The organism is Pseudomonas sp. LB3P58 (assembly GCF_054897895.1).
Window position 1 is genome coordinate 397,604 of record NZ_JBUBVE010000001.1, and the last position, 113,275, is coordinate 510,878.

Consider the following 113,275-nt stretch of genomic DNA (forward strand, 5'->3'; position numbering starts at 1 on the left):
GTTGGCCGCCACATGAGCGTGGAAGTCGTCATAGAGGTTGGCGTGGATACTCGAAGGCTTCACTTCACCCAGGTGTTCCGGGTACAGGCGAGTCTTGGCCGGCACGATTGCCATGACCAGTTTCACGCCTTTGGCTTTCAGTTCCTGGCGCACGCCTTCAACCAGCGCGTAGTTGCCTTGCAGGTTCAGCTCTTCGTTGACGATCGGGTTGAATTCCTCATCGCTGTACAACCACTGATCGCGGCCGAGCACGACGCCCGGACGACCTTCGTTGAACAGTTTGAAATCCAGCGCAGCCCAAAGGTTGGTGCCCAGGCGCTTGATCGGAAACTCGTCGTCGTAATGCGTTTCCACGGCTTTGGTCCAGCGACCGTTGAGCACCGTCGTTTCGGCAGAGGTACTGAAGCCGAGGAAGCTGCGCGTGGACCACACGCCAAGGACCAACAGCGTCACCATGAACAGGGCGATGTAGAGGATGCGTAATGAGCGGGTCATAGTCAGATCCCTCAGAACTGGAAGTAAAGGAACGGCGAGAAGCTTTGCGCCGAGAGTTTGAAAATCGAGGCGATGAACAGCACCAGTACCAGCGTGCGCATCACGTAACGAGACCAGTCCGCAGTCCAGTAGGCCGGTTGCACAGTCGCTTCAACGCCGACGGTGTAGCCAGGCTGGTGGATGCTGCCCGGGTTGTCGCCCGGTACGGCTTTGATCATTCCAGGGGTCGCGGCAGCCGGGCCATCGGCCTCGACGTTCACAACAGGCTTGGTCTTCTCAGGCGGCAGGTTGCTGTAGAAGTCACGAATGCCGAAGAACGCCAGGGTCATGTAAGCCACCACCAGGGTCGCCACTTGCAGGCCGGTGAGGCTGGCCGCGTTGAGTTCCGACAATGACCATTCGCCGAAGCTGAACATCGCGCCGTACATACGACCGGCGACGTGCAGGTTTTCCGAGCGGAAGATCACCCAGCCCATGACGACGAGCAGGAAGGTCAGCGCCCAGCGGATCGGGTTGATGCTGCGCGGCGAGGTATTCAGGCCGAGGGCTTTTTCGATCGCCAGCCACATGCCGTGCCAGGCGCCCCAGACGATGTACGTGATGTTCGCGCCGTGCCACAGACCACCGAGCAGCATGGTCAGGAACAGGTTGCGATAGGTCATCAGCGTACCTTTACGGTTACCGCCCAGCGTGATGTACAGGTAGTCACGCAACCAGGTGGACAGGCTGATGTGCCAGCGACGCCAGAACTCGGTGATCGACTGGCTGATGTACGGCTGTTTGAAGTTTTCCATGAAGCGGAAACCCATCATCAAGCCCAGACCGATCGCCATGTCGCTGTAACCGGAGAAGTCGAAATACAGCTGCGCGGTGTAGGCCAGCGCGCCGAGCCAGGCATCGCCCGTGGTCGGGTTCTGCAAGGCGAAGCAATGGTCGGCCACGACCGCCAGGGTGTCGGCGATGAAGACCTTCTTGATGAAGCCCTGCATGAATCGCGTCGCACCTTCGGAGAACTTGTCGAGGGTGTGGGTGCGGTTGTTGAACTGGTCGGCGAGATCGCGGAAACGCAACACCGGACCGGCGATCAGGTGCGGGAAGATCGCCACGAACGCGGCAAAGTCGATCAGGTTGCGGGTCGCCGGGGTATCACCACGGTAGACGTCAATGATGTAGCTGATGGACTCGAAGATGTAGAACGAGATCCCGATCGGCAACAGCACGTGGGTCAGGATGAACGGCGACAGACCGACGGAGGTCATCATCGCGTTGATGCTGTCGACGCCGAAGTTGGCGTACTTGAAGTAGCCGAGAATGCACAGGTCGACGGCCACGCCCAGGAGCAACCAGCGTTGTGCCGGTTTGGTCCGAACGCCTGCGGCACCGACTTTGAGGCCGATCCAGTAGTTCCACAGGGTGACGGCTGCGAACAGCGCAAGGAAGTCCACACGCCACCAGGCATAGAACACGTAGCTGGCGATCAGCAGCAGCAGGTTGCGATAGCGTATTCCGCTTAAGTAGTACATGCCGAGAAAGATCGGCAGGAACAAAAACAGGAACACGTTGGATGAAAATACCATCCCGGTCTCTCCATGTTTAACCAACAGTCAAGGGCCGCAGCCCCCCCAAACCCCCCCACCGAAATCGAGGGGTAAAACGGTGTTTCCTTGAGGGGTGTGGCTGGCCTTTAGACCAACCCCTCACCCCCCGCCCTCTCCCCGGAGGGGAGAGGGAGCCTGATCTCGATGGCTTTCAAAAATTGAGATCGGCTCGATATCGCATGTCGCCGAAACTTAACCAGACGCCTCGGTCAGTCCCCTCGCCCCTCCGGGGAGAGGGTTAGGGTGAGAGGTGGTTTTCAGCCACCCCGCAAAACTCAACTACCTTTTTTGCCCTTCTCATTCGCCGGGTCGTAGACCTTGGTCAGGTCACCCCCGAGGCGGAAGGTCTTGAACGGCTGCATCTCGTGCTTTTTCTCAAGCACATCCGGCGAGCAGGTGTAGAGCGAGCAGAACGGTTCGAGCCAGGCGAATTTCGAATCGACTTTCAGGTCGGTCATGTCCTGTTCCTTACCGTTCTTGTTCTCGAATTCTTCCGGGTCTTTGACACCCGCGAGCACTCGATCACCCAGGCGTTTCAATGCGCCGTTGTTTTCCTGACGCAAGTCCACACCGTTGACCTGAGCGAAACTGGCGATCATCGCGAGCGGCGGCAGGGCGTAGTTGTGGTAGGCGAGGGCGCGTTGCTGGCGCTTGAGTTCGTTGGGCAGGAAACCCTGCGCGTCGATTTGATTGGCGCCGACCTTGAACTCTTTCACCGACCAATCGAACAGGTCGCGGCGGTTGGTGGCGATGGACGTTGCCATCACCGACCAGGCGGCCCAGTACGAATGGTTGTTGGTTTGTTCCAGCGGCAAGTTGTCCCAGTCGCTGACTACCTGATCGGCCATTTTGTTGAACCAGGCTTCAATCAACTGCGATTCTTGCGGATGATTCGCCAATGGATGGGAGTCGGAAAACTTCAGGCGAATGTACGAAGAAGCCATGCTGCCCAAGGCCCATTTGCGCATCGACTTGCCGGTGTGGTTGAAGTCCTTGGACATTAACGCATCGGCCTTGGCCCAGGCGGTCAACCAGTTCAGCGTGCACTCGAGTTGTTCCGGACGACCGTCACGCATGAACTGCATCACGCGCTTGCTGGTGCCGCGTTCCAGTTTGGTGATGTCGGCGGTGCTGTCGCGAAAGGCTTTTTCCGATACCTCGTTCAGGGTCGAACGGGCCTTGTCGGAACCTTCGTATTTGCTGCGAAATTGCAGCGAGCCGGTGTATGGCGTCGGCATCGCATCACAACCTTCGCTCTTGTCGCCGGTTTTGACTTTTTCAATCGGCGCGAAGTACCCCTGTGGCGGGCGCAGTGGCGCGGCGGCCTGAGTCGCACCGGCAAACATGGCCAGGCTCAACAGGGACGGTGCGATCAATCTTTTCAAAGTTCGGGTTTGCATAGTTGCCTCATTGCCCGGTCTGAGCGGTACGCTGCCCAGCGCCAGGGAATACGTTGCGTTTGCAGATTTTCGCTTCGACTTTCTGTCCCGCGGCCCCTGCTTCAGGGCCCTGGATTTCGACGGCCAGCAGATTCTGCGAGGCCCAGTCTTCGTCCGTGCGCAACTCAAAGGCGAAACGCCCGTCAGTGTCGGAGGTTTCCGGCTTTTCGATCTTGATGTCCTCGTGGCGACCGTTCATGTACCAGAGGGTGGCTTGCAGAGTTTTCACCGACGGATCGGCGAAGCGGATATCAACCTGGTGACTGCTGTTTTGCAGGTTCAGGTTCTTGCTGTTGACCATCAATTCGTTCTTGCCCGGTTTCAACGTGGTGCTGCCGGTCATCTGTGCATCCTTTCCTTCGCAACCGTTGTCCAGCAGCGCCATCATCTGGCGGTAGATGGTTTCCTGGTCGAGGCGATAGAGCGGCGAGAATTCCCAGATCAGAATCTTCGGCGGCTTGGTCTGGAACTCTTCGCTGCCCAGGTACTGAAGCATCGAACCTTCCAGGCCACCGCCGGGGAACGCCACGTTGAGGATGTCGGCGCCGATGGCCTCTTCGAGGAAACCGGCGAAGTTGTAGTTCTTGCCACTGTGGCTGGTGCCGACCAGGGTGATCTCCGGATTGCCGGAATCACTGAACAGATCGCCATCAGCTGCTTCGCCTTTCGGCTCGGTGGTGAACTGATCCATGTACTGGATCGCGTAGCTGGTGCCACAGAGTTGACCAGCCATGTTGTGTAACGTTCCAGTCTTGCCCATGCGACCCGACTTATGGCTCTCGAATTCGCGCTTCGGTACGTCGGCAAAGGCCGGCATTTTCTTGATTTGCTCACCGACGATTTTCGCCGTACGCTGGGCGCCATACGGCGTCCAGTGTTGGTCGCCCTGGAAGTAGAAATCGTGGGCCGGCAGGGTGTCAGGCAGCGACTCGTTGGTCAGCGGCGACAGGTCCGGCACGGTGTAGCCCATGGCGGCGAAACGCCCGAGCATGGTCTTGTAGTTCCTCAAGGCCTTGTCGAAATCGTACTTGGCCTTGTCTTCCGGGTTGAGCTTGTTGCGGTTCACCAGACCACGGGTCGGCTGGTAAACGATGACCAGTTCAATGCCTTTGCTCTTGAACGCATCGTGCAGTTCTTTCATGCGTTTGTAGCCGGCGGGTGTGGTGTCGAACTCGGTGCGCAAGTCTTCTTGCGTACGGAACAGCCAATCGCCCTGAGCCTGCACCAGCGTGGTGAAGTTCTGCTGATAACGCGTGGTGTAGTTCTTCGCGTCGTGGGCTTCCGGACACAGGCTGCAGCACGGTTCGGCGCTGAAGGCAGGTGCTTTGGCTTCATCGGCACGAGCGCCGGCACTGGCCGCGAAAATGCCGACAGTCAGGGCCGACAGGCTGAGTAATTTGATCAAGTGTGAGTGCATAAAATTATCCTCAGTCCCGTACTTTGGTCTGGCGTTCGACAGGGTCGATCAACACGGCTTTCTGCTGGCGTACCAGCAGGTCGAGAATTTCGTCCTGGCGCTCGCCGAGAATCCCCGAGAAGCTGATGCCGCTGGATTTGGTCGGCGCGAGCATCGACACGCGATACAACTCGACGCTCAACGGCGAGTCGATGGACAGCGGGCCGCTGCCGTTGCCGGCCAGTTCGCCGCCGACCACGATCAGGGATACCTCGGCATCGAACGGGTCGAGCTTGATGTCCCGGTCGGTGTCGCTCAGGTCCTTGATGTGCCCGTAGACACCGGTCAGACCGTTGGCCATGGACAGGTTTTCGTAGAGGCGGATGTTCACGCTGTTACGAATCCGGATGCCGTGGCGTCGGTTGCTGATCACCTTGTTGCCGTAGATCAGGTTGTCGGCACTCTCGTAGAGGGTGATGCCGTCGGTGTGGTTCTTGTAGATCTCGTTGTAGGCGATCAGGTTGTTGACGCTGTTACGGTCGATCACCAGGCCCGACAACTTGTTGTCGTAGCTGCGGTTGTTGAAGATGAAGCTGTCGTTCACTTCACGGGAAATAATGATCCCGTGCTTCTTCTTGGTACCAAACACTGTGTTGTCGGCAATGATCAGACCGTGGGAACGGTCATGCGGGTCAATGCCGTAGACGATGTTGTCTTTGTAGGTGTTGCCCTTGACCACGAAGTCGCGGGTTTCGTAGCAGTAGAAGCCGTACCACATGTCCGAGAACTCGGAGCCGACGATCCAGCCGCTTGGTTCAGGGCGCTTGAGCACCTTGGCCATGTTCGGCGTGTATTGGGAAATACTCACGCCGTAGGACTTACTGTTGGCGTAGCCGAAACTGGCGATCTTGCTGTTGGCGATGTAGGTCTGGGTGCCGCCCCAGGACAGCAGGAACGGACGGAATTCCTTCGGCGACTTGAAGGCCGCCGGGCCGTTTGCCTTCTCGCTCCAGCCAGTGATTTTGGTATCGCGCACGAATAGCTGACCGTCGTTGACCAGGAACGAACCGCCCTCTTGGGACAGGCGCAGTTCCTGGGTCTGCTTGTCGATTTCCAGGATGCCTTTCTCACCCACCACGATCGGCAACTTCGCCAGGAACACACCTGGCGAGGTTTCGCTGAAGTACTGCTTAGGTACTTTATTGGCCAGATCCTTGAGGTTCATGTAGCCGTCGTCGATGAAAATCGCCTGCGGGATACCGTGCTGACGCACGACCCATTCGGCCATCTTGTTATCGCCGCCGATGAAGTCCTTCAGGGCGTTTTCCTGCATCATCCGGCGCACGCTGATTTTGCCGGGCTTGGTGCGCACGACTTTCGCGGCGATGGCTTCGGCGGTATAGCCGGAGGTGTCCGGCAGTTTCGGCTTGGCCAGCTCCAGCGGCGCGGTCGGTGCGCTGCTGACGGTGTAGGTCTTGGCTTGTTGCAATCCCTTGGCAATGGTCGCCGGCTGGCCTTTTTGAACGGGCGAGGCCGGCTCCACAGTGGCGAAGACTGCCGTGCTGGCCAGCAACATCGCGCCGGCCAGCAAGGTTATCGAGCCTCTCTTCGGACTGTTCATGTCAGGAACTCCCTTAGCGGTTCGCATCAGAAGCGCCAGATCACGTCGATAAACGCGCGGTGCATGTACGAGTCGACGCCTTTGCCATACGCATCGCCGGGCTTGAACACACCGCCACGCAACCGCACCAGGGCCGAAGGCTCATCGATCGATTGGCTCAAGGAGGCGGGCAGCAGGCCTTGCTTGAAGTACTTGGTGACGACCACGTCCATTTCCTGGCCGAGGTCTTTGCTGCCATCTTCCAGCGGCAGGGACGTGCTGGAAAGAATTGCGCCGGTCGCGTCGTCGGTGTTGTTCTCGACGGCGTTGATGCCGTTGCTGCCGACAGGCTTGTTGCCGTCTACGCGCCAGAATTTATGGTAAATCACACTGGCGTCGTATTCGTCGTTGAGCATCCACGAACCGAACAGAGTGGCGGACTGCATGTTTTGCATTTCGCCACGGAAGGCTTCGCCGAAACGGTGAACCCGCGAGCGAGTACCGGTGTAGTTCGAGCGGTTGCTTTCCAGGCCGTTCTGTTCGTAATCGGCACTGGCACGGGCATAGGCTGCACCGACTTGCCATTGCGGATCGAGGCGCAGACGCACGCCCAGGTCAGTGGCCCAGCCGTCTACATTGCCACTGGTTTTGGCTTGTGCTGGAACGGTGCCATCGGCGTTGAGCGGGTTGACCTTGTCGCGGTCGCCGCTCATACCGGTCACGCTTCCCCAGTAGTTGACGGTGTTGGTGTTGCGCCAGTTGTAGGCATCGCTGTCGGCGGTAAGGCCTATCCAGCTGATGTCGCCATTCTGTTTCTTGTCCAGGGAATCGGCGGGAACACCCGGCTGCGCGTAGTCGAGCTTGCCGTCATCGTGGGTGTGATGACCGCGAATGCCGACCCAGTTGCCCGGGGTCCACTGGTACGCCGCATCGGCGAAAGCGTGCAGGCGATCCTTGTCCTTGGGCGCGAGTTCTGTGAGGTCGGTGCGGTATTCGCTGAAGCGTTCGGCGACACCGGCGTTGGCGCGCAACAGGGTGGTGTCGAAGGTCCAGTTCAGGGCTTCGATGTTGGTGTCGCGCCATTGACCGTCGTCGTTGTGCAGGCGCTGGCGACCGAGCTTGAGCATCTCGCCGGGGTACGGCGTCAGGCCGCTGTAACCGACCCAGAACTCACGCATCGCCAGGTAGTTTTTCTTGCTCTTGCGACCACCGCTGTCGGTGGACTGGGTGCCGTCGCTGTCGGACTGTTGCAGGGTGTCCGTCTCGATGATGTCGGTGGACGTCACGGCCTGACCCATGGCGTAGCCGCTCCACGCGCCGCTCTCGCCGTAGATCCATGGACGCAGGTCGAGGCCGACGCCATTGACGTCGCCGCCGCTCGCCGTACCGAGGTCAGTGTCGTCTTCGGACTGGGCGGTGACTTTCACGTCAAGGCCGTAGTTCTTGCTTTCAGTCAGGGCCGCCAGGGTCGGGCACGACCACAGCAGGGCGAATGACAGGCCAATACCGGCCTTAACGAATGGATTCAACTTCATAGGGATTCCTCGCCGTCTTCTTCTTCCAGGGCATGCAGTTCCAGCGTGTTCTGACTCAAGGCACCACGAACGGCCTGTTCTTGTTTCAACAGGCGTTGGGCCTCGGCGAGCTGGGCAGGCGGCAGTTGGGCTTCGAGTGTTTGCGCAAGCTCGGTGGCTTGCGGGGTGTTCTGGGCCTTGGCCAATTGGCTGAAGACATAAGCGTTAAGCGGGTCGGGCCGGGTGCCCTTGCCTTGGGAGAACAGTTGGGCAATGGCGAAGTCGGCGCTGTTCTGGCCGTTACGCGCAGCCTTGAGCAGGTGGTCCAGCGCTTTTTGCGAATAGACCTTGCCCAGGTAACCGCGACGGTAGATCTGGCCGAGGTAGTAATCGGCGGCCACTTCTCTGTCGACGGCTTTCTTGAAGTGTTCTTCGGCGACCTTCGCGTCGGCCGGGACCATTTTGCCTTCGTAGTAGAGCTTGCCCAGCAACAGTTCGGCGCGCGGCTGGTCGGCAGCGCGGCCGTTGTCCAGGTACTTCATCATCGTGTCGACGTCACCCAGTTCCGGGAAGTCGTAGAGCAGTTGTGCCAGGCTGACCCAGGAAGCGGGGTAACCGGGTGCGATGCCTTCGAGCAGTGACTGCGCAGTTTTCTCGTCGGTCGTGCCCAGGGATGCATCGCCCAGTACGCGAGCCACGCTGTCCACCCGCTGGGCGGAAACCGCGCCGCGAGCCTGAGCGGCTTGCATTTGCTTGATCAGCTCGGCCTGTTTCTCTGGCTGGGCTTTTTTCTGATAGACCGTGGCCAGTTCGACGTAGCAGATGTCGGTGGTGTTCAACGCGGCTTTGCAGATCGTTTCCACTTCGTCCAGGTGCTGGTCGTAAGTGCCCTGGGTGCGATAGAGCAGCACTTGGGCCAGGCCCGCTTCCGGCTTGCCTTCGGCGCGCCATTGGCTGATCTGCTGTTGCGCGTTGACGTTCGGGAAACTGTGCGGGTATTGCAGGTACAGCATCGCCAGCGGGATCAGGGTGTTGCCTTCACCATTGGCCGAGGCTTTTTTCAACAGACCTTCGGCTTCGTGCTGTTCGGCTTCGGTGGAGCCGGGTTTGGCCACCAACAGACGACCCAGGCGAGCCTGAGCCCGCGGCGAAACGCTGGCCGCGGCGCGATAAGTCGCCTCGGCTTTCTTGATCTGCGCCGGGTCACGGCTGTCGACCTGGATATCGGCGAGGCCAACCTGTGCTTCGCTGTAGCCCAGGTCTGCCAGTTGCTGGTAATTCTGCGCCGCCAGCGTGGTATCACCGCGCTTGAGGGCTTCGTTGGCCAGACGCTGGTCGGGCAGGCCGGCGCATCCGGCCAGGGCGATTGCCATGGCCAGAGTCAGCGGGACTGGCAGGATTCTGAGTGGGCTAGTCACGGGCATGTCCTCTTGTTTTTAACGACCGGCGGCCATGGCTTTGTCGATCAGCCAGTTCAGGTTCGGACCACGGGTGGCGTTGACTTCAACCGGGCGACCGGCGAATTTGCTGTCCAGCGGCTCGTCAGGCTTGATCAGCACGCGGATGTCGGACGACAGGTCGGCGCTTTTCAGGCTGGTGCTGCTGATGATCGTGCCGGAGCGGGTTTTGTCTTCGCCGGCGATCTGGAAGCTGACCGAGCTGCCTGGCAGCACGTCGCCGAACTGGCGATAGGAGAAGCGCGCTTCAACGTTGGCTTCGCTGTTACGCGGCACCAGTTGGAAGATCACGTCACCCTTGCTGGCGTACTGACCGTTGGCGACCATTTGCTGCGCTACGGTGCAATCGCACGGCGACGTCAGGGTGCCGGTCATTTGCTTGCCGAACAGTTCTTCAACCTTGGCCGGTTGTAATTGATTGTCGTCAAGATGGCCCTTGAGCACATCGAGCATGCTGGTGCTGAAGGTCGCGAGCGGGGCGCCTTTGGCCGCAACGCCGTCGGGCTTGATCAAGCTCTGCACGGTGCCATCGCGCGGCATGGTGATGTTCATGCCCGCCACGCTGACCAGACCGGCCTGGGCGTGGCTGACGAAGTACATGCTGTACACCGACTTGAAGATGAAGCCGAATGCCGTCAGGCCGACGAGGAAAATCGCGAAGCTGAAGGTCACTGCACGCAGGCGACCGAACGGGGTCATGCCGTGGCCGCCATCCTTGTTCTTGCGCGCCTTGGTGAAGTTGTCGCGTTGCAGGGTGGCCAGCACTTCACCCATGGTGACGATGTCGCCGGCCAGGTGAGAAGTGATCAGGTGGCGCAGGGTGGAAATGTCCTGAGATTCGAGGTTCTGGAACTGGCAACCGGTACGACCGGTTTCGCGGTCGTGGGAGCGCACCAGTAACTCGACGTCCATGGCCAGGCCGAGGTTATCGATGACGAACTGCAGGCGAGCCTTGTACACGTCGCCGATCTTCAGTGGCAGCTGACCGGCGTTGAAAGCCAGGCCGCCAGCGGAGAGGTCGATGACCCGAGCTTCTACCGGGGTCCGGTCAGGACCGTAGAAGCGCAGCTTGGCCGGGATTTTTACCCGGGCGTGCTGGCGCTGGGCTTCTGATTCATGCACTACGTTGGCGTTGACGGCGGTATTCATATGGACGATTTCCTAGTTAATTCAGGCGAGTTCGGTCAGACCATCATCAGCAGCACAGCAACAAAAATGCTGCCGGCGGAGAAGGTCATGGTCCGAGACGACCAAGTGTTGAACCAACCTTGAAAGCTGGCGAGATCACGGGTCAGGGAGGTGGGCTGGCGAGTCCAGGACTGTCTGTCGAGGCGGAAGAACACGTAGATCTTCACCAGCGCGCCGACGATCTGGTTGTAATAGAGAATCGCCGGGTAGGCCGGGCCGATCGTGTGACCGGACAAAGACAGCAGCACGGTCAGGATCAGGCGGGTAATGCCGATCCACAGCAGGTAAACCAGGATGAACGCGATGCCGTACTTGAAGCTGGCGATGAGCGCGACGGTCAGGCCCAGCAGCGACGTCCACATCGACACACGCTGGTCGAACAGCACCACCGAAGTGAACAGGCCGAGACGTTTCATCCCCAGGCCCAAGGCGCGGGAGTTCTGCCGCAGGTTGTTGCCGTACCAGCGGAACATCAGTTTGCGACTGGCCTTGATGAAGCTTTTTTCCGGCGGGTGTTCCACGGTGTGAATGGCGGCGTCCGGCACATAAAACGTGTCATAGCCCAGGCGCATCAAGCTGAACCAGCTCGACTTGTCATCACCGGTAAGGAACTTGAAGCGACCCAGGCGCCAGTGTTGCAGCGAGTCGCTTTCCACGTCGGCGATGAAGTCCGGGTTGGTCACCACAGTGGCGCGGAATACCGACATCCGCCCGGTCATGGTCAGCACGCGCTTGGACAGGGCCATCGAGCACATGTTGATGTGGCGCTGGGCGAAGCGCAGTTTGTGCCACTCGCTCATGATGTAGCCGCCGCGCACTTCGCAGAACTCGTTGGTGGTCAGGCCGCCGACATTGCCGAACATCTGGAACCACGGCACGGTCTTGAGCACGACGCCTTCAGCGAGCACGGTGTCGCCATCGATCACTGCAACCACTGCGCGGTCGTCCGGCAGGTGGCGGGAGATGGCGCGGAAACCATAGGCCAGGCCGTCGCGCTTGCCGGTGCCGGGAATGCGCACGAAGTCGAGCTTGACGCGAGCCGGTGGATTCATTTTGGCCCAAAGGCTTTTCACCAGCTTCTCATCGGACATTTCCACGATGGAGCAGACCATGGTGGTCGGCAGTCCGCAGTCGATCGCTTCGCGAATCACCGAGGCGTAGACCTGGGCGGTGGTCAGCGCGTCGATACGAAAACTGGTGACCATCAGAAACACATGGGACGGGTCTGCTGCTTTACCCAGCTTGCGCACTTTGCGCCGCAGGTGCGGGTAGACCACGTACAGAAACAGCATGCCGCGCAAAAAGTGCGTGGCACCCATCGAGTAGCGCCAGATACCGACGATACCGATCAGGAAGATGAAGTCCTTCGACTCGGAGTCGAACGTGGACGCAGGCAACGCCATGGCGATGCCCATCAAAATACTTAAGTAAAACAGCCAACCGGCGGCCTGAAGTAGGCCGTGCTTTAGCCTGTGCATAATCTGCATCCGTCTCTATCTCGGGCGAGCCTGTGGGGTGGCCCGATGGGGTTAAGGCAGGCGAAAAAGCCGGGAGGGTTGCGGGCTTTGTGAGCCCTGCAAACCCTCCCGATGCCGCTTGTTACCAGCAGATGCCTTCAGTCCGGCCACTTACGCTAGTGGCTTGGGACATGAAACCGACCAGGTCGATCACTTGCTTGCCGTGTGGAGCGTTCTGCGCCAGGGCGCGGAATTTCTCGTCACGGTTGCCGAGGATGATCACGTCGGAGTTGTTGATCACGTCGTCGAAATCGGCGTTGAGCAAGGACGAGACGTGAGGGATCTTCGACTCGATGTAATCCTTGTTCGCACCGTGGACACGGGCGTATTCGACGTTGGTGTCGTAGATGCTCAGGTCGTAGCCCTTGCCGATCAGCATTTCTGCCAGATCCACCAGCGGGCTTTCGCGCAGGTCGTCAGTGCCGGCCTTGAAGCTCAGACCCAGCAGGGCGACTTTGCGTTTGCCGTGGCTGGAAACGATGTCGAAGGCGTTCTGCACCTGGGACTCGTTACTGCGCATCAGCGAGTTGAGCAGCGGTGCTTCCACGTCCAGGGAACCGGCGCGGTAGGTCAGGGCGCGAACGTCCTTCGGCAGGCAGGAACCGCCGAACGCGAAACCAGGGCGCATGTAGTACTGGGACAGGTTCAGCGTCTTGTCCTGGCAGACCACTTCCATCACTTCGCGACCATCGACGCCGACGGCCTTGGCGATGTTGCCGATCTCGTTGGCGAACGTCACCTTGGTGGCGTGCCACACGTTGCAGGTGTACTTGATCATCTCGGCCACTGCGATGTCCTTGCGGATGATCGGAGCGTCGAGTTCTTCGTACAGCGATTGCAGAACGTCGCCCGAGGCCTTGTCGAACTCGCCGATAACAGTCATCGGCGGCAGGTCGTAGTCGGCGATCGCGGTGCTTTCACGCAGGAACTCAGGGTTCACCGCAACACCGAAGTCGACACCGGCTTTCTTGCCGGAGCAGTCTTCGAGGATCGGGATCACTACGTTTGCCACAGTGCCTGGCAGTACGGTGCTGCGAACCACGATGGTGTGACGGGTGGTCTTGTCACGCAGGACAAAACCGATCTCGCGGCACACGGCTTCGATGTAGTTCAGTTCCAGGTCGCCGTTCTTCTTGCTCGGCGTGCCGACGCAGATCATCGACAGGTCGGTGTCGCGAATCGCCTCGGCGAAGTTGGTCGTGCCGCGCAATTTGCCCGTCTCGATACCCTTCTGCAGAAGCTCGCCCAGACCCGGTTCAACGATCGGCGATTTACCGGCGTTGATCATATCGATTTTGTCTTTGGCAACATCGACGCCAACGACGTCATGGCCCCGTGCAGACAGGCAACCGGCACATACTGCGCCGACGTAACCCAAACCAAATATGCTGATGCGCATCGCAATTACCTCTGTGTTTATCAAGCCATTACATGGCCGGAGTTAATGGTGTTCAGCGGTCGTAGTGCACTCGGAAGTGCGCCTTAAAGGCGTCACAATGCCGCGTGCAGGCATATAAGTTCCGAGTGTCTAAATAAGTGCACTCAAGATGTGCGCAACTAGGCTTTTATTGTTATGGCGTGCCCTGTTATGCAGCAGGCCTTCTAATCAGAAGACATTCATGCAAAGGTCTTGCGCGCTCAATGCCAGGCCAGAAGCCCGTAAATCAAGCGGTTGGGTGCTCAGGTGAGCACGTTTATAGGGGCGCTGCCTTGGCCTTGTAGGGGATATTTATGATGCTTATCTCCTGTCCTTCATGTGTTGCCCAAATCAGGGATCAGTCTGCAGAAGTTAATGTGACAACTTCGCTACGTGAATCTCTTCTCTGCGTAAGTTATCTCGTACAAGCTCAGAGAGAATGGTTACCGGTGGTATGAGCGACGCATCTGGACATAGTTCCAGTCCGCCCATCGCGATTTCTGAAATTTCTTGAAATATTGAAAAAGATGGCACTGCTTTCATATTGATAGCAACACCTGTTTCGCCCTTGATACATAGGGTTATTGTCGGATTAGATAGTTATGTGCCACTACCGATAAAAAAATTCAGTGCCACTACTGAAAAAAATCAGCAAAGTCGAGTGAAACTAAAGTTAGAAATTCGAGTGATTGATTTTTGACGTCAGTAAAGTGACGAATGGAGCGGGGAATTGTTGAACGATTGGACGTGGCGCACGACCCGTTAATGAGGCGTGCGCCAACCGGGTGTTTACTCGGGTGCGTGATCGCGCAGGAACACCAGATTGTCCGGTTTAGACTGCTCGGCGCTGTAGCGATAACCTTGTACGTCGAACTGTTTGAGGGCTTGCGGGTCGTTGATGCGCTCTTCAATGACGAAGCGACTCATCATGCCGCGGGCCTTTTTCGCGTAGAAGCTGATGATTTTGTACTGGCCATTCTTCAGATCCTTGAAGTCGGTATTGATGATGCGCGCGTTCAGGGCGTTGCGTTTGACCGCCGAGAAGTACTCGTTGGAGGCCAGGTTCAGCAGCAGATCATCGCCTTGATCGGCCAGGGCTTCGTTCAACCATTCGCTGATCCGTGTGCCCCAGAAGGCATACAAGTCCTTGCCACGGGCATTCGCCAGTTTGGTGCCCATCTCCAGTCGATACGGCTGCATCAGGTCCAGTGGGCGCAGCAGGCCGTACAGGCCGGACAACATGCGCAAGTGCTGCTGGGCGTAATCGAAATCGGCCTCGCTGAAAGTTTGAGCATTCAACCCGGTGTAGACGTCACCCTTGAAGGCGAGCAGTGCCTGTTTGGCGTTTTCCGGAGTGAACGCAGGGGTCCAGCTGCCGAAACGCGCGGCGTTGAGCCCGCCGATCTTGTCGGAGACGTGCATCAGCTCGCTGATCTGCGCAGGGGCCAGCTCGCGCAATTGCAGGATCAGCTCCTGGGAATGGTCGAGGTATTGTGGCTGGGTGAAGCGCTGGGTCGCCGGCGGTGTTTCGTAATCGAGGGTCTTGGCGGGGGAAATCACCATCAGCATGAAGTCGTCTCCTTTAATCGTGGGGGCGATTCTAGGGGGTTGTCCTTGTTGACTCCAGCTATGAGCGTCATAGGTGATCGGTGGTGTCATGGAACAAGATCGCAGCCTCGCTTCGCTCGACAGCTCCTACAGTGCGCGTACATCTGTAGGAGCTGTCGAGCGAAGCGAGGCTGCGATCTTTTGATCTTCCCGCGATATAGTGCCGCGCGGGTTTTGTTATGGAGACATCCCATTGCGTATCGTTTTTCTATTCTCGGCCTGGCTGTTGAGCTTCGGTGCCATGGCGGCGTCGGGCGATGTGGCGACGCTTGATCGCAGCACCTGGCCTGAACAGCTCAACAGCCCGACCCTGTTTGATGTGGCATCACGGGCCGAGATCCTCATGTTTTCTCGCGTCCTGTTGGCCAGCGAATCCCTGGATGAAGTGAGCCTGGCCCAGCGCCTGGGGTTGCGCACGGTCAATCTGGAATCGATCAACAACCTGCGCCAGCGCATGTGGCAGCGACTGCTGACCAACTACAACTACGCCCAGCAGAGCTGCGATCAGGATGCCTCCTTCTGTTTCCTGGTCGAGGACATGGACACCCTGCGCCAGCAAGCCGCCAAGTTTCAGGTCAGCGATGAGAGCTACTACATAAAGTGGGCCGAACCGAGCCGACTGTTCCACGCCCAGTACCTGGACGAGCAATTACGCAAGGCAGCGCTGTTTCCGCAAACCAGCAGCGAAGTCGATCGTTTTGGCGACTATGAGCGCAACGGTGATCAGATGCATGACCGGCTGTTTTTGCTGACCTTCGACAGTGCCGCCAATGCCGCGCCGGATAACACCGCCTGGGCCACGGAATACTTGCGCAAGTCGAACATGACCGGCACGTTCTTCGTTCTGGGCAAGGACATCCAGGCCCGTCTGGCCGATCGTTCGGTAGCCAGCCTGCAAGCGACGTACTCGAAGCAGTGCATTGGCGCGCAAGGCTGGGAATTTCGCTCCCACAGCCACTGGCAGGACTGGCAGGATTCGGTACGACGCAGCGCCGAACTGGTCAAAAGCAAACTGCCCGAGAACTACGTGCCATTGTTTCGGCCGCCCGATGGTCAGCGTCGGTCTGACGCTGAAGGATTTTTCAGATCCCAGGGCTTGCTGGTGGCGCTGTGGGATATCGATGCCCAGGACGGTGCGGGCAAGCTAAAAGCCAATCAGAGCGCGCAACGGGTGTTGAGCCTGATGTTGTTGTGGCGCCACGGGGTGATCAACTTCAACGTGAAGCAGGATGCGCTGAAAACGGCGATGCCTTGGCTCATCACGCAAACGGCGCAAAGCGGAATCGGCTGGGAAGACTGTCAGGACGCGTTTCGCTGAAAACGGCGAAAGGCCGTAAACATTGGGGGATGGGTGGTTTTGGGCGAGAATTCGGTGCAGGCGGACTTCCGACTTTAACGGGGTGATGGCAATCCGCCTAGTGCTATTGGTCACTCTGAAAAATAAACTTCAAAAAAACGTCAAAGTACTTTTTTCTGTCACAGGTTTTAGAGTATTACGAAGACAGACCGCCGAAACCTGCAACACAGGTGGCGTCTTCCAAGACCCAGCTATGGATGCAGTTCACTTGAGTCCCCGCAGGTGAATTCGGTGGCCACTTCGAGGCGCAGCACTGTCACGGTATTGCGTCGACTGGCTCCCACAAAGGTGACCGAGTATGGATGATCACGGACGTAGTTCTTCCTCCAACCAGCCAATCCTTTATGTACTCGATACCAACGTATTGATTCACGATCCAAACGCCCTGCTTAACTTCGAAGAACACCACGTCGCCATCCCGATGACCGTGCTTGAGGAGCTCGACAAGCTCAAGAGCGGGCATCACAGCGTGGCTGCGGAATGCCGTCAGGCGATTCGCCTGATCGACAAGACTCTGGGCGATGCCAGTCCTGAAGACGTCGAGCTCGGCGTACCGATCCAGCGTGGCAAGAGTGGTCCCAAGGGTTTGCTGTCAATTCTGATGAGCAAACGTGCCGAACCGAACATCATTCTGCCCGAGCACCTGAACGACAACATCATCATCAACCAGTTGATCGACCTGCACGCGCGAGAACCAAAGCTGCCCGTGGTGCTGGTCACCAAAGACATCAACATGCGCCTCAAGGCCCGGGCTTGCGGGATTGCGGCCGAGGACTACAGCACCGACCAACTGGTTGACGACGTGTCGCTGCTGCCCAACGGTTATCACAACATGACCGGCTCCTTCTGGGACCGAGTGAGGAATGTCGACACCCGTCAGGATCATGGCCGCACCTGGCACCAGGTACAGCTGATCGACAACCTGCCGGCGGTACACGTCAACGAGTTCATCATCGATGAACAGGGCTTTGTCGGCTGGATCAAGGAGATCGAGGAAGACAAGCTACTGATTCTCGACCTGCATCAGGAACCCCTGTTGCACCAGGAAGCCTGGGGCCTGAAACCGCGTGACATCTATCAAAGCCTGGCGCTGTACGCCTTGCTCGATCCGGATATCCACCTGGTCAACCTGACCGGGGCAGCAGGTTCCGGTAAAACCATCCTCGCACTGGCGGCGGCGATCGAGCAGACCATGGTCAGCAAACGCTATCGCCGGATCATCGCGACCCGTAGCGTGCAGGGCCTGGACCAGGAGATCGGTTTCCTGCCCGGCACCGAAGCGGAAAAAATGGAGCCTTGGCTGGGCGCGATCACCGACAACCTCGAAGCCTTGCACATGGATGACGAAAACACCCATGGCAGCGTCGATTACATCCTCAGCAAAGTGCCGTTGCAGTTCAAGTCCCTCAACTACATTCGAGGCCGCAGCTTCCAGCAGAGTCTGATCCTGATCGATGAATGCCAGAACCTCACGCCGCACCAGATGAAAACCATCATCACCCGTGCCGGCGCCGGTTCCAAAGTGGTGTGCCTGGGCAACCTGGCGCAGATCGACACCCCTTACCTGTCCGCGACCAGTTCCGGGCTGACGTACCTGACAGAACGCTTCAAGGATTTCCCCAACGGTGTGCACATCACCCTGCAAGGGGTGCCACGTTCGATTCTGGCCGAATACGCCGAATCGCATTTGTAACCTTCACCAAAGCCGGGCGGCCTCACAGGCCGCCCGGTTTTTTATGCCCAACACAAATCCCCTGTGGGAGCGGGCTTGTGGTGATCCGATAATCAAACGTGCGGAATTTTGACCCACAGGTTTACAATCGGGGCTCCTGATCAGGAGTATCCCTGTGCTGACTCATCTCGATTCCCAAGGTCGCGCCAATATGGTCGACGTCACTGAAAAAGCCGTGACGTTCCGTGAAGCAACGGCCCAAGCGCTGGTGCGCATGCTGCCCGAAACCCTGCAGATGATCGTCAGCGGCGGTCACCCCAAGGGTGATGTGTTCGCCGTGGCGCGTATCGCCGGCATTCAGGCCGCGAAGAAAACCAGCGATCTGATCCCTCTGTGCCATCCGCTGCTGCTCACCGGCGTCAAGGTCGAGCTCAGTGCCGAAGGTGACGACACCGTGCGCATCGTCGCGCGCTGCAAGTTGTCTGGACAAACCGGCGTGGAGATGGAAGCCCTGACCGCCGCCAGCGTCGCCGCGCTGACTATCTACGACATGTGCAAAGCCGTGGATCGCGGCATGACTATCGAAAGCGTGCGCCTGCTGGAGAAACTCGGCGGCAAGAGCGGCCATTTCCAGGCGGATCAACCATGAACGTCACCGTGAAGTTTTTTGCCCGTTACCGTGAAGCGCTCGGTGTGGACTCAGTGAAGGTTGAAGGTGATTTCGCCTCGGTCGACGATGTGCGAGCGCTGCTGGCCCAGCGTGACGGTGCCGAAGTGTTGAGCGAGCAAAACCTGATGTGCGCTCGCAACGAAGATCTGTGTCAGCTCGATGAGCCGGTGAGCGATGGCGATGAAGTGGCCTTTTTCCCGACCGTGACCGGAGGCTGAGCCATGGCGATTCGCGTGCAATCCACGGCGTTCGATCCGGGTGCTGAAGTCAACGCCATGCATGCCGCCAATGTGGGCGTCGGTGCTGTGGTGAGTTTTGTCGGCTATGTTCGCGACTTCAATGACGGACTCGACGTCGCCGGGATGTTCCTTGAACACTACCCGGGCATGACCGAAAAAGCCCTCGCCAAGATCGCCGCAGAGGCCGAGCAGCGCTGGCCGCTGCTCAAACTTGAAGTGCTGCATCGCATCGGCGCCCTGGAGCCGGGGGAGCCGATCGTCTTCGTCGGCGCCGCCAGCGCCCACCGCCAGGCCGCGTTCGATGCCTGCGCCTTTGTCATGGACTACCTGAAAACCCGCGCACCGTTCTGGAAGAAAGAAAACACCCCTGACGGGGCGCGTTGGGTCGAAGGGCGCGACAGCGATCATGCGGCGGCGGATCGCTGGAAGCAGTAAGCAACCAATTAGTTCTTCGTTGACTGTCAGTCCGCCTTCGCGAGCAAGCCCGCTCCCACATTTAATCTCCATGCAACGCAGATCTAATGTGGGAGCGGGCTTGCTCGCGAAGAGGCCATCTGCATCACCCCATTTCCCACTGATTGACCTCCCGACCATCGGCGGCCACATCTTCAAGAGCCCCGATTGACGGTCTATACATAAAAGTCCAGTATGGAATTATAAGTACAAAAAAGGCCTTGCCCGTTTCTGCTCTTTCTTCTGTCTTGCCAAACCAACAACAACCCGCGAGAGAACGAACATGAAGAAATTCCCCCTCATCACCGGTCTGGCCCTGAGCCTGTTGGCGTGCAGCAGCCTGTTCGCCGCCGATAAAACCCTGCGCATCGGCATCGAAGCGGCTTATCCACCGTTCGCGTCCAAAACCGATAAAGGTGAGATTGTCGGGTTCGACTACGACATCGGCAATGCCCTGTGCGCGCAGATGAAGGTCAAGTGCGTCTGGGTCGAAGGTGAGTTCGACGGTCTGATTCCTTCACTTAAAGTGAAGAAAATCGACATGGCGCTGTCGTCCATGACCATCAACGAAGACCGCAAGAAGTCGGTGGATTTCACCCACAAGTACTACTTCACCTCATCGCGTCTGGTGATGAAGGACGGCGCGGTCGTGGATGACCAGTACGCCAGTCTCAAGGGCAAGACGGTTGGCGTGCAGCGCGCAACCACCACTGACCGTTACGCCACTGAGGTTTTCGAGCCGAAGGGTATCAACGTCAAGCGTTACGGCAACAACGAAGAGATCTACATGGATCTGGCTGCCGGTCGCCTCGATGCCATTTTTGCCGACACCATCCCGCTGAATGACTTCCTGACGATGCCGCGTGGCAAGGGTTATGCCTTTGTCGGGCCGGAGCTCAAGGATCCGAAATACGTGGGCGAGGGCGCCGGGATTGCGGTGCGCAAGGGCAACACTGAGTTGGTCTCCGAGCTGAACACGGCCATCGACGGCATTCGCACCAGTGGCGAATACCAGAAGATTTCAGAGAAGTACTTCAAGTCTGATATCTACGGCGACTGATCAAACGCATCGCCAGCAGGCTGGTTCCCACTTTGGAATGCATTCAACTGTGGGAGCCAGCCTGCTGGCGATGCGGTCGTGGGATCATGCAAATCTCTGGAAATAGCCCGAATTTAATCCCTTCTTAACCGGCTCGTCGTCTATTCCCCGATACCCAACTGTGCGCGCCGGACTCTCAAAGGTCAGGGTCAGCGTGTAGACTTCTGGGCAATCGATATTTAGAAGGGAAACGCAATGAGCGAGGAAACGATGCGGTTGGGCCGTGAACGGCGCTATCTGGTGTTGCTGGGCATCATCTGCCTGGCGCTGATCGGTGGCGCGCTGTACATGCAAATTGTTCTGGGCGAGGCGCCATGCCCGCTGTGCATCCTGCAGCGTTATGCGTTGCTGCTGATTGCGCTTTTCGCGTTCATCGGCGCGGCCATGCGCACCCGCCGCAGCATCACAGTATTTGAAACCCTGGTGGTGATCTGCGCCCTGGCAGGCGTCGGAGTAGCCGGGCATCACGTCTATACCCAGTTCTATCCGGCGGTCAGCTGCGGCATCGATGTACTGCAACCGATAGTCGACGGTTTGCCACTGGCGAAGATCTTCCCGCTGGGCTTCCAGGTCGACGGCTTCTGCTCCACGCCGTACCCGCCGATCCTCGGTTTGTCGCTTGCACAATGGGCGCTGCTAGCTTTTGTGCTGATCGTGGTGCTGGTGCCGCTGCTCACTTCGCGTAACCGCAAAGCCCTGCGCTGAAGTCATCCGCCGCATCGCTGCACAAAAAAAAACGCCCGGGCCCTCGTTGATGGGGCCGGGGCGTTTTGCATTTCAGGGCACAGGTTAAATGACCTTGATGCGCGACAAGTATGGGTGTGGCACGTGTGCGACATGTTGTCACAGCGGGAGTGTCGCAAGGCATTTCAGGGCGCCGAATTGGTACATGACTACGCAACAAAATTGGCCTGTTTTAGCGTCTGGCAACTTCAACCCAAAAAATCCGGAACAGGCAGTTTTAACAGGCCTTGGCGAATTGCCGAAGCCCTTGTCACATGGGGGCTTTGGCAGGGTCGAAGGAGGGAGCAGAGGCTTCGATACTGTCTGAACTGCCTGAGGTAGACCTACAATTTTTGGTGTTTTTGTTGAGAATTAATTTCGATACCATGGCGCACTTTTGCAAATACCGTGAATGATTGTTGCTGGAATGGATAAAAATTATTTCGGGATGAGACATGGTTTATAAAACGTTACATATCTACAATCGCCCGCACTGAATTCCCGGCACTGCTCATCCCTGAGCAGGAATAGGGCGTCGAGAGGCCGGTTGGCTTCATGCGACTCCCAGGTGTCGGTGCCTTCCAACTATCCGCACCAAATGGAATTGGTCTGTAACAAGGCCTTTGACCACGAATTCGAATAAGAACTCAACGCTGGCCCAGGATTTGTCGAACAGCGTCTGACGCGCGACGGGCAGCCACTTATTCAATCCAAGAAAAATGCCAACCCTTGGCAGGGTGAAGTGTTGGCGATCAAAACCCAACTGCATTGCGCAAGCTGCTTTAGAGGTCGTGAGATGAGTAAAAACAGGTACCCCAGACTACTAGGCTTATTGCCGCTGATCGGCACGTTGTTGCTGTCAGGCTGCAACATGACCTTGCTCGATCCCAAGGGCCAGGTTGGCCTGGACGAGCGAAACCTGATCATCACCGCAACGCTGCTGATGCTGTTGGTCGTGGTTCCGGTCATCATCATGACCTTCCTGTTCGCTTGGAAATACCGCGCGTCAAACACCGACGCCGTCTACACGCCGAAATGGTCGCACTCCACCAAGATCGAAATCGCGGTGTGGGCTGTTCCAGTGCTGATCATCATTGCCCTGGGTTATGTCACCTACAAGTCGACCCACGCGCTGGATCCTTACAAGCCGCTGGAGTCCGACGTCAAGCCGATCACCATTGAAGTGGTCGCGCTGGACTGGAAGTGGATGTTCATCTATCCAGAGCAAGGCATCGCCACCGTCAACAAGATCGTGTTCCCGGCGCACACGCCGATCAACTTCAAGATCACTTCCGACTCCGTGATGAACTCGTTCTTCATCCCGGCCCTGGGCGGCCAGATCTACGCGATGGCCGGCATGCAGACCAAACTGCACCTGATCGCCAACCAGAACGCTGAAATGGACGGTATCTCCGCCAACTACAGCGGCGCTGGTTTCACCGGCATGAAATTCAAAGCTATCGCCACCTCTCAGGAAGATTTCGACGCCTGGGTCAGCGAAGTCAAAAAGGCACCTAAACAGCTTGAAAAAGCTGAATACGAAGCCCTTTCCAAGCCAAGCCAGAACAACCCAGTCGAGCTCTACTCCTCGGTCACGCCGAACCTGTTCCAGACCATCGTCGACAAGTACGAAGGCATGAATCCGGGCAAGCCGATGCACCACGAGAAGAAAGAGCACGAAATGGCCGCCATGGAAGGGATGGACATGAGTTCGCATTCAGCTGCCGGGGCAGAGGAGTAAACGATGTTTGGTAAATTAAGTTGGGAAGCGGTCCCGTTCCACGAACCGATCGTGATGATAACCATCGCCATGATCGCGCTCGGTGGTCTGGCGCTGTTCGCTGCAATCACCTATTTCAAGAAGTGGACCTACTTGTGGTCCGAGTGGCTGACTTCGGTCGACCACAAGAAAATCGGCGTGATGTACATCGTCGTTGCCATGGTCATGCTGCTGCGCGGTTTTGCCGACGCCATCATGATGCGTACCCAGTTGGCCATGGCCACCGAGGGTTCGCCTGGCTACCTGCCGCCTGAACACTATGACCAGATCTTCACCGCTCACGGTGTGATCATGATCATCTTCATGGCGATGCCATTCTTCACCGGCCTGATGAACCTTGCAGTGCCGCTGCAGATCGGCGCGCGTGACGTTGCCTTCCCGTTCCTGAACTCCTTGAGCTTCTGGCTGCTGGTTTCCGGCGTGGTGCTGATCAACCTGTCCCTGGGCGTCGGCGAATTCGCCAAGACCGGTTGGGTTGCCTATCCGCCGCTGTCGGGCCTGCAATACAGCCCGGGCGTGGGGATGGATTACTACATCTGGGCGCTACAGCTATCCGGGTTGGGTACGACGCTGACGGGGGTCAACTTCCTGGCCACCGTGCTGAAAATGCGTACCCCGGGCATGAAGCTGATGGACATGCCGATCTTCACCTGGACCTGCACCTGGGCCAACGTCCTGATCGTGGCCTCGTTCCCGATCCTGACCGCTACCCTGGCACTGCTGACGCTTGACCGTTACATGGATTTCCACATTTTCACCAATGAACTTGGTGGCAATCCGATGATGTACGTCAACCTGTTCTGGGCCTGGGGTCACCCCGAGGTTTACATCCTGATTCTGCCGGCGTTCGGGATCTTCTCCGAAGTCATCTCGACCTTCACCGGCAAGCGTCTGTTCGGCCACCACTCGATGGTCTACGCATCGGGCGCGATCTCGATCCTGGGCTTCATGGTCTGGCTGCACCACTTCTTCACCATGGGTTCGGGTGCCAGCGTCAACGCCTTCTTCGGTCTGGCGACGATGCTGATTTCGATCCCGACGGGGGTGAAGCTATTCAACTGGCTGTTCACCATTTACCAAGGTCGTCTGCGTTTCACCAGCCAGGTTCTCTGGACCCTGGGCTTCATGGTGACCTTCGCCATCGGCGGCATGACCGGCGTACTGCTGGCCATTCCGGGTGCGGACTTCGTCCTGCACAACAGCCTGTTCGTGATCGCTCACTTCCACAACGTGATCATCGGCGGTGCGGTATTCGGCTACATCGCGGGCTTCGGCTTCTACTTCCCTAAAGCGTTCGGCTTCAAGCTGCACGAAGGTTGGGGCAAGGCAGCGTTCTGGTTCTGGATCACCGGCTTCTTCGTCGCGTTCATGCCGCTCTATGTACTGGGCTTCATGGGCATGACCCGTCGTCTGAACGCCACCACCAACCCTGAGTGGGTGCCGTACCTGTACGTCGCCATGTTCGGTGCGGTGATGATCGCGGTCGGTATCGCCTGCCAGCTGATTCAGCTGTATGTCAGCGTGCGTGATCGCAACAAGCCGGAAAACATGTGCGAACACGGTGACCCGTGGAATGCACACACGCTGGAATGGTCGACCTCGTCGCCACCACCGTTCTACAACTTTGCCGTGCTGCCAAAAGCGGACACCATCGATCCGTTCACCGAAGCCAAGGAAAACGGTACTGCGTACAAGGCTCCGGCCCGTTACGAACCGATCCACATGCCAAACAACACCGCGACCGGTGTGGTCATGGGTGCTCTGTTGACCGTGTTCGGTTTTGCGATGATCTGGCACATCTGGTGGTTGGCCATCGTTGGCCTGTTTGGCACCGTGGGCTACTTCGTGATCCACGCTGCCCGCGATGATCAGGGCTATATGGTGCCGGTCGACGTGATCGAGCGCATCGAAGCCGAGCAGCACAAACGTCTGGTAGCGGCCGGGAAAGTTCCAGCCACCGCCACCCGTGTTGAAACCTCGTTGGAACAGGCTTAAACCATGTCGAACTTAGTGACCACTGCTGGACACGCCCATGGCACGGACCATGGGCACGACGACCATCACCACGACTCGGGCGAGATGACCGTATTCGGTTTCTGGCTCTACCTGATGACCGACTGCATTCTGTTTGCGTCGATCTTCGCGGCGTACGCGGTACTGGTTAACAACGTAGCGGGTGGCCCGTCGGGCCACGACATCTTCGAACTGCCATACGTACTGGGCGAAACCGCTCTGCTGCTGTTCAGTTCGATCACCTACGGCTTCGCCATGCTGGCGTTGTTCAAGGGCAAGAAGAACCAGGTCCTGGGCTGGCTGGCCCTGACCTTCATGTTCGGTGCCGGCTTCATCGGCATGGAGATCAACGAGTTCCACATGCTGATCTCCGAGGGCTTCGGTCCTAGCCGTAGCGGCTTCCTGTCCGGGTTCTTCACCCTGGTCGGCACCCACGGTCTGCACGTGACCAGCGGTCTGATCTGGATGGCGATCATGATGTACCAGGTGCAGAAAAACGGCCTGACGGCGACCAACAAGACCCGTCTGAGCTGCCTGAGCCTGTTCTGGCACTTCCTGGACGTGGTGTGGATCTGCGTATTCACCGTTGTTTATCTGATGGGGACTATGTAAATGGCTAACGCTCATTCCCACGATAGCCACGACGCCGGCCACGGCAGCGTCAAGTCTTACGCTATCGGTTTCATTCTGTCGGTGATCCTGACGGTCATTCCTTTCGGCCTGGTGATGTACCCATCGCTGCCGAAAGCCCTGACCCTGTGGATCGTACTGGCCTTCGCAGTCATCCAGGTGCTCGTGCACCTGGTGTACTTCCTCCACCTGGACCGCTCCGCTGCCCAGCGTAACAACGTGATTGCGTTTGTCTTCGCTGCACTGGTCATCGTCCTGTTGGTAGGCCTGTCGCTGTGGATCATGTACAGCATCCACACCAACATGATGGCGCACTGAGGAAAGTCCGGATGTCCTTTAAGCACTTTATCCAAATCACCAAACCGGGGATCATTTTCGGTAACGTGCTTTCTGTGGCGGGCGGATTTTTCCTGGCCTCGAAAGGGCATGTCGATCTGGCCATTTTCCTGGCCGCCATGATCGGCACGTCGCTGGTGGTGGCTTCCGGTTGCGTGTTCAACAACTGCATCGACCGCGACATCGACCTGAAGATGGAACGCACCAAAAACCGGGCGCTGGTCCAGGGCTTGATCTCCCTGAAACTGGCCCTGGCGTTTGCGACCGTCCTGGGTGTTTTCGGCGTTGCTCTGTTGTACAAAGTGGCCAACCCGTTGGCCGCGTTGTTCGCGGTGATCGGCTTCGTCATCTACGTCGGCTTCTACAGCCTGTACCTCAAGCGCAAGTCGGTTCACGGCACGCTGGTGGGCAGTCTGTCGGGCGCCATGCCGCCGGTGATTGGCTACGTCGCTGTGACGAACAGCTTCGACATGGCCGCACTGACGTTGCTGGTGATGTTCAGCCTGTGGCAGATGCCGCATTCCTATGCCATCGCGATCTTCCGCTTCAACGATTACCTGGCCGCATCGATTCCGGTGCTGCCAGTGAAGCGCGGAATTGAAGTGGCGAAGAAGCACATCCTGCTCTACATCCTGGCGTTCCTCGTAGCGACCTTGATGCTGACCTTCAGCGGCTACGCCGGCATGAGCTACCTCGCCGTCGCCGCGGCCATGGGCATGTACTGGTTGTACATGGCCTGGACCGGCTACAAGGCAGTGGATGACACGGTCTGGGCACGCAAGCTGTTCGTGTTCTCGATCTTCACCATTACCGCGTTGAGCGTGATGATGTCGCTGGACTTTAAAGTGCCGAGTGAGCTGTTGCTGACGTACGCGCCTTAAGATTCAGAGGCTGCAAAGAAAAGCCCCGCCTTCGAGAGAAGCGCGGGGTTTTTTATTGGGTTTCTTTTGGTAGACCACGTCGCCCCTATCGCGAGCAGGCTCGCTCCCACATTGGATCGGCGTTGCTGCCAATTTTGAGTACGAGGCTGAACCCCTGTGGGAGCGGGCTTGCTCGCGAAGGCCGCACCGCGGTCTATCAGGAAAACTCAGCTATCGAGCAACCGGAAAAACCGTTCCCGCACCTGGCTGTTATCGCTGTGCGCCACGTTGAAGCGCAGGAAGTGGCTAGCGCTCGGCGCTTTGCTGAGCAGGGTGCCGGGCGCCAGTACAAGGTCGATTTCCAGGCCTTTCCTTGCCAGCGTTTCGGCATCCAGCCCTTCGGGCAGACGCGTCCAGATAAACAACCCTTCCCCCGGCAGCGAAGACACCGAGCAACCTGCCTCCTCCAGCCAACTCGTCACCCGACTGCTCGACTCGTAAAGCCGATCCACCGTGCGCCGGGTATGTTTGGCATAGCTGCCATCACTGAGCATCGTGCAGATAATCTGCTCTGCCAGTTCCGAAGTCATGCCACCGGCGGCCATTTTGAGCGCAACCAGCCGTGCGGCCAGTTGCGGTGAAAGCACCGCGTAGCTGACGCGGCTGTTAGCCGTCAGGGTCTTGGAGAAACCGGACACGTAACTGACGTTGTCCAGCCCACCCGCCGCCAGACGTGGCGTGCTTCGTTGCTGCAAGTCGCAGTACAAATCGTCTTCGACGATGTGGAAACCATAGCGGTGACTCAACTCCAGCAAGCGATAAACCTGCGCCGGGGAGAACGAATGCCCGGTCGGGTTGTGCAGGGTGCTGTTGGTCATGTAGAGCACGGGACGATGGGCAATCAGCAGTTGCTCGAAGACCTCAAGGTCCATGCCGTCACTCCCGCGGGGGATGGTGATGACCTTGGCACCATGCAAGGCCAGATTGGTGTGCATGGTGAAGTAACACGGATCGTCGAGCAGCACCGTGTCACCGGGTTTGACCAGCAGGCGCATCAGCATGTCGATGGCCTGCACGGTGTTGGCCGTGGTGATGATCTGGTCCACCGGCACTTCGATGCCCAAGGCCGACAGCTTGACCCGCAACGCCTCGCGCAGCGGCAGGTAACCGCTGGCGACGCCGTATTCGCCCATGCGCAGGGAAGTTGCGCGCAGGGTGCCGCGCACGGCTTTCAGCAACTCGTCAGCCGGCAGCCACGAGGACGGCAGGAAACCGGCCCCAGGGCGCAGCGCGCCATTGTCCAGCAGCACCGCGCGGCGGACCACGCTGAGCGTGTCTTGAGGTTGCAGGTCCGGACCTGCATCGGTCTTGATCGTGGTGCTGGAACGGTGCACGTAATGCCCCGAGCCTTGGCGTGAAACCACCAAACCCTTGGCCCGCAAGCGGTCCAGAGCATCCACCACCGTGGATTTGCCCACGTTCATCATCTCGGAGAGTTCGCGAATCGGTGGCAGCCGGGAGCCGTGAGGCAGGCCTCCGTGGCTGATGGCCTCCGATAACTGATCGACGATCTGCTGAACCAGCGGTACACCCTGCTGGAACTCGATGGCGGCGATCACTGCGCGCTGAACCTGCATTTTACTGGTCTCTCCGGCAGTAAAGTTCGTTGGATTCTATACGAACTTGCTCTGATGAAAATAAGCGTGTCTCTCTACCATACCTTACAGACTTTCTTGATTGTCGGCGCCTGTGGCTGCCGCAATCGCTTGGTTCCAGAGGTGTTGCATGAGTGTAGAAACAACGGTCGCCATCGCCAAACCGGTGATTAACATTCGCCTGTTCACAATCCGAATCATCACGGCCGTGTCGCTGTTTGCCGTGCTGGGCAAGGCCAACGTCTGGCTCGACACTGCCACCAACAGCATTCTCGCCCTCGGTTATCGGGCCTTGCTGTTGCTGTTGCCGCTGACCTTGTTGGTGTTGGGCCGGCGTTCGCTGAGCGTCACGTTGCTGTGCGCCGCCCTCGGATTGGTCTTGCTCGCGGTCACCAGCAACCAGGGCATGGTGATGTTCGCCGCCGCGTTGTTTGCCTACGGTATTGCGATTGCCGGTTACCTGATCAAGAGCGAAGCCGCCCAGACCAAAGAGGGCGCGGCCTACAACCGCGTCGCCATGAACATGGGCAGCCTGCTGGCGGGCTTGATCCTGCTCTCGCCCTTGTTGACCCCAACGATGTTTTTCCTCGGTGCCGCCGCTTTCGTACTGCTCTGTTTGCCCATCGCCATGGGCGCAACGTTCACCACTCAACCGGTCGTTGCCCATCCGGTGACCCAGGACGGCAGCGGGTGGCGCAACAAACTGCCGTGGGTGATCGCCGGCATCATCATGGGGATCAAACTGTTTGGCGTGTTCTCGATCCTGCCGCAAGCCATCCTGCTCGAAACCGGTGAATTACCGGCCTGGTATGGCCTGATGCTGATCCTCAACAGCGCGGTGGTGGTGTTCGCTCAGGTGCCGATGATGAAACTGATCGAACGCACCGGGCGCTTCAAGGTAGTCGCGGTGATCGGGATCATCGTCGGCGGTTTTGCTGTGCTCTCGTCTCCGGCCGCTTTTCACGTCGAAACCCTCGCCGGCGCGTTGATCTGGGTGGCGCTGCTGTCCCTCGCCGAATGTGCGTTCAGCTACCTCGATTACTTCTCCGTCAAACAAAACAACATGTTCGTCAAGGAAGTGTCCCTCGGCGTTGGCGCCGGGCTGACGGTGCTGATCATGCGGGTCGTGCCGCCGCCGTACAACGCACTGGTGCTGGCCGCCATTGGCGCGGGCGGGATCCTGGCCTGGTACTACCTCAACCGTAAATCCAATGCGTCGTTGCACGACTGACTCATCGCGGATGCGTTATTCACTTTCACAGGTCGGAGGTTTCATGAATACGACGTCATGCGTAGTCGTGGTTGGGTACAACGGCAATCGGGTTCACGACATCCAGAAACTGCGCGAGCTCTGCAAGACGCTCTATGACGCCCGGCTCATCCTGTTGGTCGATCAGATTCAGCCTGATGACGAGCAAGTGGCCGATCACGTCTGCAGCACTTCACTGGCGCCCGAAGCGGTAGCGACCTCCCTCGAACTGGTGGTGGGCTGTCTGAATGCCGATCGATGGAAGCTGATCGGGGTTCTGCCTTTCTCCGACCGTGGCGTGTTGCTCGGTGCCGCGCTGGCTTCGCATTTCGGCCTGCCCGGCATCACCCCGGGCGAGGCGCGGGCGGGGCTGGACAAGCAGATCTTTCGCAAACTGGAAGCGGCGGCCAGCACTTCACCGCAGGATTACCGTCCGGTGTTTTCCGTACGCATCGAAAGCTTGCCCGAACTGCGCCAGAGGGTCATCGAGCTGGGCGGCAAAGCCTTTATCAAACCGGCTTGTGAAGGGGCGAGCAGAGGTTGTCGGGTCATCCATCATCCGTCCGAATGCGACGAGGCCTGGCAGGCACTCAAGCCGTATCGCGAAGGCGGCATCGTGCTCGAAGAACTGATCCAGAACGCCCGGGAGTACAGCTGGGATTACGTGGCCGGCAGCACCTGGGTTACCGAAAAAACCACCACTGAAGGCGCCTATCGCGCGGAAATCCAGCAGGTGGTGCCCGCGCCGTTGGCGGCCGACGTGCAGGCTCGATTGTCGGCAGCGGGGCGGCACATGTCGGCGTTGGTCTCGCTGGATAACGGCGCCTACCACAACGAAGTTTTCCTGCGCGCCGACGGCCTGACCTCCGCAGTGGAAACCAACATGCGCCCGGGTGGCATGCACATCTGGGACCTGGCCCGTCTGGCGTTCGTGGATTTCGATCCGTGGGAACGCTGGGTCAGATGGGCGGTGGAAGGCAAGACCGAACACCAGGATCCCGTGGCCCGGGGTTATTGCGGCATCCGTCTGCTCAGAGCGTCGGCTGACGGTCTTTTGCGCGCCACGCCAGACATCGAATCGCTGGCCCGAAAACTGAACATCGAACTGGTGGAAGCGGTGTATGCCAAGCGTGTCGGTGATTCGGTCACGGCATTGGTGAAAGACAACACCTCATTCATCGGCCACATCGTGTTGTTCAGCAAGGACTACGGACAACTCAGCGACAACCTGTTGCGGCTGGCAGAAGCGATCGAGTCACGCGTCGAGGTCACCTGCCTGGCCCCGGCGACGAGGGCTTTTGGCTGAGCCGGTGGGACCTGCGTTTTTTTGCATTATTGATTCAGAGGGTTTGGTAAATGATTGAGCAAAAGAGCTGTGATGAGCGTTTCATCGACCTGGCAAAAGAGCTCGGCTATGACATCTACGGCGAGAACACCGCCGGCGGGCATTATGCCCCACTGGTTCGGCATCATGATGAGTTGTACATCAGTGGTCTGGTGCCGCGCATGAACGGCAAAATCCAGTACCCCGGCAGAGTCGGCCTGGAATTGAACATGGCGGATGCTCAAACGGCAGCCAGCATCAGCGCGATGCGCGGGCTGGCGCTGATCGTTGATGCCATTGGTTCGCTGGATAAAATAAAGTCGCTGATACGGATAACGGTCTATGTGAAATCCACGGCAGACTTTGTTGATCTCAGCGAAGTGGCCAACGGCGCATCGGATGTATTCAGTCATGTGTTGGGGGACGCCGGTAAACATACCCGAACGACCGTCGGTGTTTATCAATTACCGAAAAATGCCGCGATAGAAGTTGACATGATCGTAGCGCTGAGACCGTCAGCGTTATAAGTGTTAGTTGTTTGGCTTTACAGTGCTGAATGGTTGGCCTAAGGTTCGATCATTAAAGTCGACAACATAAGTTGGAACTCGCAATGAATAACGTTCAAGGTGCGTTTTTTTCATATAAAGACTTTCGCCAGAGTTTGCACCAGCCGCCGGTCAGTGCACAGGTGTGGAAGAGGGGTGAACTGACAGACATGCGTCAGAGCCTCGAGGCCAGCGAAGTCGATATTGTTGCGCTGGCCCACGACAACAGCATCGAAGGTTGCAAGTTGACGCCAGGGATGGCGGTGTCCATGCAATGGTTGAAACCGGGCGCGGTGTTGAACGGGCATGCTCATTCGTGGTGGCACCTGTTTATCATCCAGTCCGGCCGCGGCGCGTTGACCTTGGGCGATGCCGATGAAGTGAGCGTCAGCATGGGCGATGTGCTGCTGGTGCCGGCATGGACCCGGCACGGCTTCGTCAACACCAGCGACGACGAGCCGCTGGCGATGCTGAACATGAGCAACATGCCGCAAATGGCATCGCTCTCCAATCTGGGCGATCGCCAGGCCTGATCACTGTCCAACCGTCATTTTCCCTTCGTTGCACACCAGGGAGTCAGCGTTCGCTGACTCCCTTTTTCTTTTCTGCGGCCCTGCCGAATCCTCCTGACGATCTGCGTTTTTTAACTTTCTGTATCGATAGAAACAGATAATTTCTGTATCTGTTCAGCGCTTGATCAACTAACTACGATCACTTCCAAGGCAACGGATTAATGTGGTTAATGCAAGGGAGCGTTCTATGGAAAGTACAAAGCTTAAACTCTATGTCGGCGCAGATTTTGTCAGTGCTTTTGCGATGTCGGCTTTTGTGGCGCTCAAGGAAAAGCAACTTTCATTTGAACTTTTCACGCTGGATTTGAAGGCGCGGGAGAACTATCAAGCGAGTTATCGTGACCTGTCTCTCACCTGCAAGATCCCCACGCTCATTCACCAGGATTTCGCATTGTCGGAATCTTCGGCCATTGCCGAATACCTGGAAGAAATAGCGCCGGGGCATAACAGACTATTGCCGCTGGACATCAAGCAGCGCGCCCGCGCCCGTCAACTCCAGGCCTGGTTGCGCAGTGATTTGTTGGTCATTCGCAAAGAACGCCCGGCGGATCTTATTTATTTCGGCAAAAAAGATACCCCGCTGTCCGACGATGCCCTGGCTGCCGTCGACCGGTTGTTTTTTGTCGCCGATCGATTGCTTGAGGGGGGCGCCGAGCACCTGTTCGGTGACTGGAGCATTGCCGACACCGACCTGGCAATCATGCTCAACCGATTGGTCGCCAATGGTGATCAGGTTCCCTCCCGACTCGCCGCGTATGTCCACCGCCAGTGGGATCGCGACAGTGTTCGGGCATGGATGGACATAGAGCGCAAAGCGCCGGCCATCCAGTAAGAACTGCCAGACAATCACCAGGAGCGCTGCCATGCAGGGAATGTCGGAGCAGGAACGCTACAAGCCCTATAACTCACGCACCATTCGAGACACGCCGTACTGGCAGAAACTGACGCCAGCGTTGCAGGAAGCCATGACCGTCGTGGCCCGGGTCATGCCGTTTCGCACCAATGAATACGTACTGGGCACGTTGATCGACTGGAACAACATCCCGGACGATCCGATTTTCCGCATGACCTTTCCCCACAAGGACATGCTGCTGCCGGACGAGTACGCGTCGCTCAAGCAACTGATCGAACGGGATGACAGTGTCGCCATCAAGCGGCGGATCGAGGCGATCTGGTTGCGGATGAACCCGCATCCGGCCGGGCAGCTGACCCACAACGGCGCGACTCTCGACGGAAAAGTCTTACCGGGCATTCAGCACAAGTACCGCGAAACCGTGCTGTTTTTCCCGGGTGCCGGTCAGACCTGTCACGCCTACTGCACGTTCTGTTTTCGCTGGGCGCAGTTCATCGGCGAAGAAGAACTCAAGTTCAATGCGCGCGAATCCCAGGAGTTGGTGAGTTACCTGCGGGTGCACACCGAAGTCACCGATGTGCTTATCACCGGTGGCGATCCAATGATCATGAATACCCGTTCGCTGGCGGGGTACATCGAGCCGTTGCTGGACTTGCCTCACCTGAAAAGCATCCGTATCGGCACCAAATCCGTGGCGTATTGGCCGCAACGGTTTGTCAGCGACAAGGATGCGCCCGAACTGCTGGAGCTGTTTAAGCGGATCGTCGCGGCGGGGAAAAACCTCTCGATCATGGGGCACTACAACCACCCGGTGGAGATCCGTCAGGACATCGCCCGCCAGGCCATCGAACGCATTCGCTCCAGCGGCGCCACGTTGCGCATGCAGGCGCCGGTGATTCGGCACATCAACGAGAACCCCGCTGATTGGGCGGCGCTCTGGACCGAAGGAGTGCGGCTCGGCGCGGTGCCTTATTACATGTTTGTCGAGCGCGATACCGGCCCCAGCCATTATTTCGCGATGCCGCTGGCTCGGGCGTTCGAGATCTTTCAGGCGGCGTATCGCACGGTGTCCGGATTGGCGCGCACGGTTCGTGGTCCGTCCATGAGCACCTTCTACGGCAAGGTGTTGATCAACGGCATCGAAACCGTGGCCGGGGAAAAAGTCTTCGTGCTGCAGTTCCTCCAGGCTCGCGATCCGCAATGGGTGTTGCGCACGTTCTATGCGCGATTCGATCCGCAAGCGACCTGGTTCGATGAGTTGCGGCCGGCGTTCGGTGAGCGCTTGTTCTTCTTTCAGCCCGAGCCTGATCTTGTGGTTGCGCCGGCGCCCGAATTGATACCGGTTCTGCTCGAAACGGCGTAGGACGATTCATCAGGAGATATGGATATGAGCGGTATTCCCTTTGATCAGCGAGAAGGTTTCATCTGGCTCGACGGCGAGTTCGTCGAGTGGTCCCAGGCGCGGCTGCATGTGCTGACCCATGGTCTGCACTACGCGAGCACGGTGTATGAGGGAGAGCGTGTCTACAACGGCAAGATCTTCAAACTGCGCGAACACAGCGAGCGTTTGTATCGCTCGGCTCAGTTGATGGATTTCGTCATTCCCTATGAGCTGGCCGATCTGGAAGCGGCCAGCCATGAGCTGCTGCAACGCAACAACGTGGTCGACGGTTATCTGCGGCCAGTGGCCTGGCGCGGCAGTGAAATGATTTCCACCTCGGCTCGCTTCAACAGCGTCCATGTGGCGATCGCCTGCTGGCAATGGCCGAGCTATTTCGACCCGGCCGGGCACATGGCCGGCATTCGTTTGAAAACCGCTGAGTGGCGTCGTCCGCCACCGAGCTGCAGCCCGTTTGAAGCCAAGGCATCCGGGCATTATCAGATCGCCACGCTGAGCAAGCACGATGCTGAAAACAACGGTTACCACGACGCCTTGATGCTCGACTGGCGCGGCAACGTTGCCGAAGCCACCAGCGCCAACGTGTTCTTCGTCAAAGGTCGGACGTTGCACACCCCGGTGCCGGATTGTTTCCTCAACGGCATTACCCGTCAGACCGTCATCGAACTGGCCAAGGCGCTGGATTACCAAGTGGTCGAGCGAACCATTGTTCCTACGGAACTTGGCGATTTCGACGAGTGTTTTCTCACCGGTACCGCTGCCGAAATCACACCCGTGCAGCGCATCGATGAACATCGCTATCGACCGGGCAACGCCTGTCGCGAATTCATTGCCGCCTACACCACAACCGTCAACGCCTGATAAACAGCCAGGAATCTCACCATGTCAGATCAAGGGATTGTCGCGTCTAAACCTTACGTTTCACTGGGCCACCGCCACGAAGAATTGTCGGCGCGAGGCTGGACGGTGCTGACGCCGGACGAGTTCGCCGACGACGTGCTCGGTACGCTGAATGAGTTCGGTCCGGTCATTCCGCAATTCAACGGGCAGACCGCGTTCGCCATCACCCGCAAGCCGGGGTACGAAGACTTGCCGTATTCCCAGAGCATGAACGGCATCGGCCCACACACCGAAGCGCCGGTTTACGGACCGCCGCCGCGCTACCTGGCGTTGCATTGTCATCAACAGGCCACGTGCGGTGGCGGGCATACAGGGCTGGTGGACGGTTATGAATTGCTGGCGTTCCTCGAGCGCACCGATCCCGAGCTGCGTGAATGGATCGACGACACGCCTGTGGAGTTCGTCGCCACCGCCAAACCCGGTGAAGCCGTGCAACGCCGGGTCAAGGAATACATCCTGACGCCTACAGAGGACGGGGATATTTTCCGCTTCAGCTACAACCAGTTTCACTACGGCGATGTGAATCCTTCCAAGGAAGCGCTGCTGCACTCGCAAGTCGCCAATAGCTCGTCGCCACTGGCCAGGTTCGCAGTCCTGGGCGAAGCATATTTCGTTGAACACAACACACCGGTGCTGATTCCCGACGGATGCCTGCTGATTTGGGACAACTGGCGAATGATCCACGCCCGCAGCCGATACACTGACCCGGCGCGAAACCTGACCCGCTACTGGCTGGCCTGATTCATCCGTCGCCCTTAATTCTATTGGCGTACCCGTCATCGGGTACGCGTCCTACAGGTATCGCGTCATGCAAACAGCAATCGAGATCGCCAAGGTCGATCATCAACTGGTCGTGCGGCTCAATCAGGCCTGGACCAAAAGAGCCACGGTGTGTGCACCGGACAGGGCCGAGGCCAGCGAAGCGTTCGATCCGGCACGTCCGGATTACCCGGAGTGCATGGTGCCGTTTTTCCATCATCCGAAATTCCAGGCCCTGAGCGATGAACTCAAAAGCACCGTGGTGACCTGGGGCTGGATCGGCTACAACCTGCGCACGGTGACCGCCGAAGAGCATGTGGTGAACCCGGCACTGAGCGTCATCGCCAATCAATACCTGGGCAAGGATGACTGGCATTTTCGCGAGGCCATGCAACAGACGTTGATCGACGAGCACTACCACACGCTCATGCACCTGCGGGCGATCGAACGGACCAAGCTGGAGCGAGCGCTCGATCAGGATCTGGATCTACCACCGTCGGTCACCTACCTGCGGCTGATCGCCCTGCGCGAAGAACTGCCGGAGCAGTGGCAGCGCGACCTGGCGGCGATCACCTTTGCGGTGGTGGCCGAGATCAGCGTCAACGCCTATCTGGATTTGCTGGCCGACGATCAAAGCATTCAACCGCAAAACCGCTGCGTGGCCGAACTGCATAACCGCGACGAATATGCCCACAGCAAAATTCTCGCCGAAGTGGCGAAGGTCATGTACGCGAACATGCAGCCGACCCAACGGGCGTTTTTCGCTCGTACGTTGTCGGTGGCGCTGAGTGCTTTTGTCGCCCAGGACTACTCGATGTGGGAGGCAATTCTTACGCAGCTCGGGGTCGAGGATGCCGCGCTGATCATCGCCGACACCCGGGAGAGCAACAAGAACGCCACGATCATGCGGGACTACAGTGGTCTGCATCGTCTGGCCCAGGATCTGGGCATCAGCGACGAGATCGATTTCGACTTCCGTCCGACCCTCAAAGCCACCGCATCGGCCTGAACCAGGAGGTGAATATGTCCGTTCCTGTGTACGAAGTGTTCGCCATCCGTGTCGGCGCCAATGCCCAGCGCACCGCCCGGGAAAACTTTCTCTACGACGCCTGCTGCGGTGATCCGAATGCGTCGATGCCGTTGGATTACTACTTCTGGGTCATTCGTAACGAGCAGCAGGTGATCGTGGTCGACACTTGTTTTCAACCGGCCACGGCAGACCGACGCAACCGTCAGATGTATCGCCTTCCGGAAGAATCCCTACGCCAACTGGATATTGATCCGGCACAGGTCGACAACCTGATCCTCACCCATTTGCACTGGGATCACGCCGGCAACCTGGGGCTTTTTCCGAAGGCCACGGTGCATCTGCAAGAAGCGGAACTGCGCTTCTGCACCGGGCCGAAAATGGCCCATCACACGGTGAACAAAACCTACGAGGTCGAGGACGTGATGTCGGCGCTTCCACCGCTGTTTGAAGGCCGGATGCGTTTGCACACCGGCACGGTCGAGGTGATTCCCGGTGTGACGTTGCACCCGGTGGGCGGGCATACACCGGGTAGCCAAGTCGTACGGGTGAACACCGCGCGTGGGTGGATTGTTCTGGCCTCGGATGCCGCGCACTTGTGGGCGAACATCCGTCAGCGCAGTCCGTTTCCGATTCTGGATGATCTGGCGCAGACGCTTGAGGCGTTCAGTTTGATCGATAGCCTGGCCGACGGTGAGGACCATGTCATTCCCGGCCATGATCCGCTGATTGCCGAGCGCTTCCTGCATTGGAATGACGATCCGCACATCATTTGTCTGCACCAAAACCCTCTCTGAATGCCCCCCGTGTAGGAGCTGCCGAAGGCTGCGATCTTTTGATTTTGATGTTTAAGATCAAAAGATCGCAGCCTTCGGCAGCTCCTACACGGGTGTGTTTAGCGCTGGTTCTTGAGGAGTTGACCCAAGGTCGCCAGCGCGTCATCGATTTGCGATGAATACGGCGCGCCGCAACCAATGCGCACAAAGTGATTGAAACGCTGGCCGTTGGAAAAGATATCCCCAGGTGAAATCTGGATGCCGGCCTTCAATGCCTCGTGGAAAAACGCCATGGACGAATGCTGGCGCGGCAGTTCCACCCATAACAACGTACCGCCCCGAGGGGAGGTCACGCAGGTGCCGGCGGGAAAGTAGCGAATGATCGCCGCGCTCATTTGCTGGCGTTGGTGAGTCAGGATTTTCCTCAAGCGGCGTAGGTAACGTTCGTAGGACGGTGTCTTCATGAACGCACTGACCGCCAGTTGCGACAACGCCTCACATCCCCGGGACTGAGTGTGTTTGAGCATTTCCACGCGGTCGTGCCATTTCCCCGCGCTGATCCAGCCCAGGCGTATGCCCGGTGCCAGGGTTTTGTTCAGCGAGGCGCAATAGATCACGTTGTCGGTGCGGTCCCAGTGCTTGAGCGTGGACAGCGGCTGCTCGGTATCCACCAGATCGCCATAGGTATCGTCTTCGATCAGCACCGTGGCGTGCTCGGCGCACAGCTGCACCAGCCGCGCCTTGTTGGCGTCGGGCATGATGCTGCCCAGCGGATTTTGCAGGTTGGGAATGACGATCAGCGCCTGAATCCGTTCGGGGCCTTTTAGCAATTGTTCGAGGGCGAACAGATTGATTCCGGCGTGCGAAGTCGCCGGGACCTCCAGCACCCGCAGGTTCAGGCTCTCGAGAATTTGCAGCAAACCGTAAAAGGTCGGTGATTCCACAGCCACGGTGTCACCCGGTTGGGTGACCGCGCGCAAGGCCAGGTTGATCGCTTCGGTCGCACCGTTGGTGATCACAATCTTTTCCGCTGGCAGGTTGGACTTTGCGGTCAGCGCCCGTCGCGCAAGAATACTGCGCAATGTGCTGTTGCCGCAGGTGGAGCCCGCCGCGCCGAGCAAGTGCGGATCGTGACGCAGCGCCTTGATCATATGATCTTGCAGGATCTTCAACGGATAGAGTTCCGACGCGCAGAAGGCACTGGCGAAATTGACCTTGATCGTCGCGCGCTGACTGGCCTTGAGGACCGATGACACCTGCTCGTGAATGCCGACGTAGACGCCGGTGTCCAGCGGCGGGGGAGGCGCGATCGGGACGGGTTTGCGCAACGTATCGGGCTGGCGAATGTAGTTGCCGGAGCGCGGCCGGGCTTCCAGGACTCCACAGTCCTCGAGTTCCCGGCAAACCTGCACCGCGGTCGACAGGCTGACGGCGTGTTTTTCCATCATCAGCCGAATGGAGGGGAATCGTTCTCCGGTTTTCAAGGTGCCGCTGCGGATCGCGTCGAGGTAGTGGTTGGCCAACTGACGGTAAAGGGGAGTTGTGTTCATGATGACCTCAGCAATCGCACCACTGAAGTCTTGGGCTGGAAAGTGAGTTGACGCTCCCTGCAGGCGGACCCGTGGTGCTGAAGGGTTAAGGAAAATTGTTTTTCTGGCGCCGAATCACCGTGGCATGGGTGCCTTTGGGCATTGATTGCCGAACGGGGTGGCACTTTGCAACTGTCTCGGTGTGGGCGACGACGACAGGAAGGGAAATGGTGGGTTTTATAAAATCGCGGGCAATAAAAAGCCCCGCTCTAGGGCGGGGCTCTTGGGTCAGTGGCGCCCGAAGCGCCGCTGGTGGATCGTATTACTGCGCGGCGATGCTGTAGCCATCGAACGCGGTTTGCTGCTGAAGCGCGGTGATGATGTTCTTGCGGTTGACCGCTTGTTCAGCCCCGGCATTGTCCAGGAACGTCTCGCTTTCCAGCTCCGCTTCTTCGCCTTCGCCGACGAAGGTGAAGCCCAGGAACTCCAGCGCTTCACGGTCAACGCTCAGACGCGAACGCGGGGTGCGCAGCGGCAACGTCACGCTGATACCGTCCTTGCTGATGGTGAACACTTCGACATCTTTCTTGGCGCGAGCAGCCTTGCTTTTGCCACTGCTCGGGTTGCTGATGGCCTGGTGGGTCTGGTTCAGCACTTTCAGTGCGAGGCCATAGACCAATTCCTGAAATGCCGGGTCGTCCTTGAAACTGGAGAGAATCCGGCTGATCGGGAATTTGCTGCTCAAGTCTTCCAGGGCAGCAATGTCGGCAGCCTCGGCGTCCTTGAGCTGCTTGAGTTCGCCCATCAATTGGTAGGCTTTATCGTCGTCGAAGCTGTCGTGAGCGTGGCGAATCGCGGCGCGCAGCTCGCGGATCTGGTCGCTTTCCCGGGTGGACTGGAAAGCGTCCAGGACCATCTCGCTGATGGTCTTGGCCTGGGGCACGTGCTGTGAAAGATTGATGGAGTTTTCGTATTCCGCTTTGGACGACAAGGTGACTACGGATTCAGCGGTATTGGAATCGGACATTGAAATTTCACTACTTCTTTTAACTTGGGTTGAGGCGAGAAAGCTCTGGGCCTTTTCAGGCCGCCTAATCTATTGGACCGAGGCGGCGTTGTCACGGATGAACAGGCGGCTGGTCATCATTTTTGGCACAGCGGCTTTTAACCGGCGGCTATCTGGGGGCGTTTTGCATGAAGTGTCAGCAGCAGCCGATAAAGCTTCAACGCCCGACCGCTGATCAGTCCACAGACAAAACCGGAAGCTGACGCCTTGAGTAGCAACATTTCAAGGGTGGCGGCCATTTCCGGGTGAACGTCATCCTGGTAGCCGAAGTAATAGTTCACCGCAAAAAACAGCAGATAGAGCACCAGGGTTTTTAACGTGCCCGGCACGATCAGGCCGGTTTGCGGATCATCCAGCTCAATGCCCTTGCGTGGGAAAATCAGCAGCGCCGCGAGGCTGCCGAGGATGACGGCGGCCAACCAGCAACTGACCGATAGCTGCGGATTCAGCGTCAGGTTCAGCGAATAGAGTGACCAGCCCAGCAGTATCGGCGCTGTGACGAGCAATGAAGTTTTGCTTTCACGTGTCGGGGACAGGGCTTTGACGCCGAAGTAGCACAGCAGCAGAAATATCGCGTAAACCCACAATGGGGTGTTTTGCAGGGTGTTGAGCATCGTGCAGCGTCCTTGCCGAAATGGGTGCCGGGATATTAGCCGTTGCTGTGGCCCAGGCAGTCGACTATTTCCCCAGCGAATTCAGATTCATCGACCGCACCGCCAATTGCTCGGCCGTTTGCTGATCCACCGCCAACGAAAAGCGGAAGGTCGCGCCACGTCCGGGAACGTCAATCAGCTGGATCTCGCGGCCATGCAATTGCAGGATCCGGTGCACGATCCGCAATCCCAGTCCGCCATCACGTCGTGCGCCGCCAATGTTGAACGGGCGCAGGAACAGACCTTCGCGCAGTTCGGCAGCAATGCCGGGGCCGGTGTCGCTGACGGTCACTTCGATAAAAGGTCCTTGAGGGCGCAGGCTGAGCTCGATTTCTCCCCCTTGCGGGGTGTGGCGCAGGGCGTTGTCGAACAGGTTGGTGAGCACCCGCTCGATCAATCCAAGGTCGGCGCAGGCCGCCGAAACATTGGGTGCGAAGGTGGCCTTGAGTTCGACCTGGCGCGCCTCGGCCGTCAGTTCGAATTTCTGGAAAATGTCCTGCACCAGATCGGTCAGCGAGAAACGCTCCAGCACCGGTTGCACGAAACCATGTTCCAGGCGCACCAGTTCCAGCAGCGATTGCGCCAGACCACCGACCTTGCGGCTTTGATCCAGCGCGATGCCCAGATAACGGCGGCGGTCGGCGGGTGACAGCGTGGCGTCCTTCAACGACAAGGTTTCCAGGTAACCGTGCAGCGAGGCGAGAGGCGTGCGCAGGTCATGGGAGATGTTTGCCACCAGTTCGCGGCGTTCCTGATCCTGGCGGGTCAACGAACGCCATTGCTCGCCGAGGCGCGCCTGCATCTGCCGGAAGGTGGCGTCGAGTATGGCAATTTCATCGTGGCTGGCGGCTTTTTCCGCCGGGACGGATGCCGGCGGCGTTACCGGAGCACCATCAATGTCGAACTGGCTGACGGTTTCGGTCAAACGGCGCAAAGGTCGGGTGATGAGGGCGAATGCGGTGAGACCGGCAATCAGGCACAGCAACGCCACCAGCCCGATGGACAACAGCGCGGTGTTCAGGGCGGCGCTGGTGGCGCCGCGTTCGGCGAAGCGGTCGTGCTCTTCGCTCAGCAGCACCACATAGAGATAACCCACCGGTTTGCCATTGACCTGCAATGGCGCGGCGCTGAACACTTTACGGCCATCGACGCTGCGCGGATCGTCGCCGAGAACCGGCAGGGCATCGCCCTTGAGCAGGCGCTGGATCGGCGCCAGATCGACCCGCTCCCGGCGTATCCGACCCTCGGGCGCAGCACTGCCGACAATCCGGCCCTCGGGGTCGAGCAGATAGACCTCGACACTGGGATTGACCAGCATCAGTTGGCTGAACAGGTCGCGCACGGCGTCGGGCATCAGGCCTTTGGTGTCCATCAGCACGGTGTCATGGGCGATGTGCTGGGCCAGATCCCGCGATAACCCTTGCACCACTTCCAGCTCATGCATTTTGTTGGACTGCACCTGCATCCAGGCCGACGTGCCGCAGCACACCAGCAGCAACACGGCGAACACCAGAGACAGGCGCTGAGTCAGGGTCAGTCTCACGGCTGCTCCTCCTTGGCCGCGAATTTGTAGCCTCGTCCCCACACCGTGAGGATGCGCACCGGTTGAGCCGGATCGGCTTCGATCTTTGCCCGCAAGCGGTTGATGTGAGTGTTGACGGTGTGCTCGTAGCCTTCATGGCTGTAGCCCCAGACTGCGTTGAGCAGGTCCATGCGCGAGAACACTTTGCCGGGCTGACGGGCGAAGAAATACAACAGGTCGAACTCCCGTGGCGTGAGGTCGAGGCGGCGACCGTCAAGGGACACATCGCGCGTGATCGGGTCGATGGAGAGGCCGTCCGTGATCAGGCTGCCGGCGTCCATCTTCAGGTTGCGGGCCATGGCGTCGACCCGTCGCAACAGCGCTTTGACCCGGGCCACCAGTTCGAGCATCGAAAAGGGTTTGGCCAGGTAATCGTCGGCGCCGAGTTCGAGCCCGAGAATCCGGTGCACTTCGCTGGAGCGCGCACTGGTAATGATGATCGGTGTGTAGCGGGCCATGGCGCGGGCCCGACGGCAGATTTCCAGGCCATCGACGCCGGGCAGCATCAGGTCGAGGATCAGTGCGTCCCAGCTTCCTTGCTGCAGCAGTCGCATGCCTTCATCGCCGTCGGCGCAGTGCACCACCTCGAACTGCTCATCACGTAGATGCAGGCAGATAAGGTCGGCGATATGCAGGTCGTCCTCGACCACGAGGACGCGTTTGGTCTGTTCCATCAAGCTCAATCCTTCGGCGCAATGAGCGCATTGTGCGGGTTTTCCGGGGCCTGAGTTATCACGAATTGTTTAACTTCTCGTGAGGATTTGGCGATCAACCCAAGCCTAGGCTGTGTTCCATGACAGGCACCTGGAATTTTCGGAGACGACCATGTTTTCACGGCGACAGTTTCTCGTAGCAAGCGGCGGGCTAGGCGCTGCAGCCCTGGTCATCGGTGTATTGCCAAAATTTGCCGCCAGTTCTGCACTGGTCAGTGATGCCAGCGCGGCGGAGGTGTTCGAGGTGACTCACAGCGACAGCGAATGGCACGCGATGCTCAGCGCCGAGCAGTACGAAATCCTGCGCGAAGAGGGCACCGAACGGGCCTACAGCAGCCCACTGAACAACGAGCACCGTGACGGTACGTTTGCCTGTGCCGGCTGCGATCTGCCGCTGTTTTCTTCCGCGACCAAGTTCGACAGCCGCACCGGTTGGCCGAGCTTCTGGGCACCGCTGGACAAGGCTGTGGCCACTCGTCAGGACCGCTCCTTTGGGGTACTGCGCGAAGAAGTTCACTGTCGGCGTTGTGGCGGTCATTTGGGCCACGTCTTCGACGATGGGCCCAAACCCACCGGGCTGCGTTACTGCATGAATGGCCTGGCGATGACTTTTGTGCCGAAGTCGGCTTGATCCGCGGGTACTCCCTTTCACTCATTTTTGCAGGTCGACGTTATGTGGCTTCTGGTCCTCGCTTATCTCGGTGGTGTGCTGACGATTGTCAGCCCGTGTATCCTGCCGGTGCTGCCCTTTGTCTTTGCTCGCACCGGGCAGCCATTTATGAAGAGCGGATTGCCGCTATTGGCGGGCATGGCGCTGACTTTCGCGCTCGTCGCCTCGCTGGCAGCGGTGGGCGGCGGCTGGGTGGTGCAAGTCAATCAGTACGGTCGCTGGCTCGCGTTGCTGTTCGTTGCATTGTTCGGGCTAACGCTGTTGCTGCCTCAATTGGCCGAGCGTCTGACCCGGCCACTGGTGGTGGCCGGCAGCCGGTTGTCGGAAGCCGCGGGCGTCGATGCCCGACCGCGTCCCGGCGCTTCGTTCCTGATCGGTGTCGCCACGGGCCTACTCTGGGCTCCGTGTGCCGGGCCGATTCTGGGGCTGTTGCTGACCGGAGCCGCGTTGCAAGGGGCAAGCATCGCAACCACCTTGTTGTTGCTGGCCTACGCCGCGGGTGCCGCAACTTCCCTCGCGGTGGCGCTGCTGCTGGGCGGTAAAGTCTTCGCGGCGATGAAGCGTTCCATCGGCGCTGGCGAGTGGCTGCGTCGAGGCCTGGGCGCAGCCATGCTGGCGGGTGTGGCGGCGATTGCCCTGGGGCTCGACACCGGGATTCTGGCGCGCGTTTCGACGGCGTCCACCGGCGGTATCGAGCAGGCTTTAGTGGGACGGCTGGCCGGCCAATCACCGAACGTTAGCGGGGCGATGATGGCGCAGGTTCCAGCCTCGGGAAGTGCAATGAAAGCGGCTGACAAAACGCCGGGCGCACTGCCAATTGAAGGCAACCTTCCACCGCTGGATGGCGCGGTGCAATGGCTCAACTCGCCACCCCTCACAGCGCAGGCCTTGAAAGGCAAAGTCGTGCTGGTGGATTTCTGGACTTACTCCTGCATCAACTGCCTGCGCACGCTGCCGTATGTGAAGGCTTGGGCCGAGAAGTACCGCGATCAGGGATTGGTGGTGATTGGCGTGCATGCGCCCGAGTTTGCTTTCGAACGAGACGTAGGCAATGTCACCAAAGCCATGAAGGACCTGGGCATCAACTACCCGGTGGCCATCGATAATGACTTCAAGGTCTGGCGAGCTTTCAACAACCAATACTGGCCGGCCCACTATTTTGCCGACGCTCAGGGTCGCATCCGTTATCACCACTTTGGCGAAGGTGAGTACGCCGAATCGGAGCGGGTGATCCAGCAACTGCTGCGCGAAGCGGGTGCCGCGAAGGTCGCGGACGGCCTGATCAATGCCAGTGCCGAAGGTGTTCAACTGGCCCCGGACATGAACGAAGTGCAATCGCCGGAAACTTATGTCGGCTACCAGCGTGCCGAGCATTTCGTGCCTGAAACCAGCCTGGTGCCGAACAAGGTATCGGCCTACACCCCACCGCCCCAATTGGCACTCAACGACTGGAGCCTGGACGGTCAATGGAATGTCGGCTCGGAGCGGGCGACTTCAAGCGCGCCGGCCAGTCGCATCGTCTACCGCTTCCATGCCCGCGATCTGCATCTGGTGTTGGGGCCTGGCACTGACGGTAAACCGGTGCGTTTCAAAGTGTTGATTGACGGAAAAGCTCCCGGCGATGCCCACGGTACCGACGTGGCGCCCGACGGCAGCGGCAGTGTGACTGAACAACGTTTGTACCAATTGGTGCGCCAAACCGATGGCGTGACGGATCGGACCTTCAGCATCGAGTTTCTCGATCCCGGAGTGTCGGCGTATGCGTTTACGTTCGGTTGATTGTCCTTCCATTCATTCAGGAATCAGCCTCATGAAAACCCTATTCACCTGGCGCCGCACCCTGTTCGGCCTGGCCGCTGCCGGCGTCATCGGCCAGTGCCTGGCGTTCTCTTTCGGTGCGGCAGAAGACGCGGTCATCATTCCTCCCCCCACCCTCGACGAAACCACCCAGGCCCACAACGAAACCGCAGTGTTTGCCGGCGGTTGCTTCTGGGGCGTCCAAGGCGTGTTCCAACATGTCAAAGGGGTGAAGAAAGCGGTCTCGGGTTACGCCGGCGGTGCAGCCAACACGGCTCAGTACGAGCGGGTCAGCGGTGGCGATACCGGTCATGCGGAATCCGTCGAAGTCACCTTCGACCCCCGTCAGGTCAGCTACGGCAGCTTGCTGCAAATCTACTTCTCGGTGGCTCATAACCCTACCGAACTCAACCGTCAGGGACCTGACAGCGGCACTCAATATCGCTCGGCGCTTTTCCCGGAAAACAGCGATCAGCAACGTATCGCCCAGGCCTACATCGCCCAGCTGGACACTGCTCGTTCGTTCAACAAACCCATTGTCACCAAGCTGGAGACCTACAACGGTTTCTACCCGGCCGAGGAGGAACATCAGGACTTTCTGACCGAGCACCCGACCTATCCCTACATTGTGATCAACGATCTACCGAAGGTCGCGCAGCTGAAAAAGCTTTATCCGGATCGGTATCAGGAGAAACCGGTATTGGTGAAGGCGGGGATGTGAATGGCGAGTTGGCTATTTACCGCGCGGACGCTCCATCGCAATGGTCGACGTTTCAAAACCCAGGCTTGAAAAGAAATCCGAAGCACCTTCCCGGCCTGCTCGCAGAACCCAGGTCATGTCGGTGTTCTCGCCCATGACATGCTCAACCAGCGCGCGCCCGACACCCTCACGTCGATGTTGTCCACAGACAACGACCATCGACAGATAACCGTTTGATAGGCCGTCCGTGATGCCTCGGGCAAAACCGATAATTTGGGAGGCCTTCATAGCAACGGCGTTGCGTTGGGAGTTAGCGATCAACTGCGCAAAATGTTCAGCAGAACCTGTGCGGTGAGCCCATCCGTTTTGCCCCAGAAAAAGGCGTATGGACTCTACTTCCGAGGGCAGTACATCGCGGACATGAAAGGTGTCATTCATCCGGAAATCACATTCTTGCCCGCGATCTTCGACCGATACAGCGCCTGGTCGGCCCTGGCCAGCAACCCGGTCTGTTGTTCTTCGTCAAAGCGCTGAACCACGCCAAAACTCATGGTCACTTGAAAGTCCCCCACTGGCAGCAGGCTTGCAAGGCCATGGCGGATACGTTCGGCGAGGGCCCGGGCATCGGCGAGTGGTGTATTGGGAAGGATCAGGATGAACTCGTCGCCGCCCCAACGCGCGAGCAGATCGCCCTCGCGTACGCAGTGCTTCACGCTATCGATCACCTGCACCAATGCCGCATCGCCCAGCGCGTGGCCATAATGATCGTTGATGTTCTTGAAGTCGTCGATGTCCATCGCAATCAGCGACAGCGGTTGTCGAAAGCGCTGGGCGCGTTCGCATTCCTGGGGCAGGGCTTTTTCCAGAAGATAGCGATTGGCGATTGAGGTCAGTGTGTCGGTTTCCGCCAGTTTTCGGTTTTCTTCGAGTTGGATTTGCAGTTGCTGATTGACGCGAGACAACTCTCGGGTGCGTTCTTCAACGATCGCTTCAAGGGATTGGTTGCGCCGTTCAAGCGCTTCGTACAGGCGCTTCTTGTCTTGGATGCTGCGGTGCGCGCCGACCATCCGCGCCACCGAGCCGTCGGCATTGCGTGCCAGTACGTAGCCACGGTCTTCGATCCAGGTGTAGCTGCCATCCTGCATGCGGCAGCGATACTCGGCCTGATAGCCGGGGGCTCGTTGGCTCAGGTAGTCGTCGAACAGTGCCATGACCTGCTGGTAATCGTCGGGATGGATCACGTTTTCCCAGGTCAACACGTTGTTATCCAGGGAATGAGGCGGGTAGCCGAGCATCTCGTACCACCCGGGGTTGCGATAGACGAACCCGGTGTTGGCGTTCCAGTCCCAGATGCCGTCGCTGACCAGCTCCAGAATGGTGTGCAGCATGTCTTCGTTCAAATCCGACAGATTGAACTTCAACGGCTCGATATTCGACGCTTCACCCATCTCCGCACTCCCTGCCGCCCTGAAATCTAAGTGACCCGCCTGTCGAGGAGATTAGTCGATGGCGTATTCAGCCGGCTAGTGCTTGCCCCATCTCTGCAAGGCAAAGTCGACGAAACTACGCAGTTTTGGCAAACGGTAGCGATCCTGGGCATACATCAGGTTCATCGGTCGGCTTGGCGGCAGGTAATTCTGCATCAATGCCACCAGTTTTCCGTCCTTGAGATCTTGCTCCATCAACGCATCAGGCAACACCACGATGCCCATGCCGGTTCGCGCCGCTTGATGCAGTCCTGCCGAACTGTTGATCAACATCGGTCCATTAACCGCTACCGCCACTTCGCCCTCGGGACCGGTCAGGCGCCAATTTTTTTCCACCGACTGCCAGTCATCCCCGGCCGGATAGGCAAAGGATAGACAGTCGTGGTGTTGCAGATCATCAGGTTTCTGCGGTGTGCCTTTGCGCGCCAGGTACTCCGGTGATGCACACATGGTCAGGCTGTAGTCGAGGAGTGGACGGGCGATCAGGTGGGCCTCCTCGGTATTGCCCAGGCGAAACGCCACGTCGAAACCGTTTTCGAGCAGGTCCGGACGGCGATTGGTGAGGACCACATCCAATTTGACGCGTGGACACAGCAGGGCGAATTCACTCAGGGCGGGTGCCAGTTTTTCAGTGCCGAACGTCAGCGGTGCGGTGATGCGCAAGGTGCCGCTCGGCTCGTCGAGGGCCTGCTCGGCCAGCCGTTCGGAATCCGCCACCAGCCCCAGTACTTCGAGGCAACGCTGGTAATAGGCGGTACCGAATTCCGTTAACCGCTGGCGTCGCGTCGTACGGTGGAGCAGGCGCACACCCAGGCGTCGCTCCAACGCTCGCAGGTGATTGCCGACCATAGTGGTGGACATTTCGCACTGCAACGCGGCGGCGGTCATGCTGCCGGTTTCCACCACTTTGACGTAAACGGTCATTGCCTGGAACAAATCCATTATCAAGCCCAGCTTTAAAATGATTGAAGTGTTGCAGCGTTTATCTAGTTCAGGTGGCTAACCATACTGCAAAAACACCGACCATTGATGGAGCTTGATGTCATGACCGCCGCCTGCCTGATGACCACTTACCAACCCTTGGCCTTGAGTTTCAGCAAGGGACTGGGCACACGCCTGTGGGATCAGGCTGGTCGTGAATACCTGGACGCGGTGGCGGGCGTGGCAGTGACCAACGTCGGTCACTCCCATCCGAAAATTGTCTCGGCCATCAGTGAGCAGGCCGGGCTGCTGTTGCACACCTCCAATCTTTACAGCATCGACTGGCAACAGCGGCTGGCGCAGAAACTGACGCAACTGGCGGGCATGGAGCGAGCGTTCTTCAACAACTCCGGTGCCGAAGCCAACGAGACGGCGCTGAAACTCGCTCGGTTGTATGGCTGGCAAAAAGGCATTGAACAACCGCTGGTGGTGGTCATGGAAAACGCCTTTCACGGCCGCACCCTGGGCACCTTGTCCGCCAGTGATGGCCCGGCCGTGCGCCTGGGCTTCAACGAGTTGCCGGGGGACTTCGTCAAAGTGCCATTCGGCGACCTCAAGGCGCTGGACAAGGTGCAGCAAGCCCACGGCCCGCGCATCGTGGCGATCCTGATGGAACCGATTCAGGGTGAAAGCGGTGTCCAAATGGCCCCGCCCGGTTACCTGAAAGCCATTCGCGAACTCTGCACTCGGCGCTCGTGGCTGCTGATGCTTGACGAAATCCAGACCGGCATCGGCCGCACCGGCCAGTGGTTTGCTTTTCAGCACGAAGGCATCGTTCCGGACGTCATGACCCTGGCCAAAGGCCTGGGCAACGGCATTCCCATCGGCGCCTGCCTGGCCCGGGGCAAAGCCGCCGACCTCTTCACCCCCGGCAGTCACGGCAGCACCTTCGGCGGCAATCCACTGGCTTGCCGGGTCGGTTGCACCGTACTGGAGATCATCGAAGAACAAGGGCTGCGGGAAAACGCCAAACTTCAGGGCGAGCGTCTGCTGGCCAGGTTGCGCATCGAATTGGCGGACGCCCCGAACGTAATGGCGATCCGCGGTCAGGGTTTAATGATTGGCATCGAACTCAAACAACCGATTCGCGACCTGACCCTAATCGCCGCACGGGATCACGGCTTGCTGATCAACGTGACACGGGGCAAGACCGTTCGCTTGCTGCCACCGCTGACGATTGATGAGCGGGAAGTGGAGATGATTGTCAGAGGGGTTTGCCGGGCACTGAGCGCGGCCTGAGACTTATCTCAGTAGTGGTATCTACACATCACGATGCGTATTTCACCGTCCTCGACTGCATAGACCAAGCGATGCTCAGCTGTAATCCGCCGCGACCAGAAGCCGCTCAAGTTGTATTTGAGCGGTTCAGGTTTTCCGAGTCCATCGAACGGCTCGCGCTGGATTGATTTGATCAGCAGGTTGATTCGCTTGAGACCTGCTTTATCGTTTTGTTGGAACCACAGATAGTCTTCCCAACCTTCAGGAGTGAACTCAATATTCATTCTTCGATGAGTTGCTTGGTTTTTGTTTTCCCTGCCCGCAGGTTGCCGATCGATTTGATCAAGCGTTCAGCATTAGCAGGGGAGCGAAGTAGATAGGCTGTCTCTTCGAGGGCGTTGTACTCCGCCAGAGACATCATCACCACGGGTTCGCCTTTCTGGCGAGTGACCAACAGTGGAGCGCGGTCTTCATTAACCCGATCCATGGTTTCTGCAAGGTGTGCACGTGCTGTGGTGTAGTTGATGGTTTGCATGTTGTAGTCCTCGCTCAATGCAAAGAACGTACAGAAATGAGTACAGGATGACAAGGTGATACCTACGAGTGGTCGTTACGCAGACGATGCATCTACGTTTGTACTGAGTATCGCCGATGATTTTTCAAGACGTTTCCGTGATCGATGTAATCCCGATCCGATTAACACGCCATCCCCAGCGCTCAAATGCGCCAGGTGCGGGGTGGAGAATGGATAAAATCATTCATTTTCGCTCGGCTCACGAGTTGCCGTTTCGAACCGCCAAACCCTTCGAACAGACGCTGATGCGCGGCAAACCCACTGGACTCTTCGCGCGTACGATAGCTGCCGGCCCAGTCGAGCAACGCAATCAATAACTCGTCACTCTTGTCCCGCTGCGCCTCTCGCTGACGAATATTGGAAACACATTCCTCATCTTCAACACACAGCCAGATCAGTGCTGTCGCCCGGGGCAAGAGTTCGCTGATGATCCAGCCGTAAACGCCTTCGATAACCCAGCGCTCTTCACTGGCCACCACCCGTGCCATGCCCAACGCCTCGGCACGGGGGCGGGCGATGCTGTGTTCGTCGGACAACCAGTGAATCGAATCGAGATCGACCCACGGCACTTGCAGGTGCTCGGCCATTCGTTCGGCCAGCCAGCTTTTGCCAGAACCGGAGTTGCCGATGATCAGGGTTCGGGTGAAGTTCATGAGCGACACCGATCATGTAAGGGAGCCGTAATCCGAACAGAACGTGTGAACGATCAGCCTTCAGTCGTCATTCTCAGGCGCAACCATCCGCGTCTTCGGCAAACCGTTTGAGTTGTGCTGATAGATCTCCTGCGGCTGTCCTTTTTCATTAAAGAACACCTGCCCGATCCCCGCCGAATTCCACAGTCGTTCACCTGCTTCAGCATGTTCCGGGACATGGGGAACAATGCGCATGCGCCGGCGTTTGGTCAGCCAGTTGAGCGGCGAGCGGGGCGAGTAGAGCCAGCGGTTGAGGCGGTCGAACCACTCGAGCAGCGCGGTAGGGAATTCGTTTTTGATGCCACTGCTGGTGATCTGCCAGATGCGCGGGCCGGCCTTGCGGTGTCGGATCAGTACTTCGTAGACGAAGGAATAATGCACATCGCCCGACAGCACCACGTAATTACCGGGTGTGCGCGAGTGTCGGAAAATGTTCAGGATCACCTGGGCCGCACCGCGATGGGCCATCCAGTTTTCGGCGTCCACCAGCAGGGGATAACCGCACCAACTGAAAACGCGCTGCACGGTTTCGATCAGTTTGACGCCGAAGATCGGCGCCGGCGAAACGATGATGGCTGAAGGGTGATCGAGCAGTTCCTGTTGCAGTTCGCTGAGGGCTTCCCAGTCCAGTAGACCCGAGGGCTGCTTGAGGTTCATCTCGCTGCGCCAGCGTCGGGTGCGGGTGTCGAGCACGACGATGGCCGGGCTGGTGGGCAGCACGTAATGCCAGTTCTGAAATCTCAGCAGTTCGTCAATCAACCTGTCCTGAATGTCACTGTCGAGGTAGCGGTCATGCCCGGTCGCGCTCAATCCGCCGGCCTTCTTCAGCACAGCGCCAAACGCGTCCGGGTTGTTGCCCCAGCCCTGGCACAGCATATAAGCAATCAGTGCGTTGCCGATGATGCGCCTGGAGAACGGATGGCCGTAGGCCGTTTCCTCCCATTGCGCGGAAAGATTCCAGTCATCGGTAATATCGTGGTCGTCGAAAATCATCAGGCACGGCAGGTGAGCGAGTGCTCGGGCGACGCCTCCCAGACCGGCCTTGAAGCCATCGATGCGCGTCTGCTCAAGCGCATAACGCTCACGTCTTGCAGGCGTCAGTGCCGGTGGTTGCGGGGCGATCAATGTCCAGGGTGTTGGCGACCAGACCAGCAGGTACATGGCCATGACTTCGGCGAACGTCACCAGATGGTTGTCGGCACTGCTGCTGGTGAAAATCGGCTTACGCGCCCCGCCGAAAAATCGCTCGCGCAGGGTTTCGTTACTCTCCAGCGCCGGTAACAAATCCGCACGATGGTAGTAGCTGGCGGGGTGCTCGTAGAGCTTGGCGCTGTCGCTGACCACCGCGCCTTCGAGGTGCTCTTCGAACAGCCCCAAGCGCTTGATCAAGGCATGGATGGCTCGCAGCATCGGCCCCGCGACATCGTCGGCATAAACCTGATCGCCGCTCATCATCAACAGCGCCGGACGTTTGTGTGCGTCCGGCTCCGCCTCCAGCAAACGATCGACGCACAGCAAACCGTCCGGGGCCGGATGGTGAGGTTTGCGGCAAGAACCGTGCAGCAGATGATCGGCCCGTTTACGCAGGACGAAGTTTGGGCAACGGGCGTCGCCGTACAGCAAGTGCGGGGCCCAATCGGCGATGCCTGTGCCAGCGTCGTCAATCAGCAGGTCGTATTCGATTAACGTGTCGCAGGGCAGGGTGGCGTCCAGCGACACATCGATCAAATGAACAAAGGCCTGGGTGCCCACCGCAATGACCGTGCACTGACTCGCGTCGAGGTGGATAGCGTCGCGATCTTGCAGACGCAACGTCAGCGTCAACGCCCGCGACCCCACCAGCCACATCACCAGCCGCGTGGGCTCCAGACGCCGCAGCAGCGGCCCGACCAGGACAGGGGGCAGGGATTGGTGATCGTCAGGCAGCGGCAAAGACATGGACATCCGGGTTCTTGGAACAGAGAAGCGCGGAATGATAACGCAGCTGACGTCAATGAAACGCAACGGGCTCGAATCCGGCAGTCAAGGCAACGGCTCGCTGTCCGCCTTCATGACATCCGTCTCGCCATTGGCCACGAGCCAGCGAAACAGCTCTGTCACGGATACCGTGTGGCTACGCTCGATCCATCGCACCAGCGCCGGGCCATAGTGTTCGGTGTAGCGGCTGAGCACCAGATGGCGACAGTCCGCTGACAGGCGCAGGGTAATTTCCCGGCAGTGCAGAGTGGTCGGGTCGTGCTGGATGACCCGTTGCTGCAGCATCAGGCTATTGCCTTCAGAAACCATCGGCCGGAGCTCCTGTACATTGAGGTTTGGTTGTCTGCGCCGAGCCTTGTTTGCCATCGGCCACGTAGGCGGCACGATGCTCGGCGACCACGTTACGTAACGCGCTGTAGTAGTCCGGCAGTTTTTGCAGGCTGTCGGTCAGCGGTAAGGCTTCTGCGCGGCCATCGACGAAGCCGCCGACCGTACTGATAGTGGACAGCGTGTCCACGGTGTCGCTGTTGCTGCCAAACGGATCGACCACAAAACCGAGCACGCGGCCGACGGCGTCGCGGCTGTTGGACGTGCCGAGCAAAGGCAACTCGACGATCGGCCCGTTGCCGATGCCCCATACGCCAAACGTCTGGCCGAAATCTGCGTCGTGACGCGGGATACCGGCCATGCCGGAGACGTCGATCAAGCCCACCACGCCGACCGTGGTGTTCAGCACGAAACGCCCCAGCGTATTGACCGAGCGCATCGGGTTGCCTTGCAGCAGGTCATTGATGAAAACCTTGGGCTCGCCGAAGTTCGCCACAAAGTTATGCACACCGGTCTGGAAAAAGTCCGGCGAGTAGCGATAGCCGCGAGCGACCGGCGCCAGGGCATAGTCATCGACCACCCGATTTAACGCGAAGACCCCACGATTGAACGGTTCCGCCGGGTCGTACACCGAATAGGCGATGTCGGCGCAACTCACATCGGTGGACGGCGGCTGACTGCTGCAACCCGCCAACCCGGCGGTTAGCACGGCAATCGAGGTGTTGCGGGTCAGCCAGGGAGCACACTTGAAAGGCAACATGGACGCAAGTCTCGGGAAGAATTCGCCGAGATGCTGAGCCCCAAGCCTTGCGCAAAGATGTCTGGTTTATTGCGGCGCTGACGCTTTATTGCAGGATTGAAATATATGACGCGCTGCCGTGAATGGTTTTAGATGACGGTTCCATTCGCCCCTTAAGTGACCTTCGGTGAACAGCCTTTTAATTGTGGACGACGACCTTGAAGTCCTCGATCTACTGAAAAAATTCTTCGTGCAGCACGGCTACAGCGTCGAAGTCGCCACCGACGGCCCGTCGCTGTGGACGGCCATCGACCGACAGCCGCCAGACCTGATCATTCTTGACGTGATGTTGCCCGGGGACAGCGGGCTGATCCTGTGCCAGCAACTGCGGATTCGACACTCCATTCCGGTGATTATGCTCACCGCCATGGGTGAACTCAGCGACCGGGTCGTCGGCCTGGAACTGGGCGCCGATGATTACCTGACCAAACCCTTCGACGCTCGTGAACTGCTGGCCCGCGTGCGCGCCGTACTGCGTCGGGTGGACGAGCGCCGTCCGGTATCGCAGGAACGGCCACGGCCGCTGATCGACTTTGCCGACTGGCACCTCGACGTCACCCGTCGAGAACTGCGTTCGCCGGACAACGTGATGATTCCATTGTCGGCCGGTGAGTTTGACCTGCTGCTGGTCTTCGTCGAACACCCGCAGCGCATTCTCACCCGCGAGCAATTGCTGGACCTGGCGCGCGGGCATTGTCACGAGGCGTTCGATCGCAGCATCGACGTTCAAGTCAGCCGCCTGCGACGCAAACTCGAGTCCGACACCAAGCGCCCGGCGATGATCCGCACCGTGCGCAATGGCGGTTACCTGTTCACGCCCAGCGTGACGCGGCGATGAGCTGGCTGAGGCGGATTCGCCGGGATACCGTGGCGCGCTGGATAGCGTTGACGATCATCCTGGCCATGCTCATTTCATTGGCACTCAACGGGCTGTTTATCCAACTGGCCGGCGTGTGGGCGCGCCCACCACTGACCGAAACCGGCCTGTTGGAAAAAGCCGCCGCCATCAGCCGCGTCATCGAGGCCGCGCCGGCGCCTCTGCGCGATTCATTGGCGCAAGCTGCCGGCGAGAACGGCTTCACTGTCAGTTGGCACCCGGACCGGCACGATCTCAATCTGCCGACCGTGGAAGATCCGAAGTCCGACATCGGCTCGACCATCCTGCAGCCGATGCTCAGAGCCCCTGACCGGCGCATCGAAGCCTATGAACCGGCCGACTGGACGGAGCACACGGCGGACGCGCATTACGCGCTGCTGATAGAGCTATCGGATTCGACATGGCTGATGTTCTCCGCGCCCTCGCGCAGTTGGGGCCTCGACGAAACGCCACGCTACCTGATCGTGATCCTGCTGGTGCTGATCTCCACCGCCCTGGTCGCGCTGATCGCCACCCGGCGCCTCGCCACACCTTTGCAGCACTTTGCCGAAGGTGCCCGACGCTTCGGCGTGGACTTCCGTGCACCGCCCATCGAACCGCTGGGCCCACAGGAAATCCGCCAGGCAATTCTCGCGTTCAACGCTATGCAGGCCCAGTTGCAGCACTTCATCCGCGACCGCACACAAATGCTCGCCGCCATCTCCCACGACCTGCGCGCGCCCCTGACGCGGATGCGCTTGCGGGGCGAATTCATCGAAGACAGCGAGCAACAGCAACGCTTGTTTCGTGATGTGGATGAAATGCAGGCGATGATCAACTCGGCGTTGGAGTTCTTTCGTGATGATGCCCGGCTTGAGCCGGCGACCCAGTTTGATCTGGCGGAACTGCTGCAAACGTTGCTGGATGATTACCGGGATCAGGGTGTCGAGATTGCTTTCAGTGGACCGCTGCGGTGGGTGTATTTCGGGCGACCGTTGGGGCTTAAACGGGTGATGACCAATCTGCTGGATAACGCGATCAAATACGGGAGTGAGCCGGGGATTGAACTGATCCCCGGAGCCGGGGAGGTGAGGATCAACGTACTGGATCGTGGGCCAGGTATTCCGGATGCCAGCCTTGAACAGGTTTTTGCACCGTTCTTCAGAATGGAAGGCTCACGAAACAAAAGCACGGGGGGCGTTGGTTTGGGGTTATCGGCGGCGCGGGCGATTGTGCTGGAACACGGCGGCGAGCTGACACTGCGCAATCGATCGAAGGGCGGGTTGGAGGCGTTGGTGGTGTTGCCGGTGCATCCGAATACAAGCCACTACGCTTAACCCCTGTGGGAGCGAGCTTGCTCGCGAATGCGGACTGTCAGACGACTTTGTAGTGACTGATACACCGCTTTCGCGAGCAGGCTCGCTCCCACAGGTTTTTCCACAGTTCTGCTGGTCTAAGCCTCCCAGCCCGCCCCACTGACCGCCGCCTGCGCCAGTGGGTGCAAGTCTGCCCCCTGATGCTCCGTCTGCCAGGCCAGCAATTCCTTACGCATGCCGGGCGTCCAGTACATCTGCAGGTGATTACGCACGCCGAGCACGGCCTGTTGCTGGTCCGGTTGGCTGGCGAAGTACTGGGCGATCTGATTGGCCATTTTGATCAGATTTTCAGTGCTCATCGGCGTACCTCGGCTTTAGAGCCACGCGCCTGGCGGCGTTCGTCGAGCAGGCGGTGCTGGTTGTCGCTGAACTCCTGATAGCGCTTTTGCCACTCGGAAGGGTGGTAGACGCGGCTGACTTCCACGGCCGTGACCTTGTACTCCGGACAGTTGGTGGCCCAGTCGGAGTTGTCGGTGGTGATGACGTTGGCCCCCGATTCAGGGAAGTGGAAAGTGGTGTACACCACGCCTGGGGCGACCCGTTCGGTGACCCGAGCACGCAGTACGGTCTGGCCGGCGCGGCTGCCGATGCCGACCCAGTCACCTTCGTTGATGCCACGGCTCTCGGCGTCGCTCGGATGGATTTCCAGGCGGTCTTCGTCGTGCCAGGCAACGTTTTCGGTACGCCGTGTCTGAGCGCCGACGTTGTACTGGCTGAGGATGCGCCCAGTGGTCAGCAGCAGCGGATAGCGATTGTTGACCTTCTCCTCGGTGGGCACGTAGCCGGTGAGCATGAAGCGTCCCTTGCCGCGCACGAATTCCTCGATGTGCATGGTCGGCGTGCCGTCCGGTGCCGCGGCGTTGCACGGCCATTGCAGGCTGCCGTGGCGATCCAGTTCGGTGTAGCTGACGTTGGTGAAGGTCGGCGTCAGGCTGGCGATTTCATCCATGATTTCTGACGGGTGCGTGTAGTTCATCGGGTAGCCCAGGGCGTTGGCCAGGGCCACGGTGCCTTCCCAGTCAGCCTTGCCGCCCAGAGGGTCCATGACCTTGCGCACCCGGGAGATGCGTCGCTCGGCGTTGGTGAACGTGCCGTCTTTTTCCAGGAACGAGCAGCCCGGCAGGAACACGTGGGCGAACTTGGCGGTTTCGTTGAGGAAAATGTCCTGCACCACGATGCATTCCATGGCGGACAGGGCTGCGGTGACGTGCTGGGTATTCGGGTCGCTCTGGGCGATGTCCTCGCCCTGGCAATACAGGCCCTTGAAGCTGCCGCTGAGGGCGGCTTCGAACATGTTGGGAATGCGCAGGCCCGGATCGGGTTGCAGGGTGACATTCCAGGCCTGTTCGAACTGCGTCCGTACCACCTCGTTGGAGATGTGGCGGTAGCCAGGCAGCTCGTGGGGGAAAGAACCCATGTCGCAGGAGCCCTGAACGTTGTTCTGCCCACGCAGCGGGTTCACGCCAACGCCTTCGCGGCCGATGTTGCCGGTGGCCATGGCCAGGTTGGCGATGCCCATGACCGCGGTGCTGCCCTGACTGTGTTCGGTGACGCCCAGACCGTAATAGATCGCTGCGTTGCCACCGGTTGCATACAGGCGGGCGGCGGCGCGGATGTCGGCAGGTTCTACGCCGCAGATGGCGCCAAGGACTTCCGGCGAGTTTTCCGCGCGGCTGACGAACTCGCTCCAATGGGTGAAATCCGTGCCCTCGCAACGAGCGTCGATAAAGGCCTGATTGAGCAGGCCTTCGGTGACGATGACGTGGGCCAGGGCGTTGAGCATGGCGACGTTGGTGCCCGGGCGCAGGGCCAGGTGCAGTTCGGCGCGGGCATGCACCGAGTCCACCAGATCAATGCGTCGTGGGTCGATGACGATCAGTCGCGCGCCTTCACGCAGGCGACGTTTGAGCTGGGAGGCAAACACCGGGTGGGCATCGCTCGGGTTAGCGCCCATCACCAGGATCACGTCGGCCTGCATCACCGAATCAAAACTCTGGGTGCCAGCGGACTCTCCCAGGGTTTGTTTCAGGCCATAACCGGTTGGCGAATGGCAGACCCGCGCACAGGTGTCGACGTTGTTGTTGCCGAACGCGGCGCGCACCAGTTTTTGCACCAGATAGGTTTCTTCGTTGGTGCAACGACTGGAGGTGATGCCACCAATGGAATCGCGGCCGTATTTTTGCTGCAGCCGGCGGAATTCGCTGGCGGCGTAGGTCACCGCTTCATCCCAGCTGACTTCCTGCCAAGGGTCGTTAATGTTTTTACGGATCATCGGTTTGGTGATGCGATCCGGGTGAGTGGCGTAGCCCCAGGCAAAGCGCCCTTTGACGCAGGAGTGGCCGTGGTTGGCTTGGCCGTTCTTGTCTGGAACCATGCGCACCAGTTGGTCGCCTTTCATCTCGGCGCGGAACGAGCAGCCCACGCCGCAATAGGCACAGGTGGTGATCACGCTGCGTTCGGGCTGACCCAGTTCGACCACGCTTTTTTCCATCAGGGTCGCGGTGGGGCAGGCTTGTACACAGGCGCCGCAAGATACGCATTCCGAGTCGAGGAAGTTATCGCCACCGGCGGCCGCAACCCGGGATTCGAAACCGCGCCCGGTAATGGTCAAGGCAAAGGTGCCCTGGGTTTCTTCGCAGGCGCGCACGCAACGGTTGCAGACGATGCACTTGCTCGGGTCGTAATCGAAATACGGGTTGGAGGTGTCCTTCACGTCGGCGAGATGGTTGTCGCCTTCATAGCCGTAACGCACTTCCCGCAGGCCGACCTGACCGGCGACGGTTTGCAGCTCGCAGTTGCCGTTGGCCGAGCAGGTCAGGCAGTCCAGTGGGTGATCGGAGATGTACAGCTCCATGACGTTGCGGCGCAGGGTCGCGAGCTTCGGCGTCTGGGTGTGCACGCTCATGCCTTCGGTGACCGGCGTGGTGCAGGACGCCGGGTAGCCGCGCATGCCGTCGATTTCAACCAGGCACATGCGGCAGGAACCGAAGGCTTCCAGGCTGTCGGTGGCGCACAGTTTCGGAATGGTGGTGCCCAGCAGCGCGGCGGCGCGCATCACCGAGGTGCCTTCGGGCACGCTGATGCTGCGGCCGTCGATGTTCAGGGTGACCTGCACCTGGCTGTCGCGGGCCGGGGTGCCGAGATCGATATCGGTGTTCGGGTCGAAGAGAGTGATCATTGGTCGGCCTCCGAAGATTGCAGACCGAAGTCGGCGGGGAAGTACTTGAGGGCGCTGGCTACCGGAAAGGAGACCATGCCGCCCAGCGCGCACAGCGAACCGTATTGCAGGGTGTCGCACAGGTCCTTGAGGATGATCACCTGCTCATCGCGACCGTTCTGGTCAGGTGCGGCCAGCAGACGGTCGATCACCTCCACGCCCCGGGTCGAGCCGATGCGACATGGGGTGCATTTGCCACAGGATTCCTCGGCGCAGAACTGCATGGCGAAGCGCGCCATGTGGGCCATGTCCAGGCTGTCGTCAGCCACCACCACACCGCCGTGACCGAGCATGGCGCCGATGCCGGCGAAGGCTTCGTAATCCAGCGGCGTGTCGAATTGACTTGGCGGCACCCAGGCGCCGAGCGGGCCGCCGACCTGAGCGGCTTTCAGCGGTCGGCCACTCGCGGTACCACCGCCGTAGTCTTCCACCAGTTCCCGCAGGGTCAGGCCAAAGGCCCGTTCCACCAGGCCGCCGCGACGAATATTGCCCGCCAGCTGGAAAGGCATCGTGCCGAGGGAGCGGCCCATGCCGTAATCGCGATAAAACTGCGCGCCCTTGGCCAGAATCAGCGGCACCGAGGCCAGGGTCAGCACGTTGTGCACCAGGGTCGGCAGGCCAAACAGGCCCTGCAACGCGGGGATCGGCGGCTTGGCGCGGACGATCCCGCGTTTGCCTTCGAGAGAGTCCAGCAGCGCGGTTTCCTCACCGCAGATGTAAGCGCCGGCCCCGACGCGTACTTCCATATCGAAGGCCTGACCGCTGCCGCCGACATTGGCGCCGAGGTAACCGGCGGTCCGGGCGATGTCCAGCGCTGCACGCAGTGTCGCCACGGCAGCCGGGTATTCCGAGCGCACATAGATGTAGCCGTAACTGGCGCCGACGGTAATGCCGGCAATGGCCATGCCTTCGATCAGCAGGAAGGGGTCACCTTCCATCAACATGCGATCGGCGAAGGTGCCGGAGTCGCCTTCGTCGGCGTTGCACACAATGTATTTCTGCGCTGCCTGGGTGGCGCGCACCGTGCGCCATTTGATCCCGGCCGGGAAGGCCGCGCCGCCACGGCCACGCAGGCCTGAGTCGAACACCTCAGTCGCGGTCTGTTCGCCACCGATGGTGACGGCTCTTTTCAAACCCTCGAAACCGCCATGATCCCGGTAATCGTCGAGGTACAGCGGCCGGGTGATACCGGCACGGGCAAACAGCAGGCGTTGTTGCGTCTTCAGATAGGGCAACTCTTCCACCAGGCCCAAGGCCAGAGGATGAGAAGACGGCTCGCCTTTGAGCGCTTCGAGCACAGACGGCACATCGGCAGCCGTCAGCGGGCCGAAGCCGAAACGGCCCTGCGGCGTGTCCACTTCCAGCAGTGGTTCCAGCCAGTACAGACCGCGCGAGCTGGTGCGTTTCACCTCCAGAGGCACAATGCGTCCCCGGGCATGGGTGATAAGGGCTACCACAACCTCTTCGGCACCAACGGCACGGGCCAGCGAATCACCGGGCATATAGAAAGCCGACATCATGCATCCTCCCGGCAAGCATCAAGCAAAGCATCCAGACGCTCGGCACTGAGCCGCGCATGCACCTGGCCATCCAGCTCAAGGGCGGGCGAACAGGCACAGGCGCCGAGGCAATACACCGGGCGCAGGCTGATGTTGCCGTCGGCGCTGCTGCCGTGGTCGTCCAGTTGCAGGCGTTCGCGCAACTGCGCCGCAAGCTGCTCGGCGCCGCGGCTCTTGCAGGACTCGGCCCGGCACAGACGCAGGATATGCCGGGCTGGAGGCGCGGTGCGGAAGTCATGGTAGAAGCTGATCACCCCGCGAACCTCGGCCTGACTCAGGTTTAGCGCGTGGGCAATCTCGGGGATGGCGGCATCGGGGATATAACCGATGCCCTCCTGAATCTCATGAAGAATCGGCAACAGTGCACCCGCAGAGCCCTTGTGGCGCTCCAGCACGCTGTTGACCATAGGCAATTGCAACATCTCATCAGGCATTCAGCATTCCTCACGGTCACGGACAAACCAGAGGGTTGTCGGTCGTCCGAAAGTGTCGGCTGCGGCACTCACACCACGTCACGGTATCGTGGCAATTTCAGGCCGTTGGCCAGGGCACCCTGTGCGGGCATCTTGTTGTGCCCGGCGCGGTCTTCGCCGCACCTCTATAAGGGCATTAAGGCAGCTTGCCACGCTGCTTTTGATTCATCTGCACCAAAGCGACGTGTTCGGTTCTTTCTACGACCTTCTATTGAGTCTAGAAGAGTGCGGCCCGAGGCGTCGTCCCTGAATGGTCGGGGCCAGTTTCCAGCGCTTGTGCCAAGCTGATGGAGTGTTAATACGCCCGCCGCTCAGACAAACCTCAGGAAGCTCATGCCATGAACCCCAGTCATGCGTCGCACGTCCGTCGAGAATTCTACAAAGCAGTCGGGTTCTACTTTCGCGTTGTCTGGCCGATCTTTTCCATACTGCTTTTTCTGATCGTGCTGATCGGCCTCATCATCAGCCACCTGGAGGGTTGGGATCCTTTTGACGGCATCTATTTCGGCTTCGTGACCGGTTTGACCATTGGTTATGGAGAACTCGTGCCGAAACTTGGCGTCTCGCGGGTTCTGGCGATTTTTCTGGGGTTCAACGGGGTGCTGATGACAGCGATATTTGCGGCGATCAGTGTTCGGGCGATTGAGGTTGCAGTGCGGGCGGCGGGGCAGGAAGAGCCGGGTAAGCCGACGGCGTGAAGTCATGCAAGTCATCGACTCCCAAATTCATGCGCGACGGCGTGGTGTTTACCAACGAGCGGGAGTGTCAGATCCGTGGGCAATTCAGGGAGCCGATGCGTTGATCTATCCCGCTGTAACAGCCGAAAAATAAAAAGCCCCGAAAAACCTCGGGGCCAATCCTGAATGCCAGCCACCACACACAACCCCTGTGGGAGCGAGCCTGCTCGCGATAGCGCCAGCCCAACCAACGCAAAACCCTGAAGTGACCTCAACCACTTGTAGGAGCGAGCTCGCTCGCGAAAAACGCAAGGCATCCACCTATCCCGCTGAATACCACACCTACCGCAACCAAACCCGCTCCCACAACATCACGCCTAACTCTTGAAACCAAAAGCTAACCCGGCGCTTCGCCGACTATCCCTCAGCCTTCGCCCCCGCCCGCTTAGACGCCATCTCATTGTCCCGATCCCGATTCAGCACCTTCACCGCATCATCCACCACCGCCTTGCTCATCGCCGTCAAATAATGCGCGGCCCAGGCGTGGCGGTCGGTATCTGTGGCGTAAGCAGCATCTTCGGTCAGCTTCTTGGCGAGGAACAGAAAGTCAGAAGCCATTGATAACGCATCACCGAGAGGAACGCCGCGAGTTACGTGGAATAGGGCTTGATTCGCGCAGTAGATGGCGGGTGTGAGGCCGATGGTTTTGAGTTCGGGTTGATCGGTCATTGGCCACCTCCGATGACGGAGAGGCGGTAGGAGAGGAGGGATGGTGGAGCGTTACTCGATTGGGAATTGCGTAGAGGGAAAAGCCAATTTTTGTACGGATTTGTTCTAGTCATGGGTCAACATCCTTGATTTGAGGAGCTGCCACGAGCCTTCTCACAGGCTTGGGTGACAGCCGTGCGCGGGGTGAGAAACCGGCAATCAAGGCAACCGGTAGACCCGAAGGTCTCCCACGCACAGCCGCCATAAAGCCATATCGCAGACGAAAAAAAACGCCACGATAGGTTTTGGGGCGCTTTGCGCCTTGATTGTTGCGGGCTCTCACACCCGGTCGCTGAATTGGCAGCGACGGTGGGAGGGTATCGTGGAGACCTCGTTCCTGCAACCTTCGAAATTAATGGGTAACAATCTGGTCAACCACCGCGAAAACTCGGGTGATAAAGGCGCAGTGGCCGGCCGGGGCGTGGCGCACTTCCGTCATGAAACGCAATGAAACAACGTCCCGCCATCCGTCTGGGGGTTACATATTTACGCTTCGGGTCCTCGCGCATTTACCTCATAATCGCGCGCTTCTACCGGTCGTCTCATGTCGGTAGCTCAGCTTCTCTACTAATCTGTAGCCGCTGCCACCAGATTTTTAACAGCCAAGGAGAAAGGCAATGCCAGACAAACGGAACCAGCGTCAGTCGGATGCATCTGCAAAGGATGCTCTCGAACGGTTACTGCCCCTGTCTGAATTGCCTGTGACCCTATGAGTCAAGCCGCCTTAGTCAATCCAAGCCTGCTCACATGGTCTCGTGAGCGCGCAGGTCTCTCCACTGAACAGGTTGCTAGAAAGCTGCCGGTGAAACCTGATCGAGTACAGGAATGGGAGGCTGGAGAGACCAAGCCGACATTCCTTCAGGCTCAAAAGTGGGCGAGCGTCGCTCATATTCCTTTTGGCTTCCTGTTTCTTCAGAAGCCTCCCGTCGAAGAACTGCCTTTGCCTGATCTGCGGACTGTCGGTGGGCTTGCGCCTCAACGTCCCAGTTTGGAATTGTTGGACACCGTACGGGATTCCATACGTAAGCAGGACTGGTACCTGGAGTATCTGCAACACCAGGAGCATCAGCCGCTGGCATTTGTAGGTCGCTTCAATAGCCGATCTCAAGTCGCAGAGGTGGTGGACGATATTCGCCGGATCCTCGGCGTGAACCCTGACATTGCTCGATTAGATTACGACAAATACAGCCGTGCCTTGATCGAGGCAGCAGAAACGGCTGGCATTTTGGTTATGCGCAGTGGCATTGCTCTAGGAAATACTCATCGCAAACTTGAAGTTAGCGAGTTTCGTGGTTTTGCCATCAGTAATGCCTACGCCCCCGTTGTATTCATCAACAGTTCCGACGCCCCCACCGCCCGGCTGTTCACCTTGCTTCACGAACTGGCACATATCTGGATTGGTAGTAGTGGAGTGTCTGACGGAAACACCGCTAATGGTCGAGACGAGGAACGATTCTGCAATGCAGTTGCAGGTGAATTTCTGGCTCCCGAAGCCCAATTCCGTGCCTTGTGGAACGCCGATGTTAACTGGGAAGAAAACCTGGCTCCGCTGGCAACTCGGTTTCACATCAGTAAATTGGCGATTGGTCGCCGCGCATTAGATCTTGGATACATAAGCCAGACCCAATACAGCGCTTACTATCGAATGATCCTCAAGGCTTTTCAGGATGATAAAGGTGGCGCGGGTAACTACTACCGCAACGCCACTGCGAAAAACAGCCCTAGCCTAAGCAAGGCGGTGCTGACTGAAGCAATGAGTGGCCGGATGCTGCTGCGCGATGCGGGACATTTGCTCGGCGTGCAACCTGCCAAATTAAGGACTCTCGCCAGCATGATTACGGAATGAATCATTTACTCGACGCTAACACGCTGATCGAAGCAAAAAATCGTTACTACGGGATGGCTATCTGTCCTGGGTTTTGGCAATGGTTACTACTTAAGAATAAAGCATTGGCTTTAGCCAGCATTGCACCTGTAATGGATGAGCTAACAAAAGGGCATGACGATCTGGCGGATTGGGCGAAGGACAATTGTGATTTCTTTCACTCCACCACCGATCAGGATACGCAACTGGCATTCATGCAGGTTGCGGGGCTTGTGGCTGATCAAGCGCCTAAGATGAAAACAGGCGCTATGGACGAATTTTTAGCAGGTGCTGACCCTTGGTTGATTGCGAAAGCAATGACTACAGGGGCTACAGTCGTTACTCATGAAGTGCTAAACCTCGATGCTAAACGAAAATTCATTATTCCCAATATTTGTAAGGAGCTGAATGTTCCTTTTTTGAATACGTTCGAGTTGTTGCATAGGCTTCAAGCAAGGTTTGTATTGCCTGCTTAAAATAAGTAATTTGCTCAAATCGTGTGGGCTTGAAATGTTTAGCAGAGTGAATGGAAATAAAGCTGTACCCTTTTCGGTCAGATGGTCTGTCCCCTTTTTATGCAATTGTTTCTCCCTCATGACAACGCTACCCTTTGCGCTGTTTGGAGTTTAAGTTTTTAACAGGAAAAAATAATATGGATGTTCAGCGCTTCTATCCTTCAGTGCGCCGCTTTATAAAGATTGACGCGATCATACTGCTTTTTATTTTCCCGCTTTTTGCTCAAGCGGACATTACTGAGGAAGAGGTGACGGCTAACTGTCTTAAAGTTAGTGAATACTCCGCCGAGGGCGGAAAGTATTACAAGCTTAAGCAATACGCCAAGGCTCGGGAGCAGTACGAGCGGCAGATCGGCTGGTCGGAGAGTTGTCAGTTTGACGAAGAGGCAGTTGCGATGGCCTACAATAACGTCGCTCTCACCTATGTGCACGAAGGAAATTACCTTAAGGCCCGGGCATGGCTAAATATTCTTCCAAATGACAAAAGGTCGATTTTTAACCTCAAGAAATTTAGTGGCGATATAAAAAACTCGGTAGAGAAACTGTCTGCTAAGTCAGAAGGGCAATATTGGCAATATGCCGGGGCTTCGTTATGGAACACGATGACTTTCAAGCCGCAGGGTCAGAAATACAAAGTTGATTTTCAGGGTTATTACGCTGGCCTGATGGCGATGTATTACGGTCCCAATATGGGTGAGTTTTCAACGGTATTAGAGGTTGATAACGGCAAGGCTCATTACGCCATGAGCGGAGATGACGAAGGCGACTGTGTATACGACTTCGATATAAAAAAAGATCTGCTCACTGTGAAGCGCACGGCAGGTGAGTGGTGCGGCTTTGGTCATAATGTGGGTGCTGAAGGCGTTTATCACAGCGTCGAGTTCTAGTAAATTTCGGAAAACTCGCGAAATTGGCAAGCCGCCGAAACCCAATGTAGTCGGTCTGGAAAAGGGGGCGGATTTATTGTTCGTAAATACGTGGCGACCGGCTTCGGTGCGCCTATCGGGCGTCTCCGGTTTTTAGGCTGCCCCTTTCCTTCATTGAATATCTTTTAGATAGTCCTTGAGCGCGTTGAGCGGGGCATCAAGCTGCTCCATCGTCTGTGCAGTTCTGAAATCTGCCGCTAATCTATGCAGCTCGCGGCCTAGGACCGTATTGACACCGCCGATGGCGTTCAGCGCCAAACTCAGGCATTCATCCTCTTTCCCCTGAATCGCCTCCACATCCCCCCTACGCACCAACAACCCAAAAACCTCCCGCTCATAATCACTCATCAGCAAATCATCCCGCAGAATCGGACTTGAATCTTCCGTCTCGTAAGCGAGCTTGAGGGAGAAGAGGGCGACGGTTTCCAGCAGCAACTCCATGGGGGGAATCCTTGTGAAATGTTCCGCCGGCGCTAGAGGCATGGAAGAGAAGCAAGATCAAATGATCGCAGCCTTCGGCAGCTCCTACGGGGGGCGGGGTGGCTTTTCTACAGACGAAAAAAAGGCCTTGCTAAGCAAGACCTTTCTTAATTTTGGTGCCCCGAGGGAGACTCGAACTCCCACTTCTTGCGAAAACGGATTTTGAATCCGCCGCGTCTACCAATTCCGCCATCAGGGCTCAATGGCGGCGAAGTATAGAGATGAGATTACCGTCGGTCAATCAGGTACATAGAGAATTTTCACTATTTCGGCTAGACTTCCGGCCCCTGCTAGACGAACCCCATCATGCGCGTTGCTGACTTTACTTTCGAACTCCCTGATTCGCTGATCGCTCGCCACCCTTTGGCCGAGCGTCGCAACAGTCGCCTGTTGACCCTTGATGGGGTCAGCGGCGCCCTGGCGCACCGTCAATTCACTGATTTGCTCGAGCATTTGCGCCCGGGCGATTTGATGGTGTTCAACAATACCCGGGTGATTCCGGCGCGGCTGTTTGGCCAGAAGGCTTCCGGCGGCAAGCTGGAAATCCTGGTGGAGCGGGTGCTCGACAGTCATCGCGTGCTGGCCCATGTGCGGTCGAGCAAGTCGCCGAAGCCGGGTTCGAAGATCCTGATCGACGGCGGTGGCGAAGCCGAGATGCTGGCGCGTCACGATGCGTTGTTTGAGCTGGGGTTTGCCGAAGAGGTGTTGCCGCTGCTCGATCGCGTCGGGCACATGCCGTTGCCTCCTTATATAGACCGCCCGGATGAAGGCTCGGACCGCGAGCGTTATCAGACGGTCTACGCCGAGCGTTTGGGCGCTGTGGCGGCGCCGACGGCGGGGCTGCATTTCGATCAGCCGCTGATGGAGGCGATTGCCGCCAAGGGCGTCGAGACTGCATTCGTGACCTTGCACGTCGGCGCTGGCACCTTCCAGCCGGTGCGCGTCGAGAAGATCGAAGATCACCACATGCATAGCGAGTGGCTGGAAGTCGGTCAGGACGTGGTCGATGCCGTCGAAGCCTGCCGCGTTCGCGGTGGTCGTGTGGTGGCGGTGGGGACCACCAGCGTGCGTTCCCTGGAAAGTGCCGCGCGCGATGGCGTGCTCAAGCCGTTCAGTGGCGACACCGACATCTTTATCTACCCGGGCCGGCCGTTTCATGTGGTCGATGCCCTGGTCACCAACTTCCATTTGCCCGAATCCACGCTGTTGATGCTGGTTTCGGCGTTCGCCGGTTATCCCGAAGCCATGGCCGCTTATAAAGCCGCCGTTGAGCATGGTTACCGCTTTTTCAGCTACGGTGATGCGATGTTTATCACCCGTAATCCCGCACCACGTGGCCCTGAGGAAACAGAATGAGTCGCACCAGTCGCATGTCTTTTGAGCTTCTTGCCACCGATGGCAAGGCTCGTCGCGGTCGTTTGACCTTCCCGCGCGGTACCGTCGAGACCCCGGCGTTCATGCCGGTGGGCACGTACGGCACGGTCAAGGGCATGTTGCCGCGGGATATCACCGCCACGGGCGCGGAAATCATTCTGGGTAACACCTTCCACTTGTGGCTGCGTCCTGGCACCGAAGTGATCAAGAAGCACGGCGACTTGCACGATTTCATGCAGTGGAAAGGCCCAATTCTGACCGACTCCGGCGGTTTCCAGGTGTTCAGCCTGGGCGCGATGCGCAAGATCAAGGAGGAGGGCGTGACCTTCGCTTCTCCGGTCGACGGCGCCAAAGTGTTCATGGGTCCGGAAGAGTCGATGCAGGTCCAGCGTGATCTGGGCTCGGACATCGTGATGATCTTTGACGAATGCACCCCGTACCCGGCTGACGAAGACGTCGCACGGGTATCGATGGAGCTGTCGTTGCGTTGGGCCAAGCGTTCGAAAGAAGCCCATGGCGACAACACGGCGGCGCTGTTCGGCATTGTTCAGGGCGGTATGCACCAGGATCTGCGCATGCGCTCCCTGGAAGGTCTCGACAATATCGGCTTCGATGGCCTGGCCATTGGCGGTCTGTCGGTGGGCGAGCCGAAACACGAGATGATCAAGGTGCTCGACTACCTGCCGGGTCAGATGCCGGCTGACAAACCTCGTTACCTTATGGGCGTTGGCAAACCGGAAGATCTGGTTGAGGGTGTGCGCCGCGGTGTGGACATGTTCGATTGCGTGATGCCAACCCGTAATGCCCGCAATGGGCATCTGTTCATTGATACAGGCGTGCTGAAGATCCGTAACGCGTTCCATCGCCATGATGATTCGCCGCTGGATCCGACCTGCGATTGCTACACCTGCCAGAACTTCTCCCGTGCTTATCTGCACCATCTGGACAAGTGCGGCGAAATGCTGGGTAGCATGTTGAATACCATCCACAATTTGCGCCATTACCAGGCGCTTATGGCTGGTTTGCGCGAGGCTATTCAACAGGGTACATTGGCCGCCTTTGTCGATGCCTTCTACGCCAAACGCGGGTTACCTGTTCCGCCTTTGGACTGAGTTTTCTGACCCCAAGATTCAACATTTGCAACTGGAGTGCTAAATGAGCTTTTTTATCTCTAACGCCATGGCTGACGCTGCTGCACCTGCTGCAGGCCCAATGGGCGGCGGCTTTGAGTGGATTTTCCTGGTCGGTTTCCTGGTCATCTTCTACCTGATGATCTGGCGTCCACAGGCCAAGCGCGCCAAAGAGCAGAAGAACCTGCTGGGCAGCCTGCAGAAAGGCGACGAAGTTGTGACCACCGGTGGTATCGCCGGCAAGATCACTAAAGTGGCAGACGATTTCGTTGTTCTGGAAGTTTCCGACACCATCGAAATGAAGTTCCAGAAAGGCGCCATCGCCGCCACGCTGCCAAAAGGCACGCTGAAAGCGATCTAAGTTCCAACTTCTACTCAATCGACGGGGCGCGCAAGGCGCCCCGCGTCATAAGCGGGCGGCGTGATGCTGAACAAATACCCTCTGTGGAAATACATTCTGATCCTGGCGGTGCTGGCGGTCGGTCTGATTTATTCCGCTCCCAATCTATATCCTGATGACCCGGCCATTCAGGTCAGCGGTGCAAGCACTGCGCTGCAAGTCAATCAGGCTGATCTGGATCGTGTGAGCGCAGCGCTCAAGGAATCCGGGATCAACGTCAAGGCGGCCACCCTGGCAGCAAACGGCAAGGGCGGTTTGATTCGTCTGACCAAGGCTGAAGATCAGCTGCCTGCCAAGGACGTCGTGCGCAAGGCATTGGGTGATGACTACGTCGTTGCACTGAACCTGGCACAAACCACCCCTCAATGGCTGCGCAGCCTGGCCGCGCACCCGATGAAGCTGGGTCTGGACTTGTCCGGTGGTGTGCACTTCCTGCTGGAAGTGGACATGGACAAAGCGCTCGATGCGCGCCTGAAAGTCTACGAAGGCGACGTCAAGAGCCTGTTGCGTAAAGAGAAACTGCGCTATCGCAGCCTGCCGCAACTCAATGGTGCCATTCAGCTGGGCTTCACTGATGAAGCAGCCCGCGAACAAGCCCGTACGCTGATCCGCAAGAGCTTCAACGATTTCGACATTGTTCCGGCCGACCTCAATGGCCAACCGGTGCTGCGTCTGGCGATGACCCCGGCCAAGCTGGCGGAAATCCGCGAATACTCCATCAAGCAGAACTTGACCACGGTACGTAACCGCGTCAACGAACTGGGTGTTGCCGAGCCAATCGTCCAGCGTCAGGGCGCCAACCGCATCGTGGTTGAGCTGCCAGGCGTGCAGGACACCGCCGAAGCCAAGCGTATCCTCGGCAAGACGGCCAACCTTGAGTTCCGTCTGGCCGCTGAGCCTGGCGCTTCGAAAGCCACTTCCGAAACCTTCGAGTTCCGTGAAGGCAAGCGTCCGCCAGCACAGATCGAGCGTGGCCTGATCATCACTGGCGACCAGGTGACTGACGCCAAGGCTGGCTTCGGCGAGCACGGCACGCCAGAAGTGAACATCCGTCTGGATGGCCACGGTGGCGAGCTGATGAGTCGTGCGACTCGCAGCAACGTCGGTCGCAGCATGGCGGTGATCTTCATCGAGCAACGTCCGGTTACCACTTACGTCAAGCAAGTGGTCAATGGCGTCGAGAAAGACGTGCCGGTCCAGACGTTCAAGGAAGAGAAGAAGATCATCAGTCTGGCGACCATTCAGTCGCCGCTGGGTGCTCAGTTCCGCATCACTGGCCTGAACGGTCAGGGCGAGTCGTCCGAACTGGCGCTGCTGCTGCGTGCCGGTGGTCTGGCTGCACCGATGTACTTCGCTGAAGAGCGCACCATTGGCCCGAGCCTGGGTGCCGACAACATCGTCAAGGGTATCGATGCATCGCTGTGGGGCATGCTGTTTGTCTCGCTGTTCATCATGGCCATCTACCGCTTCTTCGGCATCATCGCCACCGTCGCTCTGGCGGTGAACATGGTGCTGTTGCTGGCCCTGATGTCGCTGCTGGGTGCAACGCTGACCCTGCCGGGTATCGCCGGTATCGTATTGACCATGGGTATGGCGGTCGACGCCAACGTTCTGATCTTCTCGCGGATACGTGAAGAGATCGCGGCGGGCATGACCGTACAACGGGCAATCAACGAAGGCTTCGGCCGGGCATTTACCGCGATTCTCGACGCCAACCTGACCACTCTGTTGGTCGGCGGGATTCTCTTTGCCATGGGCACCGGCCCGGTCAAAGGCTTCGCAGTGACCATGTCCCTCGGGATCTTTACCTCGATGTTCACGGCCATCATGGTGACCCGCGCGATGGTCAACCTGATCTTCGGCGGTCGTGACTTCAAGAAGTTGTGGATTTAAGGGGCTGCCATGTTACGTACAATCAACTTCATGGGCGTTCGCAACTTTGCGTTCGGCGTCACATTGTTCCTTACTGCTCTGGCAATGTTCAGTGTCTTTCATAAGGGCATGAACTGGGGCCTGGACTTCACCGGCGGTACGCTCATCGAGCTGACCTACGAGCGTCCGGCCGATGTCACCAAGGTGCGTGAGCAGCTGGTTACAGCGGGTTATCACGAGGCGATCGTACAGAGCTTCGGTGCGACCACCGATTTGCTGGTGCGTATGCCAGGTGAAGACCCGCAGCTGGGTCACCAGGTGGCCGAGGCCTTGCAGAAGGTCGGTGGCGACAACCCGGCGGTGGTCAAGCGCGTCGAATTCGTGGGCCCTCAGGTCGGTGAAGAGCTGCGCGACCAAGGCGGCCTCGGCATGCTGATGGCGTTGGGCGGCATCCTGATCTACCTGGCTTTCCGCTTTCAGTGGAAGTTTGCGGTCGGTGCCATCGTTTCGCTGATCCATGACGTGATCGTGACCATCGGTATTCTGTCGTTCTTCCAGATCACCTTCGACCTGACGGTACTGGCGGCGGTACTGGCGATCATTGGTTACTCGCTCAACGACACCATCGTGGTATTCGACCGGGTTCGTGAGAACTTCCGTGTGCTGCGCAAGGCGTCCTTGATCGAGAACATCAACATCTCGACTACCCAGACCCTGCTGCGGACCATGGCAACGTCGATCTCCACTTTGCTGGCGATCGCGGCCCTGTTGTTCTTTGGTGGCGACAACCTGTTCGGCTTCTCCATCGCGCTGTTTATCGGTGTGTTGGCGGGTACTTACTCGTCGATCTACATCGCCAACGTCGTGCTGATCTGGCTGAACCTGAGCACCGAGGATCTGATTCCTACAGTGGCTACCGATAAGGAAGTCGACGACCGTCCATAACGGCTATCGTTTTCCAGCTGTCGACCGAAAAGGCGCGAGTGTTGAACTCGCGCCTTTTTTTATGCTCCAAGGCTGGGAGAAGCGCGGGCATGTCCCGCATGTGATGGTCAGGAGGTTCATGTGAACAAGTCGATGCTGGTTGGTGCAGTATTGGGTGCTGTTGGTGTGACGGCCGGGGTTGCTGTTGCCACCTACAGCCTGGTCAAAAAAAGCGGCCCTGAGTATGCGCAAGTTTTAGCCGTTGAACCGGTCAAGACACAAATCAAGACACCACGTGAAGTATGCAAGGACGTTGCAGTAACCCGGCAAGCGCCGGTGAAAGATCAACATCAGATCGCCGGTACCGTGGTCGGTGCGTTGGCGGGTGGTTTGCTCGGTAATCAGATCGGTGGTGGCACCGGCAAGAAGATTGCCACCGTAGCAGGTGCAGTTGGCGGTGGTTACGCGGGCAACAAGGTTCAGGAAGGCATGCAGGAGCGCGACACCTACACCACGACTCAGACGCGGTGTAACACCGTGAATGACATCAGTGACAAGGTCGTAGGTTACGACGTCCGTTATTCGTTGGACGGCAAGGAAGGCAAAGTACGGATGGATCGCGATCCGGGCAACCAGATTCCGGTCGACAAGGAAGGCAAGCTGATCCTGGGGCAGAACGAAGAGAATCGCTAAATACTCAGGTTTGAGATTCAAAAAGAAGCACCCTTCGGGGTGCTTTTTTTGTGCCTGAAATCCGGTCTCGGAAACACCCAAAACCCAATGTGGGAGCGGGCTTGCTCGCGAAAGCGGTGTGTCATTCGCTATAAATGCTGAATGTTAGACCGCGTTCGCGAGCAAGCCCGCTCCCACAAGGGGTTGGTGGTGAGGCACAAATTTCGGGCATAAAAAAAGCACCCCGAAGGGTGCTTTTTTGTGGCTGCTCGCTTAGCGCTTCAGCGAGGCCGGCAGGTGCGGCTGGATCGCCGTCAGTACTGCTTTGAAGCACTTGGTGTTACCGGCAACAACGTGGCCTTTCTCAAGGAAGTCGTGACCGCCGGTGAAGTCGCTCACCAGGCCGCCTGCTTCCTGAATCAGGAGGGCGCCTGCAGCCATGTCCCACTCGGACAGGCCTGACTCCCAGAATGCGTCGAAACGGCCGGCCGCTACGTAAGCCAGGTCCAGGCTCGCCGAGCCAGCGCGGCGGATGCCGGCAGTCTGGCCAACCAGAGCGCGGAACATGCCCAGGTAGTTGTCGAGGTTGTCCATCTGGTCATCGCGGAACGGGAAGCCGGTACCCAGCAGGGCGCCGTCCAGGCTGGTGCGGCCGCTGACGCGCAGACGACGACCGTTCAGTTGGGCGCCGCGACCACGGCTGGCGGTGAATTCTTCCTGGCGAACCGGGTCCAGAACAACAGCGTGTTCCAGGCGACCGCGGTATTTGCAGGCAATGCTGACGGCGAAGTGAGGAATGCCGCGCAGGAAGTTGGTGGTGCCGTCCAGTGGGTCGATGATCCACAGGTAGTCTTCGCCTTCGCCGCTACCCGGGTGCATGCCGGTTTCTTCACCGAGAATGCCGTGGGTAGGGTAGGCCTTGCGCAGCGCGTCGATGATTTTCTGTTCGGCGGCGCGATCCACCTCGGATACGTAATCCTTGGCGTCTTTTTCGTCGACCTTGATGGTATCCAGGCGCTCGATGGAGCGGAAGATCAATTCACTGGCGCTGCGGGCGGCGCGCAGCGCGATATTCAGCATGGGCTGCATGGATGTGTCACCTAAGGTTGTTAAAGAAAGCCGGGCATTCTATCAGAACTTTTCTACAGGTGAAGGTCAGTGTTCGCTTTCATAGCTTAACGGTAGGTTGAGCTGTAAGATTCTGCTCCCATTAAAGTGTTCGAGAGCGCCTCCCTTGCTGCAAAACATTCGTGTCGTCCTGGTCAATACCAGCCATCCCGGGAATATCGGCGGGGCTGCGCGTGCCATGAAGAACATGGGCCTGTCGCGGCTGGTGCTGGTCGAACCGCGGTTGTTTCCGCATCACGAAGCCGATGCTCGTGCTTCCGGTGCCGGTGACATCCTTGAAAACGCGCAAGTCGTCGCCACCTTGGAAGATGCCTTGGTCGGCTGCAATCTGGTGCTTGGCACCAGCGCCCGTGATCGTCGCATTCCCTGGCCGTTGCTCGATCCCCGCGAATGCGGTGTGAAAGTGGTCGAGGAAGCAACGCAGGGTGCTGAGATCGCCTTGGTCTTTGGTCGTGAAGATTCCGGCCTGACCAATGAGGAGCTGCAGCGATGTCATTATCACGTGCACATCCCCTCAGACCCTGAGTTCAGTTCGCTGAACCTTGGGGCAGCGGTGCAGGTGTTGAGCTATGAAGTGCGTATGTCCTGGCTCGCGGCCCAAGGTCAGCCGAGCAAGGTCGAGAAGGATGAAGTGGCGTCCACCAAAAGTGGTGAGCTGGCGACCATGGATGAGCTGGAGCGATTCTATGAGCACCTGGAGCAAACCCTGGTGGCCATTGAGTTCCTCGATCCGGAAAAACCACGGCACTTGATGGCGCGCCTGCGCCGGTTGTACGGACGCAGCTCGGTCAGCCGGGCGGAAATGAATATATTGCGTGGCATCCTCACGGAAACCCAAAAAGCGGCCCGTGGCGAGCTTCTTAAGCGGAAGGATTAAAAATGTTCGAGCGTTTGCGTGAAGATATCCAGAGTGTTTTCCATCGTGATCCGGCAGCGCGCAACGCCTTTGAAGTCCTGACGTGCTACCCGGGCATGCACGCCATCTGGATCCATCGCCTGTCGTCAGCCCTGTGGGGCATGGGCTGGAAGTGGTTGGCGCGGTTGGTGTCAAACTTCGGTCGCTGGTTGACCGGGATTGAGATCCATCCGGGTGCCAAGGTTGGTCGTCGCTTCTTTATTGATCATGGCATGGGCATCGTCATCGGTGAAACCGCCGAGATTGGCAATGATGTCACTCTTTATCAGGGCGTGACCCTGGGTGGCACCAGCTGGAACAAGGGCAAGCGTCACCCGACGCTTGAAGATGGCGTGGTGGTCGGGGCGGGGGCCAAGGTACTGGGTCCGTTTACGGTCGGCGCTGGAGCCAAGGTCGGTTCCAACGCCGTGGTCACCAAGGCGGTTCCGGCGGGGGCGACTGTGGTCGGTATTCCGGGGCGGATCATCGTCAAATCCGATGAAGAGCAGGACGCCAAGCGCAAGGCTATGGCCGAGAAGATTGGTTTCGATGCCTACGGTGTTGGCGAAGACATGCCGGACCCGGTGGCGCGTGCCATCAATCAGTTGCTCGATCACCTGCAGGCCGTCGACGGCCGTCTGGAAGGTATGTGCGGTGCGTTGAAGGATCTGGGCAGTAATTACTGTGCGAAAGATCTGCCTGAGCTGCGCGAAGAAGACTTCGCCTGTGTGAAGGACAAGGATCAGAGCCAGGCCAGCTAATTCCGGGCTGGCCCCTTCGCAAGCAATTGCTGGCTGTTCGCGGCCAGCCTTTGCTATGATGCGCCCGCTCTTTTGCGGGTAATCCTGACTAAAGTACTAGGTCTTATAGTTGACTTAAATACTCGGGAATTGCATACTCGCCCCATTCCGAACTCCGTGGTAATTGTCCATGCGACTGACTACAAAAGGCCGATACGCCGTGACTGCCATGCTTGACCTGGCGTTGCACGCGCAGCACGGGCCGGTGTCCCTGGCCGATATCTCCGAGCGCCAAGGCATCTCCCTGTCCTACCTCGAACAGCTCTTCGCCAAATTGCGCCGCAGCAATCTGGTGTCCAGCGTCCGTGGTCCAGGCGGCGGCTATCAGCTGTCGCGCGACATGCAGGGTATCCAGGTTGCTCAGGTGATCGATGCGGTGAACGAATCGGTCGATGCCACCAAATGCCAGGGCCAAGGTGATTGCCATCAAGGCGACACCTGTCTGACCCACCACTTGTGGTGCGATCTGAGCCTGCAGATTCACGAATTTCTCAGCGGTATCAGCTTGGCTGACCTTGTCACTCGCCGTGAGGTACAAGAAGTAGCCCAGCGTCAGGATCAGCGCCGTTGCAACAGCAAAGCGCCGCGCCTGGACAAGATTGAAGCGTCCGCCGTCGAATGACAGCCAAAGAGCTAGCGGCACGCCAGCCAGCCTGATTTAGGAGATAGTCCATGAAATTGCCGATTTACCTTGATTACTCTGCGACCACCCCGGTTGATCCGCGTGTAGCGCAAAAGATGAGTGAATGCCTGCTGGTTGACGGAAACTTCGGTAACCCGGCGTCCCGTTCCCACGTGTTCGGCTGGAAAGCTGAAGAGTCCGTCGAAAACGCTCGTCGTCAGGTCGCTGACCTGGTCAACGCCGACCCGCGTGAAATCGTCTGGACCTCCGGTGCCACCGAGTCCGACAACCTGGCAATCAAGGGTGCGGCGCATTTCTATGCCACCAAAGGCAAACACCTGATCACCACCAAGATTGAGCACAAGGCTGTCCTCGACACCATGCGCCAACTGGAGCGCGAAGGCTTCGAAGTCACCTACATCGAGCCTCGCACTGATGGTCTGGTCACCCCAGAGATGATCGAAGCTGCCCTGCGCGACGACACCATCCTGGTTTCGGTCATGCACGTGAACAACGAAATCGGCACCATCAACGACATCGCAGCCATCGGCGAACTGACCCGCTCCAAGGGCATCCTGTTCCACGTCGACGCTGCTCAGTCCACCGGCAAGGTCGATATCGACCTGTCGAAGCTGAAAGTCGACATGATGTCGTTCTCTGCCCATAAAACCTACGGCCCTAAAGGCATCGGCGCACTGTACGTGAGCCGCAAGCCGCGTGTTCGCATCGAAGCGACCATGCACGGCGGCGGTCACGAACGCGGTATGCGTTCCGGCACCCTGGCGACCCACCAGATCGTCGGTATGGGCGAAGCCTTCCGCGTAGCCAAGGAAGACATGGTTGCCGAGAACATCCGCATCAAGGCCTTGAGCGACCGTTTCTTCAAGCAGGTCGAAGGCCTGGAAGAGCTGTACATCAACGGCAGCATGACCGCCCGCGTTCCGCACAACCTGAACCTGAGCTTCAACTACGTTGAAGGCGAGTCGCTGATCATGGCGCTCAAGGATCTGGCGGTTTCGTCCGGTTCGGCCTGCACCTCGGCTTCCCTTGAGCCTTCGTACGTACTGCGCGCCCTGGGCCGCAACGACGAACTGGCACACAGCTCGATTCGCTTCACCTTCGGCCGTTTCACCACCGAAGAAGAAATCGACTACGCCGCGCAGAAAGTCTGCGAGGCCGTTACCAAGCTGCGCACTCTGTCGCCGCTGTGGGATATGTACAAAGACGGTGTCGACATTTCGAAAATCGAGTGGGCGGCACACTGATTTCAAGTCGCCGCAACCCGGCCCTGTAAAACGCAGGTTTTCAGGGCTTAAGAGCGACTCTCTGATGAGTGAGGATTAAGAATCATGGCTTACAGCGAAAAGGTCATCGACCACTACGAGAACCCGCGCAACGTCGGCAAGATGGACGCGGAAGACCCTGATGTCGGCACCGGCATGGTCGGCGCCCCAGCGTGCGGCGACGTGATGCGTCTGCAGATCAAGGTTAACGAGCAAGGCATCATCGAAGACGCCAAGTTCAAGACCTACGGTTGCGGTTCGGCTATCGCCTCCAGCTCCCTGGCGACCGAGTGGATGAAAGGCAAGACTCTGGATGAAGCAGAGACCATCAAAAACACTCAGCTGGCTGAAGAACTGGCTCTGCCGCCAGTAAAAATTCACTGCTCCGTACTTGCTGAAGACGCTATCAAAGCGGCCGTTCGCGACTACAAGCAGAAGAAAGGCTTGATCTGACTTTCAAGTTTTGGCGACGAGTAAGGAGTCACCGATGGCTATCAGCATGACAGAAGCGGCTGCTCAACACGTGCGACGCTCCCTCAACGGGCGCGGCAAAGGTGAAGGGATTCGTCTGGGTGTTCGCACCACAGGCTGTTCCGGCCTTGCCTACGTGCTGGAGTTTGTCGACGAGGTGGTTGCAGAGGATCAGGTGTTCGAAAGTCACGGCGAGAAAGTGATCATCGACCCGAAAAGCCTGGCCTACCTGGACGGCACCGAACTCGATTTCGTCAAGGAAGGGTTGAACGAAGGCTTCAAGTTCAACAACCCCAACGTGCGCGGTGAATGTGGCTGCGGCGAAAGCTTCAACATCTGAGGCTGCGCGTGGGTACTCCTTGTCATTTCGCTTTATTTGAGCTGAAACCGAGCTTCCGTCTGGATCTCGATCAGTTGGCCACGCGCTACCGTGAGTTGGCGCGCGGTGTTCATCCGGACCGCTTTGCAGACGCTTCCGAGCGCGAGCAGCGGCTGGCGCTAGAGCAATCCGCGAGCCTCAACGAGGCCTACCAGACGCTCAAAAGTCCCCCAAAGCGCGCGCGTTACTTGCTCGCCATGGGCGGTCGCGAGCTGCCGCTGGAGGTCACGGTGCATGATCCGGAGTTTCTTCTGCAGCAGATGGAGCTGCGTGAAGAGCTCGAAGACCTGCAAGACAGCGCCGACCTGGCGGGTGTTGCAGTGTTCAAGCGTCGCCTGAAGACTGCGCAGGATGAACTGAACGAAAGCTTCGCAGCCTGTTGGGATGATGCAGCGCAACGTGAACAGGCCGAACGCCTGATGCGGCGCATGCAGTTCCTCGACAAGCTCACCTACGAAGTGCGCCAGTTAGAAGAGCGCCTCGACGATTAACCCAGTGCCGCTCCGGTCGCACGCCTGATATACAGATAAGTCCTGATAACGATGGCCCTACTGCAGATCGCCGAACCCGGCCAAAGTCCTCAACCGCACCAGCGTCGTCTGGCTGTGGGGATCGACTTGGGCACTACCAATTCGCTGGTCGCTGCATTGCGCAGTGGTCTTTCCGAACCTCTGGCTGACGCTGACGGGCAGGTCATCCTGCCGTCTGCCGTGCGCTATCACGCCGATCGTGTCGAGGTCGGCGAGTCCGCCAAACTGGCCGCCGCCACCGACCCTTTGAACACCGTGCTGTCGGTCAAACGCTTGATGGGTCGTGGTCTGTCCGACGTCAAGCAATTGGGCGATCAACTGCCGTACCGCTTTGTCGGCGGTGAATCGCACATGCCGTTCATCGACACCATTCAGGGGCCGAAAAGCCCGGTCGAAGTCTCCGCCGATATCCTGAAAGTGCTGCGTCAGCGCGCCGAAGCGACGTTGGGTGGTGAACTGGTAGGTGCGGTGATCACCGTTCCGGCCTATTTCGACGATGCTCAGCGTCAAGCCACCAAGGATGCGGCCAAGCTGGCCGGTCTGAACGTGCTGCGTCTGCTCAATGAGCCGACCGCCGCCGCTGTAGCTTACGGTCTGGATCAGCACGCTGAAGGCCTGGTCGCTATTTATGACCTGGGTGGCGGCACCTTCGATATTTCGATTCTGCGCCTGACTGGCGGTGTGTTTGAAGTTTTGGCTACCGGCGGCGACAGCGCGCTGGGCGGCGATGACTTTGATCACGCAATTGCTGGCTGGATCATCGAGAGCGCCGGTCTGTCCGTCGACCTCGATCCGGGTGCGCAACGCCATCTGCTGCAAACCGCTTGTGCGGCCAAAGAAGCCCTGACCAATACCTCGTCCGTTGAAGTCGCTTATGGCGACTGGAAAGCCGAGCTGACCCGTGAAGCCTTCAATGCGCTGATCGAGCCAATGGTTGCCCGCAGCCTGAAAGCCTGTCGCCGCGCTGTGCGTGATTCCGGCATCGAGCTGGAAGAAGTGCATGCCGTGGTCATGGTCGGCGGTTCGACCCGTGTGCCTCGCGTCCGCGAAGCCGTTGCTGAAGCCTTCGGCCGCGAGCCGCTGACCGAAATCGATCCGGATCAAGTGGTGGCCATCGGTGCCGCGATCCAGGCCGATACCCTGGCTGGCAACAAGCGCGATGGCGATGAACTGCTGTTGCTTGACGTGATTCCGTTGTCCCTGGGGCTGGAAACCATGGGCGGCCTGATGGAGAAGGTGATTCCACGCAACACCACCATCCCTGTCGCCCGAGCTCAGGACTTCACGACTTATAAAGATGGCCAGTCGGCCATGGCGATCCACGTATTGCAGGGTGAGCGCGAGCTGATCAGCGACTGCCGTTCCCTGGCACGCTTCGAATTGCGCGGCATTCCGGCGATGGTGGCCGGTGCGGCGAAGATTCGCGTGACCTTCCAGGTCGATGCCGACGGTCTGCTCAGTGTTTCTGCCCGCGAGCTGGGCTCGGGCATTGAGGCCAGCATCCAGGTCAAGCCGTCCTACGGTCTGACGGATGGCGAAATCGCCAAGATGCTCAAGGATTCGTTCCAGCACGCCAACGACGACAAGGTCGCTCGGGTGTTGCGTGAGCAGCAGGTCGATGCCCAGCGCCTGATCGAAGCGGTGCAGGGCGCCCTCGATGTCGATGGCGAGCGCTTGCTCGACGCCGAAGAGCGCATGGTTATCGAATTGCAGATGCAGGAACTGACCGAACTGATGAAAGGTACTGATGGTTACGCCATCGAGCAGCAGACCAAACGTCTGTCGCAAGTGACCGACGCCTTTGCTGCCCGCCGCCTGGACTCGACGGTGAAAGCCGCGCTGGCGGGGCGCAACCTGAATGAGATTGAGGAATAACGATGCCGCAGGTCATTTTTCTGCCACACGAGAAGTTCTGCCCGGAAGGTATGGTTGTGGAGGCTGAGCCTGGCACATCCATTCTCGAGCTGGCCCACGAACACCATATCGAGATGGAAAGCGCCTGTGGCGGCGTCTGCGCCTGCACCACCTGCCACTGCATCATCCGCGAAGGTTTCGACTCGCTGGAAGAAGCGGACGAGCTGGAAGAAGACTTTCTTGATCGGGCCTGGGGTCTGGAGGCGCAATCGCGTCTAGGCTGTCAGGCGATCGTCGGAAATGAAGACCTGACTGTCGAAATTCCGAAATACTCGCTCAACCATGCGGCCGAAGCGGCGCACTGATTCAAGGAACTGAAATGAGTCTGAAATGGGTTGATGTGCTGGAAATCGCGATCCAACTGGCTGAATCCAAGCCGGATGTGGACCCGCGTTACGTGAACTTCGTCGATCTGCACAAATGGGTGCTGGCATTGCCGGAGTTCAGTGATGATCCGACCCGCGGTGGCGAGAAGGTGCTTGAAGCCATTCAGGCCGCCTGGATCGAAGAAGCAGACTGAGTCTGCGCCGTACGCAGTTAGGCAATACCAAAGAACCCGCGTATAATTCGCGGGTTTAATTTTTCGCAAATTACCGTTTCTGGAGTTACACCATGGCTGTTCAACGTACTTTCTCCATCATCAAGCCTGACGCTGTTGCAAAAAACGTTATCGGCGAGATCACCACTCGTTTCGAAAAAGCTGGCCTGCGCGTTGTAGCTTCGAAACTGAAGCAACTGTCCAAAGCTGAAGCTGAAGGCTTCTACGCTGAGCACAGCGCTCGTGGTTTCTTCGGCGACCTGGTTGCTTTCATGATCTCCGGTCCGGTTGTCGTTCAGGTTCTGGAAGGCGAAAACGCTATCGCTCTGAACCGTGAGCTGATGGGCGCTACCAACCCTAAAGAAGCTGCTGCCGGTACCATCCGCGCTGACTTCGCTGATTCGATCGACGCCAACGCTGTACACGGTTCGGACTCCGAAGCCGCTGCTGCTCGCGAAATCTCGTACTTCTTCGCAGCTACTGAAGTAACCACTCGCTAAGCATTGGCTTAAGAGTGAAGGTGAATCCATGACTACATCGACTGTAAAAACCAACCTGCTGGGTCTGACTCAGCTGGAAATGGAAAAATTCTTCGACTCAATCGGGGAGAAGCGTTTCCGTGCCGGTCAGGTAATGAAATGGATTCACCACCTTGGCGTCGATGATTTCGACGCCATGACGAACGTCAGCAAGGCCTTGCGCGATAAGCTCAAGGTTATTGCCGAGGTTCGTGGTCCTGAAGTTGTCAGCGAGGACATCTCCACCGACGGCACCCGCAAGTGGGTGGTGCGTGTGGCGTCCGGCAGCTGCGTCGAGACCGTGTACATTCCCCAGGGCAAACGCGGCACTTTGTGCGTTTCGTCCCAGGCAGGCTGTGCCCTGGATTGCAGTTTCTGCTCCACCGGCAAGCAAGGATTCAACAGCAACCTCACTGCCGCCGAAGTCATCGGCCAGGTGTGGATTGCCAATAAATCGTTCGGCAGCATCCCGGCGACCGCCGACCGTGCCATCACCAACGTGGTGATGATGGGCATGGGTGAGCCGCTGCTGAACTTCGACAACGTCGTGGCCGCCATGCATCTGATGATGGATGACCTGGGCTACGGGATCTCCAAGCGCCGCGTAACCCTGTCTACCTCGGGTGTGGTGCCGATGATCGATGAGCTGTCCAAGCACATCGACGTCTCCCTGGCGTTGTCCCTGCACGCACCGAACGACGCATTGCGTAACCAATTGGTGCCGATCAACAAGAAGTATCCGCTTAAGATGCTGCTCGAGTCGTGCCAGCGCTACATGTCGTCCCTGGGCGAGAAGCGCGTGCTGACCATTGAGTACACGTTGCTCAAGGACATCAACGACAAGGTCGAACACGCGGTCGAAATGATCGAGTTGCTCAAGAACATCCCGTGCAAGATCAACCTGATTCCGTTCAACCCGTTCCCGCATTCCGGTTACGAGCGCCCGAGCAACAACGCGATTCGTCGTTTCCAGGATCAGCTTCACCATGCCGGCTTCAATGTCACCGTACGCACCACCCGCGGTGAAGACATCGATGCCGCGTGTGGCCAATTGGTAGGACAGGTGCTGGATCGCACCCGTCGCAGCGAGCGTTATATCGCCGTGCGTGAGTTAAGCGCCGAAAACGATATCGCACAGAACGCTGCGAACAATAATTAAGAGAGGATCTCTATGTCCCTGCGCTTACCGCTGCTTTTGCTGTTGGCCAGCCTGTGTGCTGGCTGTGTCCTGTCGGGCGATTTCAACCCGATGAAGACCAGCAAGGGCCGCGATGAAGCGCGCGTTGCCTATGTGCAGCTGGGCTTGGGGTACTTGCAGCAGGGCATGACCGAACGGGCGAAAGTACCGTTGAAGAAAGCGCTGGATCTGGATGACTCGGATCCGGATGCCAACGCTGCGCTGGGTCTGGTATTCCAGGCCGAGATGGAGCCGGAGCTGGCGGATCAGCATTTTCGCAAGGCGCTGTCTTCCCGCCCCAACGATGCGCGAATCCTGAACAACTACGGCAGTTTTCTTTTCGAAGAGAAACGCTACAAAGAGGCGTACGAGCGCTTTGAACAGGCCGCCGCCGATACCTTGTATCCTGAGCGTTCGCGGGTGTTCGAGAACCTTGGAATGACCGCTTCGAAGCTGGGGCAGCGCGATCTGGCGCAGCAGCAGCTGGAAAAATCCCTGCGTTTGAATCGCCAACAGCCACGAGCATTGCTGGAAATGGCTGAGTTGTCCTTCGAAGACAGGCATTATGTGCCCGCGCGTGACTATTACGATCGTTTTAGCCAGCTCACCGAGCAAAATGCACGTAGTCTATTGCTCGGCGTTCGGCTGGCAAAAGTGTTTGATGATCGCGACAAGGCCGCCAGTTTTGGCCTGCAACTAAAACGACTCTATCCCGGTACGCCGGAATATCAGCAATACCTGTCGGAGCAATGATGAAAGCGGCGCATCCCGAAGTTGTAGCAGCGAATCGCGTTAATCCCGGTGAGACTTTGCGCCAGGCCCGCGAAAGCAATGGCTGGTCGCTGGCCGAAGTGGCCCTCAAGCTCAACCTCACCGTCAATTCCCTGAGCAATCTGGAAGCCGGCGCTTTCGACAAGCTGCCTGGGCATACCTTTGCTCGCGGTTATATTCGCGCCTACGCGAAACTGCTCGGCATGGATCAAACTGTACTGGTCCAACAGTTCGACCAATCCACCGGCACCGACTCCCAGGGCAGCAACGTTCATAGCCTGGGACGTATCGAAGAGCCGGTTCGGGTTTCCCACACCATTTTACGAATTGTCAGCCTGCTATTGCTTATCGCTGTTATTGGTGGTGGTTTTGTCTGGTGGCAGGATCAAACCTCATTGCGCACCAAAGACCTGACGAGCCTGAGCCCGGAACACGTTGAAGTCGAAGGCGCTGACGGCACCACCCAGATCCATCCGCTGGACGAGCCGGAAGACCAGGCCGTCGCGGAAGGTCAGGCTGAAGGCACAACCGCTCTTGCGTTGCCGCAAGCCGAGACGTCGGCTGAAGCGCCGGCCGAAGCTGAGGCGACTGCGCCTGCTGCACCGGTTGCACCAGCGCCAACCGCACCCGCGCATAGCGCTGCGCCAGTTGTCGCTACTCCGGTATCGCCAGCCCCGACTGCCCCTGTCGTATCAGCCCCGCCTGCATCCGCTTCGGTGACTCCGACCATTCCCGCTCCAGCAGCGGCTGCTCCGGTTGCCGGCCAAGGCCAGGTTCAACTGCAATTCACTACCGATTGCTGGACGCAAGTGACCGATGGCACCGGCAAGGTGCTGTTGAGTGGTCTCAAGCGTAAAGGCGAAAACGTTTCCGTGAGCGGCAAGCCACCGTTTTCCGTGCGTCTGGGCTTCGCCCGTGGCGCGCAGGTCAGTTACAACGGGCAGGTGGTTGATGTCGCTCCGTTCACCAGTGGCGAGACTGCTCGCCTGAAGTTGGGTCAATAAGTCATGCACGGCGAATCTCCAATCAAACGTCGCGAATCCCGCAAGATCTGGGTCGGTAACGTGCCTGTTGGCGGCGATGCGCCTATCGCTGTGCAGAGCATGACCAACAGCGACACCAATGACGTCGCTGCCACCGTGGCCCAGATCAATCGTCTGGAAGCGGCTGGCGTCGATATCGTGCGAATTTCCGTTCCCGATATGGATGCCGCTGAAGCCTTCGGCAAGATCAAGAAGCTGGTCAAAGTACCTTTGGTTGCCGACATCCACTTCGACTACAAGATCGCTCTGCGCGTAGCCGAACTGGGCGTTGACTGCCTGCGAATCAACCCGGGCAACATCGGTCGTGAAGACCGCGTGCGTGCGGTAGTCGATGCCGCCCGTGATCGGGGGATTCCGATCCGCATCGGCGTGAACGCCGGTTCCCTGGAAAAAGACCTGCAAAAGAAATACGGCGAGCCGACTCCGGCTGCGCTGGTTGAATCTGCCCTGCGTCACGTCGAGCACCTTGAACGCCTGAACTTCCAGGACTTCAAGGTCAGCGTGAAAGCTTCTGACGTGTTCATGGCCGTCGCCGCTTACCGCTTGCTGGCCAAGGAAATCGTCCAGCCGCTTCACCTTGGCATCACCGAAGCCGGTGGTTTGCGTTCAGGCACAGTGAAATCCGCCGTGGGCCTCGGTATGCTGCTCGCCGAAGGGATTGGCGATACTATTCGCATCTCGTTGGCGGCCGACCCGGTCGAGGAAGTGAAAGTCGGCTACGACATTCTCAAATCCCTGCACCTGCGTTCCCGTGGCATCAACTTCATCGCCTGCCCGAGCTGCTCGCGGCAGAACTTCGATGTGGTCAAAACCATGAACGAGCTGGAAGGGCGCCTCGAAGACCTGCTGGTGCCGCTGGATGTCGCGGTCATCGGTTGCGTGGTCAACGGACCGGGCGAAGCCAAGGAAGCCCATATCGGCTTGACCGGCGGCACGCCAAACCTGATTTACATCGACGGCAAGCCGTCGCAGAAACTGACGAATGACAATCTGGTGGATGAGCTTGAACGCTTGATCCGTCAGAAAGCGGCCGAAAAGGTCGCAGCTGACGCAGCAGTCATTGCGCGCGGCTAAGTCGAACGAATTTAAGGATTTATAGTGAGCAAGTCTCTGCAAGCCATACGTGGCATGAACGACATCCTGCCCGAGCAGACTCCCCTGTGGCGTCATTTCGAAGGCACCGTCTCGCGTTTGCTGGATAACTACGGTTACAAGCAGATCCGCATGCCAATCGTCGAGTTCACCGAGCTGTTCAAGCGCTCCATCGGTGAAGTGACCGACATCGTCGAAAAAGAGATGTACACCTTCGACGACCGCAACGGCGACTCCCTGACCCTGCGCCCTGAAGGCACGGCGGCCTGTGTGCGTGCGGTGCTTGAGCACGGCATCACCGGCGGTGGCCAGGTGCAGAAACTTTGGTACATCGGCCCGATGTTCCGCCACGAACGTCCGCAGAAAGGCCGTTATCGCCAGTTCCACCAGATCGGTTGCGAAGTCTTCAACCTTGACGGTCCGGACATCGATGCCGAGCTGATCGTGCTGACCTGGCGCCTGTGGGGCGAGCTGGGCATCCGTGATGCGGTCAAGCTCGAACTCAACAGCCTGGGCACTGCCGAGTCCCGCGGTCGTTATCGCGAAGCGCTGGTCGAGTTCCTGTCGGCCCGCCTGGACAAGCTGGACGAAGACAGCCAGCGCCGCCTGAAGACCAACCCTTTGCGGGTCCTGGATACCAAGAACGCTGACACTCAAGCCGTGCTGGTCGACGCGCCGAAAATGGCCGACTACCTCGACGAAGAATCCCGCGTGCACTTCGAGGGCCTCAAGGCTCGCCTAGACACCGCCGGCATTCCTTACGTGATCAACCCGAAGCTGGTTCGCGGGCTGGATTACTACAGCAAGACTGTTTTCGAATGGGTCACCGACCAGTTGGGCGCCCAAGGCACCGTGTGTGCCGGTGGTCGTTACGACGGTCTGGTGGAGCAGATGGGCGGCAAGCCGACCCCGGGCGTTGGTTTCGCCATGGGCATCGAGCGCCTAGTGCTGTTGCTTGAAACCCTGGAGCAGATCCCGGAAGAGATTTCCCGTCAGGTCGACGTCTACCTCTGCGCCTTCGGTGAAGCCGCCGAGCTGGCCGGTCTGGCCCTGAGTGAACGTGTTCGTGATCAATTGCCCAACCTGCGCCTGCAAGTGAATGCCGGCGCCGGCAGCTTCAAAAGCCAATTCAAGAAAGCCGACAAGAGCGGTGCGTTGTACGCGCTGATCCTCGGTGACGACGAAATGGCCCAGCAAGTGGTAGGTTTCAAACCCCTGCGTGGCCAGGGCGAACAACAAAGCATTGCCTGGGATGCGCTTGCTGCACACCTGGCCACCTGCGTCGTGCAGGGTTGAAGCTGTCAAACAGCCGATTTAGCGATTAAGGAGTATTGGGGTGTCGAGTACCGAAGACGAACAGCTGTCGGATTTGAAGGACTGGTGGACACGCAACGGCAAGCCTCTGGTCACTGGCGGCCTGTTGGCGCTGGTCATCGTGTTCGGCTGGCAGGCCTTTCACAAGTATCAGAGCAATCAGTCGCAAGGCGCCTCGATGCTCTATCAGCAACTGCTGGAAACCACGCTGACGCCAGACGGCAAGCCTGATGCCGCCCGTGTTGCGGACCTGGCCGGCAAGCTCAACAGCGAGTTCGGCGGTAGCGCTTACGCGCAGTACGGCAGCCTGTTCGTGGCAAAAGTCGCGGTCGACAGCGGCAAACTGGATGACGCAGCCAGCGAACTGAAAGCCATTGTTGCTAAACCGGCCAACCCGGCGCTGGGCGAAATTGCTCGTCAGCGTCTGGCGCAGGTGCTGGCCGCGCAGAACAAGGCCGATGAAGCCCTGAAACTGCTCGAAGGTGATGCCGATAAAGCATTCCTGGCCACTCGCGAAGAACTTAAAGGCGACCTGCTGGTGCAGTTGGGTCGTACCGACGAAGCGAACGCGGCGTATCAAAAAGCCAAGGCGGCGCTGTCGGATGAAGCGGCAGTGGGTGGCCTACAAATCAAGCTGGACGACCTGGCCAAAGGGGATGCGTGACGTGATTCGTTGGAAACATGCAGCATTGCTGGCTCTGGCCATATTGGCCGCGGGTTGCAGCAGCAACAGCAAAAAAGAACTGCCACCAGCCGAGTTGACCGACTTCAAAGAAGAAGTGGTTCTGCAAAAGCAGTGGAGTCGTTCGATCGGTGACGGTCAGGGCGAATCGTACAACATGCTGGTTCCGGCGATCGATGGCGATACCATCTATGCCGCCGACGTCACCGGTGTGGTGATGGCGATGGATCGCAGCAATGGCGACGTCAAATGGAAGAAAGATCTCGACCTGTCTGTTTCCGGCGCTGTCGGCGTCAGTTACGGTCTGCTCCTGATCGGTACGATCAAGGGTGAAATCGTTGCCCTGGACGCCATCAACGGTGAAGAGAAATGGCGCGCTCGCGTGTCCAGTGAAGTCCTCGCACCGCCGGCCAACAACGGTGATGTCGTTGTAGTTCAGACTCAGGATGACCGTCTGATCGGTCTGGATGCCGCTACCGGCACCCAGCGCTGGTTGTATGACAGCACTCCGGCGGTATTGACCCTGCGCGGCACCAGTGCGCCGATCGTCACCAACCGCCTCGCGGTGGCTGGCCTGTCGACCGGTAAAGTGGTCGCTCTCGATATTTCCAACGGCGTGCCGGTATGGGAACAACGTGTAGCGATTCCACAAGGTCGTTCGGAACTGGAGCGCGTTGTCGATATCGACGGCGGCCTGCTGCTGTCCGGCGGTACGCTGTATGTCGCCAGCTATCAGGGTCGCGTTGCGGCACTGGATCTTGAAAGCGGTCGTCAGCTCTGGCAGCGTGATGCTTCCAGCTATGCCGGTGTCGCCCAGGGTTTTGGCAACGTCTACGTGAGCCTGTCTTCGGGCACCGTTGAAGGCGTCGACGAGCGTTCCACCACAGCTTTGTGGAGCAACGATTCGCTGGCCCGTCGTCAACTGTCGGCTCCGGAAGTGTTCTCCAGCTATGTTGCAGTCGGTGATATGGAAGGTTACCTGCATCTGCTGAGCCAGGTGGACGGTCGTTTCGTCGGCCGCGAGCGCATCGACAGCGACGGCCTGCGTGCCCGTCCGCTGGTGGTGGGCGACACGATTTATGTGTATGGCAACAGCGGCAAACTGGAAGCCCTGACCATTAAGTAAAGGTTTGACTATGCTTGGGGTTAAACCCCAGGCAGCCCCGTAACAAGGGGTTCGCAGCGCCCTCAAGCGCTGCCCCGAGCACCAGCCGCTGCCTAGCAGCGGCTTTTGTATTTTCTGAAATAACGAAGTGGAGAGCCGCATGGTTCCCGTAATCGCCCTGGTGGGCCGACCGAACGTCGGCAAGTCCACCTTGTTCAACCGCCTGACCAGGACTCGCGACGCCATCGTCGGTGACTTGTCCGGTCTGACCCGTGATCGCCAATACGGTGAGGCCAAGTGGCAAGGGCGTTCCTACATTCTGGTCGACACCGGCGGTATCTCCGGTGACGAGCACGGTATGGACGAAAAAATGGCCGAGCAGTCGCTGCTGGCCATTGAAGAAGCGGATGTCGTTCTGTTCCTGGTAGATGCCAAGGCCGGTTTCACCGCCGCCGACCAGATGATCGCCGAGCATTTGCGCAAACGTAACAAGCGTTCTTACGTGGTTGCCAACAAGGTCGACAACATCGACCCTGAAATGGCCCGCGCTGAATTCGCCCCGTTGGGCATGGGCCACGCGATCCCGATCGCCGGTGCTCATGGTCGTGGCATCACCCAGATGCTGGAAATCGCCCTGAGCGACTTCCCGAAAGACGATGACGAGCTGGAAGAAGGCGAGGAAGAGACCGTTGCCGAAGGCGAGGAAGCCAAGCGCATTCCTGGCCCTAGCGAAAAAGACGGGATCAAGATCGCGATCATCGGCCGCCCGAACGTCGGCAAGTCGACCCTGGTCAATCGCATGCTCGGTGAAGACCGGGTAATCGTCTATGACGAGCCCGGCACCACCCGCGACAGTATCTACATCCCGTTCGAGCGTAACGACGAGAAGTACACGCTGATCGACACCGCCGGTGTGCGCAAGCGCGGCAAGATCCACGAAGAAGTTGAAAAGTTCTCCGTGGTCAAAACCCTGCAAGCGATCAAAGATGCCAACGTGGTGATCTTTGTGATGGACGCCCGCGAAGGCGTGGTCGACCACGACCTCAACCTGCTGGGCTTCGCCATTGAGTCGGGTCGTGCGCTGGTGATCGCGATCAACAAGTGGGACGGCATGACGCCGAGCGAGCGCGACTTCGTGAAGGTCGAGCTGCAACGTCGACTGTTCTTCGTTGACTACGCCGACATTCACTTCATCTCGGCCCTGCACGGCACGGGCGTGGGCAACCTCTACGCCTCCGTACAGAACTCGTTCAAGTCTGCGGTCACCCGCTGGCCAACCAACCGCCTGACCACGATTCTGGAAGATGCGGTCGGTGAGCACGCGCCACCGATGGTCAACAACCGCCGGATCAAGCTGCGTTACGCCCACTTGGGTGGTGCCAACCCGCCGATCATCGTGATTCACGGTAACCAGATCGAGAAGGTGCCGAAGTCTTACGTTCGTTACCTGGAAAACACTTACCGTCGTGTCTTGAAGCTGGTCGGTACGCCGATCCGCATCGAGTTCAAGGGCGGCGAGAACCCGTACGAAGGCAACAAGAACTCGCTGACCGATCGCCAGGTCAACAAGAAGCGTCGCATGATGTCGCACCACAAAAAGGCCGACAAGAAGCGCCGCGACAAGCGCTGATTCAGGTTTTTCCCGTGGAATGAAGAGGGCGCCAATGGTGCCCTTTTTCATGCCTGTCGTTTGGGCTATTCTCGGGCTCTCCCGTGCCGCCGTAGAGCCGGGTGCAGAGCAGGGAATCACCGATGATCACCAGTAAGCTGCCGAATGTCGGCATCACTATCTTTACTCAGATGTCTCAGCTCGCGGCGCAAACCGGGGCGCTCAATCTGTCTCAGGGTTTTCCCGATTTCGATGCGCCGCAGGCCCTGTGCGATGCGGTCGGTCGGCATATCGCCAATGGCCACAACCAGTATTCGCCGATGACCGGCCTTCCTGCATTGCGTCAGCAGATTGCGGCGAAGATCGCCCGCAGCTACGGCGTCAATGTGGATGCCGACCATGAGGTGACAGTCACGCCCGGTGCAACCCAGGCGATCTTTTGCGCCATTCAGGCGGTTATCCACAGCGGTGACGAAGTGATCGTCTTCGATCCGGCCTACGACAGTTATGAACCTTCGGTTGAGCTGGCCGGTGGTCGCTGCGTTCATGTGCAGTTGGGACTGAATGACTTTGCCATCGACTTCCAGAAGCTAGGTGAAGCCATTACCCCGCGCACGCGGATGATCATCCTCAACACCCCGCACAACCCAAGCGGCGCGCTGATCAATCGTGCCGAACTGGATCAGCTGGCGGCGTTGATCCGCGATCGCGACATCTATGTCATCAGCGATGAGGTCTACGAACACCTGGTGTTCGATGGCGTGCCCCACGTCAGCGTGCTGAATCACCAAGAGCTGTATCAGCGTGCATTTGTGGTCAGCTCCTTTGGCAAGACCTATCACGTCACTGGCTGGAAAACCGGCTACGTGGTCGCACCGCCGGCCCTCACCGCCGAGCTGCGCAAGGTTCACCAATACGTCAGTTTCTGCGGTGTAACGCCGCTGCAATACGCCTTGGCCGACTTCATGGCCGAGCACCCGGAACACGTCGAAGAACTGCCGGCTTTCTATCAGGCCAAGCGCGATCTGTTCTGCGATCTGCTGACGCCGTCGCGCTTCAGTTTCACCCGAGTGGCCGGCACGTATTTCCAATTGGTCGATTACTCGCAGATCCGCCCGGACCTCAATGACGTCGAGATGGCGTTGTGGATGACCCGCGAACATGGCGTGGCGAGCATTCCGATCTCGGTGTTCTACCAGACTCCGCCCGAAGGCCAGCGCCTGGTGCGCCTGTGCTTCGCCAAACGCGAGGAGACCCTGCGTGAAGCAGCGGAAAAACTATGCGTGATCTGAGTGCACTACCCAATCTGAACATCGCGCTGATCCAGACCACCCTGGCCTGGCACGATCGTCAGGCCAATCTGGAGCATTTCGAGCCGTTGCTGGAACAGGCTCGCGGCGCTGACCTGATCATCCTGCCAGAGATGTTCACCACCGGTTTCTCGATGGAGTCCGAGACCCTCGCCGAGTCGGAAAATGGTCCGACCAGCAAATGGATGCGGGTCCAGGCAGCGAAACTGGATGCGGTGATCACCGGCAGCGTGATCGTCCAGGCGGCTGACGGCAGCCATCGCAATCGCCTGTTGTGGGCGCGGCCGGACGGGGAGGTGTGGTACTACGACAAGCGCCATCTGTTCCGCATGGCCGGCGAACACAACCACTTCACCCCCGGCGAACGTCAGGTGCAGTTCGAACTCAAGGGCTGGCGAGTGCGTCCGCTGATTTGCTACGACCTGCGCTTCCCGGTCTGGAGCCGCGACGCTCAGGACACCGATTTGCTGCTGTACACCGCCAACTGGCCGGGGGCACGGCGTCAGCACTGGAACCGCTTGCTGCCAGCGCGGGCGATTGAAAACCTCTGCTACGTGGCGGCGGTGAATCGCATTGGTACTGACGGCAAAGGGTTTGCCTACACCGGTGATAGCCAGGTGCTGGATTTTCAAGGAGAGACCTTGCTCAGTGCAGGCGAAGCCGATGGCGTGTTTCAGGTCGTTCTGAACGCTGCGGATCTTCAGGCTTATCGAACACGCTTTCCAGCGAACCTGGATGCCGATACGTTCGAGTTCACCTGAGATCTCGGCGGTCTGAACCGGCCTCTTCGCGAGCAAGCCCGCTCCCACAGTTGATCGATGTGAACACAGATTATGTGTACACCCCAATCAACTGTGGGAGCGGGCTTGCTCGCGAAGGGGCCATAACCGACAACGCATAAACATCAGGCAAACAAAAAGGCCCCGAGGTTCGCACCTAGGGGCCTTTTGCATTTCAGCGAAGGCTTACGCCGCTTTCGCTTCCGGCTGGCTCAGCGAGCGGTTCAGCGCGCTGAACAGGGCCTTGAAGCTGGCGGTGGTGATGTTTTCATCGATACCGACGCCGTGCACCGCACGTTCGCCGTTCACGCGCAGTTCAATGTAGGCCGCAGCCTTGGCGTTGGTGCCCGAACCGATGGCGTGTTCGTTGTAGTCCATGATTTCAACCGGAATCGGCAGACCGGCCACCAGCGCTTCCAGGGCGCCGTTGCCCTTGCCACGCCAGTGCAGGTTGGTTTCACCCTGACCTTTGCCCGAGACTTCCACTTCGACAGCGCTGTGACCGTTTTCTTCCTGCAGGCGATGGCTGACCAGCGCGTACGGAGTGTTGGCCTGCAAGTACTCGCTGTGCAGCAGCGCGTGGATCTGCTGAGCCGTCATCTCGAGGCCCAGACGGTCGGTTTCACGCTGCACAACCTGGCTGAACTCGATCTGCATGCGGCGCGGCAAGCTGATGCCGTATTCCTGTTCCAGCAGGTAAGCGATACCGCCCTTGCCCGACTGGCTGTTGACGCGGATCACCGCCTCGTAGCTGCGGCCGATATCGGCCGGGTCGATCGGCAAGTACGGTACTTCCCACAGGGCGTCCGGTTTCTGCTGGGCGAAGCCCTTGCGGATGGCGTCCTGGTGGGAGCCGGAGAACGCGGTGTGAACCAGGTCGCCGACGTACGGGTGACGTGGGTGCACCTGGATCTGGTTGCATTCTTCGACGACTTTGCGCACGCCGTCGATGTCGGAGAAGTCCAGTTCAGGGTGAATGCCCTGGGTGTAGAGGTTCAGCGCCACGGTCACGAGGTCGACGTTACCGGTACGTTCGCCGTTGCCGAACAGGCAGCCTTCGACACGGTCGGCGCCGGCCATCAGGCCCAGTTCGGTGGCCGCAACGCCAGTGCCACGGTCGTTGTGGGTGTGCAGGCTGATGATCACGCTGTCACGACGGTTGATGTGACGGCCGAACCATTCGATCTGGTCGGCATAGATGTTCGGGGTCGCGCATTCCACTGTGGCTGGCAGGTTGAGAATCACCTTGTGCTCAGGCGTCGGGTTCCAGACTTCGATCACCGCGTCGCAGACTTCTTTGGCGAACTCGAGCTCGGTGGCGCTGAAGGTTTCTGGCGAGTACTCGAAGGTCCACTCGGTGTTTGGCTGCTGGGCGGCATATTTGACGAACAGCTTGGCCGCGTTCACGGCGATGGCCTTGACCCCTTCCTTGTCCTGGTTGAAGACAATGCGGCGGAAGGAAGGAGAGGTGGCGTTGTACAGGTGAACGATGGCTTTCTTCGCCCCGCGCAGGGATTCGAAGGTGCGCTCGATCAAATCTTCACGGCCCTGGGTCAGCACCTGAATGGTGGTGTCGTCCGGGATGTGGTTGCCTTCGATCAGCGTACGCACGAAGTCGAAGTCGGTTTGCGAAGCCGCCGGGAACGACGCTTCGATTTCTTTAACACCGACCGACACCAGGGTTTTCCAGAAACGCAGCTTCTTGACCGCGTCCATTGGCTCGATCAACGACTGGTTACCATCACGAAGGTCGGAGCTGCACCAGATCGGCGCGGCGGTAATGGTCTTCGACGGCCAGGTGCGGTCCGGGATGTCGATGGTCGGGAACGCGCGGTATTTCGAAGACGGGTCTTTGAGCATGCTCATCGGGGAATCCTTATTGTGTGGGCCGAAAAAAGGCGGCCTGCCGGTGGATCAAATGTTCTGGGGATAAAGCGTAGGACGAGGCACCGCGATTCAGCCTGGCAGTCGTGCACTGACAAGGCACAGGCTGCGGTGCTGGCGAAGCTGAATGAGGGTGTGAGAGGTTTTCATGCCTTCAACCCTAACCGCGAGGGTGAAGGATGGCAAGCGGTCGAAAAAAATTGAGAGGAATCCTCGAAAAGTCGTGGTTATCGAGATTTTATTGCGGTGAACGGCGGTGATTGTTTTTATGTTTGCGCGAGGTTTGAGTGATGCGCAATTGAAGGCTTTCGGTGATGGGGCGTGTCAGCGCGGCTATTCTTAAAGCCTCACCAAGGACTACTGGCAGGCAGGAGTCGGCAATGAACGAGTCGGATTGGAAGTTTTATAGCGCACTGCGTCCGTTGGCCCATGAGCGGCTATGCGTCCGGATCATGGAAGAGGTCGAGCGCACGGTGCTGGATAAAAGCATTGCACCTTATGAGCGGATAGAAGCCAGTGAAGAAAGGCTGAAGGCCGGTCAACAGGAGCTGTATTGGGCGTTTGGCGTGTTCAGTCACTCACGCAATGAGGCGCCTGCTCACTTGCTGGGGCTGTGTACTCATGAGTTGATCAGCGCTGAAGAGTTGGCGGGCTTTTCGGAGGAAACTCAGGCCTGGATCAAGGAGTGTCTGGCGCATAGGGAAATTCATGGGATTGAGGACTTGGAAGCTGAATAGATGGCGTCTGTTATGCCGCCATCGCGAGCAGGCTCACTCCTACAGTTGATCTATGGCGAACACAAATCCAATGTGGGAGTGAGCCTGCTCGCGATGAGGCCGGCAGCCTCAACCACTATCTAAGGCTGAAATGCACCGATAAAGATGGCCGGATCCACCCGCGCATCATTCAGGCTGACGTTCCAGTGCATATGCGGCCCGGTCGCGCGCCCGGTGGCACCCACTTTCCCGACCACTCCACCACGGGCCAATTGCTGGCCAACCTGCACGTCGATTTTCGACATGTGGCAGAACATGCTGATAAAGCCCTGCCCATGGTCGACAAACACCGTGTTGCCGTTGAAAAAGTAGTTGCCGATCAGAATCACCTTACCGGCCGCCGGGGTCTTGATCGGCGTACCGGCAGGCACGGCGAAGTCCAGGCCGGCGTGAGGATTCCGCTCTTCACCATTGAAGAAGCGGCGCACGCCGAACTTGCTCGACAGCGGGCCGTTGACCGGTTTGTCCAGCAACAGGTTGCTCGGGGTGTTCGGGCTGAAGCTGCGGTAAGCCTGGATCTGTTCGGCCAACTCACCCTCGATGCGCTTGAGATTCTCCGGGTTCGGATTGACCTGCTGCGTGTTCTTCAGGGTGATGTGCTGTTCCGGGTATTTCTTGTTACCCACGTTGAAATTCAGACTGCGACCGTCACTGCTGACCTGCTGCGTGCCCGGTTTAACCGTCAGCGGCACGCCGACAATCGCCAGCCAGTTGTTCTGTTCCTTGACCACCAATACGGGTTTGCCTTGATAACTGGCCTTCGGCGCCTGCGCAGAGGCACCCAGATCCACCACGGCCACGCCGCCCGGCACCGGTTTGTTCAACAGGCGGGTGATGTAGCTGTCGGCGTGGGCGTTGAAGGTCAGGCACAGCAACAGCAGCGGAGCTAAAAAACGCGGCATGGATCAATCCAGTAAAGAAAGGGTGACAGGCGTCAGGTGATTGTCTTCGACCCGCACTTGCAGTTCGCCTTCGCCAAGTCTGGCTTTCAGGCGCTGACCATTGTGGGTTTGCGCGGCGTTGCGGATCGCGTTGCCGCGTTCGTCCAGCAAAATGCTGTAGCCACGGCCGAGGGTCGCCAAAGGGCTGACCACATGCAGCGTCTGCATCTGGCTTTGCAGTTGCAGGCGACGTGATTTTAGCCCTTCGCGCATGGCACGGGGCAGGCGTTCGGCAAGACTGTCTAGGCGCTGACGGAGCATCGCCAGTTGCCGTCCCGGATGTTGCCCGGCGAGGCGGGTTTCCAGGCGGATCAACCGTTCGCGACGGGTATTGAGGCTGCGTTCGAACGCCCGGCGCATGCGCATGTCCAGATCGTCCAGGCGCTGCGCTTGCTGGCGCAGACGTTCGCCGGGATGGCGCAAGCGGCGAGACATGCCTTCCAGGCGCAGTCGATCACGCATCAAGCGGTCGCGGATGCGCATCACCAGACGTCGATGCAGGCTTTCGACCCGACGGACCAGGTCACTGGAGTCCGGCGCGAGTAGTTCTGCGGCGGCGGACGGCGTCGGGGCGCGGACGTCGGCCACGAAGTCGCTGATCGACACGTCGGTTTCATGGCCGACGGCGCTGACAATCGGCGTCACGCAGGCATCCACGGCGCGGGCCACGGCTTCTTCGTTGAAGCACCAGAGGTCTTCCAGCGAACCGCCGCCACGGGCCAGGATCAACGCGTCGAAACCGCGGGCGTCCGCCAGTTTCAATGCGCGGACAATCTGCGCAGTGGCTTCGCGGCCCTGCACGGCGGTGGGGATCAACGTGAGCTGGATCTGCGGCGCACGGCGGCGGAATACGCTGATGATGTCGCGAATCACCGCGCCGGTGGGCGAGCTGATGATGCCGATACGTTGCGGATGCGCTGGCAGCGGCACTTTGCGCTCGGCGCTGAACAGGCCTTCGGCGCTGAGTTTTTCCTTCAACGCATCGAAGGCCAGACGCAGCGCACCGTCACCGGCCGGCTCCACGGTATCGAGGATCAACTGATAGTCGCCACGGCCCTCGAACAGCGAAACCTTGCCGCGGACCTTCACCGCCAAGCCATCCTTCAATGCCTGACGCACTCGCGCCGCGTTCTGCCGGAACAGTGCGCAACGCACCTGGGCACCGCTGTCCTTGAGGGTGAAGTACACGTGGCCGGACGCCGGACGGGCGAGGTTGGATATTTCGCCTTCGACCCCAATGTTGCTGAACACGTCTTCGAGCAACACCCGCGCGCGGCCGTTGAGCTGGCTGACAGTCAGGACTTCACGGTCCAGGCCGAGTCTTGCAAAGGGATCTTTAATCATGGGGCGCAGTTTAAAGGCATTCGGCGCCCAATCTCCATGCATCAACAAAAATCCCCTGTGGGAGCGAGCCTGCTCGCGAATGCGGATTAACTTTCAATATTAATGTGGCTGACACACCGTATTCGCGAGCAGGCTCGCTCCCACAGGGGTTAAAGTCGTTAGTGGTATTCAAGGAAGACGGGGAATGAACGTGCTTGAGTTGTTGCACCAATGGCCATTCGGCGCTACGGACTGGCTGGTAATCGCGTTGGGCATTGCCCTGGCCTACATCGTGTTCGGCATCGCCGGCTTCGGCACCGCATTGGTAGCGGGGCCGATTCTGATCCTGTTCATGCCGCTGTCGAAGATCGTGCCGCTGTTGGTACTGCTGGATTTCGTCGCGGCGTTCGGCAATCTGCTGCCTTCGCGGCGGGATGTGGCGAAGCCCGAGTTGCTGCGTCTGCTGCCGTGCATGGCGGTCGGCTGCACGCTGGGAGTGATTTTTCTGTTGAACCTGAAATCCGATGTGTTGTTGCTGATGATGGGGCTGTTTATCAGCGCTTATGCGATTTATAGCCTGTGGGTCAAAACCCGTCCGACACAATTGTCCGCCGCTTGGGCCGTGCCGATGGGTACGGTGGGCGGGATGTTCGGGGCATTGTTTGGCAGTGGCGGCTTTTTATATGCGATCTATTTGAACACTCGCCTGCCCAAAGAGGCAGCCCGGGCGACTCAGAGTGCACTGATCAGTTGCAGCACCGTGGTGCGCTTGAGCCTGTTTGCTGTCGCGGGCGTGTACGCCGAGCTACCCTTGTTGGTATTGGCGCTGTGTTTATTGCCGGCCATGGCATTGGGGCTGTGGATCGGCCGGCGGTTGACCATGAGATTGTCCCGCGAGGCGTTTGTGCGGCTGGTGACCTGGTTGGTGCTGGCCAGCGGAATCGCCTTGATCGGACGATATTTGAGTGCTTGACCGGATTTCGTCAGGGATTAAGCTGCCGGCCGCAAACCCTGTAGGAGTGAGCCTGCTCGCGATAGCGGTTTAACATTCAATAATGTTGTCGACTAATACACCTCTATCGCGAGCAGGCTCACTCCTACAAGGGTGAATATTCAGTATTTGCAGAGTCTGCACCCATGAATTCGCAAAGCATTATTGTCCCGAAAATCTCCACACTGCCGGTGCACGAACCCCGGGCCCGGGCGGTCGTGCGTTGGCTGGTGCGCAAGAACATCATTAAAGAAGAACTGACCACTTGTGGCCGCACTGGCAACCGCATGGCTCATGCCATCGGCGACGGCGCCCGCGCTGTCGTGCTGCATCCTGAAGCGTTGCCGTTCGGCGAACCGATCAATGGCCTGGAGATCATCACCAAACGCTGCATCTATACGCCGGCCAAGGGTTTCCTTGAAGAGGCGGGCTGCGCCGAGTGCCGCAAGGAAGTCGGCGAAGCGCTGTTCGACAGCCTGGAAGACTGGATGCCGGGGCGCACCGATAACTTCACGTGTCCGGAGTGCGGGCATGAAGATGACATCAACGGCTTTCTTTTCCTGCAGGAATGCGGCTTTTCCAACCTGGGTTTTATCTTCAACAACTGGGCCGAGGCCGGGTTCAAGCAGAGCTTTATCGACGAATTTGCCGATTGGCTCGATCAGCCTGTCAGTTGGGTGAAAGTCGAGCTGTAGGAGACGAGAATCCCCGTATATCAGTAATGCTAATAATAGACAGAGTTTTACATTGAACCCGAGGGGGTGTCTGACTATAATGGCGCGCTTCCATTTTCCCGCTCGGGAGCCCCCGCGATGCTGCGTATCAGCCAAGAAGCTCTGACATTCGACGACATTCTCCTAGTGCCTGGTTATTCCGAGGTGCTTCCTAACGAAGTCAGTCTCAAGACCCGCCTAACCCGTGGCATCGAGCTGAATATTCCTCTGGTTTCTGCCGCCATGGACACCGTTACTGAAGCCCGTCTGGCAATTGCCATGGCTCAGGAAGGTGGCATCGGCATTATCCACAAGAACATGACCATCGAGCAGCAAGCTGCCGAAGTGCGCAAGGTCAAGCGTTATGAGGCCGGCGTGGTCAAGGACCCGATCACCATCGAGGCTGACGCCACGGTTCGTGAACTGTTCGAACTGACCCGCATGCACAACATCTCCGGCGTTCCGGTCCTGCACGATGGCGACCTGGTCGGCATCGTCACTTCCCGTGACGTACGTTTCGAAAACCGTCTGGACGCCACCGTCCGTCAAGTGATGACGCCTAAAGAGCGTCTGGTCACGGTCAAGGAAGGCGCCGACAAGAACGACGTCCGCGAGCTGTTGCACAAACACCGCATTGAACGCGTGCTGATCGTCGACGAAAAATTCGCCCTCAAAGGCATGATGACCGTCAACGACATCGAAAAAGCCAAGGCTTACCCGCTGGCCAGCAAGGACGACCAAGGTCGTCTGCGCGTTGGTGCTGCAGTCGGTACCGGTAAAGACACCGGTGATCGCGTAGCTGCCCTGGTCAATGCCGGCGTTGACGTGGTGGTGGTCGACACCGCTCACGGTCACTCCAAAGGCGTGATCGACCGCGTTCGCTGGGTCAAACAGAATTTCCCTGAAGTGCAGGTCATCGGCGGCAACATCGCCACCGGCGCTGCCGCCAAGGCTTTGGCCGAAGCAGGCGCCGATGCAGTCAAGGTCGGTATCGGCCCAGGCTCGATCTGCACCACCCGTATCGTCGCCGGTGTCGGCGTCCCGCAAATCAGCGCCATCGCCAACGTCGCCGCTGCCCTAGAAGGCACTGGCGTTCCGTTGATCGCCGACGGCGGCATCCGTTTCTCCGGTGACCTGTCCAAGGCCATCGTTGCCGGTGCTTCCTGCGTGATGATGGGCTCGATGTTCGCCGGTACTGAAGAAGCACCGGGCGAGATCGAACTGTTCCAGGGTCGTTCGTACAAGGCTTACCGCGGCATGGGTTCGCTGGGCGCCATGTCCCAGGCTCAAGGCTCCTCCGACCGCTACTTCCAGGACTCCTCGGCAGGCGCCGAGAAACTGGTTCCGGAAGGTATCGAAGGGCGTGTTCCTTACAAGGGCACACTGAGCGCCATCATCCATCAACTGATGGGCGGCCTGCGTTCCTCGATGGGTTACACCGGCAGCGCCGACATCGAAGAAATGCGCACCAAGCCTGAGTTCGTGCGGATCACCGGTGCCGGCATGGCCGAATCCCACGTTCACGACGTGCAGATCACCAAAGAAGCGCCAAACTACCGCGTAGGTTGAGCCTTCCAGCAAAAAGTTAAGTAACCGGGGCTGTTTTCAGCCCCGAGTTGTTTCTGATTTTCTTCACCGAATTGCATAGACGAGACTGACCACATGGCCCTCGACATTCACGCTCACCGCATCCTGATCCTCGACTTCGGTTCCCAGTACACCCAGCTGATTGCCCGCCGCGTGCGTGAAATCGGCGTGTACTGCGAACTGCATCCGTTCGACATGGACGACGAAGCGATTCGCGAATTCGCGCCGAAAGGGATCATCCTCGCCGGCGGCCCCGAGTCCGTACACGTCGCCGACAGCCCGCGCGCACCGCAAGCCGTCTGGGACCTGGGCGTACCGGTCTTCGGTATCTGCTACGGCATGCAGACCATGGCTGAACAGCTGGGTGGCAAGGTCGAAGGTTCCGAGCTGCGTGAGTTCGGTTACGCCCGTGTTGACGTGGTCGGCAAGAGCCGCCTGCTCGACGGCATCGAAGACCACATCGACGCCGACGGCCTGTTCGGCCTCGACGTGTGGATGAGCCACGGTGACAAGGTCACCAAGATGCCTCAGGAATTCCACATCCTGGCCAGCACCCCAAGCTGCCCGATCGCCGGCATGTTCGACGATGCTCGTGGCTACTACGGCGTGCAGTTCCACCCGGAAGTGACCCACACCAAGCAGGGCGGTCGCATCCTCTCGCGCTTTATCCTCGACATCTGCGGCTGCGAAGCCCTGTGGACGCCTTCGAAGATTGCTGAAGACGCCATTGCCAACATTCGCGCCCAGGTCGGCACCGACAACGTACTGCTCGGCCTGTCCGGCGGTGTGGACTCCTCGGTGGTTGCCGCGCTGCTACACAAAGCCATTGGCGACCAGCTGACCTGCGTCTTTGTCGACAACGGCCTGCTGCGTCTGCACGAAGGTGAGCAAGTGATGGCCATGTTCGCCGAGAACATGGGCGTCAAAGTGATCCGCGCCAACGCTGAAGATCAGTTCCTGAACAACCTGGCCGGCGAGTCTGACCCGGAGAAGAAGCGCAAGATCATCGGCCGTACCTTCATTGACGTCTTCGATGCCCAGTCCAACAAACTGGACAACATCAAGTACCTCGCCCAAGGCACCATCTACCCGGACGTGATCGAGTCGGCTGGCGCCAAAAGCGGCAAGGCTCACGTCATCAAGTCGCACCACAACGTGGGTGGCTTGCCGGAAGAAATGAACCTCAAGCTGGTTGAACCGCTGCGTGAGCTGTTCAAGGACGAAGTCCGTCGTCTGGGCCTCGAACTCGGCCTGCCGTACGACATGGTCTACCGTCACCCGTTCCCGGGCCCGGGCCTGGGTGTGCGGATCCTCGGTGAAGTGAAGAAGGAATACGCCGACCTGCTGCGTCGTGCCGACCACATCTTCATCGAAGAACTGCGCAAGGCCGACTGGTACCACAAAGTCAGCCAGGCATTCGTGGTGTTCCAGCCGGTGAAATCGGTTGGCGTGGTCGGCGATGGCCGTCGTTACGCCTGGGTCGTTGCCCTGCGTGCCGTTGAAACCATCGACTTCATGACCGCGCGTTGGGCTCACCTGCCATACGAACTGCTGGAAACTGTTTCCGGCCGGATCATCAACGAAATCGAAGGCATCTCCCGCGTCACTTACGACGTGTCGAGCAAGCCGCCAGCGACCATTGAGTGGGAATAATCCCGCGCTAGCCTTGATGGCTTGATCGCAGGTAACTGAAAAGGCCGTGTGAACACTGTTCACACGGCCTTTTTGCGTTTTAGACGCCTGGTAGTCGGACGGGGGTCATGCCCATTCTGTGCAGCGCTGAACTCAAGGCGTCGGGGTTTTGAAAGCGTCGACCATTGATCTGCCAGGAATCCCGTTCGACGTAGTACCCATCTGCATCATGCTTGATGGGCGTTCGAACGAGTTTGCCACGGGTGAGGATGCCGTTACTGGTGATGACTCTGTTGGTGAGGGTTCTGCTGCGGTGAACCAGAAAGGGTTCACCGGTACTGGTGCTGAGGGTGTACGTGCCCGGCATGGGTAGCCCATCCTCCAGCCTTTGCGCCAGGATCACGCTTTTCGGCGTCGGGATTTGCAGCAACAAGTCATTTTTGGCAAAACCGGCCACTTGTCCCGGGCGTGGCTCGTCGGCCACCCCCGGGTCGACCTTGATACCGCCGAGCTCATCCGGGCCCACGCTTTCAATACGCAGCCCGATGCTGCCTTCAAGTTCGCTGACACCCGCCACGCCGGCATAGGTATTGGCGTGGCTGTTCCCGACCAACGCCACCCAGCGATGCGCGCCTCTGGCCGTTTGGTCGGCGTCGATGACTTGGCGGGCGAAGAAATTCATCATTTTTTGCCGAAAATTGATGTTTGCCCTCTCAATGCCAGCGCTGCGGTAACTGGCCAGGCAGTCGATGGCCTGAACGCGGATATGGTTTTTTTGCGCCGTCCTGACCACCTGCTCAAAGGTGAATTGTTCGCTGGGGTCAGTCGAAAAACCTGCATCAAGGTCCTTGAGGTAGCTTTCCAGATCCTCGGACATCACTCCAGTGCGGTTGAACACATCCAGGTCAGTCTGATGGAAATCGGTCAGCAGATGCTCCATGTACAGGGTTTTGACCTTTTGTTTGCGCAGCACGCTCATGTTCTCGACCAGAAACTGTTTACTGCCCACGCTGTCGTGGCTTTCACCGATGACCAGGCTCTGTGACCGCTTGAAAAGGGTCTTGATGATGTCCTGGAGCTTCGCATTCGCAATGAACGATGGAATGGTCGGTCTGGGTCGCAGCGGCGGTTGCGAATAGAAGGTCACGGCGTCGTCGTGCAGTGTTCGGCGCAGTCTCTTGAAGGCTCCCAGCTCAATGTCCGGATTGTTTGGATTGACAAAGCCGTCCTTCAAATCCCCCTTAGGGGCCATACCCTTGGCCGCCTGTTTGAGGGCTGGCTTGATGTCCTGCGGAACATCGTATGCCGTCGCCGGGGCATCGAAGTCCGGGAGTGGCGGCTCGGCCCTGGCAAACAGATCGGCAAACAGATCGGCAAACTTGCCCCCGCCCACCAGGCCGGGACGCGTGAGGGGCACCCATTCACCCATTTCATTCAGGCGTACCGGTATGTTGCGGTAAAAGGAGTAAGGATTGACCGGGTCAATGATTACCCAGGTTTTCAGTTCGTTGCTGTAGCGCACCAGGTAGAAACTGTCACCGACTGCGATGTAGTTACCTCCAGTCCGGGGTTGGTAAATGCCCTGGAATTTGCCTTCGTCACTGACCGGGAAGTCGCCGTCGAGGACCTCATTGGTTTCAAAAGGGGCGAGAATGTCGGCGTCGGCAGGCGTGGCCATGACGGTCTCGAAAGACGGAGTGGGTGGTGGGGGCAGTTCAGCTTCTGACTTCGGTTCCGGCCCGGTCGCAAGGGTCTCTTCTGTCTCCGTGATTTCTGCGAAATCGGAGGCCTCTGCAAGTTCTGCCGCCCCCCTCAGGAAAGGCAGGTTGAACAGCACATCCACGCTGCCAAGGATGGCGCCAGTCACTGCGGCCTTGCGTTCCGCCGGGGTGTGGCCGTTGATGGCCTGGTCGATGTGAAGCCCGACATTGGCGATGCCAGCGCCGATGACGACAAACGCTGCCGGCCATGCAAGGGCGGCCATCGGCCCGAAGGTGTGGTTGAAGGCATTGAGATAGCCTATCCACAGCTTTTTCCTGATCTCGCCGTTGGAGTGCAGCAGGTAATTGGCGTCGCTGAGCATGCGCTCATGAGTGGACCGGTTCAGATGGGTGAACGCATCACCGGCAATTTTCTCGCCACGGTAGTGGAGCAAATGATGGTCCGCGACTGCATATTCACCGGGCAATACGTCATAGGCATGGGTGAGGCCGATATTTTCGGTTTCCGTCTCCTCAAACGCATGAATGATCAGGCCAATACCGGTGAAGTTGGTGAGCTTGTGCCCCAGTGAAGTGGGTTTGTCCTGAATAATGTCGCGCTCTTGCTGCTTGAAGTGCATGAGCATGCGCTCACGGCCTTCGGCATCCTTGACTTCATTGGCCAGCCATTCGTGCAATTGCTCGACGCTGGTGAAGCAGTGAAAACCTCTGGGCTCACCCGGAACGTAGAGAATGTTCAGGTCACGGTCGTCGGTGATACTGAAAATGTCCGTCGACACGTACTGATCAATACAAAACTTGCGGATTGATAAACCGCTGCCTGCTGGCGCCTCGTCCAGCAGCATTTGCCGGGTGAGTGGCCTGCTCACATTTGCGGTGGCCGCCCTGAGCACCAGGGTGAAATGTTCGCGGGTCAGGTATCCCTTCTCGTAGTCTTCAATGGCTTTGGCGATGAACGTGCACTTGGCCAGCGCACGGAAGTTGTCGCTGTGCTTTTCCCAGAACGTCGCGATGGCCGTTTTGCAACGGTCAGCGAAATTGGTATCCCAGAAGGTTTTCAACACATCCCGGGCATGCAGGCGAATTTCGTTGGTTTCATCGTAGTTTCCGGCATTGCCGTCGGCACGGTAGAAACCGCTGTCAACGTCCAGCAGGTCCCCGTTGTCCTGGTCGTGGACACTGAAACGCTGCATGACCAGTTGCGGGAAGGTCATCGACTCCCTGGGTTTTTCGAATACATGCTGCCAGCCGGTAAAGGTCTTCGAACTGCTTTGAGCGGCATTAAACCGATGCCAGTAGACCTTGTCGGGTTCGATATCCGTGATGTTGTGCTGGATGAGAATGTCTTTGGCGACCTGGTACGCCATGGCGTACATGTCGGGGCAATCGGTTACCAGATCAGGGATCAGGGCCTGGAGGGCCTGCGCATCGGTAGCGTCGGGCAGGGTTATGTCTTGAGTGTCGTCCATGATGCTCGCCTTGAGAGGTTGCTGAGGGGGCGCTCACTATCTCAAGGGGCATTGGTTCCATCTGTAAGCTACTGGGTATCTGGTGGTGGTCTGTTGCTGATAGAAGAAGTAGGGCATGACGAAGGTCTGAGTCAGGCTCAGCGCCGTGCAACGTCAGAAAAGTAAAACTTGTCCAGGGTGTGCCGCGACTCGGTGTATTCGAACTGCCGTCCGTCCTGCAAAAACGTCTGGTTGCTGACCACGATCACATGGCTCTGGCCGTCGAGGTCCAGGTGTTGCTGGTCGTCCTTGCTCCGGGGCACCGCTTCGATGGTGCGCTGGGCGTAGGCGATTTGCAGTTGCAAGGTCTGCTCGATGAAGGCGTAGATCGAGTGCTCGGCGATGTCTCGGGACAGGCCGGGAATCACGTCGCTGACGAAATGGTTGATGTCGAGGATCACGCGTTTGCCGTCGATCCGCCGCACTCGCTTGATCCGCGTGATCAGGCTGCCTTCTTCAGCCTTGATGTGTTCGAGCAGAGAACCTTCGAGGGGGATCTGGCTGAACTCGACCACGTCGGTGCTGACATCGTTGCCCAGGCGCGGGTAGGTCTCCTGGAAGCTGACGATGCCACCCAGCTGAAATTCGATCGGGTTGGTCGACAGCACGAACGTGCCTTTGCCGTGGACTTTCTGGGCGAAACCGCGCTCCTGCAGTTGCTCGATGGCCTTGCGCACGGTGCCGCGACTGGCCTGGTAGCTGTCCATCAGTTCGGTTTCGGAAGGCAACCGGGCGCCGCGTTCCAGACGTTCGGTCGTGATGCTGGCAAGCAGATCGCTGTAGATCTGGTTGTATTTACTCATGGGGATGGCTCTGTGCCGCGCTGTGCTCGAGGTTTCGAACCTTAAGGGCAGGGTAGGGGTTTGTCCATGCGGCGTTAGTTTTCTTTGACCTTTGAGGTGGGAAGTGTCGCCGCCGGTCGGGTTCAGGATAAACAAATTCAAACTCGTCTGTACGAGTTGTTGCTTTAACTCGTACAGACGAGTACTTTTCGCTTCGGCGTGCTGCCAATAACAAAAAACTACAGCGGAAGAACAAGCATGAGCCACGACTATCCGAATATCGCCAGCGAGCTGCTGCAAAGCCTCGGTGGCAGCGACAACCTCGAGCAGGCCGCGCACTGCGTCACCCGCCTGCGCCTGGCCCTCAAGGACCCGAGCCTGGTCGACAGCGCCACGTTGAACCAGATCGATCTGGTCAAAGGCTCGTTCTTCACCGGCGGCCTGTTCCAGGTGGTCATCGGTCCCGGTGAAGTGGAAAAGGTCTACGCAGAACTGCGCCGGCAAACCGGTCTCGCGGCTTCAACCATCGCCGACGTTAAACAAAAAAGCGCCGACAAGATCAACGCCATGCAGCGTCTGGTACGGGTGTTTTCCGACGTTTTCATGCCAATCCTCCCGGCGTTGATCATTGCCGGCCTGCTGATGGGCATTAACAACCTGATTGGCGCCAAGGGCATGTTCATCGAGGGCAAGACCCTGCTGGACGCCTATCCGAAGCTTGACGGGCTCTGGAGCCTGATCAACCTGATGGCCAACACCTCGTTTGTGTTCCTGCCGGCGCTGGTGGGCTGGTCGGCGGCCAAACGGTTTGGCGGCAGCGAAATCCTCGGCATCGTGCTTGGCCTGATGCTGGTGCACCCCGATCTGCTCAATGCCTGGAACTACGGCAAAGCGGTGGCCGGGCTGGATGGGCAGAGCCTGCCGTACTTCGACATCCTGGGGTTGTTCCAGATCGAGAAGGTTGGCTATCAGGGGCAGATCCTGCCGATCCTGCTGGCGGCCTACGTGATGAGCGTCATCGAAAAATGGCTGCGGGCGCGGGTGCCGAACGCGATTCAATTGCTGGTCGTACCGATCACCACCATTGTCGTCACCGGCGTACTGGCGCTGGCAGTGATCGGCCCGGTGACCCGGCATCTGGGGATTCTTATCACCGAAGGCGTGGTCATGCTGTTTGACCTGGCGCCAATGGTCGGCGGGGCGATTTTCGGTTTGCTCTACGCGCCGCTGGTGATTACCGGCATGCACCACATGTTCCTCGCGGTCGACTTGCAGCTGATCTCCACCCAGGGCGGCACCTTCATCTGGCCGATGATCGTCATGTCCAACCTGGCCCAGGGCAGTGCGGCACTGGCGGTGTTCTACATGACCCGTAACGTGCGGGATAAAAGCATGGCCTCGACCTCGGCGATTTCCGCTTACTTCGGCATCACCGAACCGGCCATGTTCGGGGTCAACCTGCGCTACAAATTTCCGTTTTATGCAGCCCTGATCGGTTCGGCCCTGGGCTGCATTTTCCTGTCGCTGAACAAGGTCCAGGCCTCGGCAATCGGCGTCGGTGGCTTGCCCGGTTTTATCTCGATCATTCCGCAGTTCATTCCGATGTTCGTGATCGGGATGGTCATTGCCATGGTCGTGCCGTTTGTTCTGACCTGCGGGTTGAGCATGAAGATTGTTCGGCCGGGATATCGGGTCGCCTGACAGATCGCTATCGCGAGCAAGCTCGCTCCCACAGGTTGACCGCACTCCAAATGTGGGAGCGAGCCTGCTCGCGAAGAGGCCCTAAAGGCCGATACAAAACTTACTGAAGGAATCCGCCATGCAAGACTGGCAACGTTCGGTGATCTACCAGATCTACCCGAAGAGTTTTCACAGCCACGCCGGCAACCCCACGGGTGATTTGCTTGGCGTTGTGGCCAAGCTCGATTACCTGCACTGGCTGGGTGTCGATTGCCTGTGGATCACGCCGTTCCTGCGCTCGCCCCAGCGCGACAACGGCTACGACATCAGTGATTACTACGCCATCGACCCGAGTTACGGGACCATGGCCGATTGCGAGTTGCTGATCGCCGAGGCCGGCAAGCGCGGGATCAAGCTGATGCTCGATATCGTGGTCAACCACACCTCCATCGAGCACCCCTGGTTCCAGCAGGCCCGCAGCAGCCTCGACAACCCGTACCGGGATTTCTACATCTGGCGCGACCAGCCGAATAACTGGGAATCCAAGTTCGGGGGTTCGGCCTGGGAGTACGAAGCCCAGACCGGTCAATATTTCCTGCACCTGTTCGATCACACTCAGGCCGACCTGAACTGGGACAATCCCAAGGTGCGCGCCGAAGTCTTCAAGATGATGCGTTTCTGGCGCGACAAGGGCGTAGGCGGATTCCGTCTGGACGTGATCAACCTGATCTCCAAACCGGCGGACTTCCCTGAGGACAACACCGACGGTCGACGCTTCTACACCGATGGCCCTAACGTCCACGAATACTTGCAGCAAATGCACCGCGAAGTCTTCGAAGGTCATGACCTGATCAACGTCGGCGAAATGTCCTCCACCAGCCTCGAACACTGCATTCGTTACTCGCGGCCAGAGTCGAAAGAGCTGTCGATGACCTTCAACTTCCATCACCTGAAGGTTGATTACCCGAACCTGCAGAAGTGGATTCGCGCCGACTTCGACTTCCTGGAACTCAAGCGCATCCTCTCCGACTGGCAGACCGGCATGCAGGCCGGCGGTGGCTGGAATGCGCTGTTCTGGTGTAACCATGACCAGCCACGGGTGGTCTCGCGTTTTGGTCATGACGGCGAATATCGAGAGATCTCGGCGAAGATGCTCGGCACGGCGCTGCATTTCCTCCAGGGCACGCCGTTCGTGTACCAGGGCGAGGAACTGGGCATGACCAATCCGGGCTTCGATCACATCGATCAGTACCGCGATGTCGAGACGCTGAACATCTTTCGGCTCAAGCGCGAGGCGGGTGCAAGCGACGCCGACAACATGGCGGCGATCATGCAGAAGTCCCGGGACAACGGCCGTACGCCGATGCACTGGAACGCCGAGCCTAATGCCGGTTTCAGCGCTGTCGAGCCGTGGATCGGGGTGCCGGCCAACGCCGCGCAGATCAACGTTGCCGCCCAACTCGATGACCCGGATTCGGTGCTCCATCACTACCGCCAACTGATCGCTCTGCGCCGCAGTGAAGCGTTGATGTCCGACGGCGTTTACCGGCAACTGTTGCCCGAGCACACGCAAATCTGGGCGTACGTGCGTGAGGGCAATGGCGAACGGTTACTGGTGTTGAACAACTTCTACGGCACAACTTGTGAAGTCGTATTGCCGAATGAAGTGATCGGCGAGGCGATGACGCAGCGGTTGGTTATCAGCAACTACCCAGACTGTCCGCCGCGCAATCGGCAGGTGTTTTTACGGCCCTTTGAGTCGTTCGTTCTGCACCTGACCGACCACTAAAAAACACTGTTTTAAAACAACACGCAGAACGCTGCGCGGGAGAGTTTTGCGCGTCGATTTTGCCGCTGCACACAATAAAAATAATGGGGTGGTTCTTGAAAACAACAATAATTCGCAGCCTTGCAGCTGCGAGCGTATGCCTGGCGTTGCCACTATCGGCCCAGGCGCTGGAGTTCGCCGGTTACTTGCGCAGCGGCGTCGGCACCTCGGTCAACAGCGGTAAACAGCAGTGTTTCCAACTGCCGGGTGCGCAGACTAAATACCGCTTGGGCAACGAATGCGAGCAGTACGCTGAGCTGGAACTGCGCCAGGATCTTTACACCCTGGATGACGGCTCGGTGCTGAGCGTCGATGGCATGGCGTCGTTGTACAACCAGTACGACAAGGACCTGACCTTCAACGGTGACAACGGCTCGGTGCGCCTGCCGCAGGCGTACGCGCAGTGGTCGAACATGCCCAGCCTTAATGGCGGTTCACTGTGGGCTGGCCGGCGCTACTACAAACGGAATGATATTCACATTTCCGACTTCTACTATTGGAACCAGAGCGCCACCGGCGGCGGTATCGAGGACGTGCTGATCGGCGATCTGAAATACAGTTACGCCTTCTCGCGCAAGGACAACCTGTACCAGAAGGACTACATCAACCGTCACGACTTCAACGTCGCTGGTTTCAACACCAACCCCGGCGGTGAACTGGAGTTTGGCCTTAGCTACATCGACAAACCCGACAGTCGCGACGCACATCGCGGCTGGGCGATCACCACCCAGCATGTGCAGAAAGGTTTTCTGGGTGGCAAGAACAAACTGGCGTTCCAGTACGGCGAAGGGCCCGGCACCGGGTTGGGCTATACCGGTAACGTGAAGCTGGACGACAGCAGCAAAAGCTACCGGGTGGTGGAGTTCTTCGACTGGCAAGTGACGCCGCGATTTGGCGGGCAGATCGAGGCGGTCTATCAGAAAGACATTCGCCCGGACGGCGCTGACCAGAACTGGATTTCCCTGGGCGTTCGCCCGACTTATGCGCTCACCGAGCAGTTCAAACTGGTGACCGAATTGGGTCACGATCAGGTCGAAGCCACGGGCGGCACGCGCAAGCTGAGCAAGTTCACCTTCGCTCCGACCTGGTCGCCCAAAGGTCCGGAATTCTGGGCTCGCCCTGAGGTGCGTCTGTATTACACCTATGCGAGCTGGAACGAGGCTGCCAAACGGGCGGCCAATGAACTGGCGCAGGGTTCGGCATTGTCCGACACCGGCTCTTTCGGCACCGCACGACACGGTTCGAACGTCGGATTGCAGGTCGAGTATTGGTGGAAATAAGCGATGCTGTCGGAGCCTCGCGCTCCATCGGCACTTCAAAGAACAAAACAGCAGGTGACGTCATGGCCACACCCCAACAATTGCAACTGCTGGCACCTTTGTCCGGCGTGCTGATGCCGCTGGACCAGGTGCCCGATCAGGTGTTTTCCAGTCGCGTGATCGGCGACGGTCTGTGCATCGATCCGACTTCGCAAACCTTGTGCGCGCCGCTGGCAGGGGTTGTCAGCAATGTGCAGGCCAGTGGGCATGCGGTCAGCATCACCGACGACAATGGCGTGCAGGTGTTGATGCACATCGGCCTCGATACAGTGAACCTGGCTGGAAAGGGTTTCACCCGGTTGGTGGAGGAAGGTCAGCGGGTGGCGGTGGGGCAGTCGCTGATCGAGTTCGATGCCGATTACATTGCCTTGAATGCTCGCAGCCTGCTGACCTTGATGCTGGTGGTCAGCGGTGAGCCGTTCACTTGGCTGACGCCGGAAACGGGTTTGGTAGAAAGTGGCCAGCCGTTGCTGAGCTTGAATCCCATCGAGCCAACAACTGATGAGCCGGTGCCGGAAGAGGGCGAAGCACTGTTTTCCAAACCGGTGACACTCGCCAATCCGAACGGTTTGCACGCCCGTCCGGCAGCGGTGTTCGCTCAGGCGGCGAAAGGTTTTTCGGCGAGCATTTACCTGCATAAACAGCAGGCGAGTGCGAACGCG

107 protein-coding genes and 1 tRNA gene (2 of these 108 cut by a window edge) are annotated in these 113,275 nt (G+C 58.6%); 69 read left to right on the forward strand and 39 right to left on the reverse strand.

The features are described 5' to 3' along the window. The 11 genes from ACYZTZ_RS01790 to yaaA form a co-directional block, all read right to left on the reverse strand. Window positions 1-495, reverse strand: the 5' end (the start) of a protein-coding gene (locus ACYZTZ_RS01790) for an alginate O-acetyltransferase (protein ID WP_056743082.1). It extends 681 nt beyond the left edge of the window; only the first 495 of its 1,176 coding nucleotides appear in the window; its start codon is at window positions 493-495; its stop codon lies beyond the left edge, outside the window. 11 nt (window positions 496-506) lie between these two features. Beyond that, entirely contained in the window at window positions 507-2,072 is a 1,566-nt protein-coding gene (locus tag ACYZTZ_RS01795; protein ID WP_056743084.1) for an MBOAT family O-acyltransferase, read from the reverse strand. A 296-nt stretch (window positions 2,073-2,368) separates the two neighbouring features. Then, on the reverse strand, window positions 2,369-3,493 hold the full coding sequence (locus ACYZTZ_RS01800; RefSeq protein WP_461997032.1) for a mannuronate-specific alginate lyase: 1,125 nt from the start codon (window positions 3,491-3,493) through the stop codon (window positions 2,369-2,371). 7 nt (window positions 3,494-3,500) lie between these two features. Beyond that, window positions 3,501-4,949 carry an alginate O-acetyltransferase gene (locus tag ACYZTZ_RS01805; RefSeq protein WP_046045938.1) on the reverse strand — a complete coding sequence of 483 codons (1,449 nt, stop codon included), beginning with the start codon at window positions 4,947-4,949 and terminating at the stop codon, window positions 3,501-3,503. Window positions 4,950-4,959: 10 nt separating this feature from the next. Next, the gene (algG, locus tag ACYZTZ_RS01810) at window positions 4,960-6,549 is read right to left on the reverse strand and encodes a mannuronan 5-epimerase AlgG (protein ID WP_056743089.1); all 1,590 of its coding nucleotides are present in this window, start codon (window positions 6,547-6,549) and stop codon (window positions 4,960-4,962) included. A 26-nt stretch (window positions 6,550-6,575) separates the two neighbouring features. Then, a complete protein-coding gene (locus tag ACYZTZ_RS01815) occupies window positions 6,576-8,063 on the reverse strand; it encodes an alginate export family protein (RefSeq protein ID WP_461997033.1) in 1,488 nt (495 codons plus the stop codon). Then, on the reverse strand, window positions 8,060-9,466 hold the full coding sequence (gene algK / locus ACYZTZ_RS01820; RefSeq protein WP_461997034.1) for an alginate biosynthesis TPR repeat lipoprotein AlgK: 1,407 nt from the start codon (window positions 9,464-9,466) through the stop codon (window positions 8,060-8,062). The genes ACYZTZ_RS01815 and algK overlap by 4 nt, the downstream gene beginning before the upstream one ends. A gap of 12 nt (window positions 9,467-9,478) precedes the next feature. Continuing rightward, the gene (locus ACYZTZ_RS01825) at window positions 9,479-10,648 is read right to left on the reverse strand and encodes an alginate biosynthesis protein Alg44 (protein ID WP_461997035.1); all 1,170 of its coding nucleotides are present in this window, start codon (window positions 10,646-10,648) and stop codon (window positions 9,479-9,481) included. A 35-nt stretch (window positions 10,649-10,683) separates the two neighbouring features. Further along, window positions 10,684-12,165, reverse strand: a complete 1,482-nt coding sequence (gene alg8 / locus ACYZTZ_RS01830; protein ID WP_442965796.1) for a mannuronan synthase — start codon at window positions 12,163-12,165, stop codon at window positions 10,684-10,686. Window positions 12,166-12,286: 121 nt separating this feature from the next. Beyond that, the gene (locus ACYZTZ_RS01835; RefSeq protein ID WP_123365359.1) at window positions 12,287-13,603 is read right to left on the reverse strand and encodes a nucleotide sugar dehydrogenase; all 1,317 of its coding nucleotides are present in this window, start codon (window positions 13,601-13,603) and stop codon (window positions 12,287-12,289) included. 807 nt (window positions 13,604-14,410) lie between these two features. Beyond that, a complete protein-coding gene (gene yaaA, locus ACYZTZ_RS01840) occupies window positions 14,411-15,190 on the reverse strand; it encodes a peroxide stress protein YaaA (protein WP_461997036.1) in 780 nt (259 codons plus the stop codon). Between the two features lie 232 nt (window positions 15,191-15,422). Here yaaA and ACYZTZ_RS01845 point away from each other — a divergent pair, with 232 nt between their 5' ends. The 12 genes from ACYZTZ_RS01845 (at window position 15,423) to cyoE (ending at window position 27,082) form a co-directional block, all read left to right on the forward strand. Next, the gene (locus ACYZTZ_RS01845; RefSeq protein ID WP_461997037.1) at window positions 15,423-16,547 is read left to right on the forward strand and encodes a polysaccharide deacetylase family protein; all 1,125 of its coding nucleotides are present in this window, start codon (window positions 15,423-15,425) and stop codon (window positions 16,545-16,547) included. 337 nt (window positions 16,548-16,884) lie between these two features. Then, window positions 16,885-18,279, forward strand: coding sequence for a PhoH family protein (locus ACYZTZ_RS01850; RefSeq protein WP_046045946.1), 1,395 nt, complete (start codon window positions 16,885-16,887; stop codon window positions 18,277-18,279). Window positions 18,280-18,433: 154 nt separating this feature from the next. Next, on the forward strand, window positions 18,434-18,907 hold the full coding sequence (gene moaC / locus ACYZTZ_RS01855; RefSeq protein WP_033061025.1) for a cyclic pyranopterin monophosphate synthase MoaC: 474 nt from the start codon (window positions 18,434-18,436) through the stop codon (window positions 18,905-18,907). After that, a complete protein-coding gene (locus ACYZTZ_RS01860; RefSeq protein WP_046045948.1) occupies window positions 18,904-19,146 on the forward strand; it encodes a MoaD/ThiS family protein in 243 nt (80 codons plus the stop codon). Before moaC ends, ACYZTZ_RS01860 begins: the two co-directional genes overlap by 4 nt. Before the next feature lie 3 nt (window positions 19,147-19,149). Beyond that, window positions 19,150-19,602 (forward strand): molybdopterin synthase catalytic subunit MoaE, encoded by a 453-nt coding sequence (gene moaE / locus ACYZTZ_RS01865; RefSeq protein ID WP_461997038.1) that lies wholly within the window; start codon window positions 19,150-19,152, stop codon window positions 19,600-19,602. Window positions 19,603-19,903: 301 nt separating this feature from the next. Then, entirely contained in the window at window positions 19,904-20,680 is a 777-nt protein-coding gene (locus ACYZTZ_RS01870) for an ABC transporter substrate-binding protein (protein WP_056743107.1), read from the forward strand. A gap of 234 nt (window positions 20,681-20,914) precedes the next feature. Beyond that, a complete protein-coding gene (locus ACYZTZ_RS01875) occupies window positions 20,915-21,424 on the forward strand; it encodes a disulfide bond formation protein B (protein ID WP_033061033.1) in 510 nt (169 codons plus the stop codon). Window positions 21,425-22,238: 814 nt separating this feature from the next. After that, window positions 22,239-23,183: a ubiquinol oxidase subunit II gene (gene cyoA, locus ACYZTZ_RS01880; RefSeq protein WP_461997039.1), complete on the forward strand. Its 945-nt coding sequence runs from the start codon at window positions 22,239-22,241 to the stop codon at window positions 23,181-23,183. A 3-nt stretch (window positions 23,184-23,186) separates the two neighbouring features. Further along, on the forward strand, window positions 23,187-25,217 hold the full coding sequence (cyoB, locus tag ACYZTZ_RS01885; protein WP_461997040.1) for a cytochrome o ubiquinol oxidase subunit I: 2,031 nt from the start codon (window positions 23,187-23,189) through the stop codon (window positions 25,215-25,217). A gap of 3 nt (window positions 25,218-25,220) precedes the next feature. Continuing rightward, a complete protein-coding gene (locus ACYZTZ_RS01890) occupies window positions 25,221-25,847 on the forward strand; it encodes a cytochrome o ubiquinol oxidase subunit III (protein ID WP_150658920.1) in 627 nt (208 codons plus the stop codon). Beyond that, window positions 25,848-26,183 (forward strand): cytochrome o ubiquinol oxidase subunit IV, encoded by a 336-nt coding sequence (cyoD, locus tag ACYZTZ_RS01895; protein WP_150658919.1) that lies wholly within the window; start codon window positions 25,848-25,850, stop codon window positions 26,181-26,183. 11 nt (window positions 26,184-26,194) lie between these two features. Continuing rightward, window positions 26,195-27,082 carry a heme o synthase gene (gene cyoE / locus ACYZTZ_RS01900; protein WP_008147631.1) on the forward strand — a complete coding sequence of 296 codons (888 nt, stop codon included), beginning with the start codon at window positions 26,195-26,197 and terminating at the stop codon, window positions 27,080-27,082. A gap of 206 nt (window positions 27,083-27,288) precedes the next feature. Here the strand turns inward: cyoE and ACYZTZ_RS01905 are convergent, their stop codons facing one another. Continuing rightward, window positions 27,289-28,698, reverse strand: a complete 1,410-nt coding sequence (locus ACYZTZ_RS01905) for an aminotransferase-like domain-containing protein (RefSeq protein ID WP_461997041.1) — start codon at window positions 28,696-28,698, stop codon at window positions 27,289-27,291. Window positions 28,699-28,846: 148 nt separating this feature from the next. Between ACYZTZ_RS01905 and ACYZTZ_RS01910 the strand changes: the two genes are divergently transcribed. The 10 genes from ACYZTZ_RS01910 to ACYZTZ_RS01955 all read left to right on the forward strand — a co-directional run bounded on the left by ACYZTZ_RS01910 (window position 28,847) and on the right by ACYZTZ_RS01955 (window position 38,141). Next, window positions 28,847-29,947 (forward strand): MFS transporter, encoded by a 1,101-nt coding sequence (locus ACYZTZ_RS01910; protein ID WP_046045957.1) that lies wholly within the window; start codon window positions 28,847-28,849, stop codon window positions 29,945-29,947. A gap of 43 nt (window positions 29,948-29,990) precedes the next feature. Beyond that, window positions 29,991-31,271 carry a biotin carboxylase gene (locus tag ACYZTZ_RS01915; RefSeq protein ID WP_461997042.1) on the forward strand — a complete coding sequence of 427 codons (1,281 nt, stop codon included), beginning with the start codon at window positions 29,991-29,993 and terminating at the stop codon, window positions 31,269-31,271. 50 nt (window positions 31,272-31,321) lie between these two features. Continuing rightward, on the forward strand, window positions 31,322-31,816 hold the full coding sequence (locus tag ACYZTZ_RS01920; protein WP_461997043.1) for a RidA family protein: 495 nt from the start codon (window positions 31,322-31,324) through the stop codon (window positions 31,814-31,816). An 83-nt stretch (window positions 31,817-31,899) separates the two neighbouring features. Next, entirely contained in the window at window positions 31,900-32,367 is a 468-nt protein-coding gene (locus ACYZTZ_RS01925; RefSeq protein ID WP_461961254.1) for a cupin domain-containing protein, read from the forward strand. Between the two features lie 226 nt (window positions 32,368-32,593). After that, the gene (gene yfcF, locus ACYZTZ_RS01930; protein WP_461997044.1) at window positions 32,594-33,238 is read left to right on the forward strand and encodes a glutathione transferase; all 645 of its coding nucleotides are present in this window, start codon (window positions 32,594-32,596) and stop codon (window positions 33,236-33,238) included. A gap of 31 nt (window positions 33,239-33,269) precedes the next feature. Next, a complete protein-coding gene (locus ACYZTZ_RS01935; RefSeq protein ID WP_461997045.1) occupies window positions 33,270-34,622 on the forward strand; it encodes a KamA family radical SAM protein in 1,353 nt (450 codons plus the stop codon). Between the two features lie 24 nt (window positions 34,623-34,646). Beyond that, complete coding sequence (locus ACYZTZ_RS01940; RefSeq protein WP_461997046.1) at window positions 34,647-35,519, forward strand: branched-chain amino acid aminotransferase; 873 nt, start codon at window positions 34,647-34,649, stop codon at window positions 35,517-35,519. Between the two features lie 21 nt (window positions 35,520-35,540). Further along, a complete protein-coding gene (locus ACYZTZ_RS01945) occupies window positions 35,541-36,299 on the forward strand; it encodes a TauD/TfdA family dioxygenase (protein ID WP_461997047.1) in 759 nt (252 codons plus the stop codon). A 67-nt stretch (window positions 36,300-36,366) separates the two neighbouring features. Beyond that, the gene (locus ACYZTZ_RS01950) at window positions 36,367-37,326 is read left to right on the forward strand and encodes a diiron oxygenase (protein ID WP_461997048.1); all 960 of its coding nucleotides are present in this window, start codon (window positions 36,367-36,369) and stop codon (window positions 37,324-37,326) included. Between the two features lie 14 nt (window positions 37,327-37,340). Further along, window positions 37,341-38,141 carry an N-acyl homoserine lactonase family protein gene (locus ACYZTZ_RS01955; RefSeq protein ID WP_461997049.1) on the forward strand — a complete coding sequence of 267 codons (801 nt, stop codon included), beginning with the start codon at window positions 37,341-37,343 and terminating at the stop codon, window positions 38,139-38,141. A 98-nt stretch (window positions 38,142-38,239) separates the two neighbouring features. Here the strand turns inward: ACYZTZ_RS01955 and ACYZTZ_RS01960 are convergent, their stop codons facing one another. From ACYZTZ_RS01960 to ACYZTZ_RS01980, 5 genes are all read right to left on the reverse strand, one after another. Continuing rightward, window positions 38,240-39,670 (reverse strand): aminotransferase-like domain-containing protein, encoded by a 1,431-nt coding sequence (locus ACYZTZ_RS01960; protein WP_461997050.1) that lies wholly within the window; start codon window positions 39,668-39,670, stop codon window positions 38,240-38,242. 301 nt (window positions 39,671-39,971) lie between these two features. Beyond that, the gene (locus ACYZTZ_RS01965; protein WP_461997051.1) at window positions 39,972-40,676 is read right to left on the reverse strand and encodes a hypothetical protein; all 705 of its coding nucleotides are present in this window, start codon (window positions 40,674-40,676) and stop codon (window positions 39,972-39,974) included. Window positions 40,677-40,813: 137 nt separating this feature from the next. Further along, entirely contained in the window at window positions 40,814-41,329 is a 516-nt protein-coding gene (locus ACYZTZ_RS01970) for a hypothetical protein (protein WP_461997052.1), read from the reverse strand. A gap of 64 nt (window positions 41,330-41,393) precedes the next feature. Next, window positions 41,394-42,911 carry a sensor histidine kinase gene (locus ACYZTZ_RS01975; RefSeq protein WP_056743147.1) on the reverse strand — a complete coding sequence of 506 codons (1,518 nt, stop codon included), beginning with the start codon at window positions 42,909-42,911 and terminating at the stop codon, window positions 41,394-41,396. Continuing rightward, window positions 42,908-43,624, reverse strand: a complete 717-nt coding sequence (locus ACYZTZ_RS01980) for a response regulator transcription factor (RefSeq protein ID WP_461997053.1) — start codon at window positions 43,622-43,624, stop codon at window positions 42,908-42,910. The genes ACYZTZ_RS01975 and ACYZTZ_RS01980 overlap by 4 nt, the downstream gene beginning before the upstream one ends. A 151-nt stretch (window positions 43,625-43,775) precedes the next feature. On the opposite strand from ACYZTZ_RS01980, the gene msrB reads away from it, so the two are divergent. Genes msrB through msrA form a run of 3 tightly spaced genes read left to right on the forward strand, consistent with a single transcriptional unit; the run spans window position 43,776 to window position 46,851 of the window. Beyond that, entirely contained in the window at window positions 43,776-44,294 is a 519-nt protein-coding gene (gene msrB, locus ACYZTZ_RS01985) for a peptide-methionine (R)-S-oxide reductase MsrB (protein ID WP_461997054.1), read from the forward strand. A 42-nt stretch (window positions 44,295-44,336) separates the two neighbouring features. Further along, complete coding sequence (locus tag ACYZTZ_RS01990; RefSeq protein WP_461997055.1) at window positions 44,337-46,112, forward strand: cytochrome c biogenesis protein DipZ; 1,776 nt, start codon at window positions 44,337-44,339, stop codon at window positions 46,110-46,112. Between the two features lie 31 nt (window positions 46,113-46,143). Beyond that, window positions 46,144-46,851: a peptide-methionine (S)-S-oxide reductase MsrA gene (gene msrA, locus ACYZTZ_RS01995; RefSeq protein WP_461997056.1), complete on the forward strand. Its 708-nt coding sequence runs from the start codon at window positions 46,144-46,146 to the stop codon at window positions 46,849-46,851. A 12-nt stretch (window positions 46,852-46,863) separates the two neighbouring features. Here the strand turns inward: msrA and ACYZTZ_RS02000 are convergent, their stop codons facing one another. The 3 genes from ACYZTZ_RS02000 to ACYZTZ_RS02010 form a co-directional block, all read right to left on the reverse strand. After that, entirely contained in the window at window positions 46,864-47,268 is a 405-nt protein-coding gene (locus tag ACYZTZ_RS02000) for a GNAT family N-acetyltransferase (RefSeq protein ID WP_461997057.1), read from the reverse strand. Beyond that, window positions 47,265-48,278: a sensor domain-containing diguanylate cyclase gene (locus tag ACYZTZ_RS02005; RefSeq protein ID WP_461997058.1), complete on the reverse strand. Its 1,014-nt coding sequence runs from the start codon at window positions 48,276-48,278 to the stop codon at window positions 47,265-47,267. The genes ACYZTZ_RS02000 and ACYZTZ_RS02005 overlap by 4 nt, the downstream gene beginning before the upstream one ends. 75 nt (window positions 48,279-48,353) lie before the next feature. Next, window positions 48,354-49,259 (reverse strand): LysR family transcriptional regulator, encoded by a 906-nt coding sequence (locus tag ACYZTZ_RS02010; RefSeq protein WP_461997059.1) that lies wholly within the window; start codon window positions 49,257-49,259, stop codon window positions 48,354-48,356. Between the two features lie 102 nt (window positions 49,260-49,361). On the opposite strand from ACYZTZ_RS02010, the gene ACYZTZ_RS02015 reads away from it, so the two are divergent. Continuing rightward, window positions 49,362-50,537 (forward strand): acetylornithine/succinylornithine family transaminase, encoded by a 1,176-nt coding sequence (locus ACYZTZ_RS02015; RefSeq protein WP_461997060.1) that lies wholly within the window; start codon window positions 49,362-49,364, stop codon window positions 50,535-50,537. 8 nt (window positions 50,538-50,545) lie between these two features. Here the strand turns inward: ACYZTZ_RS02015 and ACYZTZ_RS02020 are convergent, their stop codons facing one another. From ACYZTZ_RS02020 to ACYZTZ_RS02045, 6 genes are all read right to left on the reverse strand, one after another. Next, window positions 50,546-50,800 (reverse strand): Txe/YoeB family addiction module toxin, encoded by a 255-nt coding sequence (locus ACYZTZ_RS02020; protein WP_140683793.1) that lies wholly within the window; start codon window positions 50,798-50,800, stop codon window positions 50,546-50,548. After that, window positions 50,797-51,051, reverse strand: a complete 255-nt coding sequence (locus ACYZTZ_RS02025; protein WP_461997061.1) for a type II toxin-antitoxin system prevent-host-death family antitoxin — start codon at window positions 51,049-51,051, stop codon at window positions 50,797-50,799. Before ACYZTZ_RS02025 ends, ACYZTZ_RS02020 begins: the two co-directional genes overlap by 4 nt. Before the next feature lie 182 nt (window positions 51,052-51,233). After that, entirely contained in the window at window positions 51,234-51,743 is a 510-nt protein-coding gene (locus ACYZTZ_RS02030) for a P-loop NTPase family protein (protein WP_461997062.1), read from the reverse strand. 60 nt (window positions 51,744-51,803) lie between these two features. Further along, window positions 51,804-53,726, reverse strand: a complete 1,923-nt coding sequence (locus ACYZTZ_RS02035) for an alkaline phosphatase D family protein (protein WP_461997063.1) — start codon at window positions 53,724-53,726, stop codon at window positions 51,804-51,806. Between the two features lie 78 nt (window positions 53,727-53,804). Next, on the reverse strand, window positions 53,805-54,068 hold the full coding sequence (locus tag ACYZTZ_RS02040; RefSeq protein WP_461997064.1) for a hypothetical protein: 264 nt from the start codon (window positions 54,066-54,068) through the stop codon (window positions 53,805-53,807). Beyond that, window positions 54,058-54,846 (reverse strand): MlaA family lipoprotein, encoded by a 789-nt coding sequence (locus tag ACYZTZ_RS02045; protein ID WP_461997065.1) that lies wholly within the window; start codon window positions 54,844-54,846, stop codon window positions 54,058-54,060. Before ACYZTZ_RS02045 ends, ACYZTZ_RS02040 begins: the two co-directional genes overlap by 11 nt. 166 nt (window positions 54,847-55,012) lie before the next feature. On the opposite strand from ACYZTZ_RS02045, the gene ACYZTZ_RS02050 reads away from it, so the two are divergent. Together ACYZTZ_RS02050 and ACYZTZ_RS02055 are read left to right on the forward strand one after the other, a co-directional pair. Further along, window positions 55,013-55,723: a response regulator gene (locus ACYZTZ_RS02050; RefSeq protein ID WP_461997066.1), complete on the forward strand. Its 711-nt coding sequence runs from the start codon at window positions 55,013-55,015 to the stop codon at window positions 55,721-55,723. Next, window positions 55,720-57,078 (forward strand): sensor histidine kinase, encoded by a 1,359-nt coding sequence (locus tag ACYZTZ_RS02055; RefSeq protein WP_461997067.1) that lies wholly within the window; start codon window positions 55,720-55,722, stop codon window positions 57,076-57,078. The genes ACYZTZ_RS02050 and ACYZTZ_RS02055 overlap by 4 nt, the downstream gene beginning before the upstream one ends. Before the next feature lie 116 nt (window positions 57,079-57,194). On the opposite strand, the gene ACYZTZ_RS02060 is transcribed toward ACYZTZ_RS02055, so the two are convergent. The 4 genes from ACYZTZ_RS02060 to ACYZTZ_RS02075 are packed head-to-tail and all read right to left on the reverse strand — an operon-like array spanning window position 57,195 to window position 62,327. Then, complete coding sequence (locus ACYZTZ_RS02060) at window positions 57,195-57,416, reverse strand: formate dehydrogenase subunit delta (RefSeq protein ID WP_095131521.1); 222 nt, start codon at window positions 57,414-57,416, stop codon at window positions 57,195-57,197. Beyond that, window positions 57,413-60,295, reverse strand: coding sequence for a formate dehydrogenase subunit alpha (gene fdhF, locus ACYZTZ_RS02065; RefSeq protein WP_461997068.1), 2,883 nt, complete (start codon window positions 60,293-60,295; stop codon window positions 57,413-57,415). Before fdhF ends, ACYZTZ_RS02060 begins: the two co-directional genes overlap by 4 nt. Further along, window positions 60,292-61,854: a formate dehydrogenase beta subunit gene (locus tag ACYZTZ_RS02070; protein ID WP_461997069.1), complete on the reverse strand. Its 1,563-nt coding sequence runs from the start codon at window positions 61,852-61,854 to the stop codon at window positions 60,292-60,294. The genes fdhF and ACYZTZ_RS02070 overlap by 4 nt, the downstream gene beginning before the upstream one ends. After that, window positions 61,851-62,327 (reverse strand): formate dehydrogenase subunit gamma, encoded by a 477-nt coding sequence (locus ACYZTZ_RS02075; RefSeq protein ID WP_461997070.1) that lies wholly within the window; start codon window positions 62,325-62,327, stop codon window positions 61,851-61,853. The genes ACYZTZ_RS02070 and ACYZTZ_RS02075 overlap by 4 nt, the downstream gene beginning before the upstream one ends. A 377-nt stretch (window positions 62,328-62,704) precedes the next feature. Here ACYZTZ_RS02075 and ACYZTZ_RS02080 point away from each other — a divergent pair, with 377 nt between their 5' ends. Further along, window positions 62,705-63,064, forward strand: a complete 360-nt coding sequence (locus ACYZTZ_RS02080; RefSeq protein ID WP_461997071.1) for a potassium channel family protein — start codon at window positions 62,705-62,707, stop codon at window positions 63,062-63,064. A gap of 396 nt (window positions 63,065-63,460) precedes the next feature. Here ACYZTZ_RS02080 and ACYZTZ_RS02085 read toward each other — a convergent pair whose 3' ends face one another. Next, window positions 63,461-63,772: a DUF3077 domain-containing protein gene (locus tag ACYZTZ_RS02085; RefSeq protein ID WP_283189971.1), complete on the reverse strand. Its 312-nt coding sequence runs from the start codon at window positions 63,770-63,772 to the stop codon at window positions 63,461-63,463. A gap of 361 nt (window positions 63,773-64,133) precedes the next feature. Here ACYZTZ_RS02085 and ACYZTZ_RS02090 point away from each other — a divergent pair, with 361 nt between their 5' ends. The 4 genes from ACYZTZ_RS02090 (at window position 64,134) to ACYZTZ_RS02105 (ending at window position 67,077) form a co-directional block, all read left to right on the forward strand. After that, entirely contained in the window at window positions 64,134-64,262 is a 129-nt protein-coding gene (locus ACYZTZ_RS02090) for a hypothetical protein (protein WP_461997072.1), read from the forward strand. 258 nt (window positions 64,263-64,520) lie between these two features. Continuing rightward, window positions 64,521-65,657 (forward strand): ImmA/IrrE family metallo-endopeptidase, encoded by a 1,137-nt coding sequence (locus tag ACYZTZ_RS02095; protein ID WP_461997073.1) that lies wholly within the window; start codon window positions 64,521-64,523, stop codon window positions 65,655-65,657. After that, window positions 65,654-66,151 (forward strand): DUF4411 family protein, encoded by a 498-nt coding sequence (locus ACYZTZ_RS02100; protein WP_461997074.1) that lies wholly within the window; start codon window positions 65,654-65,656, stop codon window positions 66,149-66,151. Before ACYZTZ_RS02095 ends, ACYZTZ_RS02100 begins: the two co-directional genes overlap by 4 nt. A 176-nt stretch (window positions 66,152-66,327) precedes the next feature. Next, window positions 66,328-67,077 (forward strand): tetratricopeptide repeat protein, encoded by a 750-nt coding sequence (locus tag ACYZTZ_RS02105; RefSeq protein WP_461997075.1) that lies wholly within the window; start codon window positions 66,328-66,330, stop codon window positions 67,075-67,077. 150 nt (window positions 67,078-67,227) lie between these two features. On the opposite strand, the gene ACYZTZ_RS02110 is transcribed toward ACYZTZ_RS02105, so the two are convergent. Both ACYZTZ_RS02110 and ACYZTZ_RS02115 read right to left on the reverse strand, forming a co-directional pair. Further along, window positions 67,228-67,557, reverse strand: a complete 330-nt coding sequence (locus ACYZTZ_RS02110; RefSeq protein ID WP_461997076.1) for a hypothetical protein — start codon at window positions 67,555-67,557, stop codon at window positions 67,228-67,230. A gap of 153 nt (window positions 67,558-67,710) precedes the next feature. Next, window positions 67,711-67,795: transfer RNA gene (locus ACYZTZ_RS02115), tRNA-Leu, on the reverse strand. A gap of 107 nt (window positions 67,796-67,902) precedes the next feature. Between ACYZTZ_RS02115 and queA the strand changes: the two genes are divergently transcribed. The 6 genes from queA (at window position 67,903) to ACYZTZ_RS02145 (ending at window position 73,989) form a co-directional block, all read left to right on the forward strand. Beyond that, entirely contained in the window at window positions 67,903-68,952 is a 1,050-nt protein-coding gene (gene queA / locus ACYZTZ_RS02120; protein ID WP_461997077.1) for a tRNA preQ1(34) S-adenosylmethionine ribosyltransferase-isomerase QueA, read from the forward strand. A 14-nt stretch (window positions 68,953-68,966) separates the two neighbouring features. Beyond that, entirely contained in the window at window positions 68,967-70,082 is a 1,116-nt protein-coding gene (gene tgt, locus ACYZTZ_RS02125) for a tRNA guanosine(34) transglycosylase Tgt (RefSeq protein WP_462000633.1), read from the forward strand. A 43-nt stretch (window positions 70,083-70,125) separates the two neighbouring features. Further along, a complete protein-coding gene (gene yajC / locus ACYZTZ_RS02130) occupies window positions 70,126-70,461 on the forward strand; it encodes a preprotein translocase subunit YajC (RefSeq protein WP_046046023.1) in 336 nt (111 codons plus the stop codon). Between the two features lie 63 nt (window positions 70,462-70,524). Continuing rightward, window positions 70,525-72,393 (forward strand): protein translocase subunit SecD, encoded by a 1,869-nt coding sequence (gene secD, locus ACYZTZ_RS02135; protein ID WP_056743181.1) that lies wholly within the window; start codon window positions 70,525-70,527, stop codon window positions 72,391-72,393. A 9-nt stretch (window positions 72,394-72,402) separates the two neighbouring features. After that, complete coding sequence (gene secF, locus ACYZTZ_RS02140) at window positions 72,403-73,317, forward strand: protein translocase subunit SecF (protein WP_461997078.1); 915 nt, start codon at window positions 72,403-72,405, stop codon at window positions 73,315-73,317. A 120-nt stretch (window positions 73,318-73,437) separates the two neighbouring features. Then, on the forward strand, window positions 73,438-73,989 hold the full coding sequence (locus ACYZTZ_RS02145) for a glycine zipper 2TM domain-containing protein (RefSeq protein ID WP_461997079.1): 552 nt from the start codon (window positions 73,438-73,440) through the stop codon (window positions 73,987-73,989). Window positions 73,990-74,241: 252 nt separating this feature from the next. On the opposite strand, the gene suhB is transcribed toward ACYZTZ_RS02145, so the two are convergent. Beyond that, window positions 74,242-75,057 (reverse strand): type III secretion system regulator SuhB, encoded by an 816-nt coding sequence (suhB, locus tag ACYZTZ_RS02150; protein ID WP_033061458.1) that lies wholly within the window; start codon window positions 75,055-75,057, stop codon window positions 74,242-74,244. A 145-nt stretch (window positions 75,058-75,202) separates the two neighbouring features. Here suhB and trmJ point away from each other — a divergent pair, with 145 nt between their 5' ends. The 21 genes from trmJ (at window position 75,203) to ACYZTZ_RS02255 (ending at window position 93,910) form a co-directional block, all read left to right on the forward strand. Next, entirely contained in the window at window positions 75,203-75,973 is a 771-nt protein-coding gene (trmJ, locus tag ACYZTZ_RS02155) for a tRNA (cytosine(32)/uridine(32)-2'-O)-methyltransferase TrmJ (protein ID WP_046046028.1), read from the forward strand. A gap of 2 nt (window positions 75,974-75,975) precedes the next feature. Further along, entirely contained in the window at window positions 75,976-76,752 is a 777-nt protein-coding gene (gene cysE, locus ACYZTZ_RS02160; RefSeq protein ID WP_033061461.1) for a serine O-acetyltransferase, read from the forward strand. A 169-nt stretch (window positions 76,753-76,921) separates the two neighbouring features. Next, complete coding sequence (gene iscR, locus ACYZTZ_RS02165) at window positions 76,922-77,413, forward strand: Fe-S cluster assembly transcriptional regulator IscR (protein ID WP_007903581.1); 492 nt, start codon at window positions 76,922-76,924, stop codon at window positions 77,411-77,413. A 50-nt stretch (window positions 77,414-77,463) separates the two neighbouring features. Further along, window positions 77,464-78,678, forward strand: a complete 1,215-nt coding sequence (locus ACYZTZ_RS02170) for an IscS subfamily cysteine desulfurase (protein ID WP_074873944.1) — start codon at window positions 77,464-77,466, stop codon at window positions 78,676-78,678. Window positions 78,679-78,762: 84 nt separating this feature from the next. Continuing rightward, a complete protein-coding gene (gene iscU, locus ACYZTZ_RS02175; protein WP_003443374.1) occupies window positions 78,763-79,149 on the forward strand; it encodes a Fe-S cluster assembly scaffold IscU in 387 nt (128 codons plus the stop codon). A gap of 34 nt (window positions 79,150-79,183) precedes the next feature. Beyond that, window positions 79,184-79,507 (forward strand): iron-sulfur cluster assembly protein IscA, encoded by a 324-nt coding sequence (gene iscA / locus ACYZTZ_RS02180; protein ID WP_007903589.1) that lies wholly within the window; start codon window positions 79,184-79,186, stop codon window positions 79,505-79,507. Between the two features lie 8 nt (window positions 79,508-79,515). Next, entirely contained in the window at window positions 79,516-80,037 is a 522-nt protein-coding gene (gene hscB / locus ACYZTZ_RS02185; RefSeq protein ID WP_008070981.1) for a co-chaperone HscB, read from the forward strand. Between the two features lie 51 nt (window positions 80,038-80,088). After that, window positions 80,089-81,951 (forward strand): Fe-S protein assembly chaperone HscA, encoded by a 1,863-nt coding sequence (gene hscA / locus ACYZTZ_RS02190; protein WP_461997080.1) that lies wholly within the window; start codon window positions 80,089-80,091, stop codon window positions 81,949-81,951. A gap of 2 nt (window positions 81,952-81,953) precedes the next feature. Further along, entirely contained in the window at window positions 81,954-82,295 is a 342-nt protein-coding gene (fdx, locus tag ACYZTZ_RS02195; protein WP_046046032.1) for an ISC system 2Fe-2S type ferredoxin, read from the forward strand. Window positions 82,296-82,309: 14 nt separating this feature from the next. Then, window positions 82,310-82,510, forward strand: coding sequence for a Fe-S cluster assembly protein IscX (iscX, locus tag ACYZTZ_RS02200; protein ID WP_008147746.1), 201 nt, complete (start codon window positions 82,310-82,312; stop codon window positions 82,508-82,510). A gap of 92 nt (window positions 82,511-82,602) precedes the next feature. Further along, window positions 82,603-83,028 (forward strand): nucleoside-diphosphate kinase, encoded by a 426-nt coding sequence (gene ndk / locus ACYZTZ_RS02205; RefSeq protein ID WP_007916882.1) that lies wholly within the window; start codon window positions 82,603-82,605, stop codon window positions 83,026-83,028. Window positions 83,029-83,056: 28 nt separating this feature from the next. Continuing rightward, window positions 83,057-84,205 carry a dual-specificity RNA methyltransferase RlmN gene (rlmN, locus tag ACYZTZ_RS02210; protein WP_033061468.1) on the forward strand — a complete coding sequence of 383 codons (1,149 nt, stop codon included), beginning with the start codon at window positions 83,057-83,059 and terminating at the stop codon, window positions 84,203-84,205. A gap of 12 nt (window positions 84,206-84,217) precedes the next feature. After that, the gene (gene pilW / locus ACYZTZ_RS02215) at window positions 84,218-84,976 is read left to right on the forward strand and encodes a type IV pilus biogenesis/stability protein PilW (RefSeq protein WP_461997081.1); all 759 of its coding nucleotides are present in this window, start codon (window positions 84,218-84,220) and stop codon (window positions 84,974-84,976) included. After that, window positions 84,976-85,998, forward strand: coding sequence for a RodZ domain-containing protein (locus ACYZTZ_RS02220; protein WP_461997082.1), 1,023 nt, complete (start codon window positions 84,976-84,978; stop codon window positions 85,996-85,998). Before pilW ends, ACYZTZ_RS02220 begins: the two co-directional genes overlap by 1 nt. Window positions 85,999-86,001: 3 nt before the next feature. After that, window positions 86,002-87,111, forward strand: coding sequence for a flavodoxin-dependent (E)-4-hydroxy-3-methylbut-2-enyl-diphosphate synthase (ispG, locus tag ACYZTZ_RS02225; protein ID WP_046046035.1), 1,110 nt, complete (start codon window positions 86,002-86,004; stop codon window positions 87,109-87,111). Window positions 87,112-87,135: 24 nt separating this feature from the next. Next, window positions 87,136-88,425, forward strand: a complete 1,290-nt coding sequence (gene hisS / locus ACYZTZ_RS02230; protein ID WP_282375262.1) for a histidine--tRNA ligase — start codon at window positions 87,136-87,138, stop codon at window positions 88,423-88,425. Between the two features lie 40 nt (window positions 88,426-88,465). Continuing rightward, window positions 88,466-89,107, forward strand: a complete 642-nt coding sequence (locus ACYZTZ_RS02235) for a tetratricopeptide repeat protein (protein ID WP_033061474.1) — start codon at window positions 88,466-88,468, stop codon at window positions 89,105-89,107. Then, window positions 89,100-90,251, forward strand: a complete 1,152-nt coding sequence (gene bamB / locus ACYZTZ_RS02240) for an outer membrane protein assembly factor BamB (protein WP_056743199.1) — start codon at window positions 89,100-89,102, stop codon at window positions 90,249-90,251. Before ACYZTZ_RS02235 ends, bamB begins: the two co-directional genes overlap by 8 nt. 139 nt (window positions 90,252-90,390) lie before the next feature. Then, complete coding sequence (der, locus tag ACYZTZ_RS02245) at window positions 90,391-91,860, forward strand: ribosome biogenesis GTPase Der (protein WP_056743201.1); 1,470 nt, start codon at window positions 90,391-90,393, stop codon at window positions 91,858-91,860. 122 nt (window positions 91,861-91,982) lie between these two features. Beyond that, on the forward strand, window positions 91,983-93,131 hold the full coding sequence (locus ACYZTZ_RS02250; protein ID WP_461997083.1) for a pyridoxal phosphate-dependent aminotransferase: 1,149 nt from the start codon (window positions 91,983-91,985) through the stop codon (window positions 93,129-93,131). Then, complete coding sequence (locus ACYZTZ_RS02255; protein ID WP_461997084.1) at window positions 93,119-93,910, forward strand: amidohydrolase; 792 nt, start codon at window positions 93,119-93,121, stop codon at window positions 93,908-93,910. Before ACYZTZ_RS02250 ends, ACYZTZ_RS02255 begins: the two co-directional genes overlap by 13 nt. A 204-nt stretch (window positions 93,911-94,114) precedes the next feature. Here ACYZTZ_RS02255 and leuA read toward each other — a convergent pair whose 3' ends face one another. Continuing rightward, a complete protein-coding gene (leuA, locus tag ACYZTZ_RS02260; protein ID WP_008147766.1) occupies window positions 94,115-95,794 on the reverse strand; it encodes a 2-isopropylmalate synthase in 1,680 nt (559 codons plus the stop codon). Window positions 95,795-96,192: 398 nt separating this feature from the next. On the opposite strand from leuA, the gene ACYZTZ_RS02265 reads away from it, so the two are divergent. After that, entirely contained in the window at window positions 96,193-96,549 is a 357-nt protein-coding gene (locus ACYZTZ_RS02265) for a hypothetical protein (protein WP_461997085.1), read from the forward strand. Between the two features lie 119 nt (window positions 96,550-96,668). On the opposite strand, the gene ACYZTZ_RS02270 is transcribed toward ACYZTZ_RS02265, so the two are convergent. Together ACYZTZ_RS02270 and xseA are read right to left on the reverse strand one after the other, a co-directional pair. Next, window positions 96,669-97,490: a peptidoglycan DD-metalloendopeptidase family protein gene (locus ACYZTZ_RS02270; protein ID WP_461997086.1), complete on the reverse strand. Its 822-nt coding sequence runs from the start codon at window positions 97,488-97,490 to the stop codon at window positions 96,669-96,671. Window positions 97,491-97,493: 3 nt separating this feature from the next. Continuing rightward, complete coding sequence (gene xseA / locus ACYZTZ_RS02275; RefSeq protein WP_461997087.1) at window positions 97,494-98,873, reverse strand: exodeoxyribonuclease VII large subunit; 1,380 nt, start codon at window positions 98,871-98,873, stop codon at window positions 97,494-97,496. A 184-nt stretch (window positions 98,874-99,057) separates the two neighbouring features. On the opposite strand from xseA, the gene ACYZTZ_RS02280 reads away from it, so the two are divergent. From ACYZTZ_RS02280 to guaA, 4 genes are all read left to right on the forward strand, one after another. Beyond that, entirely contained in the window at window positions 99,058-99,825 is a 768-nt protein-coding gene (locus tag ACYZTZ_RS02280; RefSeq protein ID WP_461997088.1) for a sulfite exporter TauE/SafE family protein, read from the forward strand. 164 nt (window positions 99,826-99,989) lie between these two features. After that, window positions 99,990-100,538, forward strand: coding sequence for a hypothetical protein (locus tag ACYZTZ_RS02285; protein WP_056743212.1), 549 nt, complete (start codon window positions 99,990-99,992; stop codon window positions 100,536-100,538). Between the two features lie 117 nt (window positions 100,539-100,655). Next, the gene (gene guaB, locus ACYZTZ_RS02290) at window positions 100,656-102,125 is read left to right on the forward strand and encodes an IMP dehydrogenase (RefSeq protein ID WP_056743214.1); all 1,470 of its coding nucleotides are present in this window, start codon (window positions 100,656-100,658) and stop codon (window positions 102,123-102,125) included. Window positions 102,126-102,218: 93 nt separating this feature from the next. Continuing rightward, window positions 102,219-103,796, forward strand: coding sequence for a glutamine-hydrolyzing GMP synthase (gene guaA / locus ACYZTZ_RS02295; RefSeq protein WP_046046047.1), 1,578 nt, complete (start codon window positions 102,219-102,221; stop codon window positions 103,794-103,796). A gap of 79 nt (window positions 103,797-103,875) precedes the next feature. Here guaA and ACYZTZ_RS02300 read toward each other — a convergent pair whose 3' ends face one another. Both ACYZTZ_RS02300 and treR read right to left on the reverse strand, forming a co-directional pair. After that, a complete protein-coding gene (locus tag ACYZTZ_RS02300) occupies window positions 103,876-106,965 on the reverse strand; it encodes a membrane-targeted effector domain-containing toxin (protein WP_461997089.1) in 3,090 nt (1,029 codons plus the stop codon). Between the two features lie 137 nt (window positions 106,966-107,102). Further along, window positions 107,103-107,807, reverse strand: coding sequence for a trehalose operon repressor (gene treR / locus ACYZTZ_RS02305; protein ID WP_461997090.1), 705 nt, complete (start codon window positions 107,805-107,807; stop codon window positions 107,103-107,105). A 237-nt stretch (window positions 107,808-108,044) separates the two neighbouring features. Here treR and treP point away from each other — a divergent pair, with 237 nt between their 5' ends. The 4 genes from treP to ptsP all read left to right on the forward strand — a co-directional run. Continuing rightward, window positions 108,045-109,487 (forward strand): PTS system trehalose-specific EIIBC component, encoded by a 1,443-nt coding sequence (treP, locus tag ACYZTZ_RS02310; RefSeq protein WP_056743220.1) that lies wholly within the window; start codon window positions 108,045-108,047, stop codon window positions 109,485-109,487. A gap of 118 nt (window positions 109,488-109,605) precedes the next feature. After that, complete coding sequence (treC, locus tag ACYZTZ_RS02315; RefSeq protein ID WP_461997091.1) at window positions 109,606-111,255, forward strand: alpha,alpha-phosphotrehalase; 1,650 nt, start codon at window positions 109,606-109,608, stop codon at window positions 111,253-111,255. A gap of 95 nt (window positions 111,256-111,350) precedes the next feature. Continuing rightward, a complete protein-coding gene (locus tag ACYZTZ_RS02320; protein WP_461997092.1) occupies window positions 111,351-112,574 on the forward strand; it encodes a carbohydrate porin in 1,224 nt (407 codons plus the stop codon). 62 nt (window positions 112,575-112,636) lie between these two features. Then, window positions 112,637-113,275, forward strand: partial view of a phosphoenolpyruvate--protein phosphotransferase gene (gene ptsP, locus ACYZTZ_RS02325; protein ID WP_461997093.1) — the beginning only. The gene runs 1,890 nt beyond the window's last position; the window shows 639 of its 2,529 coding nt (coding positions 1-639); it begins with the start codon at window positions 112,637-112,639; the stop codon falls past the right edge of the window.

What these genes read in the sequence shown, in the direction of transcription:
- ACYZTZ_RS01875 (WP_033061033.1), top strand. Translation starts at nt 20,915, where the DNA reads ATGAGCGAGGAAACGATGCGGTTGGGCCGTGAACGGCGCTATCTGGTG.
- ACYZTZ_RS02005 (WP_461997058.1), bottom strand. Translation starts at nt 48,278, where the DNA reads ATGGGTGAAGCGTCGAATATCGAGCCGTTGAAGTTCAATCTGTCGGAT.
- ACYZTZ_RS01990 (WP_461997055.1), top strand. Translation starts at nt 44,337, where the DNA reads ATGTGGCTTCTGGTCCTCGCTTATCTCGGTGGTGTGCTGACGATTGTC.
- ACYZTZ_RS02000 (WP_461997057.1), bottom strand. Translation starts at nt 47,268, where the DNA reads ATGAATGACACCTTTCATGTCCGCGATGTACTGCCCTCGGAAGTAGAG.
- ACYZTZ_RS01805 (WP_046045938.1), bottom strand. Translation starts at nt 4,949, where the DNA reads ATGCACTCACACTTGATCAAATTACTCAGCCTGTCGGCCCTGACTGTC.
- ACYZTZ_RS01850 (WP_046045946.1), top strand. Translation starts at nt 16,885, where the DNA reads ATGGATGATCACGGACGTAGTTCTTCCTCCAACCAGCCAATCCTTTAT.
- fdx (WP_046046032.1), top strand. Translation starts at nt 81,954, where the DNA reads ATGCCGCAGGTCATTTTTCTGCCACACGAGAAGTTCTGCCCGGAAGGT.
- moaE (WP_461997038.1), top strand. Translation starts at nt 19,150, where the DNA reads ATGGCGATTCGCGTGCAATCCACGGCGTTCGATCCGGGTGCTGAAGTC.
- msrB (WP_461997054.1), top strand. Translation starts at nt 43,776, where the DNA reads ATGTTTTCACGGCGACAGTTTCTCGTAGCAAGCGGCGGGCTAGGCGCT.
- ACYZTZ_RS01935 (WP_461997045.1), top strand. Translation starts at nt 33,270, where the DNA reads ATGCAGGGAATGTCGGAGCAGGAACGCTACAAGCCCTATAACTCACGC.
- guaB (WP_056743214.1), top strand. Translation starts at nt 100,656, where the DNA reads ATGCTGCGTATCAGCCAAGAAGCTCTGACATTCGACGACATTCTCCTA.
- ACYZTZ_RS02280 (WP_461997088.1), top strand. Translation starts at nt 99,058, where the DNA reads ATGAACGTGCTTGAGTTGTTGCACCAATGGCCATTCGGCGCTACGGAC.
- cyoD (WP_150658919.1), top strand. Translation starts at nt 25,848, where the DNA reads ATGGCTAACGCTCATTCCCACGATAGCCACGACGCCGGCCACGGCAGC.
- ACYZTZ_RS02095 (WP_461997073.1), top strand. Translation starts at nt 64,521, where the DNA reads ATGAGTCAAGCCGCCTTAGTCAATCCAAGCCTGCTCACATGGTCTCGT.
- ACYZTZ_RS02025 (WP_461997061.1), bottom strand. Translation starts at nt 51,051, where the DNA reads ATGCAAACCATCAACTACACCACAGCACGTGCACACCTTGCAGAAACC.
- suhB (WP_033061458.1), bottom strand. Translation starts at nt 75,057, where the DNA reads ATGCAGCCCATGCTGAATATCGCGCTGCGCGCCGCCCGCAGCGCCAGT.
- ACYZTZ_RS02070 (WP_461997069.1), bottom strand. Translation starts at nt 61,854, where the DNA reads ATGATGTCGGCTTTCTATATGCCCGGTGATTCGCTGGCCCGTGCCGTT.
- ACYZTZ_RS01905 (WP_461997041.1), bottom strand. Translation starts at nt 28,698, where the DNA reads ATGCAGGTTCAGCGCGCAGTGATCGCCGCCATCGAGTTCCAGCAGGGT.
- ACYZTZ_RS01815 (WP_461997033.1), bottom strand. Translation starts at nt 8,063, where the DNA reads ATGAAGTTGAATCCATTCGTTAAGGCCGGTATTGGCCTGTCATTCGCC.
- ACYZTZ_RS02100 (WP_461997074.1), top strand. Translation starts at nt 65,654, where the DNA reads ATGAATCATTTACTCGACGCTAACACGCTGATCGAAGCAAAAAATCGT.
- ACYZTZ_RS02015 (WP_461997060.1), top strand. Translation starts at nt 49,362, where the DNA reads ATGACCGCCGCCTGCCTGATGACCACTTACCAACCCTTGGCCTTGAGT.
- ACYZTZ_RS01940 (WP_461997046.1), top strand. Translation starts at nt 34,647, where the DNA reads ATGAGCGGTATTCCCTTTGATCAGCGAGAAGGTTTCATCTGGCTCGAC.
- algK (WP_461997034.1), bottom strand. Translation starts at nt 9,466, where the DNA reads ATGCCCGTGACTAGCCCACTCAGAATCCTGCCAGTCCCGCTGACTCTG.
- ispG (WP_046046035.1), top strand. Translation starts at nt 86,002, where the DNA reads ATGCACGGCGAATCTCCAATCAAACGTCGCGAATCCCGCAAGATCTGG.
- ACYZTZ_RS02075 (WP_461997070.1), bottom strand. Translation starts at nt 62,327, where the DNA reads ATGCCTGATGAGATGTTGCAATTGCCTATGGTCAACAGCGTGCTGGAG.
- iscU (WP_003443374.1), top strand. Translation starts at nt 78,763, where the DNA reads ATGGCTTACAGCGAAAAGGTCATCGACCACTACGAGAACCCGCGCAAC.
- ACYZTZ_RS01955 (WP_461997049.1), top strand. Translation starts at nt 37,341, where the DNA reads ATGTCCGTTCCTGTGTACGAAGTGTTCGCCATCCGTGTCGGCGCCAAT.
- ACYZTZ_RS02300 (WP_461997089.1), bottom strand. Translation starts at nt 106,965, where the DNA reads ATGGACGACACTCAAGACATAACCCTGCCCGACGCTACCGATGCGCAG.
- ACYZTZ_RS02265 (WP_461997085.1), top strand. Translation starts at nt 96,193, where the DNA reads ATGAACGAGTCGGATTGGAAGTTTTATAGCGCACTGCGTCCGTTGGCC.
- bamB (WP_056743199.1), top strand. Translation starts at nt 89,100, where the DNA reads ATGCGTGACGTGATTCGTTGGAAACATGCAGCATTGCTGGCTCTGGCC.
- ACYZTZ_RS02285 (WP_056743212.1), top strand. Translation starts at nt 99,990, where the DNA reads ATGAATTCGCAAAGCATTATTGTCCCGAAAATCTCCACACTGCCGGTG.
- rlmN (WP_033061468.1), top strand. Translation starts at nt 83,057, where the DNA reads ATGACTACATCGACTGTAAAAACCAACCTGCTGGGTCTGACTCAGCTG.
- alg8 (WP_442965796.1), bottom strand. Translation starts at nt 12,165, where the DNA reads ATGCACAGGCTAAAGCACGGCCTACTTCAGGCCGCCGGTTGGCTGTTT.
- guaA (WP_046046047.1), top strand. Translation starts at nt 102,219, where the DNA reads ATGGCCCTCGACATTCACGCTCACCGCATCCTGATCCTCGACTTCGGT.
- ACYZTZ_RS02080 (WP_461997071.1), top strand. Translation starts at nt 62,705, where the DNA reads ATGAACCCCAGTCATGCGTCGCACGTCCGTCGAGAATTCTACAAAGCA.
- secD (WP_056743181.1), top strand. Translation starts at nt 70,525, where the DNA reads ATGCTGAACAAATACCCTCTGTGGAAATACATTCTGATCCTGGCGGTG.
- ACYZTZ_RS02030 (WP_461997062.1), bottom strand. Translation starts at nt 51,743, where the DNA reads ATGAACTTCACCCGAACCCTGATCATCGGCAACTCCGGTTCTGGCAAA.
- cysE (WP_033061461.1), top strand. Translation starts at nt 75,976, where the DNA reads ATGTTCGAGCGTTTGCGTGAAGATATCCAGAGTGTTTTCCATCGTGAT.
- ACYZTZ_RS01925 (WP_461961254.1), top strand. Translation starts at nt 31,900, where the DNA reads ATGAATAACGTTCAAGGTGCGTTTTTTTCATATAAAGACTTTCGCCAG.
- ACYZTZ_RS01890 (WP_150658920.1), top strand. Translation starts at nt 25,221, where the DNA reads ATGTCGAACTTAGTGACCACTGCTGGACACGCCCATGGCACGGACCAT.
- ndk (WP_007916882.1), top strand. Translation starts at nt 82,603, where the DNA reads ATGGCTGTTCAACGTACTTTCTCCATCATCAAGCCTGACGCTGTTGCA.
- ACYZTZ_RS02045 (WP_461997065.1), bottom strand. Translation starts at nt 54,846, where the DNA reads ATGTTGCCTTTCAAGTGTGCTCCCTGGCTGACCCGCAACACCTCGATT.
- cyoE (WP_008147631.1), top strand. Translation starts at nt 26,195, where the DNA reads ATGTCCTTTAAGCACTTTATCCAAATCACCAAACCGGGGATCATTTTC.
- ACYZTZ_RS01835 (WP_123365359.1), bottom strand. Translation starts at nt 13,603, where the DNA reads ATGCGCATCAGCATATTTGGTTTGGGTTACGTCGGCGCAGTATGTGCC.
- hscA (WP_461997080.1), top strand. Translation starts at nt 80,089, where the DNA reads ATGGCCCTACTGCAGATCGCCGAACCCGGCCAAAGTCCTCAACCGCAC.
- leuA (WP_008147766.1), bottom strand. Translation starts at nt 95,794, where the DNA reads ATGAGCATGCTCAAAGACCCGTCTTCGAAATACCGCGCGTTCCCGACC.
- cyoB (WP_461997040.1), top strand. Translation starts at nt 23,187, where the DNA reads ATGTTTGGTAAATTAAGTTGGGAAGCGGTCCCGTTCCACGAACCGATC.
- tgt (WP_462000633.1), top strand. Translation starts at nt 68,967, where the DNA reads ATGTCTTTTGAGCTTCTTGCCACCGATGGCAAGGCTCGTCGCGGTCGT.
- yaaA (WP_461997036.1), bottom strand. Translation starts at nt 15,190, where the DNA reads ATGCTGATGGTGATTTCCCCCGCCAAGACCCTCGATTACGAAACACCG.
- treP (WP_056743220.1), top strand. Translation starts at nt 108,045, where the DNA reads ATGAGCCACGACTATCCGAATATCGCCAGCGAGCTGCTGCAAAGCCTC.
- iscR (WP_007903581.1), top strand. Translation starts at nt 76,922, where the DNA reads ATGCGACTGACTACAAAAGGCCGATACGCCGTGACTGCCATGCTTGAC.
- ACYZTZ_RS02085 (WP_283189971.1), bottom strand. Translation starts at nt 63,772, where the DNA reads ATGACCGATCAACCCGAACTCAAAACCATCGGCCTCACACCCGCCATC.
- der (WP_056743201.1), top strand. Translation starts at nt 90,391, where the DNA reads ATGGTTCCCGTAATCGCCCTGGTGGGCCGACCGAACGTCGGCAAGTCC.
- ACYZTZ_RS02110 (WP_461997076.1), bottom strand. Translation starts at nt 67,557, where the DNA reads ATGGAGTTGCTGCTGGAAACCGTCGCCCTCTTCTCCCTCAAGCTCGCT.
- ACYZTZ_RS02020 (WP_140683793.1), bottom strand. Translation starts at nt 50,800, where the DNA reads ATGAATATTGAGTTCACTCCTGAAGGTTGGGAAGACTATCTGTGGTTC.
- ACYZTZ_RS02170 (WP_074873944.1), top strand. Translation starts at nt 77,464, where the DNA reads ATGAAATTGCCGATTTACCTTGATTACTCTGCGACCACCCCGGTTGAT.
- ACYZTZ_RS01915 (WP_461997042.1), top strand. Translation starts at nt 29,991, where the DNA reads ATGAATACGACGTCATGCGTAGTCGTGGTTGGGTACAACGGCAATCGG.
- ACYZTZ_RS02010 (WP_461997059.1), bottom strand. Translation starts at nt 49,259, where the DNA reads ATGGATTTGTTCCAGGCAATGACCGTTTACGTCAAAGTGGTGGAAACC.
- ACYZTZ_RS02255 (WP_461997084.1), top strand. Translation starts at nt 93,119, where the DNA reads ATGCGTGATCTGAGTGCACTACCCAATCTGAACATCGCGCTGATCCAG.
- ACYZTZ_RS01910 (WP_046045957.1), top strand. Translation starts at nt 28,847, where the DNA reads ATGAGTGTAGAAACAACGGTCGCCATCGCCAAACCGGTGATTAACATT.
- algG (WP_056743089.1), bottom strand. Translation starts at nt 6,549, where the DNA reads ATGAACAGTCCGAAGAGAGGCTCGATAACCTTGCTGGCCGGCGCGATG.
- yajC (WP_046046023.1), top strand. Translation starts at nt 70,126, where the DNA reads ATGAGCTTTTTTATCTCTAACGCCATGGCTGACGCTGCTGCACCTGCT.
- pilW (WP_461997081.1), top strand. Translation starts at nt 84,218, where the DNA reads ATGTCCCTGCGCTTACCGCTGCTTTTGCTGTTGGCCAGCCTGTGTGCT.
- ACYZTZ_RS02105 (WP_461997075.1), top strand. Translation starts at nt 66,328, where the DNA reads ATGGATGTTCAGCGCTTCTATCCTTCAGTGCGCCGCTTTATAAAGATT.
- ACYZTZ_RS01960 (WP_461997050.1), bottom strand. Translation starts at nt 39,670, where the DNA reads ATGAACACAACTCCCCTTTACCGTCAGTTGGCCAACCACTACCTCGAC.
- ACYZTZ_RS02250 (WP_461997083.1), top strand. Translation starts at nt 91,983, where the DNA reads ATGATCACCAGTAAGCTGCCGAATGTCGGCATCACTATCTTTACTCAG.
- ACYZTZ_RS01950 (WP_461997048.1), top strand. Translation starts at nt 36,367, where the DNA reads ATGCAAACAGCAATCGAGATCGCCAAGGTCGATCATCAACTGGTCGTG.
- ACYZTZ_RS01825 (WP_461997035.1), bottom strand. Translation starts at nt 10,648, where the DNA reads ATGAATACCGCCGTCAACGCCAACGTAGTGCATGAATCAGAAGCCCAG.
- ACYZTZ_RS02035 (WP_461997063.1), bottom strand. Translation starts at nt 53,726, where the DNA reads ATGTCCATGTCTTTGCCGCTGCCTGACGATCACCAATCCCTGCCCCCT.
- secF (WP_461997078.1), top strand. Translation starts at nt 72,403, where the DNA reads ATGTTACGTACAATCAACTTCATGGGCGTTCGCAACTTTGCGTTCGGC.
- yfcF (WP_461997044.1), top strand. Translation starts at nt 32,594, where the DNA reads ATGGAAAGTACAAAGCTTAAACTCTATGTCGGCGCAGATTTTGTCAGT.
- ACYZTZ_RS01965 (WP_461997051.1), bottom strand. Translation starts at nt 40,676, where the DNA reads ATGTCCGATTCCAATACCGCTGAATCCGTAGTCACCTTGTCGTCCAAA.
- ACYZTZ_RS01860 (WP_046045948.1), top strand. Translation starts at nt 18,904, where the DNA reads ATGAACGTCACCGTGAAGTTTTTTGCCCGTTACCGTGAAGCGCTCGGT.
- cyoA (WP_461997039.1), top strand. Translation starts at nt 22,239, where the DNA reads ATGAGTAAAAACAGGTACCCCAGACTACTAGGCTTATTGCCGCTGATC.
- iscX (WP_008147746.1), top strand. Translation starts at nt 82,310, where the DNA reads ATGAGTCTGAAATGGGTTGATGTGCTGGAAATCGCGATCCAACTGGCT.
- ACYZTZ_RS02055 (WP_461997067.1), top strand. Translation starts at nt 55,720, where the DNA reads ATGAGCTGGCTGAGGCGGATTCGCCGGGATACCGTGGCGCGCTGGATA.
- ACYZTZ_RS02040 (WP_461997064.1), bottom strand. Translation starts at nt 54,068, where the DNA reads ATGGTTTCTGAAGGCAATAGCCTGATGCTGCAGCAACGGGTCATCCAG.
- treR (WP_461997090.1), bottom strand. Translation starts at nt 107,807, where the DNA reads ATGAGTAAATACAACCAGATCTACAGCGATCTGCTTGCCAGCATCACG.
- ACYZTZ_RS01800 (WP_461997032.1), bottom strand. Translation starts at nt 3,493, where the DNA reads ATGCAAACCCGAACTTTGAAAAGATTGATCGCACCGTCCCTGTTGAGC.
- msrA (WP_461997056.1), top strand. Translation starts at nt 46,144, where the DNA reads ATGAAAACCCTATTCACCTGGCGCCGCACCCTGTTCGGCCTGGCCGCT.
- ACYZTZ_RS01920 (WP_461997043.1), top strand. Translation starts at nt 31,322, where the DNA reads ATGATTGAGCAAAAGAGCTGTGATGAGCGTTTCATCGACCTGGCAAAA.
- treC (WP_461997091.1), top strand. Translation starts at nt 109,606, where the DNA reads ATGCAAGACTGGCAACGTTCGGTGATCTACCAGATCTACCCGAAGAGT.
- fdhF (WP_461997068.1), bottom strand. Translation starts at nt 60,295, where the DNA reads ATGATCACTCTCTTCGACCCGAACACCGATATCGATCTCGGCACCCCG.
- xseA (WP_461997087.1), bottom strand. Translation starts at nt 98,873, where the DNA reads ATGATTAAAGATCCCTTTGCAAGACTCGGCCTGGACCGTGAAGTCCTG.
- iscA (WP_007903589.1), top strand. Translation starts at nt 79,184, where the DNA reads ATGGCTATCAGCATGACAGAAGCGGCTGCTCAACACGTGCGACGCTCC.
- ACYZTZ_RS02270 (WP_461997086.1), bottom strand. Translation starts at nt 97,490, where the DNA reads ATGCCGCGTTTTTTAGCTCCGCTGCTGTTGCTGTGCCTGACCTTCAAC.
- ACYZTZ_RS01970 (WP_461997052.1), bottom strand. Translation starts at nt 41,329, where the DNA reads ATGCTCAACACCCTGCAAAACACCCCATTGTGGGTTTACGCGATATTT.
- ACYZTZ_RS01795 (WP_056743084.1), bottom strand. Translation starts at nt 2,072, where the DNA reads ATGGTATTTTCATCCAACGTGTTCCTGTTTTTGTTCCTGCCGATCTTT.
- ACYZTZ_RS01870 (WP_056743107.1), top strand. Translation starts at nt 19,904, where the DNA reads ATGAAGAAATTCCCCCTCATCACCGGTCTGGCCCTGAGCCTGTTGGCG.
- ACYZTZ_RS01980 (WP_461997053.1), bottom strand. Translation starts at nt 43,624, where the DNA reads ATGGAACAGACCAAACGCGTCCTCGTGGTCGAGGACGACCTGCATATC.
- ACYZTZ_RS02060 (WP_095131521.1), bottom strand. Translation starts at nt 57,416, where the DNA reads ATGAGCACTGAAAATCTGATCAAAATGGCCAATCAGATCGCCCAGTAC.
- queA (WP_461997077.1), top strand. Translation starts at nt 67,903, where the DNA reads ATGCGCGTTGCTGACTTTACTTTCGAACTCCCTGATTCGCTGATCGCT.
- ACYZTZ_RS01945 (WP_461997047.1), top strand. Translation starts at nt 35,541, where the DNA reads ATGTCAGATCAAGGGATTGTCGCGTCTAAACCTTACGTTTCACTGGGC.
- ACYZTZ_RS02220 (WP_461997082.1), top strand. Translation starts at nt 84,976, where the DNA reads ATGAAAGCGGCGCATCCCGAAGTTGTAGCAGCGAATCGCGTTAATCCC.